This window comes from Pseudomonas mandelii (assembly GCF_006438925.1).
Taxonomy (GTDB): domain Bacteria; phylum Pseudomonadota; class Gammaproteobacteria; order Pseudomonadales; family Pseudomonadaceae; genus Aquipseudomonas; species Aquipseudomonas mandelii_C.
This window is the reverse complement of record NZ_RCZA01000007.1, coordinates 113184-227363: the sequence shown is the minus strand read 5'-3', so window position 1 is coordinate 227363 and position 114180 is coordinate 113184. Positions and strand designations below refer to the sequence as shown.

The 114180-nt window shown below is 59.2% G+C and carries 108 protein-coding genes and 3 pseudogenes (2 of these 111 running past the window's edge); 48 read left to right on the top strand and 63 right to left on the bottom strand.

What is annotated here, in order from left to right:
* The 4 genes in view from EAH74_RS17975 to EAH74_RS17960 are tightly spaced (at most 13 nt apart) and all read right to left on the bottom strand, a layout consistent with a single transcriptional unit that may run on beyond the window.
* On the bottom strand, window positions 1–586 hold the 5' portion of the coding sequence (locus EAH74_RS17975; protein WP_140680139.1) for an acetyl/propionyl/methylcrotonyl-CoA carboxylase subunit alpha. It extends 1370 nt beyond the left edge of the window; only the first 586 of its 1956 coding nucleotides appear in the window; it begins with the start codon at window positions 584–586; the stop codon falls past the left edge of the window.
* Entirely contained in the window at window positions 586–1401 is an 816-nt protein-coding gene (locus EAH74_RS17970; RefSeq protein WP_140680138.1) for a gamma-carboxygeranoyl-CoA hydratase, read from the bottom strand. Before EAH74_RS17970 ends, EAH74_RS17975 begins: the two co-directional genes overlap by 1 nt.
* 13 nt (window positions 1402–1414) lie before the next feature.
* Window positions 1415–3022: a carboxyl transferase domain-containing protein gene (locus EAH74_RS17965; protein WP_140680136.1), complete on the bottom strand. Its 1608-nt coding sequence runs from the start codon at window positions 3020–3022 to the stop codon at window positions 1415–1417.
* Window positions 3023–3034: 12 nt separating this feature from the next.
* Complete coding sequence (locus EAH74_RS17960; protein ID WP_046047545.1) at window positions 3035–4198, bottom strand: isovaleryl-CoA dehydrogenase; 1164 nt, start codon at window positions 4196–4198, stop codon at window positions 3035–3037.
* A gap of 204 nt (window positions 4199–4402) precedes the next feature.
* Between EAH74_RS17960 and EAH74_RS17955 the strand changes: the two genes are divergently transcribed.
* Window positions 4403–6097 carry an AMP-binding protein gene (locus EAH74_RS17955; RefSeq protein WP_140680135.1) on the top strand — a complete coding sequence of 565 codons (1695 nt, stop codon included), beginning with the start codon at window positions 4403–4405 and terminating at the stop codon, window positions 6095–6097.
* 667 nt (window positions 6098–6764) lie between these two features.
* On the opposite strand, the gene EAH74_RS17950 is transcribed toward EAH74_RS17955, so the two are convergent.
* The 3 genes from EAH74_RS17950 to EAH74_RS17940 all read right to left on the bottom strand — a co-directional run bounded on the left by EAH74_RS17950 (window position 6765) and on the right by EAH74_RS17940 (window position 9335).
* The gene (locus EAH74_RS17950; protein WP_140680134.1) at window positions 6765–7664 is read right to left on the bottom strand and encodes a hydroxymethylglutaryl-CoA lyase; all 900 of its coding nucleotides are present in this window, start codon (window positions 7662–7664) and stop codon (window positions 6765–6767) included.
* A gap of 143 nt (window positions 7665–7807) precedes the next feature.
* On the bottom strand, window positions 7808–8209 hold the full coding sequence (locus tag EAH74_RS17945) for a MerR family transcriptional regulator (RefSeq protein WP_076027992.1): 402 nt from the start codon (window positions 8207–8209) through the stop codon (window positions 7808–7810).
* 196 nt (window positions 8210–8405) lie between these two features.
* Window positions 8406–9335 carry a LysR family transcriptional regulator gene (locus tag EAH74_RS17940; RefSeq protein WP_140680133.1) on the bottom strand — a complete coding sequence of 310 codons (930 nt, stop codon included), beginning with the start codon at window positions 9333–9335 and terminating at the stop codon, window positions 8406–8408.
* Between the two features lie 165 nt (window positions 9336–9500).
* Between EAH74_RS17940 and EAH74_RS17935 the strand changes: the two genes are divergently transcribed.
* Window positions 9501–10730, top strand: a complete 1230-nt coding sequence (locus tag EAH74_RS17935; protein WP_140680132.1) for an acyl-CoA dehydrogenase — start codon at window positions 9501–9503, stop codon at window positions 10728–10730.
* A 57-nt stretch (window positions 10731–10787) separates the two neighbouring features.
* Here the strand turns inward: EAH74_RS17935 and EAH74_RS17930 are convergent, their stop codons facing one another.
* The gene (locus tag EAH74_RS17930) at window positions 10788–11594 is read right to left on the bottom strand and encodes a TatD family hydrolase (RefSeq protein WP_140680131.1); all 807 of its coding nucleotides are present in this window, start codon (window positions 11592–11594) and stop codon (window positions 10788–10790) included.
* Between the two features lie 235 nt (window positions 11595–11829).
* On the opposite strand from EAH74_RS17930, the gene EAH74_RS17925 reads away from it, so the two are divergent.
* The 3 genes from EAH74_RS17925 (at window position 11830) to EAH74_RS17915 (ending at window position 14345) form a co-directional block, all read left to right on the top strand.
* Window positions 11830–13251, top strand: a complete 1422-nt coding sequence (locus tag EAH74_RS17925; protein WP_140680130.1) for a transglycosylase SLT domain-containing protein — start codon at window positions 11830–11832, stop codon at window positions 13249–13251.
* Between the two features lie 103 nt (window positions 13252–13354).
* Window positions 13355–13789, top strand: coding sequence for a DoxX family protein (locus EAH74_RS17920; protein WP_123366204.1), 435 nt, complete (start codon window positions 13355–13357; stop codon window positions 13787–13789).
* A 247-nt stretch (window positions 13790–14036) separates the two neighbouring features.
* Window positions 14037–14345, top strand: a complete 309-nt coding sequence (locus tag EAH74_RS17915) for a hypothetical protein (RefSeq protein WP_046056997.1) — start codon at window positions 14037–14039, stop codon at window positions 14343–14345.
* 18 nt (window positions 14346–14363) lie between these two features.
* Here the strand turns inward: EAH74_RS17915 and greB are convergent, their stop codons facing one another.
* Genes greB through EAH74_RS17900 form a run of 3 tightly spaced genes read right to left on the bottom strand, consistent with a single transcriptional unit; the run spans window position 14364 to window position 18083 of the window.
* Window positions 14364–14861 (bottom strand): transcription elongation factor GreB, encoded by a 498-nt coding sequence (greB, locus tag EAH74_RS17910; RefSeq protein ID WP_129436988.1) that lies wholly within the window; start codon window positions 14859–14861, stop codon window positions 14364–14366.
* Window positions 14862–14895: 34 nt separating this feature from the next.
* The gene (locus EAH74_RS17905) at window positions 14896–17400 is read right to left on the bottom strand and encodes an ABC transporter permease (RefSeq protein WP_140680128.1); all 2505 of its coding nucleotides are present in this window, start codon (window positions 17398–17400) and stop codon (window positions 14896–14898) included.
* Window positions 17400–18083 (bottom strand): ABC transporter ATP-binding protein, encoded by a 684-nt coding sequence (locus tag EAH74_RS17900; protein ID WP_140680127.1) that lies wholly within the window; start codon window positions 18081–18083, stop codon window positions 17400–17402. Before EAH74_RS17900 ends, EAH74_RS17905 begins: the two co-directional genes overlap by 1 nt.
* Before the next feature lie 10 nt (window positions 18084–18093).
* On the opposite strand from EAH74_RS17900, the gene EAH74_RS17895 reads away from it, so the two are divergent.
* From EAH74_RS17895 to EAH74_RS17885, 3 genes are all read left to right on the top strand, one after another.
* Window positions 18094–18699: an arylesterase gene (locus tag EAH74_RS17895; RefSeq protein WP_140680126.1), complete on the top strand. Its 606-nt coding sequence runs from the start codon at window positions 18094–18096 to the stop codon at window positions 18697–18699.
* Window positions 18700–18755: 56 nt separating this feature from the next.
* Entirely contained in the window at window positions 18756–19049 is a 294-nt protein-coding gene (locus tag EAH74_RS17890; RefSeq protein ID WP_003226812.1) for a hypothetical protein, read from the top strand.
* A gap of 102 nt (window positions 19050–19151) precedes the next feature.
* Complete coding sequence (locus EAH74_RS17885; protein ID WP_140680125.1) at window positions 19152–20123, top strand: L,D-transpeptidase family protein; 972 nt, start codon at window positions 19152–19154, stop codon at window positions 20121–20123.
* Window positions 20124–20247: 124 nt separating this feature from the next.
* Here the strand turns inward: EAH74_RS17885 and oprI are convergent, their stop codons facing one another.
* Complete coding sequence (gene oprI, locus EAH74_RS17880) at window positions 20248–20499, bottom strand: outer membrane lipoprotei OprI (RefSeq protein WP_002553018.1); 252 nt, start codon at window positions 20497–20499, stop codon at window positions 20248–20250.
* 638 nt (window positions 20500–21137) lie between these two features.
* Between oprI and EAH74_RS17875 the strand changes: the two genes are divergently transcribed.
* The gene (locus tag EAH74_RS17875) at window positions 21138–21425 is read left to right on the top strand and encodes a GNAT family N-acetyltransferase (protein WP_008057026.1); all 288 of its coding nucleotides are present in this window, start codon (window positions 21138–21140) and stop codon (window positions 21423–21425) included.
* 71 nt (window positions 21426–21496) lie between these two features.
* On the opposite strand, the gene EAH74_RS17870 is transcribed toward EAH74_RS17875, so the two are convergent.
* Together EAH74_RS17870 and EAH74_RS17865 are read right to left on the bottom strand one after the other, a co-directional pair.
* Window positions 21497–22573, bottom strand: coding sequence for a 3-deoxy-7-phosphoheptulonate synthase (locus tag EAH74_RS17870; protein WP_007899930.1), 1077 nt, complete (start codon window positions 22571–22573; stop codon window positions 21497–21499).
* Window positions 22574–22755: 182 nt separating this feature from the next.
* Entirely contained in the window at window positions 22756–23199 is a 444-nt protein-coding gene (locus tag EAH74_RS17865; protein WP_140680124.1) for a PilZ domain-containing protein, read from the bottom strand.
* On the opposite strand from EAH74_RS17865, the gene EAH74_RS17860 reads away from it, so the two are divergent.
* From EAH74_RS17860 to cysB, 5 genes are all read left to right on the top strand, one after another.
* A complete protein-coding gene (locus tag EAH74_RS17860) occupies window positions 23198–23584 on the top strand; it encodes a thioredoxin family protein (protein ID WP_140680123.1) in 387 nt (128 codons plus the stop codon). The genes EAH74_RS17865 and EAH74_RS17860 overlap by 2 nt on opposite strands.
* Window positions 23581–24537, top strand: a complete 957-nt coding sequence (locus EAH74_RS17855) for a putative 2-dehydropantoate 2-reductase (RefSeq protein WP_140680122.1) — start codon at window positions 23581–23583, stop codon at window positions 24535–24537. The genes EAH74_RS17860 and EAH74_RS17855 overlap by 4 nt, the downstream gene beginning before the upstream one ends.
* Window positions 24538–24562: 25 nt before the next feature.
* Window positions 24563–25468 carry a 5'-nucleotidase gene (locus EAH74_RS17850; protein WP_008148545.1) on the top strand — a complete coding sequence of 302 codons (906 nt, stop codon included), beginning with the start codon at window positions 24563–24565 and terminating at the stop codon, window positions 25466–25468.
* A 94-nt stretch (window positions 25469–25562) separates the two neighbouring features.
* Entirely contained in the window at window positions 25563–26066 is a 504-nt protein-coding gene (locus tag EAH74_RS17845) for a universal stress protein (protein WP_129436980.1), read from the top strand.
* A gap of 241 nt (window positions 26067–26307) precedes the next feature.
* Window positions 26308–27282, top strand: coding sequence for an HTH-type transcriptional regulator CysB (gene cysB / locus EAH74_RS17840; protein ID WP_008148549.1), 975 nt, complete (start codon window positions 26308–26310; stop codon window positions 27280–27282).
* 9 nt (window positions 27283–27291) lie between these two features.
* Here the strand turns inward: cysB and EAH74_RS17835 are convergent, their stop codons facing one another.
* Together EAH74_RS17835 and EAH74_RS17830 are read right to left on the bottom strand one after the other, a co-directional pair.
* The gene (locus EAH74_RS17835) at window positions 27292–27774 is read right to left on the bottom strand and encodes a GreA/GreB family elongation factor (RefSeq protein ID WP_140680121.1); all 483 of its coding nucleotides are present in this window, start codon (window positions 27772–27774) and stop codon (window positions 27292–27294) included.
* 14 nt (window positions 27775–27788) lie between these two features.
* Window positions 27789–28199, bottom strand: coding sequence for a hypothetical protein (locus tag EAH74_RS17830; RefSeq protein ID WP_140680119.1), 411 nt, complete (start codon window positions 28197–28199; stop codon window positions 27789–27791).
* A gap of 124 nt (window positions 28200–28323) precedes the next feature.
* On the opposite strand from EAH74_RS17830, the gene earP reads away from it, so the two are divergent.
* The gene (gene earP / locus EAH74_RS17825) at window positions 28324–29466 is read left to right on the top strand and encodes an elongation factor P maturation arginine rhamnosyltransferase EarP (RefSeq protein ID WP_140680118.1); all 1143 of its coding nucleotides are present in this window, start codon (window positions 28324–28326) and stop codon (window positions 29464–29466) included.
* Between the two features lie 48 nt (window positions 29467–29514).
* Window positions 29515–30084: an elongation factor P gene (locus EAH74_RS17820; protein ID WP_032626910.1), complete on the top strand. Its 570-nt coding sequence runs from the start codon at window positions 29515–29517 to the stop codon at window positions 30082–30084.
* A 164-nt stretch (window positions 30085–30248) separates the two neighbouring features.
* On the opposite strand, the gene EAH74_RS17815 is transcribed toward EAH74_RS17820, so the two are convergent.
* The 4 genes from EAH74_RS17815 to EAH74_RS17800 form a co-directional block, all read right to left on the bottom strand.
* Complete coding sequence (locus EAH74_RS17815; RefSeq protein WP_140680117.1) at window positions 30249–31262, bottom strand: alpha/beta hydrolase; 1014 nt, start codon at window positions 31260–31262, stop codon at window positions 30249–30251.
* 34 nt (window positions 31263–31296) lie between these two features.
* A complete protein-coding gene (locus tag EAH74_RS17810; RefSeq protein WP_140680116.1) occupies window positions 31297–31716 on the bottom strand; it encodes an organic hydroperoxide resistance protein in 420 nt (139 codons plus the stop codon).
* 289 nt (window positions 31717–32005) lie between these two features.
* Window positions 32006–32467 (bottom strand): MarR family winged helix-turn-helix transcriptional regulator, encoded by a 462-nt coding sequence (locus tag EAH74_RS17805; protein WP_140680316.1) that lies wholly within the window; start codon window positions 32465–32467, stop codon window positions 32006–32008.
* Window positions 32468–32536: 69 nt separating this feature from the next.
* Complete coding sequence (locus EAH74_RS17800) at window positions 32537–33493, bottom strand: LysR family transcriptional regulator (protein WP_095128929.1); 957 nt, start codon at window positions 33491–33493, stop codon at window positions 32537–32539.
* Between the two features lie 112 nt (window positions 33494–33605).
* Here EAH74_RS17800 and EAH74_RS17795 point away from each other — a divergent pair, with 112 nt between their 5' ends.
* Complete coding sequence (locus tag EAH74_RS17795) at window positions 33606–34355, top strand: sulfite exporter TauE/SafE family protein (RefSeq protein ID WP_140680115.1); 750 nt, start codon at window positions 33606–33608, stop codon at window positions 34353–34355.
* Here the strand turns inward: EAH74_RS17795 and EAH74_RS17790 are convergent.
* Window positions 34345–35199 carry a LysR substrate-binding domain-containing protein gene (locus EAH74_RS17790; RefSeq protein WP_140680114.1) on the bottom strand — a complete coding sequence of 285 codons (855 nt, stop codon included), beginning with the start codon at window positions 35197–35199 and terminating at the stop codon, window positions 34345–34347. The two genes, EAH74_RS17795 and EAH74_RS17790, sit on opposite strands and share 11 nt — an antisense overlap.
* Before the next feature lie 95 nt (window positions 35200–35294).
* On the opposite strand from EAH74_RS17790, the gene EAH74_RS17785 reads away from it, so the two are divergent.
* Both EAH74_RS17785 and EAH74_RS17780 read left to right on the top strand, forming a co-directional pair.
* Window positions 35295–35510, top strand: coding sequence for a DUF1127 domain-containing protein (locus tag EAH74_RS17785; protein WP_140680113.1), 216 nt, complete (start codon window positions 35295–35297; stop codon window positions 35508–35510).
* Window positions 35511–35574: 64 nt separating this feature from the next.
* A complete protein-coding gene (locus tag EAH74_RS17780; protein ID WP_140680111.1) occupies window positions 35575–36804 on the top strand; it encodes a winged helix-turn-helix domain-containing protein in 1230 nt (409 codons plus the stop codon).
* A gap of 117 nt (window positions 36805–36921) precedes the next feature.
* Here the strand turns inward: EAH74_RS17780 and EAH74_RS17775 are convergent, their stop codons facing one another.
* Window positions 36922–38268, bottom strand: coding sequence for a class II 3-deoxy-7-phosphoheptulonate synthase (locus EAH74_RS17775; protein ID WP_140680110.1), 1347 nt, complete (start codon window positions 38266–38268; stop codon window positions 36922–36924).
* A 149-nt stretch (window positions 38269–38417) separates the two neighbouring features.
* On the opposite strand from EAH74_RS17775, the gene EAH74_RS17770 reads away from it, so the two are divergent.
* Complete coding sequence (locus EAH74_RS17770; RefSeq protein WP_140680109.1) at window positions 38418–39173, top strand: spermidine synthase; 756 nt, start codon at window positions 38418–38420, stop codon at window positions 39171–39173.
* Between the two features lie 111 nt (window positions 39174–39284).
* Here EAH74_RS17770 and EAH74_RS17765 read toward each other — a convergent pair whose 3' ends face one another.
* The gene (locus EAH74_RS17765; RefSeq protein WP_140680108.1) at window positions 39285–40076 is read right to left on the bottom strand and encodes a crotonase/enoyl-CoA hydratase family protein; all 792 of its coding nucleotides are present in this window, start codon (window positions 40074–40076) and stop codon (window positions 39285–39287) included.
* 88 nt (window positions 40077–40164) lie between these two features.
* Window positions 40165–40398: a hypothetical protein gene (locus tag EAH74_RS33395; protein WP_240050526.1), complete on the bottom strand. Its 234-nt coding sequence runs from the start codon at window positions 40396–40398 to the stop codon at window positions 40165–40167.
* A gap of 110 nt (window positions 40399–40508) precedes the next feature.
* Between EAH74_RS33395 and EAH74_RS17755 the strand changes: the two genes are divergently transcribed.
* Window positions 40509–42182 carry a DEAD/DEAH box helicase gene (locus tag EAH74_RS17755; protein ID WP_076027971.1) on the top strand — a complete coding sequence of 558 codons (1674 nt, stop codon included), beginning with the start codon at window positions 40509–40511 and terminating at the stop codon, window positions 42180–42182.
* Between the two features lie 91 nt (window positions 42183–42273).
* Here EAH74_RS17755 and EAH74_RS17750 read toward each other — a convergent pair whose 3' ends face one another.
* From EAH74_RS17750 to minC, 9 genes are all read right to left on the bottom strand, one after another.
* Window positions 42274–43611: an amidohydrolase gene (locus tag EAH74_RS17750; protein ID WP_140680107.1), complete on the bottom strand. Its 1338-nt coding sequence runs from the start codon at window positions 43609–43611 to the stop codon at window positions 42274–42276.
* A 65-nt stretch (window positions 43612–43676) separates the two neighbouring features.
* On the bottom strand, window positions 43677–45830 hold the full coding sequence (locus tag EAH74_RS17745) for a mechanosensitive ion channel family protein (RefSeq protein WP_140680105.1): 2154 nt from the start codon (window positions 45828–45830) through the stop codon (window positions 43677–43679).
* Between the two features lie 78 nt (window positions 45831–45908).
* Window positions 45909–46085: a hypothetical protein gene (locus EAH74_RS33105; protein WP_170206229.1), complete on the bottom strand. Its 177-nt coding sequence runs from the start codon at window positions 46083–46085 to the stop codon at window positions 45909–45911.
* A 158-nt stretch (window positions 46086–46243) separates the two neighbouring features.
* On the bottom strand, window positions 46244–47533 hold the full coding sequence (locus tag EAH74_RS17735) for a M18 family aminopeptidase (protein ID WP_046047516.1): 1290 nt from the start codon (window positions 47531–47533) through the stop codon (window positions 46244–46246).
* A gap of 106 nt (window positions 47534–47639) precedes the next feature.
* Window positions 47640–48482, bottom strand: a complete 843-nt coding sequence (locus EAH74_RS17730) for a hypothetical protein (RefSeq protein ID WP_140680104.1) — start codon at window positions 48480–48482, stop codon at window positions 47640–47642.
* A 148-nt stretch (window positions 48483–48630) separates the two neighbouring features.
* A complete protein-coding gene (locus EAH74_RS17725; protein WP_008146175.1) occupies window positions 48631–49266 on the bottom strand; it encodes an RluA family pseudouridine synthase in 636 nt (211 codons plus the stop codon).
* Between the two features lie 179 nt (window positions 49267–49445).
* Window positions 49446–49700, bottom strand: coding sequence for a cell division topological specificity factor MinE (gene minE, locus EAH74_RS17720; RefSeq protein ID WP_007898843.1), 255 nt, complete (start codon window positions 49698–49700; stop codon window positions 49446–49448).
* Entirely contained in the window at window positions 49700–50512 is an 813-nt protein-coding gene (gene minD, locus EAH74_RS17715; protein ID WP_129436963.1) for a septum site-determining protein MinD, read from the bottom strand. The genes minE and minD overlap by 1 nt, the downstream gene beginning before the upstream one ends.
* A gap of 201 nt (window positions 50513–50713) precedes the next feature.
* The gene (gene minC, locus EAH74_RS17710) at window positions 50714–51451 is read right to left on the bottom strand and encodes a septum site-determining protein MinC (protein WP_095129096.1); all 738 of its coding nucleotides are present in this window, start codon (window positions 51449–51451) and stop codon (window positions 50714–50716) included.
* Window positions 51452–51569: 118 nt separating this feature from the next.
* On the opposite strand from minC, the gene EAH74_RS17705 reads away from it, so the two are divergent.
* Together EAH74_RS17705 and EAH74_RS17700 are read left to right on the top strand one after the other, a co-directional pair.
* On the top strand, window positions 51570–52502 hold the full coding sequence (locus tag EAH74_RS17705; RefSeq protein WP_140680102.1) for a lipid A biosynthesis lauroyl acyltransferase: 933 nt from the start codon (window positions 51570–51572) through the stop codon (window positions 52500–52502).
* A gap of 34 nt (window positions 52503–52536) precedes the next feature.
* Window positions 52537–53709 (top strand): patatin-like phospholipase family protein, encoded by a 1173-nt coding sequence (locus EAH74_RS17700; protein WP_123366233.1) that lies wholly within the window; start codon window positions 52537–52539, stop codon window positions 53707–53709.
* Between the two features lie 106 nt (window positions 53710–53815).
* On the opposite strand, the gene EAH74_RS17695 is transcribed toward EAH74_RS17700, so the two are convergent.
* The 8 genes from EAH74_RS17695 to puuE all read right to left on the bottom strand — a co-directional run bounded on the left by EAH74_RS17695 (window position 53816) and on the right by puuE (window position 61981).
* Window positions 53816–54601 (bottom strand): outer membrane protein OmpK, encoded by a 786-nt coding sequence (locus EAH74_RS17695; RefSeq protein ID WP_140680101.1) that lies wholly within the window; start codon window positions 54599–54601, stop codon window positions 53816–53818.
* A gap of 375 nt (window positions 54602–54976) precedes the next feature.
* Entirely contained in the window at window positions 54977–55762 is a 786-nt protein-coding gene (locus EAH74_RS17690) for an outer membrane protein OmpK (protein ID WP_140680100.1), read from the bottom strand.
* Between the two features lie 160 nt (window positions 55763–55922).
* Window positions 55923–57281 carry a nucleobase:cation symporter-2 family protein gene (locus EAH74_RS17685; protein WP_140680099.1) on the bottom strand — a complete coding sequence of 453 codons (1359 nt, stop codon included), beginning with the start codon at window positions 57279–57281 and terminating at the stop codon, window positions 55923–55925.
* Window positions 57282–57459: 178 nt separating this feature from the next.
* Window positions 57460–58761, bottom strand: a complete 1302-nt coding sequence (locus EAH74_RS17680; RefSeq protein ID WP_140680097.1) for a urate hydroxylase PuuD — start codon at window positions 58759–58761, stop codon at window positions 57460–57462.
* 50 nt (window positions 58762–58811) lie between these two features.
* Complete coding sequence (locus EAH74_RS17675; RefSeq protein WP_010456681.1) at window positions 58812–59315, bottom strand: ureidoglycolate lyase; 504 nt, start codon at window positions 59313–59315, stop codon at window positions 58812–58814.
* Window positions 59316–59456: 141 nt separating this feature from the next.
* Window positions 59457–60452 (bottom strand): allantoicase, encoded by a 996-nt coding sequence (gene alc, locus EAH74_RS17670; RefSeq protein ID WP_123366237.1) that lies wholly within the window; start codon window positions 60450–60452, stop codon window positions 59457–59459.
* Between the two features lie 90 nt (window positions 60453–60542).
* Window positions 60543–61058, bottom strand: a complete 516-nt coding sequence (gene uraD, locus EAH74_RS17665; RefSeq protein WP_140680096.1) for a 2-oxo-4-hydroxy-4-carboxy-5-ureidoimidazoline decarboxylase — start codon at window positions 61056–61058, stop codon at window positions 60543–60545.
* Window positions 61055–61981, bottom strand: coding sequence for an allantoinase PuuE (puuE, locus tag EAH74_RS17660; RefSeq protein WP_059404690.1), 927 nt, complete (start codon window positions 61979–61981; stop codon window positions 61055–61057). Before puuE ends, uraD begins: the two co-directional genes overlap by 4 nt.
* Window positions 61982–62413: 432 nt before the next feature.
* Here puuE and uraH point away from each other — a divergent pair, with 432 nt between their 5' ends.
* On the top strand, window positions 62414–62767 hold the full coding sequence (uraH, locus tag EAH74_RS17655; protein ID WP_111449004.1) for a hydroxyisourate hydrolase: 354 nt from the start codon (window positions 62414–62416) through the stop codon (window positions 62765–62767).
* 183 nt (window positions 62768–62950) lie between these two features.
* On the opposite strand, the gene EAH74_RS17650 is transcribed toward uraH, so the two are convergent.
* Entirely contained in the window at window positions 62951–63577 is a 627-nt protein-coding gene (locus EAH74_RS17650; RefSeq protein WP_033057156.1) for a LysE family translocator, read from the bottom strand.
* Between the two features lie 79 nt (window positions 63578–63656).
* Window positions 63657–65006 (bottom strand): NCS2 family permease, encoded by a 1350-nt coding sequence (locus EAH74_RS17645; protein ID WP_140680094.1) that lies wholly within the window; start codon window positions 65004–65006, stop codon window positions 63657–63659.
* 231 nt (window positions 65007–65237) lie between these two features.
* On the opposite strand from EAH74_RS17645, the pseudogene EAH74_RS17640 reads away from it, so the two are divergent.
* Window positions 65238–65528, top strand: a pseudogene (locus EAH74_RS17640) (PLP-dependent aminotransferase family protein); the annotation flags it as partial.
* A gap of 169 nt (window positions 65529–65697) precedes the next feature.
* On the opposite strand, the gene EAH74_RS17635 reads toward EAH74_RS17640, so the two are convergent.
* The 8 genes and pseudogenes from EAH74_RS17635 to EAH74_RS17600 all read right to left on the bottom strand — a co-directional run bounded on the left by EAH74_RS17635 (window position 65698) and on the right by EAH74_RS17600 (window position 70567).
* A complete protein-coding gene (locus tag EAH74_RS17635) occupies window positions 65698–66069 on the bottom strand; it encodes a glutathione S-transferase N-terminal domain-containing protein (RefSeq protein ID WP_140680093.1) in 372 nt (123 codons plus the stop codon).
* A gap of 100 nt (window positions 66070–66169) precedes the next feature.
* Complete coding sequence (gene folE / locus EAH74_RS17630) at window positions 66170–66715, bottom strand: GTP cyclohydrolase I FolE (RefSeq protein WP_010456659.1); 546 nt, start codon at window positions 66713–66715, stop codon at window positions 66170–66172.
* Window positions 66716–66737: 22 nt separating this feature from the next.
* A pseudogene (locus EAH74_RS33390) lies at window positions 66738–67022 on the bottom strand (site-specific integrase); the annotation flags it as partial.
* Window positions 67023–67112: 90 nt separating this feature from the next.
* Window positions 67113–67787, bottom strand: a complete 675-nt coding sequence (locus EAH74_RS17620) for a polysaccharide lyase family 7 protein (protein WP_140680092.1) — start codon at window positions 67785–67787, stop codon at window positions 67113–67115.
* Window positions 67788–68037: 250 nt separating this feature from the next.
* A complete protein-coding gene (locus EAH74_RS17615) occupies window positions 68038–68772 on the bottom strand; it encodes an XRE family transcriptional regulator (RefSeq protein WP_140680091.1) in 735 nt (244 codons plus the stop codon).
* 119 nt (window positions 68773–68891) lie between these two features.
* Window positions 68892–69449, bottom strand: coding sequence for a Smr/MutS family protein (locus EAH74_RS17610; protein WP_008146127.1), 558 nt, complete (start codon window positions 69447–69449; stop codon window positions 68892–68894).
* 75 nt (window positions 69450–69524) lie between these two features.
* Window positions 69525–69845, bottom strand: coding sequence for a hypothetical protein (locus tag EAH74_RS17605; protein ID WP_056740391.1), 321 nt, complete (start codon window positions 69843–69845; stop codon window positions 69525–69527).
* 131 nt (window positions 69846–69976) lie between these two features.
* Window positions 69977–70567 carry a cysteine hydrolase family protein gene (locus tag EAH74_RS17600; protein WP_008146122.1) on the bottom strand — a complete coding sequence of 197 codons (591 nt, stop codon included), beginning with the start codon at window positions 70565–70567 and terminating at the stop codon, window positions 69977–69979.
* A gap of 238 nt (window positions 70568–70805) precedes the next feature.
* On the opposite strand from EAH74_RS17600, the gene prmB reads away from it, so the two are divergent.
* Window positions 70806–71714: a 50S ribosomal protein L3 N(5)-glutamine methyltransferase gene (gene prmB / locus EAH74_RS17595; RefSeq protein WP_123366254.1), complete on the top strand. Its 909-nt coding sequence runs from the start codon at window positions 70806–70808 to the stop codon at window positions 71712–71714.
* Between the two features lie 105 nt (window positions 71715–71819).
* On the opposite strand, the gene EAH74_RS17590 is transcribed toward prmB, so the two are convergent.
* Both EAH74_RS17590 and EAH74_RS17585 read right to left on the bottom strand, forming a co-directional pair.
* Complete coding sequence (locus EAH74_RS17590) at window positions 71820–72611, bottom strand: hypothetical protein (protein ID WP_140680089.1); 792 nt, start codon at window positions 72609–72611, stop codon at window positions 71820–71822.
* Window positions 72612–72742: 131 nt separating this feature from the next.
* Window positions 72743–73741, bottom strand: a complete 999-nt coding sequence (locus tag EAH74_RS17585) for an alpha/beta hydrolase (RefSeq protein WP_140680088.1) — start codon at window positions 73739–73741, stop codon at window positions 72743–72745.
* Between the two features lie 83 nt (window positions 73742–73824).
* Between EAH74_RS17585 and aroC the strand changes: the two genes are divergently transcribed.
* The 5 genes from aroC to mtnC are packed head-to-tail and all read left to right on the top strand — an operon-like array spanning window position 73825 to window position 77973.
* Window positions 73825–74916, top strand: coding sequence for a chorismate synthase (aroC, locus tag EAH74_RS17580; protein WP_140680086.1), 1092 nt, complete (start codon window positions 73825–73827; stop codon window positions 74914–74916).
* A gap of 28 nt (window positions 74917–74944) precedes the next feature.
* Window positions 74945–76096: an MFS transporter gene (locus tag EAH74_RS17575; protein ID WP_170206628.1), complete on the top strand. Its 1152-nt coding sequence runs from the start codon at window positions 74945–74947 to the stop codon at window positions 76094–76096.
* Window positions 76093–76719 carry a methylthioribulose 1-phosphate dehydratase gene (locus EAH74_RS17570; protein WP_140680083.1) on the top strand — a complete coding sequence of 209 codons (627 nt, stop codon included), beginning with the start codon at window positions 76093–76095 and terminating at the stop codon, window positions 76717–76719. Before EAH74_RS17575 ends, EAH74_RS17570 begins: the two co-directional genes overlap by 4 nt.
* A 20-nt stretch (window positions 76720–76739) precedes the next feature.
* Complete coding sequence (locus tag EAH74_RS17565) at window positions 76740–77285, top strand: 1,2-dihydroxy-3-keto-5-methylthiopentene dioxygenase (protein ID WP_140680081.1); 546 nt, start codon at window positions 76740–76742, stop codon at window positions 77283–77285.
* Between the two features lie 4 nt (window positions 77286–77289).
* Window positions 77290–77973 carry an acireductone synthase gene (gene mtnC, locus EAH74_RS17560; RefSeq protein ID WP_140680080.1) on the top strand — a complete coding sequence of 228 codons (684 nt, stop codon included), beginning with the start codon at window positions 77290–77292 and terminating at the stop codon, window positions 77971–77973.
* A 189-nt stretch (window positions 77974–78162) separates the two neighbouring features.
* Here the strand turns inward: mtnC and EAH74_RS17555 are convergent, their stop codons facing one another.
* A complete protein-coding gene (locus tag EAH74_RS17555; protein WP_123366261.1) occupies window positions 78163–78441 on the bottom strand; it encodes a DUF3509 domain-containing protein in 279 nt (92 codons plus the stop codon).
* 344 nt (window positions 78442–78785) lie between these two features.
* Here EAH74_RS17555 and EAH74_RS17550 point away from each other — a divergent pair, with 344 nt between their 5' ends.
* The gene (locus EAH74_RS17550; RefSeq protein ID WP_140680078.1) at window positions 78786–80624 is read left to right on the top strand and encodes a long-chain-acyl-CoA synthetase; all 1839 of its coding nucleotides are present in this window, start codon (window positions 78786–78788) and stop codon (window positions 80622–80624) included.
* 111 nt (window positions 80625–80735) lie between these two features.
* On the top strand, window positions 80736–81254 hold the full coding sequence (locus EAH74_RS17545; protein ID WP_056740408.1) for an ankyrin repeat domain-containing protein: 519 nt from the start codon (window positions 80736–80738) through the stop codon (window positions 81252–81254).
* A gap of 181 nt (window positions 81255–81435) precedes the next feature.
* On the opposite strand, the gene EAH74_RS17540 is transcribed toward EAH74_RS17545, so the two are convergent.
* Window positions 81436–82776, bottom strand: a complete 1341-nt coding sequence (locus EAH74_RS17540; protein WP_140680076.1) for a substrate-binding domain-containing protein — start codon at window positions 82774–82776, stop codon at window positions 81436–81438.
* Between the two features lie 190 nt (window positions 82777–82966).
* A complete protein-coding gene (xthA, locus tag EAH74_RS17535; protein WP_140680074.1) occupies window positions 82967–83779 on the bottom strand; it encodes an exodeoxyribonuclease III in 813 nt (270 codons plus the stop codon).
* 296 nt (window positions 83780–84075) lie between these two features.
* Between xthA and EAH74_RS17530 the strand changes: the two genes are divergently transcribed.
* From EAH74_RS17530 to EAH74_RS17500, 7 genes are all read left to right on the top strand, one after another.
* Window positions 84076–84726 carry a GNAT family N-acetyltransferase gene (locus tag EAH74_RS17530; protein ID WP_123366265.1) on the top strand — a complete coding sequence of 217 codons (651 nt, stop codon included), beginning with the start codon at window positions 84076–84078 and terminating at the stop codon, window positions 84724–84726.
* Window positions 84727–84791: 65 nt separating this feature from the next.
* Window positions 84792–86519 carry an autotransporter assembly complex protein TamA gene (locus EAH74_RS17525; RefSeq protein ID WP_140680072.1) on the top strand — a complete coding sequence of 576 codons (1728 nt, stop codon included), beginning with the start codon at window positions 84792–84794 and terminating at the stop codon, window positions 86517–86519.
* On the top strand, window positions 86516–90190 hold the full coding sequence (locus EAH74_RS17520) for a translocation/assembly module TamB domain-containing protein (RefSeq protein WP_140680070.1): 3675 nt from the start codon (window positions 86516–86518) through the stop codon (window positions 90188–90190). The genes EAH74_RS17525 and EAH74_RS17520 overlap by 4 nt, the downstream gene beginning before the upstream one ends.
* Window positions 90191–90436: 246 nt before the next feature.
* Window positions 90437–90910, top strand: coding sequence for a MarR family winged helix-turn-helix transcriptional regulator (locus EAH74_RS17515; protein ID WP_140680069.1), 474 nt, complete (start codon window positions 90437–90439; stop codon window positions 90908–90910).
* Window positions 90907–92376, top strand: coding sequence for an efflux transporter outer membrane subunit (locus tag EAH74_RS17510; RefSeq protein ID WP_140680067.1), 1470 nt, complete (start codon window positions 90907–90909; stop codon window positions 92374–92376). Before EAH74_RS17515 ends, EAH74_RS17510 begins: the two co-directional genes overlap by 4 nt.
* 15 nt (window positions 92377–92391) lie before the next feature.
* Window positions 92392–93594 (top strand): efflux RND transporter periplasmic adaptor subunit, encoded by a 1203-nt coding sequence (locus EAH74_RS17505; RefSeq protein WP_140680065.1) that lies wholly within the window; start codon window positions 92392–92394, stop codon window positions 93592–93594.
* 164 nt (window positions 93595–93758) lie between these two features.
* Window positions 93759–95288 carry a DHA2 family efflux MFS transporter permease subunit gene (locus EAH74_RS17500; RefSeq protein WP_140680063.1) on the top strand — a complete coding sequence of 510 codons (1530 nt, stop codon included), beginning with the start codon at window positions 93759–93761 and terminating at the stop codon, window positions 95286–95288.
* 163 nt (window positions 95289–95451) lie between these two features.
* Here EAH74_RS17500 and lpxH read toward each other — a convergent pair whose 3' ends face one another.
* Both lpxH and EAH74_RS17490 read right to left on the bottom strand, forming a co-directional pair.
* Window positions 95452–96204 (bottom strand): UDP-2,3-diacylglucosamine diphosphatase, encoded by a 753-nt coding sequence (gene lpxH, locus EAH74_RS17495; RefSeq protein ID WP_140680061.1) that lies wholly within the window; start codon window positions 96202–96204, stop codon window positions 95452–95454.
* Window positions 96201–96704, bottom strand: a complete 504-nt coding sequence (locus EAH74_RS17490; protein ID WP_008146076.1) for a peptidylprolyl isomerase — start codon at window positions 96702–96704, stop codon at window positions 96201–96203. Before EAH74_RS17490 ends, lpxH begins: the two co-directional genes overlap by 4 nt.
* 260 nt (window positions 96705–96964) lie before the next feature.
* Between EAH74_RS17490 and EAH74_RS17485 the strand changes: the two genes are divergently transcribed.
* Both EAH74_RS17485 and cysS read left to right on the top strand, forming a co-directional pair.
* The gene (locus tag EAH74_RS17485) at window positions 96965–98662 is read left to right on the top strand and encodes a glutamine--tRNA ligase/YqeY domain fusion protein (protein WP_140680059.1); all 1698 of its coding nucleotides are present in this window, start codon (window positions 96965–96967) and stop codon (window positions 98660–98662) included.
* Between the two features lie 15 nt (window positions 98663–98677).
* The gene (cysS, locus tag EAH74_RS17480; protein WP_140680058.1) at window positions 98678–100060 is read left to right on the top strand and encodes a cysteine--tRNA ligase; all 1383 of its coding nucleotides are present in this window, start codon (window positions 98678–98680) and stop codon (window positions 100058–100060) included.
* 176 nt (window positions 100061–100236) lie between these two features.
* Here the strand turns inward: cysS and EAH74_RS17475 are convergent, their stop codons facing one another.
* On the bottom strand, window positions 100237–102090 hold the full coding sequence (locus tag EAH74_RS17475) for a sigma-54-dependent Fis family transcriptional regulator (protein WP_140680056.1): 1854 nt from the start codon (window positions 102088–102090) through the stop codon (window positions 100237–100239).
* 426 nt (window positions 102091–102516) lie between these two features.
* Here EAH74_RS17475 and EAH74_RS17470 point away from each other — a divergent pair, with 426 nt between their 5' ends.
* From EAH74_RS17470 to EAH74_RS17445, 6 genes are read left to right on the top strand one after another with little or no spacing between them, the layout of a single operon-like run.
* On the top strand, window positions 102517–103611 hold the full coding sequence (locus EAH74_RS17470) for an ABC transporter ATP-binding protein (RefSeq protein WP_140680054.1): 1095 nt from the start codon (window positions 102517–102519) through the stop codon (window positions 103609–103611).
* Window positions 103611–104702 carry an ABC transporter ATP-binding protein gene (locus tag EAH74_RS17465; protein WP_140680052.1) on the top strand — a complete coding sequence of 364 codons (1092 nt, stop codon included), beginning with the start codon at window positions 103611–103613 and terminating at the stop codon, window positions 104700–104702. Before EAH74_RS17470 ends, EAH74_RS17465 begins: the two co-directional genes overlap by 1 nt.
* Before the next feature lie 2 nt (window positions 104703–104704).
* Complete coding sequence (locus EAH74_RS17460; protein ID WP_123366279.1) at window positions 104705–105571, top strand: carbohydrate ABC transporter permease; 867 nt, start codon at window positions 104705–104707, stop codon at window positions 105569–105571.
* Between the two features lie 8 nt (window positions 105572–105579).
* Complete coding sequence (locus EAH74_RS17455; protein WP_046047472.1) at window positions 105580–106380, top strand: carbohydrate ABC transporter permease; 801 nt, start codon at window positions 105580–105582, stop codon at window positions 106378–106380.
* Window positions 106381–106390: 10 nt separating this feature from the next.
* A complete protein-coding gene (locus EAH74_RS17450; protein WP_008146061.1) occupies window positions 106391–106663 on the top strand; it encodes a DUF2160 domain-containing protein in 273 nt (90 codons plus the stop codon).
* Window positions 106664–106710: 47 nt separating this feature from the next.
* A complete protein-coding gene (locus EAH74_RS17445; RefSeq protein ID WP_140680050.1) occupies window positions 106711–108453 on the top strand; it encodes an extracellular solute-binding protein in 1743 nt (580 codons plus the stop codon).
* A gap of 492 nt (window positions 108454–108945) precedes the next feature.
* Here the strand turns inward: EAH74_RS17445 and EAH74_RS33685 are convergent.
* From EAH74_RS33685 to nuoL, 4 genes and pseudogenes are all read right to left on the bottom strand, one after another.
* A pseudogene (locus tag EAH74_RS33685) lies at window positions 108946–109038 on the bottom strand (transcriptional regulator); the annotation flags it as partial.
* Between the two features lie 277 nt (window positions 109039–109315).
* Window positions 109316–110779, bottom strand: a complete 1464-nt coding sequence (gene nuoN / locus EAH74_RS17435; RefSeq protein WP_033057078.1) for an NADH-quinone oxidoreductase subunit NuoN — start codon at window positions 110777–110779, stop codon at window positions 109316–109318.
* A gap of 7 nt (window positions 110780–110786) precedes the next feature.
* Entirely contained in the window at window positions 110787–112319 is a 1533-nt protein-coding gene (nuoM, locus tag EAH74_RS17430) for an NADH-quinone oxidoreductase subunit M (protein WP_140680048.1), read from the bottom strand.
* A 39-nt stretch (window positions 112320–112358) separates the two neighbouring features.
* Window positions 112359–114180: the 3' portion of an NADH-quinone oxidoreductase subunit L gene (nuoL, locus tag EAH74_RS17425; protein ID WP_140680046.1), read on the bottom strand. 32 nt of this gene lie beyond the right edge of the window; only the last 1822 of its 1854 coding nucleotides appear in the window; its start codon lies off the right edge, out of view — the gene reads right to left on this strand; the stop codon is at window positions 112359–112361.

The following is a 114180-nucleotide window of genomic DNA, read 5'->3' as shown; positions in this document are numbered from 1 at the left end:
ACGAGGATTTCGCTTCACGTTGGGCCGAGGCCAAGGCTTCGGCCAACTGGCTGACATCCTCGACCACTTTCATGCCTTTGCCGCCGCCCCCAGCGGTGGCCTTGAGCAGCACCGGATAACCGATGCGTTCGCAGGCGTCGCGGAAGGTGTCGAGGTCCTGAGCCTCACCGTGATAGCCGGGCACCAGCGGCACGCCGGCGGTTTCCATCAAGGCCTTGGCCGCGGATTTGCTGCCCATGGCATCGATGGCTGAGGCGGGCGGGCCGAGGAAAATCAGGCCGGCTTCTTCGATCGCACGGGCGAACCCGGCGTTCTCGGAAAGAAAGCCATAACCCGGATGAATCGCCTGAGCGCCGCTGGCCTTGGCGGCGGCGATCAGTTTGTCGATTTGCAGGTAACTGTCAGCGGCTTTGCTGCCACCGAGGTCGACGCGGATATCCGCTTCGCGGCTGTGTCGGGCTTCACGGTCAGTGGCGCTGTGAACGGCCACGGTGGTCAGACCCAGGGCTTTGGCGGTGCGCATCACCCGGCAAGCGATTTCGCCGCGGTTGGCCACCAGCAGGGTGGTGAGGACAGGTGCGCTCATCAACGCGGCTCCTTGGTGGTGGTTTCGGCTTGCCAGCTCGGCGGACGTTTTTGCAGAAAGGCCCGCAGGCCTTCCTGACCTTCGGGGCTGACACGGATGCGGGCGATGGCGTTTTCGGTGTAGCGGCGTAGGGCCGGGGTCAGCGCGCCGTGGCCGACTTCGCGCAGCAATTCCTTGCTGGCGCGCAGGGCGGCCGGGCTGTTGAGCAGCAGGTTGTCGATCCACTGTTCGACTTTTTGCTCCAGCTCAGCGATCGGATAACTCTCCGACAACAAGCCGATTTCCCGCGCTCGTTGTCCGCCGAAACGCTCGGCAGTCAGCGCGTAGCGACGTGCCGCGCGTTCGCCGATGGCTTGCACCACGAACGGACTGATCACCGCCGGGGCCAGGCCGATACGCACTTCCGACAGGCAGAACTGCGCGTCATCGGCGCCGATGGCCATGTCGCAGCAACTGATCAGGCCCAGCGCACCACCGAATGCAGCGCCTTGCACCACCGCCAGCGTCGGGACTTTCAGCTTGGCGAGGTTGTACATCAACTCCGCCAGTTCCCGGGCATCGTCGAGGTTGGTGTGGTAATCGAGTTCGGCCGATTGCTGCATCCAGGCCAGATCCGCGCCGGCGCTGAAATGCTTGCCGCGTCCACGCACTAACAGGAAACGCAGACTGGCATCGCTCGACACTTTGTCCAGTGCGAGGATCAGTTCGCGGATCATTTCGGCGTTGAAGGCGTTGTTCTTTTCTTCACGGCTGAGCCACAGGGTCGCGAAACCACGCGGGTCGCTCAGCAGTTCGAGGGTATTGAAGTCGCTCATGATTTTCTCCCGATCACATCCGGAACACGCCGAAGCGGCTCTGTTCGACAGGCGCATTCAGCGACGCCGACAAGGCCAGGGCCAATATATCGCGGGTTTGCGCCGGGTCGATGACGCCGTCGTCCCACAACCGGGCACTGGAGTAGTAGGGATGACCCTGTTCTTCATACTGGTCGAGAATCGGTTGCTTGATCTCGGCTTCCTGCTCGGCGCTGAAACCGTGACCACTGCGTTCGGCCTGCTCGCGTTTCACCTGCACCAAAACACCCGCCGCCTGCTCGGCGCCCATCACGCCGATGCGTGCGTTCGGCCACATCCACAGGAAACGTGGATCGTAAGCCCGGCCGCACATGCCGTAGTTACCGGCACCAAAACTGCCGCCGATGATCACGGTGAATTTCGGCACCTTGGCGCACGCCACGGCGGTCACCAGTTTCGCGCCGTGCTTGGCGATGCCGCCGGCCTCGTATTTCTGGCCGACCATGAAACCGGTGATGTTTTGCAGGAACAGCAACGGAATGCCGCGCTGACAGGCTAGCTCGATGAAGTGCGCGCCTTTCTGCGCGGCTTCGGCGAACAGAATGCCGTTGTTGGCGAGGATCGCGATCGGGTAACCGTGCAAGTGGGCAAAGCCGCACACCAGGGTCGTCCCGAACAACGCTTTGAATTCGTCGAACACCGAACCGTCCACCAACCGCGCAATCACTTCACGCACGTCGAACGGCTGCTTGGCATCCGCCGACACCACGCCGTACAACTCGTCGCTGTTGTAGAGCGGGGCGATGGGCGTGCGCTGTTGCACTTCACCGAGCTTGCGCCAGTTGAGGTTGGCGATGCTGCGCCGCGCAATGGCCAAGGCGTGTTCGTCGCTCTCGGCATAATGGTCGGCAACCCCGGAAATCTTGCAGTGCACATCGGCCCCGCCGAGGTCTTCGGCGCTGACCACTTCACCGGTCGCGGCTTTCACCAGCGGTGGCCCGGCGAGGAAAATCGTCGCTTGCTCGCGCACCATGATCGCTTCGTCGGCCATGGCCGGTACGTACGCACCACCGGCGGTGCAGGAACCCATGACCACCGCTATCTGCGGGATGCCCATGGCGCTCATGTTGGCCTGGTTGAAGAAGATCCGTCCGAAGTGCTCACGGTCCGGGAACACTTCATCCTGACGTGGCAGGTTGGCGCCGCCCGAGTCCACCAGGTAAATGCACGGCAAGCGGTTCTGCTGGGCGATGGTTTGGGCGCGCAGGTGTTTTTTCACGGTCAGCGGGTAATACGAGCCACCTTTTACGGTGGCGTCGTTGGCGACGATCATGCATTCGACGCCTTCCACACGGCCGATCCCGGCAATCACGCCAGCGGCCGGAACGTCTTCGCCATACACCTCGTAGGCTGCCAATTGGCTGATCTCGAGAAACGGCGAACCCGGATCGAGCAGGCGATTGATCCGTTCACGAGGCAGCAGTTTGCCCCGCGAGGTGTGGCGCTCTTGCGCCTTCGGGCCGCCACCTTGCTGCACTTTGGCGAGCAGGGTGTGCAGGTCGTCGACCTGTTTGAGCATCGCCGCGCTGTTGGCCGCGAACTCCGCCGAACGGGGGTTTAGCTGGGTATGCAGGATAGCCATGGACAGCTCCGTTTAGCGGGTTTCGTTGAACAGTTCGCGACCGATCAGCATGCGACGGATCTCACTGGTGCCAGCGCCGATTTCGTACAGCTTGGCGTCACGCAGCAGACGACCGGCCGGGAATTCGTTGATGTAGCCATTGCCACCGAGAATCTGGATCGCGTCGAGGGCCATTCGGGTCGCGCATTCGGCGCTGTAGAGGATTACTCCGGCGGCGTCCTTGCGGGCGGTTTCGCCGCGTTCGCACGCTTGCGCAACCGCATAGAGGTAGGCACGGCTGGCGTTGAGTTGGGTGTACATGTCGGCGACCTTGCCCTGGATCAGCTGGAATTCGCCGATGCTTTGGCCGAACTGCTTGCGGTCGTGGATGTACGGCACGATCAAGTCCATGCAGGCTTGCATGATCCCGGTCGGGCCGCCGGACAGGACAACGCGTTCGTAATCGAGGCCGCTCATCAGCACTTTCACGCCGCCGTTGAGTACGCCGAGGATGTTTTCTTCCGGCACTTCCACGTCATCGAAGAACAGCTCGCAGGTGTTGGAACCGCGCATGCCGAGCTTGTCGAATTTGTTGCTGCGGCTGAAGCCTTTGGAATCACGCTCTACGATGAACGCGGTGATGCCGTGGGGGCCTTTTTCCAGGTCGGTCTTGGCGTAGATCACGTAGGTGTTGGCGTCCGGGCCGTTAGTGATCCAGGTCTTGCTGCCGTTGAGCACGTAGTGATCGCCGCGTTTATCGGCGCGCAGTTTCATCGACACCACGTCGGAACCGGCATTCGGTTCGCTCATGGCCAGGGCGCCGATGTGTTCGCCGCTGATCAGCTTCGGCAGGTATTTGGTTTTCTGTTCGTGATTGCCGTTGCGGTTGATCTGGTTGACGCAGAGGTTGGAGTGCGCGCCGTAGGACAGGGCGACCGAGGCCGAACCACGGCTGATTTCTTCCATGATCACTACGTGGGCCAGGTAACCCAGGCCAGCACCGCCGTACTCTTCCGGGACGGTAACGCCCAGCAGGCCCATGTCGCCGAACTTGCGCCACAGGTCGGCGGGGAACAGGTTGTCGATGTCGATTTGAGCAGCGCGTGGTGCGATCTCTTTGGCGACGAAGGACTGAACCTGATCGCGCAGCATGTCGATGGTTTCACCGAGGGCAAAGTTCAGGGATGGGTAGCTCATGGGTCACCTTTTGGCTTTTTTGTAGGGTAGGGAGGGCCGTGATTTGGTTCTCACCTTTACGTTAACGTAAGCCTGTGACGAATGGCTGTCAATCACCCTTTACGTTAACGTCAACTTGAGCGAGAGTAGAGCCAGTTCTGAATGATCGGGGCTAGCCATATGCCTCGTTCCAACAACCCACTAATAAAGACAATAGGGGTCGTCATGGATCAACCCAGTGCAAGCCCGCAGCGCAGTTACACCCGTGGTTCCCAGGACAAAGCCTTGCTGGCGATGACCATCGGCCAGGCGTTCGATAACACTGTCGCGCAGTACCCGACCGGGGAGGCGCTGGTCGTGCGTCATCAGCAGTTGCGTTACACCTGGCAGCAACTGGCCGAAACCGTGGATCTGCATGCCAAAGCGCTGTTGGCGCTGGGTTTGCAGACCGGTGATCGTCTGGGTATCTGGGCACCGAACTGCGCCCAATGGTGTATCAGCCAGTTCGCCAGCGCGAAAATCGGCGTGATTCTGGTCAACATCAATCCGGCCTACCGCAGCTCTGAACTCGAATATGTGTTGAAGCAATCCGGTTGCCAATGGCTGGTCTGCGCAGGCGCCTTCAAGACCTCCGACTATCACGGGATGCTGCAAGGCCTCGTTCCCGAGCTGACTGAGCACTCCATCGGAAAATTGCAGAGCGAACGACTGCCGGAGCTGCGCGGTGTCATCAGCCTTGATGCACAGCCGCCATCGGGTTTCCTGCCGTGGTCGCAATTGACCGATCTTGCGGGGAGCGTGTCGGTCGAGCAGTTGCGTGAACGCCGGGACAGCCTTCATTTCGATCAACCGGTGAACATTCAATACACCTCCGGCACCACCGGTTTTCCCAAGGGCGCGACCCTCAGCCACTACAACATTCTCAACAACGGCTACATGGTCGGCGAAAGCCTGGGGTTGACCGCAAGTGATCGTCTGGTCATCCCGGTGCCGCTGTATCACTGCTTCGGCATGGTCATGGGCAACCTGGGTTGCATGACCCACGGCAGCACCATGATTTACCCCAACGATGCCTTCGATCCGCTGCTGACCCTGACCACGGTCGCCGAAGAAAAGGCCACCGCGCTCTATGGCGTGCCGACCATGTTCATCGCCATGCTCGATCAGCCCAAACGCGGTGAATTCGATCTGTCGAGCCTGCGCACCGGGATCATGGCCGGGGCGACCTGTCCGATTGAAGTGATGCGTCGGGTCATCAGTGAAATGCACATGAGCGAAGTGCAGATTGCCTACGGCATGACGGAAACAAGTCCGGTGTCGTTGCAGACCGGTCCGTCAGACGAACTGGAATTGCGCGTCACCACCGTCGGTCGCACCCAGCCACAACTGGAAAGCAAGATCATCGACGAGGCGGGCAACCTGGTGCCGCGCGGCACTATCGGTGAGCTGTGCACCCGCGGCTACAGCGTGATGCTCGGTTACTGGAACAACCCGCAAGGCACCGCGGAAGCCATCGACCAGGCAGGCTGGATGCACACCGGTGATCTGGCGAGCATGAACGACGAAGGCTACGTATGCATTGCCGGACGTAACAAGGACATGATCATCCGCGGTGGTGAGAATATTTACCCGCGGGAGCTGGAAGAGTTCTTCTTTACTCATCCGGCGGTGGCGGATGTGCAAGTGATCGGGATTCCGTGTTCGCGGTATGGCGAAGAGATTGTTGCCTGGATCAAATTCCATCCGGGCCACAGTGCTACCGAGCAGGAGCTGCAAACGTGGTGCAAGGAACGCATCGCGCACTTCAAGACACCGCGTTACTTTAAATTCGTCGATGAGTTTCCGATGACCGTGACCGGGAAGATCCAGAAGTTTCGGATGCGTGAGATCAGTATCGAGGAGCTCAAAGCGATACCGTAGGAGCTGCCGGAGGCTGCGATCTTTTGGGCTTGGCGCAAAAGGTTCAGATCAAAAGATCGCAGGCTGCGCCAGCTCCTACAAGACTGCGATATTTTGGAAAAACCCAAACACCAGAAAGCACAAAGGGGAGCCGAAGCTCCCCTTTAATTTTGTCGTTGCGCGTGCTCTTTTTTTATTATTGAGGGGCGGTCTGTTGTTGTTTTTGGAAACCGTGACCCTTTACCGCTGTTTTTGTCGATCCCCATCCGGGATCAAGAGCAAACGTATTTTTTTGAGCGCTGATCTACTTTTTCGCTAAGCGATCCAACCAGTTCGGGAGCTACCTGAAGGTAGTTTTATTGTTCTCTGCCCGGTTGCGGGTTACTCCGAAAAGCACCCTGAAAAGCACATCCTCTCCAAAAAAATCTGTTAGCTGCGTCTCTGCCGTGTTGTTTTTGTTATGTCAGAGTCGTTACGTCTTATTTTTATTAGGTTTGCCGCTTTTTTTGTTCTTGTTATGCCATAGAGATAGCAGAAGCCGTGCCAACTTTTAAAAATTCTTTAAAATCAATAAGTTGTGATTTTTTCGGTTTTTTCGTTCAGTCAAACCCCGACAGTTTGTTTCCGTGTTACTCGCTTGCGCCCCACGTTTCAGACGCGGCGGTAACACCCGGTCACATCCGCGCACTCACTGTGCGCTACGAGCCTTGGCCACTCGCGAACCGGTCGCTCGCCCCAGCACCGTGCAAATCTGCTGACCGGCCAGAATCAAGGCGTCCAGGTCGATACCGGTCTGGATACCCAGGCCATTGAGCAGGTAAACCACGTCTTCGGTAGCGACGTTACCGCTGGCGCCCTTGGCGTACGGGCAGCCGCCGAGACCGGCGATGGAGCTGTCGAACACCGAGATGCCTTCCAGCAGACTGGCGTAAATGTTGGCCATGGCCTGGCCATAGGTGTCGTGGAAGTGCCCGGCCAGTTTTTCACGGGGGACGTCGGCTGACACCACCTCGAACATCTTGCGGGTCGCGCCAGCGGTGCCGGTGCCGATGGTGTCGCCGAGGGAAACTTCATAGCAGCCCATCGCGTAGAGCTCGCGAGCGACCCGAGCGACTTGTGCAGGCGCAACGTTACCTTCGTAAGGGCAGCCCAGCACACAGGACACGTAACCGCGCACGCTGACACCGTGTTGCCTGGCGGCGTCCATGATCGGCACGAAGCGCTCCAGGCTTTCGCTGATCGAGCAATTGATGTTGCGCTGGGAAAACGATTCCGACGCGGCAGCGAAGACCGCGACTTCCTTGACCCCGGCTGCAATGGCGTCTTCAAACCCGCGCAGGTTGGGGGCGAGTGCACCATAAGTCACGCCCGGCTTGCGCTGGATCTGCGCGAAGACGTCGGCGGAACCGGCCATTTGCGGTACCCATTTGGGCGACACAAAACTGCCGACTTCTATATAGCCGAGACCGGCGGCGGTCAGCGCGTCGACCAGTTGCACCTTGTCCGCAACGCTGATGGGTTGGGCTTCGTTTTGCAGACCGTCGCGTGGGCCGACTTCGACCAGGCGTACGTGAGTGGGTAGGGACATGGGATTGACCTATTGTTATGGACGAACACTGTTCAAATGTGGGAGCGGGCTTGCTCGCGAAAGCGGACTTACATTCAACATTGATGTTGGCTGACTGATCGCCTTCGCGAGCAAGCCCGCTCCCACATTAGATTTGTGTAGACCTACTGAATGACCTGCTGGTTTTTGATCGTCTGTTCCAGCGCCTGGGTGCAGCGCTCCTGCGCGGTGTCCAGCTCCAGCTTCATCTGTTCGATGTCGAGCATCTGCTGCTCGAGCTGTTCACGACGCTCAGCGATTTTGGTCAGCATGGTTTGCAGCTGTTTCTGATTGCCGCCGGTGGGGTCGTAGAGTTCGATCAGCTCGCGGCATTCGGCCAGGGAGAAACCAATGCGCTTGCCCCGCAGGATCAGCTTCAGGCTGACCTTGTCACGGGGCGAGTAGATGCGTTCCTGGCCGCGTCGCTCGGGGCTGAGCAGGCCTTGCTCTTCATAAAAGCGAATGGCCCGGGTGGTGATGTCGAGCTCGCGGGCGAGGTCGGAAATGCTATAGGTCTGGCTGCTCATGGAAGCGCTCGAAAAAGGTCATGGCGCTAAGCTAATGGCAGGTTGACGTTTACGTCAAGGGGCGTGGATTTTTGCTGTCATTGCCGGCCCCTTCGCGAGCAGGCTCGCTCCCACATTCGACTGCATTCTTTCTGGAAGAACCGGGTTAAATGTGGGAGCGAGCCTGCTCGCGAATGAGGCGCCTCGGTGCAAAGTCCTACATTTTGTCGAGCTTCTTCTCATGCGCCGTCACCTGCTGGCACAACTCGATCATCTGCTCGCGCATCCAGCGGTTGGCCGGGTCCTGGTCGGTGCTTTCGTGCCAATAGAGGTGGGTTTCTACCGGCGGCACATCGTTGACCGGCAGGTTCACCGAGTACAAATCATGGCGACGGGCGAAGCGTTCCGGCACGGTCATCACCATGTCGGTTTGCTGCAACACCTGAGATGCCATCAAGTAATGCTGGGATCGCAGGGCGATCTTGCGCTGGATGCCCATTTTGCCCAAAGCCAGGTCGACATGGCCCAGACCACTACGACGGCTGGAAATATGGATATGGGTCAGCGACAGATAATCATCTAGGGTGAATTTCTCTTTGCCTGCCAGCGGATGGCCCTTGCGCATGGCGCACACGTACCGGTCTTCCATCAACTTGACGTGGCGCACTTGCGGGTCAGTGTTGAGGGGGGCATCGACGGCGAAATCAAGACGCCCGGCCGCCAGCTCCTTGGTGGTTTCCCGGCGCTTGGACAGGAAGCTTTCGATGATCACCGTCGGCGCCAGGCGCCGCAGGCGCTGAAACAGCGGCGGCAGGATCACCGCTTCGGTGAGGTCGGTCATGCTGATGCGGTAGGTCTTTACCGCCTGCAACGGGTTGAAAATACGGCTTTCCTGCACCGACACCCGCAGCAGGGAGAGGGCGTTGCGTACTGGTCCGATAATGTTCTGCGCCATGGGCGTCGGGACCATGCCCTGAGCGGTACGCACGAACAATGGATCATTGAAGGTCTCGCGCAGACGGGCCAGAGCGTTCGAGACCGCCGGTTGAGTAATGCCGACAATCTGCCCTGCACGGGTCAGGTTGGCTTCGGTGTAGATCGCGTCGAAGACGATGAAAAGGTTGAGGTCGACCTTGCTCAGATTCATTGCGCTGCACTCTTATTGTTGGGCTCTCGATCAGCCGATCATATATCGGTGATGAATGTTAATACACGCCGAGAATAGGCTAGGTAAATTTTCGTAGCTGTTCTAGCATCGATTGCATGACCTGAACAACTCATCAAAACCCTCCGTTAAAAGGTAGAGCTGCCCATGGATTTCGCTTATTCGCCCAAGGTGCAAGAACTGCGTGAGCGCGTGACCGCGTTCATGGATACCTACGTTTATCCCGCCGAAGCGGTGTTCGAGCGCCAGGTCGCCGAGGGCGATCGCTGGCAGCCGACCGCAATCATGGAGGAGCTCAAACTCAAGGCCAAGGCTGAAGGTTTGTGGAATTTGTTTCTGCCTGAGTCCGAGCTCGGCGCTGGCCTGACCAACCTCGAATACGCGCCGTTGGCAGAAATCATGGGCCGTTCGCTGCTGGGCCCCGAGCCGTTCAACTGCTCTGCGCCAGACACGGGCAACATGGAAGTGCTGGTGCGTTACGCCAACGGAGAGCAGAAGCAACGCTGGCTCGAACCATTGCTGCGCGGCGAGATACGCTCGGCGTTCGCCATGACTGAACCCGACGTGGCCTCGTCCGACGCCACCAACATGGCCGCCCGCGCCGTGCGTGATGGCGACGAGTGGGTGATCAACGGCAAAAAATGGTGGACCTCAGGCGCCTGCGATCCACGGTGCAAGATTCTGATCTTCATGGGCCTGAGCGATCCTGACGCGCCGCGTCATGCGCAGCACTCGATGATTCTGGTGCCGGTGGATGCCCCGGGCGTGAAGATCGTTCGTCCGCTGCCAGTGTTCGGTTACGACGACGCACCCCACGGCCACGCCGAAGTGCTGTTCGAAAACGTCCGCGTGCCGTACGAAAACGTCCTGTTGGGCGAAGGCCGCGGCTTCGAAATTGCTCAGGGTCGCCTTGGCCCGGGACGGATTCACCACTGCATGCGTTCAATCGGCATGGCGGAACGTGCATTGGAACTGATGTGCAAACGGGCGGTAACCCGTACTGCGTTCGGTAAACCTTTGGCACGTCTGGGCGGCAACATCGACAAAATCGCCGACTCGCGGATGGAAATCGACATGGCACGCCTGCTGACATTAAAAGCGGCGTACATGATGGACACCGTCGGCAACAAGATTGCGAAAAGCGAAATCGCTCAGATCAAGGTTGTCGCGCCGAACGTGGCCTTGCGGGTGATTGACCGGGCGATCCAGATCCATGGCGGGGCAGGGGTGTCCAACGATTTCCCACTGGCCTACATGTATGCGATGCAACGCACCCTGCGCCTGGCCGACGGCCCGGACGAAGTGCACCGCGCGGCGATCGGCAAGTTCGAGATCGGCAAGTACGTACCTAAAGAGATGATGCGCAGCAGTCACTAAGACAGCGACGCTTGTATCGCGGGCCTGGATCAGGCTCGCGATAGCGTTGACGCTGCATCAATCAACAGAAGGCAACCCGTAGAATGCTCGCGCACACGCCGTGCTGTGAGCAGCCAGATCTTCCTCGCTCTCCCCGCGATGCAACGCCACTTCCCGCAACACTTCAGTCAGATACGCCGGTTCGTTGCGACCATTCTTCGGCTTGGGTCGCAGACTGCGCGGCAACAGATACGGCGCATCGCTCTCCAGCATTAACCGTCCCCGCTTGATCTCTTTCACCAACGGATGCAGGTGCGTGCCCCGGCGCTCATCACAAATCCAGCCGGTGATACCGATGTGCAAATCCAGATCGAGGTAACTGAACAGCGCCTTCTTTTCGCCCGTGAAGCAATGCACCACGGCGGCCGGCAACTGATCGCGGTAATCGCGAAGGATTTCCAGCAAGCGCTGGCTGGCATCGCGCTCGTGGAGGAACACCGGCAATTGCAGCTCGACCGCCAACTCCAAGTGCTTTTCCAGGACTTTTTCCTGTTGCGGCCGCGGCGAGAAATCACGATTGAAATCCAGCCCACATTCACCCACCGCCACGACGTTAGGCTCCTTGAGCAAACTGCGCAGATGCTGGGCGCTGTCGGCGTTCCAGTCGCTGGCGCAGTGGGGGTGAATGCCGGCTGTGGCGAACAGCCGTTGAGCCGTTTCGTCCAGTTGCCGGCACAGTTCCAGCGCCTGCTCGCTGCCCTCGACACTGGTGCCGGTGAGCACCAATTGGCAGACCCCGGCAGCGTAGGCGCGGTCGAGTACAGCCTGGTGTTTGTCGGCAAAACTGGGGTTGGTCAGGTTGACGCCGATATCGATGAGTTGCATGGTGCTACCTCGGACCAAAGGCCGGAAAGCATATCAGAGCTGTAGATTTATAAGAAAAGCCAAGAACTACAACGAGTTATAGCTGTCTCTTGATGCCGCGAGACAGGTCAGGGTGGCTTGGGTGCCATCACTGTGCCAGTCTTTCGCACTTTGCCAGCGCTCACGGCGCTCTGTTTCTGTCGTTCGATTTCATGAAAATTCTTGAGATCGGCCCAGTATTCTTTCTGGAGAGTGGATGATACGTCCCTCGGTTTTGCTACTGCTGTGTTGTTCGTTGCTGCTGCCGATGCCGGCGGTAGCACGTCTGGCCGGGCCGCTGCAAGCCGTGCCTTCGACCAAAGCGCGCGACTTGGCGGAAATCCGCAGCAGTCGTGTGTTGCGGGTGCTGGTCAACCAGAGCCGCAACAGCTCCGGCGAAGTTGAGGGCCAGGCCATCGGTGTTGAATACCACCGATTGCGTGCCTTCGAGCAGTACCTCAACGGTCACGCCCGTGACGGTCAGGAAATCACCCTCAAGATCATTCCCAAGGGCAAGGATCAACTGATCGGTGCTTTGCAGCGCGGCGAAGGTGACCTGGTCGCGCCGGGGGAACTGCTGGACCTGCAACCGGGCCACGCGGTCAGCACCAGTGAACCGATTGCCAGCAACATCCCGTTGATATTGGTCGGGATCAAAGGCGAGCGACGTTACACCCGTCTCGAACAACTCTCTGGCAAAACCCTGGCGTTGCCCACTGGCAGTGCCGCCGGGGACGCGGTCAGCCAGATCAATCAAAAGCTCGCGCTGCTTAAACTGCCACCGGTGACCATCGAGTGGGTCGATCCCAGTCTGGCGGTCGAGGATGTGCTGGAGATGGTCCAGGGCGGAATCTTTCACCTGACCATCGTCGAGCAACCCATTGCCGAGCGCTGGGGCAAGATTTTGCCCAAGTTGCGTTTCGATCGGCAGGTGCTCATCAGCGAACCGGGCGAAGAGTTCTGGTTCGTGCGCCGCGACGCCTCAATGTTGCGCGCGAGCATTGATCGCTTCCTGACAGGTTACAAAAAACCATCGGATCAGGATGCCGCGTTCATGCGGATCTATCGACGTCTGTATCAAGTGCACTATCCATTGGCCAAGGCTGATCGACAGCGCCTCGAGAAACTTCGGCCGGTGCTGCAGAAACACGCCGAAGCCCAAGGCATGGACTGGTTGAATCTGGCGGCCCTGGCGTTCAAGGAATCGGCCCTGCAACCCAATGCCCGCAGTGGCGGCGGCCCTACCGGCCTGATGCAGATTACCCCGTCCGCCGCTCAACAGGTGGGGGTCAACAACATTCAGAATCTCGACGCCAATGTGCAGGCCGGGGCGAAGTACCTGGCGATGATTCGTCGCAAGTTCTTTGCCAGCCCCAAACTCAACGAGCGCGAGCGCATGGCGTTCGTGCTGGCGGCCTACAACATGGGGCCGGAGCGGGTTCAGGGCATGCGTGCCGAGGCTCGTCGGCGCGGTTTGAATCCCAATCAGTGGTTCTTCCAGGTCGAACGCATCGCCATGGAGCAGGTGGGAATGGGCGCCGTCAGCTATGTTAATAGCGTGAACAAGTATTACCTGGCGTTCGATCGGGAGCGGGAGTCGTTGGAGCCCCAGGGGCAGAAAGTTGCCTCACGTAAATAATCGAATAAGCTGATTGTTATGGCGCATTAATTGCGCTTTTAACATGAGATTTACTGATTAATATAGCGGCCAACCAACACACACTGACAACGGATGACACAGCATGAGCACACTGATCAACAAGGTACTGTTTACCCGCGCTGGCTACGGCCTGACTGTCTTGCGGATCTTCGTCGGCATCATCTTCGCTGCCCACGGCTCGCAGAAACTCTTTGGGGCGTTCGGTGGTTACGGCCTGGCGGGCACCGCGCAGTACATGGAAAGCATTGGCCTGGCGCCGGGCTATCTGATGGCGACGCTGGCGGGCGGTACCGAGTTCTTCGCCGGTCTGGCATTGATCATTGGCTTGCTGGTTCGCCCGGCAGCCCTCGGCCTGACCATCCTCTCACTGGTGGCGATCTTCTCGGTGCATCTCCCTCACGGTCTGTTCATGGTCAACAACGGTTATGAATTCGCCCTGGCGCTGCTCGGTGGCACTATCGCGGTGTTGATCGAAGGCGCCGGCAAGCTCTCGGCTGACCGCGCTATCGCTGGCTGACCGCTCTGGCTCAATGAAAAGGCCCGCATTGCGCGGGCCTTTTTGTTGCTCGTCATTCTTGACACTGTCCGGTCAGCTTCTCTAGGATGTTGCCCATGCGCCGATTTAAACAGCTACTTGCGGGGCGCCATGTGACTCATTCAGTTGCCGATAGAAGCTTGAAACAGGCTTCGAAATACCGCTAAAGCGCTGGTTCGGTGTTGCCTCTCACCTGCCATGCAGACTTTTGAGGCAGAGACACGACACAATGAATGCACTAAGCCCAGTTATACGCCCCGCGCCGATCACGGCACACCTCACCCAGCGCAATCCAAAAATCCTGCTTGGCGGCAAACATCAGCCGACACTCTTGCGTTATCTCGATGGCTGGCCACGTCGTACCGGTGGGCCTGCGGCCTTCCTGATCCAGTTTGTCGAAGAGGGTGAATCGCTGGCTCGATTTGCCAGTGACAGTTTCGATCTGGCGGTGATTCAATCGCCCAGCCTCGAGGACGCCCCCGAAGTGATCAAGCAATTGACTCGCGTTGCCCGACAGGGGCTGATTACCCGCCGTTGAGGCTTAGAGCGCTGCGGCTCAAAGGTAGTCGATCGCCACGATATACACGCACTGCTCACCGGTCGGTGTCTGGACCCGAACTTCGGCGTCCAGCGCTTTGCCGATCAGGGCGCGTGCCAGTGGCGAGTCGATGCTGATCAGACCCAGCTTCAGGTCCAGCTCATCCGGCCCGACAATGCGATAGCGCGACTCTTTGCCGTCCTCGTCTTCAATCGTGACCCAGGCGCCAAAATAAACTTTGTTCGGGTCGCTCGGTTTTTCGCTGACGACTTTGAGCGCTTCCAGCCGCTTGGTGAGAAAACGTACGCGACTGTCGATCTCGCGCAGCATCTTTTTGCCGTAGGTGTATTCGGCGTTTTCCGAGCGATCGCCCTGTGCCGCGGCCTCGCTGACTGACTGTGTCACCTGCGGCCGCCGAACATGCCAGAGCTCATGAAACTCGGCCCGCATCCGCGCTTCACCTTCGGGGGTGATCAGCGCGGTGCCAGCGGTGCGGGGAGGGCGATAACGGCTCATGGCAACTTCTTGTGGTAGAGAGAGCTTGAGTCTATCAACCCTCGCGCAAGACTGTCAGGGGGCTGGCGTTCAGCGCACGGCGCGTACCAAACACACCGGCTCCCCCGATCAGCACCGCACCGATCAGTGGCAGCACCAACAACCACGGATGCGGGTGCCACGGTAGGTCGAAGGCGTAGCGGTAGAGCACCATACTCACCAGTTCCGAACCCAGCGCTGCCAACAATCCGCTGACCGCTCCAAGCAAACCGAACTCGATCCGCCGGGCCTTGACCAGCAGTTGCCGCTCGGCTCCTAGTGCTCGCAACAAGGCGCCTTGGCGAATGCGTTCATCGAGCGTCGCTTGCAAGCCTGAAAACAACACCGCCATCCCCGCCGCCAACACGAACAACAGCACGTATTCCACCGCCAGGGTGACTTGGGCGAGGATGCTGCGCAGCTGTTCGAGCAAGGCTTCGACTTGCAAGATGGTCACCGCCGGAAACGCCCGGGACAGATCCACGATCTGCTGATCATGACCGGCCGCCAGATAAAAACTGGTCAGGTAGGTCGCCGGCAGATCCTTCAGTGTGCCGGGCTGGAAGATCATGAAGAAGTTAGGCTGGAAGTTGTCCCAGTTGATCTCCCGCAGACTGGTGACTTTCGTTTCGCGATTGACGCCACCCACGGTAAACACCATGTGATCGCCGAGCTTGAGCTTCAGGCTTTCGGCGACTTTGCCTTCCACCGATACGCCGGGAATTTCGTCCGGTGTCTGTTCGGCCCACCAATTACCCGCAGTGAGTTTGTTGCCCGCCGGCAAATCCGCCGCCCAGGTCAGGCTCAGGTCGCGCTGTATCGCTCGGTCACCGGCCGAATCCTTGCTGACGATTTCCTGTACCGGCTCGCCGTTGATGCTGATCAGCCGTCCAGGTACCACCGGGTATAGGGGCGCCGATTGCGCCGACAATTTGATCAGGCGATCGATGAACGCCTGTTTGTCCGCCGGCAGGATGTTCAGCGCGAAATAGTTGGGCGCGTTTTTCGGTAGCTGGTTCTGCCAGGTGTCCAGCAACTCGCCGCGCAGCAATGCGATCAGCGCCATGGACAGCAGAATCAAACCGAACGCCAGGGATTGTCCCGCTGCCGCTAGCGGATGACGCAGCAATTGGCCCAAGCCGAGGCGCCACGGCAAAGAGGCGCGCGCCAGCATTCGGCGCAGGCTCTTCAGAAGCAATAACAGCAAGCCGCCAAGCACCAATGCTGCGATCACACCGCCACCGAGCAGGGCGAAGGTCAATACCAGGTCCAGGCTCAGACGCCACATGATCAGCCCGAGGGCGCCCAATGCTGCGCCGTAAACCATCCAGGTGCTGGAAGGAATCGGCAGCATGTCCCGACGCAATACCCGCAATGGCGGAACCCGGCCCAGTGCAGCCAGTGGCGGCAAGGCAAAACCGGCCAGCGCCACCAATCCGGTGCCAATCCCGGCAATGGCAGGAAACAGACCGCCCGGTGGAACGTCGGTCGGCAATAAATCATGCAGCAGCGCGAACAGTCCCAGCTGCGCGAACCAGCCGATGAGGGCGCCGCTGATGCTGGCGAGCAGCCCGAGCACCGTTAGCTGCAAACTGAACAGCACCATGGTTTCCCGTCGGGACAGCCCCAGGCAACGCAGCAATGCACTGGCATCGAATCGGCGGGTGGCGAAGCGCGTCGCCGACAGCGCCACCGCCACACCGGACAGCAGCACCGCCACCAGACTGGCCATGTTCAAGTAACGCTCGGCCTTGCCCAAGGCGCCACCGATCTGCCGGTTGCCATCACGGGCATCCTGCAAACGCTGGTTGGCGGCCAGGCCGGGTTTGATCAATTGACGATAGGTTTCCAGCGTCTCGGCTTTTCCGCGCCAGAGTTCGCGGTAACTGACCCGGCTGCCGGGTTGCACCACACCGGTCGCCGCGAGATCGCTGAGGTTGATCAGCACCCTCGGCGTCAGGCTGTAGAAATTCCCGGCGCGGTCCGGTTCGTAGGTCAACACTCGCGCCAGTTTGAGGGTTCGCATGCCGACGTCGATGCTGTCGCCGATCTTCAGGTCCAGCGCGGTCAGCAGTCGTGCTTCGACCCAGGCTTCACCGGGTTTCGGTCCGCCACCGGGTTCTTCCGGGGCGAAGGGCTCCGGGGCGCTTTTCAGTTCGCCGCGCAGTGGGTAGACGTCGTCGGCAGCTTTGATGCTGGATAGCTGAATGCCATTGTCAGTGGCGATGACACTGGAGAATTCCACTACCTGAGCGTGTTCGAGCCCAAGCTCCGTGCCGCTTTTAATCTGTTCGGGCCGTGCCGGTGAACTGCCTTCGAGCAGCAGGTCGGCACCGAGAAACTCGGTGGCGCGCAGCATCATGGCGCCGTTCAGACGGGCGCCGAAGTAGCCAATGGCGGTACTTGCCGCAACGGCCACCAGCAAGGCAAAAAACAACACGCGCAACTCACCGGCGCGGGCGTCGCGCAGCAGTTGGCGGATGGCAAGACTGAACAGGCGCAACAGCGGCAGGCGTGCCATCAAGGCTCCAGAGGGGCGACCAGCAGGCCGGCTTCAAGGCGGATCAGACGCCGGCAGCGATGTGCCAGACGTTCATCGTGGGTCACCAGCACCAGGGTCGTGCCACGTTCCTGATTGAGTTCGAACAGCAGATCGCTGATGCGCTCGCCGGTGTGGCTGTCGAGGTTACCGGTGGGTTCGTCGGCAAACAGCACATCGGGTTCGGCGGCAAACGCACGGGCAATCGCCACGCGTTGCTGTTCGCCACCCGAAAGCTGGCGTGGCGAATGGGTCAGCCGCTGGCCCAGGCCGACCCGTTGCAGCAGCTCGGTGGCGCGTTCACGGGCGTCCTTGCGGCCATCGAGTTCCAGCGGCAGCATGACGTTTTCCAGGGCATTGAGACTGTCCAGCAACTGGAATGATTGAAAGACAAAACCCACGTGCTCGGCGCGGATGCGCGCGCGCTGGTCTTCATCGAGATTGCTCAGGGCTTGCCCGGCGAGCGTGACTTCACCGCTGCTCGGCAGATCGAGACCGGCGAGCAGGCCCAGGAGGGTGGATTTGCCGGAACCGGAGGCGCCGACGATGGCCAGACTGTCGCCCTTGTTCAGTTCCAGGTTGAGTTCGTGCAGGATAGTCAGTTCACCTTCCGCGCTGGGAACCACTTTGCTGAGGTTCTTCGCGGTGAGAATGCTTGCGCCCATGGAGAATCCGATGCGTGTGTGGTTTTTGAGTGCTGGCCTGGCCTTGATGTGCATGGCCCAGAACGCAGCGGCGGGTACTGTCCTGATCGTTGGCGATAGTATCAGCGCCGGTTTCGGACTGGATACCCGCTTGGGGTGGGTGTCGCTGCTTGAGCAACGGCTCAAGCGCGAAGGTTTCGACGATAATGTGGTCAATGCGTCCATCAGCGGCGACACCAGCGCCGGAGGCCAGGCGCGCCTGCCAGCGCTGCTTGCAGAGCATAAGCCTGAGTTGGTAATCCTCGAGTTGGGCGGCAACGATGGCCTGCGCGGATTGCTGCCAACGCAATTGCAACAAAACCTTGCAGCAATGATCGACAGCTCCCGCGCCAGTGGAGCGAAGGTGCTGCTGCTGGGCATGCAATTGCCACCCAACTACGGCGTCCGTTATACCGAGGCCTTTGCGAAGGTCTACAGCACGCTGGCCGAGGAGAAAAAGATCCCGCTGGTGCCGTTTTTTCTCGACGGCGTGGGCGGTCATCCGGACTTGATGCAAGCTGACGGCTTGCACCCGGCTGCCGGAGCTCAGGACAAGTTGCTGGAAAATGTCTGGCCTACACTGAAACCGCTGCTTTGACGCTTTTCTAGCGGCGGTGTTTCGGCTAAGGTGGCGCCCCCGATTTGGAGCCCCCGATGCCGCGTCCTGCCTGGTCACTTTTTGCCTACCAACTGATCGAGCCTGACGAACAGCTGGATCTGTTCGCCTGCCAGGAAGTGCGGGTACATCTGGTGACCCGTCAACTGGAGTTGGGCGGGTCGGCGGACCGGACCTTGTGCGGCAGCCTGTTGCCAGCACAACCGCGCTGGTCGAGCGTCGATCGCCGTGTGTTCCAGGATCAGCGCCTGTGTTCGCTGTGCCGGGCCATTCTGGAATCGCAAAAACGCGGCACATCGCCGATCTGGCCGGAACTGCGTTTCGAGCTTTAGAAGCCGATAGATTGCTTGCTATCGGTCAACTCCCCGATTTTCCAGACGCCGGTGTACAATCCCGTTTTTATACCCTTGTCGATCATGCGAAGGATTTTCCGGATGTTGCCGCGCTTTCCTGCCGTCACCCGCTACCTGTCTCTCGCCGCCCTCTGTGTGGCGGGTCCCGTAGCAGCATTGGAGCTGCCCCTGCCACCGCCCGGTGAAGACATCATCGGTCAGGTCCAGGTGATCAAGGCCAAGTACGAAGATACCTTCGCCGACCTTGGCACCACCTACGATCTGGGCTATTTGGAAATGGTCGCGGCCAACCCTGGGGTCGATCCATGGCTGCCGGGTGCTGGCACCGAAGTGGTGCTGCCGACGCGTTTCATCCTGCCACCAGGCCCGCGTGAAGGCATCGTCATCAACCTGGCCGAGTACCGCCTCTATTACTTCCCGAAAGGCCGGAACGTGGTGTACACCTTCCCGCTGGGTATCGGCCGTGAAGGCTGGGGCTCGCCGATTGCCCATACCAGCATCACCGCCAAGACGCCGAACCCGACCTGGACCCCTCCAGCGTCGATCAAGGCCGAGCACGCCGCCGATGGCGATCCACTGCCAAACGTGGTGCCGGCCGGCCCGGACAACCCGCTGGGGCCGTTCAAGTTCACGTTGGGCACGCCGGGCTACTTGATCCACGGTTCGAACAAGAAGTTCGGCATCGGCATGCGCACCAGTCATGGTTGCTTCCGCATGTTCAATAACAACGTGCTGGAAATGGCGGGCATGGTGCCGGTAGGGACGTCGGTGCGGATTATCAGCGACCCGTACAAGTTCGGTGTCAGTGGCGGCAAGGTGTATCTGGAAGCGCACACTCCGCTGGACGACAAGGGCAACCCTTCTGTGGTCGACAAACACACCGCGGTGATCAACGCGATGCTCAAGCGTGAGGACATCACCAACAACCTGCGCATGGACTGGGATGTGGTCCGCGACGTGGTTGCCGCCGAAGATGGTCTGCCGGTGGAAATCGGAGTGCCGAACTCCTCGGCGCCGATGGTGACGAGTGCGCCGATCGACCCGTTGCAGTAATGCTTGAAAGGAACCCGCCGATGCTGTCCGCATCGGCGGGTTTTTTATTGCCTGTACGAAATAGCGGGCAATAAAAAAGCCGACCCAAAAAATGGGTCGGCTTGATAACAATCCCGAAGGATTATTACTTGCGGCTAGCTTTGTCCAGCATGCGCAGAGCACGCTCGTTAGCTTCGTCAGCAGTCTGTTGTGCTTTTTGAGCAGCAGCCAGTGCTTCATCAGCTTTACGGTAAGCTTCGTCTGCACGAGCCTGGGAGCGAGCTGCTGCGTCTTCAGTAGCGGTCAGACGTGCTTCGGTTTCTTTCGATACGCTGCTGCAACCGGTAGCCAGAACTGCGGCCAGAGCCAGAGCAGAGAATTTCAGAACGTTGTTCATCGTGTTCCCCTTCAAGGACTTTCTATTAAGTTAGCTGTCTCCTCAGAGTGAGGAAATAGCCGGCGTACATACTACCCATTACTTGTCGTAAGTAAACTGACGTAAAGCAGGAAGCCAAAAAAATTGTAGGCGTTGATTCTTTTTCGAGCAACTTTTAACTGCATTGTTTAAAAAATATACAGCTGGGAGGCCCGAGCTGAGCGAGCCGCCGAAGAAAAGTTCAGCGCGCTCACAGCTCTTTTCCGAGTCTTGGCTAAAGTCTGTCTAGATGGATTCGTCCACACTTTTGTTCGGATTTTGCGTGGCGCCTCTCATATCTTTCTCCATGTTCAGGTGACTTTAACAAAGGGCGCTCGTCTTAAGTCTCAACATCCGGCAATGTTCAGGCTGTCGACCTTCAGATATCTTGGTCGAGCCGTCTCTGCGCAACCCGGAGCAGCACCCCGCCCCCAGCGTGATGACGAGCGTACCTTGAGCATTTCTGCCAATGGTGCCTACTATTTGATACGTGCTCGGTTGCGCGAGATGGGTGCAGTTCTTCTCGGTGTCCATTCAGGCACGGGGTGGCGTAGATGTTCCTTCGCCGGAAAAACATCGGTAAGGTAGGGGTCAGAATTCCAGACCCGCGAGGAGTAGTGATGAGCGAGGCGTTGTCCATCCACCATGACCAGGCTGGTCATCAGTTCGAGACCAATGTGGACGGTCATCGTGCCTACCTGACCTATATGGATCTGGGGAAACAGACCCTGGATATCTATCGCACCTTTGTGCCCAACGCGCTGCGTGGTCGCGGCATTGCGGCAGCCTTGACCGAGAAGGCGTTGGAGTACGCTGAAGAAATGGGTTACACCGTCATTCCATCGTGTTCCTACGTGGAACGCTACATGGAGCGCCACCAGCGGCATGCAGCCAAGCTGAGCCAGTAACCTTTCAAAGAATCGAACGCATAAAAAAACGCCGGGTTAAGCCCGGCGTTTTTTTATGCGGCGAAAAGTGATCAGCTGCGATCGCGTTTCGGCAGCACGTCCTTGAGCTTGGCATGCATGCTGCGCAAGGTATTTTCGGTGGCGGTCCAGTCGATGCACGCATCGGTGATCGACACGCCGTATTGCAGGTCGGCGAGGTCTTTCGGAATCGCCTGGCAGCCCCAGTTCAGGTGACTTTCGACCATCAGGCCGATGATCGACTGGTTGCCTTCGAGGATCTGGTTGGCGACGTTCTCCATCACCAGCGGTTGCAGGGCCGGGTCCTTGTTGGAGTTGGCGTGGCTGCAATCGACCATGATGTTCGGCTTGATCTTCGCTTTGTTCAGCGCTTGCTCGCAGAGCGCGACGCTGACCGAATCGTAGTTCGGCTTGCCGTTGCCACCGCGCAGTACCACGTGACCGTAGGCATTGCCCTTGGTGGTGACGATCGACACGCCACCTTCCTGGTTGATACCCAGGAAGCGGTGAGGGCTGGAAACCGATTGCAGGGCGTTGATAGCGACCGTCAAGCCGCCGTCGGTGCCGTTCTTGAAGCCGACTGCCGAGGACAGGCCGGAGGCCATTTCACGGTGAGTCTGGGATTCGGTGGTGCGCGCACCGATGGCCGACCAGCTGATCAGGTCCTGCAAGTACTGCGGGGAGATCGGGTCGAGGGCTTCAGTTGCGGTTGGCAGGCCCATCTCGGCCAGGTCCAGCAACAATTGACGACCGATGTGCAGGCCGTCCTGAATCTTGAAGGAGTCGTCCAGGTACGGATCGTTGATCAAGCCTTTCCAGCCGACGGTGGTGCGTGGCTTCTCGAAATACACGCGCATGACCAGATACAGGGTATCGGACACTTCTGCCGCAAGCGCCTTCAGTCGCTCGGCGTATTCGTGGGCAGCCTTGATGTCGTGGATCGAGCAAGGCCCGATGACAACAAACAGGCGGTGGTCGGTGCCATCAAGAATGTTGCGAATGACTTCGCGGCCCTTGGTGACAGTGCGCAGGGCAGCGTCGCTCAGAGGGATATCACGCTTGAGCTGATCGGGAGTGATCAGCGTCTCGTTGGAGGCGACGTTTAGGTCGTTGATCGGTAAATCAGCCATCGTTTACTCGTCAGGTCACGGGTGCCGGCCGCCAGCGAACCCGCGCGGCGGAGCACAGCAAATTAAGCGCGTCGGGGAGCAGAACCTTAGCGCGTTACACCGTGGCTCGACAATGGGCAGACACCGGTTTAAGGGGCATTCTCAATTAGTTTCCACGGGGGAACCCATTGAGAATGCCCCTCCTAATCCAGCACAACCTGCGCAAATGCCCTGCGAACCGTGTCGTGAGAGAACTCGTCGGCATGTTCCTGGACCCATTCGAGGGCCAGGGCCTGAGTTTCCTGCAGACCATCATGCGCGTCATGCAGGCGGCAGTAACGTTCGATCTGGCACACCTGCTCGCCCATCCGGGCACTGAACATCATCTGTTCGTCAACAAAGGCAATGCCTACCAGATAGCCGCGCTTGCGTCGCAGGCACCAGGCGACATAGCCCAGAAAACGCATGTCGGGGTTCAAGGTCGGCATGCGAACTTCCAGCGCCGTACCGTGGCGCCACGCCCGGTGATAATTGCAAGCCATGCCCCCGAGGCTGATAGTGTGCAGCTGTTGCCGTGAAATACACTCAGGTTTGAGCAACGTTAATTCGACGGGCACATCGTCAGGGTGAGGAATAAAACGTCCCATGAACACGGACTCCATGTGTCGGCCATCTGACATTGTTCCACCCAGTATAGTGGTCGAATTGGAACTGACTGATTTCGACGCCGACCAACGGCTGCTGGCGATGAGCGGTGTGTCGCTGGTCATTTTCACCAGCGTCGGCTGCGCCAGTTGCCGTTTTGCCCGTGAGCAACTGCCACGACTCGATCTGGACGTCGATCGGCTGTGCTGGATTGATGCCGGGAACAATGGCGGGGTGGTCGAGCGTTATCAGGTTTTTTATTTGCCGGCGCTGTTTGTGGTGCGCGACGGTGAATTCTTCGGGGCACTAAAATCGCGCCTGACCCGTGCCGAGCTCAATGCAGCCGTGGGTCAGGCGTTGAGTCGAATTGCAGAGGAGTTGCCATGATGGGGGCAGTGACCAAACCGACAATCGGTATTATCGGTACCGGCGCGATCGGCGGTTTCTACGGATTGATGCTGGCGCGTGCCGGTTTCGATGTGCATTTTCTGTTGCGCAGTGAGTTTTCGGCGGTGGCCGAGCAAGGGTTGAAGCTCGACAGTGCGGTGCACGGCGCGCTGACGTTGAATCCGGTTCAGGCGTACTCGACGGCCGAAGACATGCCGCCCTGTGACTGGTTGCTGGTGGGCGCGAAAACCACCAGTAACGCGCAACTGGCGCCGGCCATCATTCAAGCGGCCGCGCCCGGTGCCAAAGTGCTGCTGTTGCAAAATGGCCTGGACGTCGAGGACAGTCTGCGCGAGTTGCTCCCTGATTCGCTGCATTTGCTTGGCGGGCTCTGTTTTATCTGCGTTCATCGCGACGGACCAGGCGTCATCACCCATCAGACGCTCGGCGCGGTGAATGTTGGGTATCACAGTGGCCCTGCAACTGATGAGCAGGCGCGCATGGCGATTGTCGAGGAGGGCGCCGGACTGTTCCGCACCGCCGGCATCGATTCCCAGGCCATGGCGAACCTGCATCAGGCGCGTTGGCAAAAACTGGTCTGGAATATCCCCTACAACGGTCTGTCGGTGCTGCTCGGGGCAAGCACCACGCCGTTGATGACCGATGCCGACAGTCGGGAACTGATCAAGGCTCTGATGGCTGAAGTGGTTCAGGGAGCAATCGCCTGCGGTCACGACGTACCGGCCGGTTATGCCGATCATCTGTTCATGGTGACCGAGAAAATGCCGGACTATTGGCCGAGCATGTACCACGATTTTCTGCACAAACGACCGCTTGAACTGGATGCGATTTACGCCCGGCCACTGGCGGTAGCCAAGGCCGCAGGGTGCGAGTTGCCGCGAATCGAAGCCTTGTATCGCAGTTTGAGTTTTATCGATCGACGTAACACCTGAGTCGATCATCCTGAGGGGGAAGGGCATGGCAAAAACTATCGACGACAAACTGGTGCTGGCGATTTCTTCGCGTGCGCTGTTTGACCTGAGCGAAAGCCACAAGGTCTATCTGTCGAGCGGTGTCGAAGCCTATCGGCAATATCAGATTGAACACGAAGACGAAATCCTTGAGCCCGGTGATGCATTTCCGTTAGTACAAAAACTCCTCAACCTCAATACCAGCCTTGGTCGCGCCCGAGTCGAGGTGATTCTGGTGTCGCGCAACAGTGCCGACACCGGCCTGCGGGTTTTCAATTCGATCCACCACTATGGCCTGGCGATTTCCCGCGCGGCGTTTGTCGGCGGGCGCAGTCCTTATCCGTACCTCAAGGCGTTTGGCTGCGACCTGTTTCTTTCGACGCATGCCGAAGACGTGCGCAGTGCGCTGGATGCCGGTTTCGCCGCGGCGACCATTCTGTCGGGTGGCGCCAGCCGTGCGGCCAGTGATGAATTGCGTATTGCCTTCGATGGTGACGCGGTGCTGTTTTCTGACGAATCGGAGCGCGTCTATCAGTCCGGCGGTCTGGAAGCGTTTCAGGCCAGCGAGCGTGAAGCCGCCCGCGAGCCTTTGCGCGGTGGACCGTTCAAAGGCTTCCTCGCCGCCCTCAATCTGTTGCAGCGCGAGTTCCCGGAAGACGCCTGTCCAATCCGCACCGCGCTGGTAACAGCGCGATCGGCACCGGCCCATGAACGAGTGATCCGTACCCTGCGCGAATGGGACATTCGACTGGACGAGTCGCTGTTTCTGGGCGGCCTGACCAAGTCGGCGTTTCTCGAAGCCTTTGCCGCCGACGTGTTTTTCGACGATCAGGCCGGTCATTGCGAGTTGGCCCGTGAGGTGGTCGCCACCGGCCACGTGCCGCATGGCATAAGCAACGAGCAAAAGGTTTAAGCCCACGGTTCAACGCGTTACGCGGGACGTCGTACTCGCCAAGGCACTGCTAAGCTGAATCAATCTCCGCCATGTTGGCACTCAAGGAGGTCATATGATTCATTCGATGCTGTACGCCACTGACCTCGGTCTGTACGCGCCTTTGGTGATGCAGCATGCCTTGGCGCTGGCGCGAACATTCAATGCCGATCTCTACGTGGTGCACGCCGTTGAACCGATGGGGCTGTTTGCCGAGTCGGTGCTTCAGAGTTATCTCGATGAGCAGGCGTTGAATGAGTTTCACAGCCAAGGCTTGAACACGGTGATTGCCAACATCGAGCAGCGGGTACTCGACAGCTTTCGTGAAGAATTGGGGGATGAAGGGTCGCAGGATCTGGAACGGATCAAAGCAGTGCGGGTGCTTCAGGGCGATCCGTCACAGGTGATTCTCGACCAGGCGCAGAAACTCTCCGTGGATTTGTTGATCGTAGGTAGTCATAGCCATGGTGCTGGCGCAGAAACGCCTTTGGGCCGGACGGCGGCGCGGGTGTTGCAACTGTCTCGGGTACCGGTCTATCTGGTGCCGCTGGTGGAACGTCGTCGCCAAGGGGATCGCTAGTGTCCTGCCTCGCAAATACTGTTCCTCCTTTGACGGCGTCTGTTTCAGCCATGCTGCGTTGCCGCTCCTCGCCTGGCATCAACAGCCACTCGTCAAAAGAGGAACGTATTCACGAGGCAGGACACCAGAACACGAATAGTGGCAGTTTGATAAAAAAGTTCTAGATTTATTCTTCAAACCATTAATATAGTTATATACCGTCGCTGATGCCCGTGGCGTCTACCTGCTTTGAGGGATTCATATGAAGCTTCAACAATTGCGCTACATCTGGGAAGTGGCGCACCACGACCTCAACGTTTCCGCTACAGCCCAAAGCCTTTACACGTCGCAACCGGGCATCAGTAAGCAGATCCGTCTGCTGGAAGACGAATTGGGGGTTGAGGTTTTCGCCCGTAGCGGCAAGCATCTGACCCGCGTCACCCCGGCCGGCGAGCGCATTATCACCACCGCCGGCGAGATCCTGCGCAAGGTTGAAAGCATCAAGCAGATCGCCCAGGAATTCTCCAACGAGAAGAAAGGCACCCTGTCGATCGCCACCACGCACACCCAGGCGCGTTATGCGTTGCCACCGGTGATCAGCAATTTCATCAAGCAATACCCGGACGTTGCCCTGCATATGCACCAGGGTTCGCCGATGCAGATCGCTGAAATGGCCGCTGACGGCACCGTCGATTTCGCCATCGCCACCGAAGCGCTGGAGCTGTTCGGTGATCTGGTGATGATGCCGTGCTATCGCTGGAACCGCTGCGTGGTCGTGCCTCAGGGCCACCCGCTGACCAAACTGTCGAAGTTGACCCTCGAAGCCCTGGCCGAATACCCGATCGTGACGTACGTATTCGGTTTCACCGGTCGCTCGAAACTCGACGAAGCGTTCAGTCATCGCGGCCTGACGCCGAAAGTGGTGTTTACCGCCGCCGACGCCGACGTGATCAAGACGTACGTTCGCCTGGGTCTGGGCGTGGGTATCGTGGCGAAAATGGCGGTCGATGCCAAACTCGATAGCGACCTGGTCATGCTTGATGCCAGCGACTTGTTCGAGTCCAGCATTACTAAAATCGGTTTCCGTCGTGGCACGTTCCTGCGTGGCTTCATGTGCGACTTCATCGAGAAGTTCGCCCCGCACCTGACCCGCGAAGTCATGGCCAAGGCCATCCAGTGCCACAACAAGCAGGAGCTGGAAGAGCTGTTCGACGGCGTCGAACTGCCGGTCCATTAATCTCCCGCTTTAAACCACTTCGGTAACAGAAAACTGTTGCCGAGCACCCGCCACCAGAATCTCCACCTCGTCCCCTTCGAACTTGCCCAGCAGGCTTTTACCCAGCGGTGAGCGGGGGGTGATGACGGTAATCCATTGCCCCACCAGGTCGACCTTCAAACCCGCCGCGTCGGGGGCCAGAAACAACCATTGCTCACGACCCTTTTTGTCTTCCAGGCCGAGCAGGGCGCCCACTTCAATGCCACGCTGATCGTCGTAAGGTCGCAGCGTCAGGTTCTGGCAAAGCGTCAGTGACTGCCTGATTTCTTCCACTCGTTTGGCCTGCCCGGCTGCCAGATAAGACGCCTCCAGACCCAGCGTGTCGTACTTGTTCTCAGCGATGTTTTCTTCGTGGGTCGCGGTTTCGTAAGCGGTTTGTGCGGCGCGTTCGGCGATGTCGAGGTCGATCCGCAGCTTGTCGAGAATCAGTTGGTGGACGGTCGGCTTGTGCATAGAGAGCTTCTTGATCAATCGCAGAATTGCTGGACGTTGGCGCGGCTTTTTTCGCTGGGTGCAGTCTGGTCCTGTTGCAACCAGAACTGGCATTTGGGGTTCGATAAATTGCGGTTGTTGCTGCGCGCCTGATCAAGCCTTTGCTGCTGCTCGTTCTTGCGCAGGTTCTCTTCGTACCGTTCAAACAACGGGCTCTGCGGTGGAGTATCCGGTGCCGGTTGCACCACCACCGGTGGCTTGGCCAGTTGCTGCACGGCTTCAGCCACGGGCGCCAGCTGCTCGCTGAACAACAGTCGAGAGGCGAGCCAGCACGTCAGCGCGATCGCAATAAACCCCAGCCACACACCCAGGGCAATGCTGCCGGTCAGTTGCACGGCGTTGAGCTGGATCGGCAACGGGCGGCGCGGGTTGGGACGGTAGGGCATGGCTGCCTCCTGGCGGGTGGTCGCGGGCGAGTGGCGATTGTCGCATGAAGATTAATCGCCGTCGGCTCTTCTGCACGGGGTAATTTATGAGGACAATCGGCGCCTTTGCCAACGGGAGCCTGGAATGCCTGAAATGAAAGCCCGCTGGGATATCTTCTGCGCGGTGGTCGACAACTTTGGCGACATCGGCGTGACTTGGCGTCTGGCCCGACAACTGGTGGCCGAACATTCGGTGGCGGTGCGTTTGTGGGTCGATGATCTGCGGGCCTTCGAGCGCTTGTGCCCGGAAATCGACATCAATGCCTCACAGCAATGGCAGCAGGGCGTCGAAGTGTGTCAGTGGACGGCCGACTGGCAGCCCACTGAAGCCGCTGATGTAGTGATCGCAGCGTTTGCCTGCCAATTGCCGAGTGCTTACATGGAGGCCATGGCCGAGCGGGAAAAACCGCCGCTGTGGATGAATCTCGACTATCTGAGTGCCGAGGACTGGATCGTCGGCTGCCACGGCTTGCCGTCGGTGAAGTACAAGAGCGTACAAAAATTCTTCTTCTTTCCGGGGTTTCAGAAGGGGACCGGTGGCTTGCTGCGTGAAAGCGGATTGCTTGAGCGTCGTCAGCAGTTTCAGCAAAACCCCGAGGCTCAGCGAGAGTTCCTGCAAGGCTTAGGGATTGATCGTGCGCAAGGTGCGCAGTTGATCTCGCTGTTTGCCTACGAAAATAACGGGCTGGCCAGCTGGCTCGAGGCAATGGCTGCCGACTCGACGCCCACTCATCTGCTGGTACCCGAAGGCCGGATTCTTGGGGATGTCGAACGTTGGCTCGGTGTGGATGGTTTGGCGGCCGGCGCGGTGTATGTGCGCGGTGAATTGACCGTGCAAGTGCTGCCGTTCGTCCGACAGGATCAATACGATCACCTGCTCTGGTGCTGCGATTTCAATGCCGTGCGCGGCGAAGACTCCTTTGTCCGCGCCCAATGGGCGGGCCGGCCACTGCTCTGGCACATCTATCAGCAGGACGAAGACATCCATCTGGACAAGCTCGACGCCTTCCTCGCGCTGTACACCAAAGGCCTGTCCGAGCCTGCCGGCGAGGCGATCAGCGGTCTTTGGCGGGCGTGGAATGCGGGTGACAATATGACCGGGCACTGGCAATCGACCCGAAATCACTGGCCAGAACTGCAAAAACACGCCGAAGCGTGGTGTCTGGAACAAGCTTTGCAGGCGGATCTTGCCGCAGCGCTGGTACAGTTTTATGTAAATTGGATATGATACGCGGCCTAGATTTTTGTAAATCCCATCCAAATTCGGATATTCGCAATGAAAACTGGTAAAGAACTGAAACCCGGTACCGTGATCCGTCTCGAAAACGATCCTTGGCTGGTTCAGAAAGCTGAATTCACCAAGTCTGGTCGTAACAGCGCGATCATGAAGACCAAGCTGAAAAACCTGCTGACCGGTTACAAGACCGAGATCGTTTACAGCGCCGACGACAAGCTGGACGACGTAATCCTCGACCGCAAAGAAGCGACCCTGTCCTTCATCAGCGGCGACACCTACACGTTCATGGACACCACCGACTACACCATGTACGAGCTGAACGCTGAAGACATCGAAGCCGTTCTGCCTTTCGTTGAAGAAGGCATGACCGATGTTTGCGAAGCGATCTTCTTCGAAGAGCGTCTGGTTTCCGTAGAACTGCCGACCACCATCGTGCGCGTAGTTGACTACACCGAAGGTTCGGCTCGCGGCGACACTTCCGGCAAGGTGATGAAGCCTGCCAAGCTGAGTAACGGTACTGAGCTGCAAGTTGCTGACTTCATCGAAATCGGTGACAGAATCGAGATCGATACCCGCGAAGGCGGTTCCTACAAAGGCCGTGCTAAATAAGCACTGCTTGAGGAATGAAAAAGCCCGACCATTGAGTCGGGCTTTTTTGTGACCGAAGATTAATATCAAAAGATCGCAGCCTCGTTTCACTCGACAGCTCCTACAGGGGAATCCAAAACCCATGTAGGAGCTGTCGAGTGAAACGAGGCTGCGATCTTTTTGCTTTATTTCAGGTGTTGCTTGAGTTCTTCAGACGCCTGCAACATCGCCGAGCGCACGGCCGGCACCTGGCTCACCACGTTGAGCAAACCATAGTCGTGGATCATGCCGTTGTAGCGCACCGCCGTGACCGGCACACCAGCCTCGTCCAGTTTGCGGGCGTAGGCTTCACCTTCATCACGCAACACGTCGGCGCCGGCAGTTTGCACCAGGGCCGGTGGCAGGCCCTTGAGTTGCGCGGTGGTTGCCCGCAGCGGCGACGCGTAGATCTCGTTACGCTGCTTGGCGTCGGTGGTGTAGTTGTCCCAGAACCACTTCATCATGTTTTTGGTGAGGAAGTGCCCCTCGGCAAACTGGTTGTAGGACGCCGTCTCGAAGCTGGCGTCAGTCACCGGCCACAGCAGCACCTGGAACCTGATCGCTGGTGTGCCTTTGTCTTTGGCCATCAGCGCAACCGCTGCCGCCATGTTGCCGCCGACGCTGTTGCCGGCTACGGCCAGACGTTTGCCGTCGACGTTGATCGCTTTACCGTGCTCGGCCACCCATTGGGTTGCGGCGTAAGCCTGGTTGATCGCCACCGGGTAATGCGCTTCCGGTGACGGGGTGTAATTGACGAACACCGCCGCCGCCCCCGAACCGGTAACCAAGTCCCGAACCAGACGTTCATGGGTCGGGAAATCCCCCAGCACCCAGCCACCACCGTGAAAGAACATGAACACTGGCAACTCACCTTTGACCCCGGCCGGCCGGACGATGGTCAGGTTGAGCGGTTGGCCGTCGACTTGAATGGTCTTCTCGCTGACATCGGCTTTTGGCAGCGTCAGTTTCACCCCGTCCTGCGCGCCGACCAGCACGGCGCGGGCTTCTTTAGGCGTGAGTTGTTCCATCGGTTTGCCGGTGCTGGCGTTCAGAACGTCGAGGAACGCCTGGGTGTTGTGTTCAACACCCCCACCTGCAAACGCGCTGTTAATGGACAAGGCGAGAAGGGTGCCGGTCAAGACTTTGCTGAAAGTGCGCATGTTCGTTTCCTGGTTCGGGCCTGGGAATCAGCGGTTAGACGGTAACGTGCAGGCGCACATCGACGTTGCCACGGGTGGCGTTGGAGTACGGGCAGACTTGGTGTGCAGCGTCGACCAGGCTTTGTGCATCGGCTTGTTCAAGACCCGGCAAGCTGATGTGCAGGTCGATGTCGAGGCCGAAACCGCCAGGGATCTGGCCGATGCCGACATGGGCGGTGATCGAGGCGTCGTTCGGGATGATGCCTTTGGTCTGGCTGGCGACGAATTTCAGCGCGCCGATGAAGCAGGCGGAGTAGCCGGCTGCGAACAGTTGCTCAGGGTTGGTCGCTGCACCGCCAGCACCACCGAGTTCTTTGGGTGTGGCGAGTTTGACATCGAGGATGTTGTCGCTGGAAACCGCACGACCGTCACGGCCGCCAGTGGAGGTTGCGATAGCGGTGTAGAGAGTTTGCATGATGTAAGCCTCATTCGGGGTTTGGTTTTTTTGCGCTAAATGTTTGCGCGCTAAGTAAGTGCGAAATAAATGTAGCTCGCGAATATTTAGCGCGCAATATAAATTTTTGAAGAGATTTTGGTTTGAGGGGTGGACGATGATTGGATGTGTTGAATTAGAGCGGTCGCGGCAGGATTTTCAGCGGAGAATTTTTTGGAATGGAGGGCGAATAAGGTTTGAAGGACACCACAAAAACAAATGTGGGAGCGAGCAGGCTCGCTCCCACAGGGGATTTGTGGTGGTTTGACGATTAGAGGTTGTCTTGCAGATTACTGCGCAGCTCTTGGAGTTCGTTTTGCAGGTTCTGCAGATGCTCCAGCGTCTGACCACTGGCGGCGAGGATGCACTGCGGAATGTCACGGGCCTTGTCCCGCAGCGCACGACCTTTTTCGGTCAACTCGACAATCACCACCCGTTCATCTTCGCGGCTGCGAGTGCGGCTGAGCAGGCCTTCGACTTCCAGGCGTTTAAGCAGCGGCGTCAGTGAGCCAGGATCGGTCAGCAGTTGTGCGCTGATTTCGCCTACGGTCAAACCATCCTTTTGCCACAGCACCATCATCGCCAGGTATTGCGGATAAGTCAGGCCCAGCGCTTGCAAGAGCGGCTTATAGACCTTGGTCATCAGCAGCGAAGTGGAATGCAGGGCGAAGCAGATCTGGTTGTCCAGCAGCAGCTCTTCGTAGTTATCCGGGGTGTTGCGCTCGGTGGTCATTTCGAAGCCTTGATCAGTGATCGTCATAAATCTAGCGGGCGAATCTTTAATGCACCAGACAATTCTAGCCTAGTGCCGGTCGAGGGTACTTTGCAGCGCCAGATCCCACGGCGGGATCGGGCTGAAGCGGGTCTTCAGGTACTCCAGCAATAAGCGGCTACGGGGATTGGGTTGTTGCTCAAGACGCAAGGCATAAATGCCGGTCGTTTCCGGTGGTGGCAGGCCGTGTTCGCAGAACAGCGGAAGCAGTTCACCGCGTAACAGGTATTCGCTGGTCAACCAGGTTGGCAAGTGTGCGATACCCAGCCCGGCCAATGCGCCGCAGACCAAAGCCTCGGCATTGTTGGCACTCATGCGGATGCGCGCAGGGCGGTGCAAATGCATCTGCCCGTCCCGCTCGAAACGCCAGGCGAACGGCGGAGCCAGGCCATCCCAGTCGAGGCCATCATGCTCAATCAGCTGCGCCGGATCGGTCGGCACACCACGCCGTTGCAAATACTCGGGGCTGGCACAGGCGATGCGCACCATGCTCGCCAGCGGCGTGGCCACCAGCCGGGTATCGGCCATTTGCCCGGCACGCAGCACCAGATCGACCTTGCCCAGATTCAAACCCTGCATGTCGACGAAACTGTCGATCAGGTGCAACTGCACATCGAGGCCGGGGTAGAGCATCAGAAAGTCGGCAATCACCGGCGCCAGATGTCGTCGCCCGAACGCGGCCGGTGCATCGATCCGAATCAAGCCTTCCGGTGCGCTGCTCAAGGATACTGCCTCAGCCCGAGCCAGCCGCAGTTCAGCAACGATCCGCCGCGCGCGCTCGGCAAACGCCAAACCCGCCGGGGTAGCGCGCACTGCGTGGGTGCTGCGAATGAACAACTGGCTGCCGACGGCATTTTCCAGGCTGTCGATGCGCCGGGCCACCGCCGAAGGGGTCAGCGGGTGGCGGCGGGACGCAGCGGAGAAACTGCCGGTTTCCAGCACGTCGAGGAACAGACCCAGTTGTTCGGTCAATTGATTGGGGTTCATAGTGTCGGCTGCGCTTGTGCGAAGTTGGCACAACCATTGTGCGTTGCTGTGCGTTTCCCCGCCAGCGCCGACTGCGTAGGATGAATAGCCTGACGTGAAGGGAAAATCGCCTGTGATTGAGTTTTTGATGTATCTGGTGTTTGGCGTTGCCTTGGGCACCCTCGGTGGGTTATTCGGCATTGGCGGTGGTTTGATCGCGATCCCGTTGCTGGGTGTGTTGTTCGGCCTCGATCAGCAGATTGCCCAAGGTACGGCGCTGGTGATGGTGGTGCCCAACGTGATGCTGGCGCTGTGGCGTTATCACCAGCGTAATCGCATTGAATTACGTCACGCGCTGCCATTGGCGTCGATGGGATTCTGTTTCGCCTGGATCGGTTCGATCTGGGCGGTGGGCATTGATGCGCAAACCATGCGCGTCGGATTTGTCGCGTTCCTGATTGCTCTGTCAGCCTACAACCTGGTGCGAATGTTCTGTGCCAACGCGCCAGTGTCTGCGCAAATGAATTACTCATGGCCATGGCTGGGCGTGCTCGGCGCCGCCTCCGGCACCATGGGCGGGTTGTTTGGCGTGGGCGGCGCGGTGGTGGCAACGCCAGTGCTGACCAGTCTGTTCGGTACCAGTCAGGTGGTAGCGCAGGGGTTGTCGCTGGCGTTGGCGCTGCCGAGCACGGGCGTCACGCTGGTGACTTACGCGGTGCACCATCAGGTGGACTGGATGATCGGCCTGCCCTTGGCGGTCGGTGGTCTGATGAGCATCAGCTGGGGCGTGAGGATCGCCCACGCACTGCCAGAGCGACTGCTGCGTGGGTTGTTCTGTGGGTTCCTGGTGTTCTGCGCGGTGATGCTCGCCCTTAAAGTTTGAAACCTTCGACGATGTGATCGGCCAGGCACTCGGTGATCGGTGAGGGGTTATGCAGGTTGCGCACCAGCATGATGCTGGCCTCGGGCAGGATCGGCAGGTCTTCGGCCTCACCGAGTATGCGCATGTCGGGCGTGATCAGGCTTTCGAGTTGTGCGGTGACGGCCAGTCCGGCGCTGACCACCGCCATGATCGCCGACAGGCTGTCGCTGTTGTACGCCACGCGGTAATCGCGACCCATGGCGTCCAGCGCATTGCAGGCCCATAAGCGGCAGAAACAATCACTGTTGAACATCGCCAGTGGCAGCGGTGTTTGCTCATGGGCGCTGAAACATTGTGCCTCGGCCCAGACAAAATGCTCCTTGCGCAGTAACTGGCCGATTTCGTTGCCCGGTTCGCGGGTGACGATGGTCAAGTCCAGGTCCTGGCGCAGCAGCAATTGTTTTGATGATTCGCAGTGCACTTCAATCTGGATCAGCGGATACGTCTGGGCAAATCGCCGCAGAATCCCCGGCAAAAAACGCATCACGTAATCGTCCGGCGTTCCGATGCGCACCATGCCGACCATGTGCGGCTCGCGTAGCGTATTGAACACCTCGCTGTGCAGCTTGAGGATGCGCCGGGCATAGCCGAGCAACACCTGACCCTCAGCCGTCAGCCGCACCTGCCGTCCGTCGCGCTGGAACAATTGACGCTGCACCACATCTTCTTCCAGCCGCTTCATCTGCATGCTCACGGCGGACTGAGTGCGGTTGACCAACTCGCCGGCACGGGTAAAACCGCCCTGGTCGGCGATGGCGACAAAGGTGCGCAGCACTTCGGTGTCGATACTCGGGTAGGCAGACATTCATCAATCTCCGAGATGTATTACATCAGAAACATTCGTTGGATTGATCTTAGCCCCGGCGCGACACTTGAGCCATCCAAACGGAGGGCAACAAGATGAAAGGTCAACATGAACATCCAGTCGTAGAAAAACACTCGATCCACCTGGTATCCGATTTGCTGCACAAATTCAGCCGCTGGTACGAACTTCACCGGGAGCGCGAGCTGCTGGCGAGTCTGAGTGACGAAGCGCTGAAGGACATTGGCATGAGTCGTGCGGATGTGGAGTTCGAGTCGGTCAAACCATTCTGGAATGACCCGATGCACAAATGAGTCATACACAACTACACAAACCGTCTCCCGGTGAGGTAGGTTGCGAGCAGACAAGGAGATGCTCATGCGCGCAACACTGTCCTTTTCCATCAAACAGGCTCGGCGTCTGGCGCTGGCCGCCCAAGGGTTCAACGGGCGCCAGCCGCCAGCGGCGATCAAACCGGTTCAGCTCAATCGTCTGATCGAGCGGCTGGGCATTCTGCAGATCGATTCGGTCAATGCGTTGGTGCGTTCGCACTACCTTCCCTTGTTTTCCCGCCTCGGCAATTACTCATCCGACTTGCTCGACCAGGCTGCCTGGAGTTCGGGCCGGCGGCGCACGCTCTTCGAGTATTGGGGGCATGAAGCCTCGTTGCTGCCCTTGTCGATGTACCCGTTGATGCGCTGGCGCATGCTGCGCGCGACCCGTGGCGAAGATATCTATCAGCAATTGGCACGTTTCGGGCGTGAGCAGCAGGACACGATTCGCCGGGTGCTGGCCTCGGTTCAGGAGCTGGGCGCGCTGGGTGCCGGAAGCCTGTCGACCCGTCAGGAACGGGCAGGGCCCTGGTGGGACTGGAGCGCGGAAAAGCATGCGCTGGAATGGTTGTTCGCTGCCGGTGAAGTGACCGTGGCCGGCCGGCGCGGGTTCGAGCGGCTTTATGATCTGCCGGAGCGGGTGATTCCTTCGGCGATTCTTGCGCAGCCGCTGCTGAGTGAGGCCGAGGCCCAGCGCGGCCTGTTGCTGCATGCCGCGACAGCGTTGGGCGTCGGAACAGAAAAAGACCTGCGGGATTACTTTCGCCTGAGTCCCGGTGATGCCCGTCCGCGCTTGGCGGAACTGGTGGAGGCGGGTGAATTGCTCGCTTGTGAAGTCCAGGGCTGGCGGCAACCGGCCTATTGTCTGCCTGCGCCGACAGTGCCGCGCAAGGTCGAAGCCAGCGCCTTGCTTTCACCCTTCGACTCACTGATCTGGGAGCGCAGTCGCACCGAGCGTCTGTTCGATTTCCGCTATCGGTTGGAGATCTATACGCCGCAGGACAAGCGGGTCTATGGCTACTACGTGTTGCCGTTTTTGCACAATGAACGAATTGCCGCTCGGGTGGATCTGCGTGCCGAGCGGGCGTTGGGCAGGCTGGCGGTACACGCGGTGCATGAAGAAAAGCCGGGGCTGGATGACGAGGGAATGCTGGCGTTGGCGATCAATCTGCGGCGGATGGCGGATTGGTTGGGGCTTGAGCGGGTTCAGTTGAATTGCCCGCGGGCGAGTGCGGCGCGGTTGGGGGTGGCATTGGCTCAGATTGATAGTGACTGAGCTGGCCCCTTCGCGAGCAGGCTCGCTCCCACATTGGTTCTGTGTTGTTCACAAATCCAGTGTGGGAGCGAGCCTGCTCGCGAAAGCAATCTATCAGGCAACCCAAGATTTACAGATTCACCGCCGGACTTGTTTCAACGTCTCGGCAATCAAAAACGCCAACTCCAGCGACTGATCGGCGTTCATCCGCGGGTCGCAATGGGTGTGGTACCGGTCCGACAACCCGTCTTCGGTAATCGGCCGCGCCCCACCAATGCACTCAGTGACATTCTGCCCGGTCATCTCGATGTGGATGCCGCCGGCATACGTGCCTTCCGCTTCGTGAACCTGGAAGAATTGCTTCACCTCACCAAGGATCTGGGCAAAGTCGCGAGTCTTGTAGCCGCTGCTGGCCTTGATGGTGTTGCCGTGCATCGGGTCGCAACTCCACAGCACTTGCTTGCCTTCGCGCTGCACGGCACGGACCAGTTGCGGCAGGTGATCGCCGACCTTGTTCGCACCCATTCGCGCAATCAGGTTCAGACGCCCCGGATCGTTGTCCGGGTTGAGCACGTCGATCAGGCGAATCAGGTCTTCGGTGTTCATGCTTGGGCCGACTTTGACCCCGATCGGATTGTTCACGCCACGCAGGAACTCGACGTGAGCGCCGTCGAGCTGACGGGTGCGGTCGCCGATCCACAGCATGTGCGCCGAGCAATCGTAGTAATCGTTGGTCAGGCTGTCGCGACGCACGAAGGCTTCTTCATAGTTCAGCAACAGCGCTTCGTGGGCGGTGAAGAAACTCGTTTCGCGCAGTTGCGGCGAACTGTCCATGCCGCAGGCGCGCATGAACGCCAGGGTTTCATCGATGCGATCGGCCAGGTGGCTGTACTTCTCGGCCAGCGCCGAGTTGGCGATGAAGTCCAGGTTCCACTTGTGCACCTGATGCAGGTCGGCAAAACCGCCCTGGGCGAAGGCACGCAAGAGGTTCAGGGTCGCAGTGGACTGGTGGTAGGACTGGAGCAAGCGCTCCGGGTCCGGCACGCGGCTTTTTTCGTCGAAGCCGATGCCGTTGACGATGTCGCCACGGTAGGCCGGCAGGGTTACGCCGTCGATGGTTTCATCGTTGGCCGAACGCGGTTTGGCGAACTGCCCGGCCATGCGCCCGACCTTGACCACCGGGCAACCGGCGGCGAAGGTCATGACAATCGCCATTTGCAGCAGGACTTTAAAGGTGTCGCGGATTTTCGCGGCGGAGAACTCGGCGAAGCTTTCGGCACAATCGCCGCCCTGCAGCAGAAACGCGCGGCCCTGGGTCACTTCGGCAAACTGACGGCGCAACTCCCGGGCTTCACCGGCAAACACCAGCGGCGGATAACTGGCTAGTGTTTGCTCGACGTGCAGCAAATGCGCTGCGTCGGGGTAATGGGGTTGTTGCTGGATCGGCAGGGCGCGCCAGCTGTCAGGGCTCCAGGGTTGGCTCATCACGGTCTCTAGTGTTTTACGCTCGGACTGTCATGTTATCAGCAATTAGTGCGTGACCTGTTCCCGTCGCTTCGCGGACAATCGCGCTTTTGCCGCGCCACTACGCGGTTTTAGTACGTTGCCGGGCACGGCGACGATCAGGAGACGAAATGACTGAGGAGCGCGTCGAGCATCTGCTCGCCGAGGTACAGGATGAGTTCGGCGTGATTCGCGTGCTGGAAGTGGCTGATTACCGTTTTCTCGAGTTTGGTGATGCCATCGAACAGAGCTGCGTGTTCACGGCTGACCCGAGCTGGCTCGAATACGATTACACCCGGGCGATGCTGATTGGCGCGTTGTGCCACGAGCAGCCGGAAAGCGCGCTGTTCCTCGGCCTTGGTGCTGGCACCCTGACCCAGGCCTGCCTCAAGTTCCTGCCGCTGGAAGACGTCGAAGCCATCGAGCTGCGCCCCGACGTACCGCGCCTGGCTATTGAATTCCTTGGGCTGGATGACGATCCGCGGCTGTATATCCGGGTGGGCGATGCGCTGGAGCTGCTCGATACCGCTGAGCCGGCGGATCTGATTTTCGTCGACCTGTATACCGATGTCGGGCCGGGTGTCGGGCATCTGGCGTGGAATTTCCTGGAAAACTGTCAGAAACGCCTGAACCCGGGTGGTTGGCTGGTGATCAATCAGTGGGCCACCGACGATGGCAAACCGTTGGGCGCCGCATTGTTTCGCGGCCTCTATCACCGGCATTACTGGGAACTGCCGGTGAAGGAGGGCAATGTGATTCTGCTCGTGCCTTCGGAGCTGGATCAGGAACTGGACATGGACGGCTTGATCGCCCGCGCCGAAGGACTGGCGCCGCGCTTGGGGTATTCGTTGCAGTCATTGATCAAGGCAATTCGCCCGGCGACGTGATGTTGTCGCCTGTGATGGCCTCTTCCGAGCAGGCTCGCTCCCGCAGGGGAATGCATTTCAAATGTGGGAGCGAGCCTGCTCGCGAAGGGGCCATCACAGCCAATACATCTCTCAAAGCCCTTTGAACACGCCTTGCCGCTTCTCGATCATCGCCCGCACGCCTTCCTGGGCATCCTCACTGGCCAGCAACTTCTTCACCATCGGCGGTAACGCCTGAGCCGCCGCGGTTTCCCCTTCATAACGCGCCTGTCTTGCAGACATCAACGTCGCCTGAACCCCAAGCGGCGCCTGCCGGGCAATCCGCTCAGCCAGCTCAATCGCCCGTGGCAGTAAATCCTCGCTGGCCATGACTTCCTGCACCAACCCCAGGTGCAACGCCTCATGGGCATCGAATTCATCGCCGGTCAGCAGCCAGCGCATGGCATTGCCCCAGCCAGCGACCTGATGCAGGCGCAACGTGGCGCCGCCGAACGGGAAGAGCCCGCGTTGCACCTCTTTCTGAGCGAAACGGGTGTTGCTGGCGCACAGGTTGATATCGGCGGCCAGCATCAATTCGATACCGATGGTCAGGCAGTAGCCTTGCGCGGCGACAATTACCGGTTTGCTCACTCTGGGGCCGGCGAACACCCCCCACGGATCGCAGCCTCCGGGCGGGGCCTGCCAGCCTTCAGCCAGGGCCGCGCTGGCGCTGACCAGGTCCAGCCCTGCGGTGAAATGCTCACCATGGCCGAATACCACCGCCACCCGCGCTTCGCTGTCGGCCTCGAACTCGCCATAGGCCAGGCTCAATTCATTGAGCAGGTCGAGATCGAAGGCGTTGCGTTTGGCCACCCGATCCAAGCCGATCATCAGGACATGACCGTGCCGTTCACGGCTCACACGACTGGAGCAGGGCTGATTCATGGTGCATTTCCTCGGGCGGGAAGGGATGGGTAGGGGTATGTGAGATGGCAGGTCGGCGTCACAAGGGTGAACCGTTTTAGCGCGATCGTCAGCAGGGCAGGGCCTTGGAAAAATAGACCGTTACCCGATTATCCGCAAAGCGTGTGACAGAACGCTGTAAACGGCAGTTTTCCGACAAATAAAGCTCCCTTTTTGAGCGAATTCCGGTATAGTGCGCGCCGGCCTTTAACCGGGCCGCGTTTAGGTAGCGCAATTCCCCGAAGTCAGCTTCGGCTGCACGTCCGCACAGCGGACTCTCCCTTGACGAATCTTTTTCATTCATTCGTTTTCGCAAATCCCCGCCGACAAAGCAGCCAGGGCGACTCTTGAGTCTTACACGGCATGCGCAGCTTTGGAGCATGGGTCTTTGCGGATGCACTTAGAGGCAGACCCATGACCCAGGAAACCGGCGGCTTCGCCGCTTTTAATCTTAATCCGAACATTCTTGCAGCCGTCATCGCGACTGGCTACGAAGAACCTTCGGCTATTCAGCAGCAATCGATCCCGATCATCATGGCCGGTCACGACATGATTGGTCAGGCGCAAACCGGTACGGGTAAAACCGCTGCGTTCGCCCTGCCGATCCTGCATCGCATCGATCCTGCTAAGCGCGAGCCGCAAGCCCTGATCCTGGCGCCAACCCGTGAGTTGGCGCTGCAAGTAGCAACCGCTTTCGAAACCTACGCCAAGCAAATGCCAGGCGTTACCGTTGTGGCCGTTTACGGCGGCGCCCCTATGGGTCCACAACTGAAAGCAATCCGTAATGGCGCACAGATCGTTGTCGCCACTCCGGGCCGTCTGTGCGACCACCTGCGTCGCGACGAAAAAGTTCTGTCGACCGTGAACCACCTGGTTCTCGACGAAGCGGACGAAATGCTCAAACTGGGTTTCATGGACGACCTCGAAGTTATCTTCAAGTCGTTGCCTCCAACCCGTCAGACCGTATTGTTCTCGGCCACCTTGCCGCAGTCGATCCGTGCCATTGCCGAACGCCATCTGCGCGATCCGCAACACGTGAAGATCCAGACCAAGACTCAGACCGTTACCGCGATCGAACAGGCTCACCTGTTGGTTCACGCTGACCAGAAGACCTCGGCTGTATTGAGCCTGCTGGAAGTTGAAGACTTCGATGCCCTGATCATGTTCGTGCGCACCAAGCAAGCGACCCTGGACCTGGCCAGTGCCCTGGAAGCCAAAGGCTACAAAGCCGCTGCGCTGAACGGTGACATTGCTCAGAACCAACGTGAGCGCGTGATCGAATCCCTCAAGGATGGCCGTCTGGACATCGTTGTGGCGACCGACGTTGCTGCTCGTGGTCTGGACGTTCCGCGCATCACTCACGTATTCAACGTTGACATGCCGTACGATCCAGAGTCCTACGTTCACCGTATCGGCCGTACTGGCCGTGCCGGTCGCGAAGGTCGTGCACTGCTGCTGGTGACTCCACGTGAGCGCCGCATGCTGCAAGTGATCGAGCGTGTAACCGGTCAGAAAGTGGCCGAAGTTCGCCTGCCGGACGCTCAGGCTGTTCTCGATGCTCGCATCAAGAAACTGACCAACAGCCTGTCGCCGCTGGTGGCTGATGCCGAATCGACCCATGGTGATCTGCTGGATCGCCTGACTGCCGATATCGGTTGCACCCCGCGTGCCCTGGCCGCTGCTCTGCTGCGCAAGGCTACCAATGCTCAAGCATTGACCTTGGCTGCCATCGAGAAAGAACGTCCACTGGTGCCGAACAACGCACCGCGTGGCGATCGTCCAGAGCGTACCGGTGATCGTCCCGACCGTGGTGATCGTGAGCGTCGTGCTCCGGTTCCATTGGCCGAAGGTCGTGCTCGTTGCCGTACCGCGCTGGGTGCGCGTGATGGTATCGCTGCCAAGAACCTGCTGGGCGCTATCCTCAATGAGGGTGGTCTGGCTCGCGAAGCAATCGGTCGCATCCAGGTGCGTGACAGCTTCAGCCTCGTTGAGCTGCCGGAAGATGGTCTGGAGCGTCTGCTGACCAAGCTGAAGGACACTCGCGTTGCCGGTAAGCAGTTGAAGCTGCGTCGCTATCGCGAAGATTGATCCGCTCTCGGGCTGATTGATCGAACATAAAAAATCCCCGACTGGTTCGGGGATTTTTTTTGTCTGCGTTTTAGGGGGCGAGGTTTCTGACTCAGGGTTTGGCGTTAGCGTAGAGATAGTCCGTGGCCAAAGACGCCAACGTCCGCACGCCCACCACCAGCGCCGCCTCATCCACGAAGAACCCCGGATTATGATTCGGCGCAGCCTTGCTCATGTCCTGATCTTTGGGCGTGACTCCCAAAAATACAAACAGCCCTGGCGCCTCTTTGGCGTAGAAGGAAAAATCTTCCGCCCCGCCCACCAACGGCCCTTGCACCACGTCGTCCTTGGCCGCCCAGCGCAAGGTCGGCAGCATTTTCTCGGTCAGCGCCGGGTTGTTGATCGTCGGGTCATACTTTTCGATGATCGTCACTTCAGCTTTGGCACCGCCGCTTTCGGCGATTTTCTCGACGGTCTGGCGCACGTCTGCGTGCAGCTTCTGGCGGATGGCGTAGTCGTAGGAGCGGATAGTGCCGCTCATGTCCACGGACTCGGGAATGATGTTGTAACGGGTGCCGCCGTTGATCGTGCCAATGCTGACCACTGATGGATAAGACGAGATGTCTGTCCGGCGGCTGACCACTGTTTGCAGGCCGACGATGGTTTGCGCGCCGACGGTGATCGGGTCGATACCGTCCCACGGGCGCCCGGCGTGGGTCTGCTTGCCGAGAATTTTAATGCGCAGGTCATCGGAGCTGGCCAGGGTCGGGCCGGGGCGATAGGCGATCCGGCCGGCGGGGATGCCGGCCCAGACGTGCAGGCCGAAGACCGCGTCCGGTTTCGGCGATTTCATCACGCCTTCTTCAATCATCATTTTTGCCCCCCAGGTGTTTTTGCCATCGGGGATAAAATCGCTTGGGCCTTCTTCTGCCGGTTGGAAATAGAACACCACCGTGCCGGGCAAGGTTTCGCGCATGCCAGTAAGAATTTTCGCCGTGCTAAGCAGGATTGCGGTATGAGCGTCGTGGCCGCAGGCGTGCATCACGTCGACTTCTTTACCGAGGTAGGTGCCTTTGGCTTTCGAGGCGAAAGGCAGGTCCGAGACTTCCTTGACTGGCAGTGCATCCATGTCGGCACGCAATGCTACGGTCGGTCCGGGCAGAGCGCCTTTGAGGATGGCGACGACGCCAGTGCGGGCTACGTCGGTTTTCACTTCCAGGCCCATGGCGCGGAGTTGTTTGGCGACCAGTTCCGACGTGCGTTTTTCGGTGTTGCCCAGTTCCGGATGGGCGTGGATATCGCGGCGGGTTTCCAGCAGCTCGGGTTCCAGGGCTTTGGCCTGTTCGGCGATGTGCGTGCGGGCGCCTTCCAGTGTGTCGGCGCTGGCGTGGCCGGCCAGTGCGCCGAACAAGGTCAGCAAACACGTTTGTGCAATGCGGGTCAGCTGCATCGATACTCTCCTTGGCTATTGTTTTTTGGCTTCAGTGCCTATGACTTTAGCGCCGCAGTTAAGTGCTATTCCTGCACTTGGCCGCCACCTGCCGCGATGACTTGCACGCTCATGCGTGGCGTCGCCAGATCGAGCCCGGCTTCGTCCAGGTGCCGCTTGAGTGACAGGTTGAACGCTCGGGACACTTCCCATTGCTTGATCGGTGCGGTCTTGAACCGGGCACGAAGAATCGCGTTGCCTGACTCGAAACTCTCGACACCCTGAATCTCCAGTGGCGACCAGATGTTGCGCCGTTGCAGTGGGTCGTTGCGCATCTTCTGGCCGACGTCGCGCATCAGTTTGATCGCGTTATCGATGTCCATATTGGAAGGTATCGCCACCCGGAAAATCGCGTAGCCGAACTCCCGGGAGTAGTTCTTGATGCTTTTGATTTCGCTGAACGGAATGGTGTGGACGATGCCGTCGATGTCCCGCAGGCGCACGGTACGAATGGTCAGCCCTTCGACGGTGCCCAGGTGGCCGCCAACGTCCACGTAGTCGTCGATGGCCAGCGAGTCTTCGATGATGATGAACAGCCCGGTGATCAGGTCCGCCACCAGCGACTGTGCACCGAAACCGATGGCCAGACCGATCACGCCGGCACCGGCCAGCAAGGGTGTGACGTTCATGCCCATGTTCGCCAGGGCGACGATCAGCGCAATGATGAAAATCGCCACGAACAACACGTTGCGGATCAACGGCATCATTGTCTGCGCGCGGGCATTTGCCAGGCCTTTGCGCGAGCGTGTGAGGGCGTGATGCACGGCGGTGTCGCTGAGAATCCAGATCAGCCAGGCAAAAATCAGCGTGCCGCCGAGGCTGAACAGTTTGACGCTGACTTCATGGCCTTCGCCTTCGGTGAATCGGATCAGCGACATGCCCCAGACCCGCAGGCCGAGCTCGATGAACGCCAGCCACACCACCAAGTGGGCGAGTGTGTAGAAGAAGCTTTTCAGGCGATCCGAATACAGTGCATGACGCTTCACGCTGCGCTGAGGTTTGAGTGAATGGCGGCGCACCAAGCCGTTGATGACCATGCACAACACCAGCAGCACGGTGCAGATCAGCGACTGACGCAGTGCGGTGCTGGTATCGCCGGCCGAGACGAACGTGGCGAACAGCGAAATACCCACCAGCACCAGCGCCGGCATGTACCAGAAGGTCCCGAGGATCTCGATCGTGTCGCTGAGGGCGCGGCGGGTCAGGCGTCGGGACAGCGGTTGGTTGCGGATCAAGTGGGCGATGGGGCGACGGAACCGCAGGATGAACAGCCCCGTGGACAATGCCGCCAGTACGTTGGCGACCGTCGCGGCGGTGTGCGCCAGATGAATACCAAGGCTTTCGACCAGTCGCGGATCGCTCAGGGCTTCACCGAAGGCGGCGAAACTGCCGATCAGCCACAGCGGTCGAAAGGCTTGATGCCGCAGGATGTACAAGGCGCGGTGGCGGTGTGGGCCGTCGAGCACCGAAAAGGCGATCACGCAGATTGCCGAAAAACAGGTGCCGACCACCAGCGCATAAGCCAACACCATCGCCAGGCTTTTGCCCAATGACGAGGGCAGGGCGTAGCTCATGTAGACCGTCATGACCAAAGCAATCAGCCACGGCCCGAGTTTGCGCAGGGCGAAGCGCAACATGTCCAGGGCCTTGGGGTGCTGCGGCAGTTCTTCGGTCAGGCCAAAGCGCATCCGCACCCGGTGGCTGACCCAGATTAGCGCGGCGGCCAACAAGCTCCAGAGCATCAGGATCATGGCAAAGGCAAAGATGATCGGCAGCCATTCATTGGCCGGCAGCACCAGCGCTGTCAGTTCATCCTCAGCCAGTTTGAACTCTTCGGACCAGCGAGTGAGAGGGCTGTCCGCGCCGGAAAACTGTTTTTCGAAACTGGCGAGGGTGCCACCGATCAGTCCCAGGACGCCTTCTTCGGCGACTGGCTGGGCCTTTTTGGTGGCATCGCGCAGCTTCTTCAAATCCGCCAGCAATTTGGTGCGTTGCTGATCGTTCTCCAGCGACTTGATCACTTCGTCCAGGGATTGCCCCAAGGGCTCTTGCGCCTCTGGCTGTTTTGCCGAGCTGTTGAGCAGGCTGGGCAGGCCGACCGCCTGAGCGGGTGCCATCGGCAGCAGCGTCATGAGGCAGGCAAGGAGCAAACACGGCAGGGCAAAAAGACGAGCGAACACTAGGCGGTCAACCTCGGGATGAGCAGATCGACCGAGTGTACGAGCCCGTCAAAATCAATGCGAGCCAGGGGCGAGGATTTATTCGTTGAGTTTGGCGAGGATCTTGAAAACCACGGTGGCGAGGATCATCAACATGCCGATCCACATCGCGAACACGCCGGCGTTCTTGTCGCGAAAATTGAAACCGATTGCCAGCATGATCATCCCGGCAAGAATCGGGATCAGCATGGCATGAAACGAAGACAACGAGATCATGAGCGACTGCCTTGTCGTAGGGGATGTTTTAAAGTTTAGGTCGATTTTGAATTGTAGGAGCTGCCGAAGGCTGCGATCTTTTGATTGTTGCTTTTAAAAACAAGATCAAAAGATCGCAGCCTTCGGCAGCTCCTACAGAGGCGCGATTGTTTTAGGGATTACGGCAGTTCGCGGCAGGCGTAAAACGCGCTCAGCACTTTGACCAGGTGCGCCAGATCATGGCTGCCGCACAGTTCACGGATCGAGTGCATGGCGAAGGTTGGCAGGCCGATGTCGACGGTGCGCACGCCCAGGTGACTGGCGGTGATCGGGCCGATGGTCGAGCCGCAACCCATGTCGCTGCGCACCACGAAGCTCTGTACCGGCACTTCTTCGGCCATGCACAGGTGACGGAAGAACCCGGCGGTTTCGCTGTTGGTGGCGTAGCGCTGGTTGCTGTTGACCTTGATCACCGGGCCGGCGTTGAGTTTCGGGCCGTGATTGGCATCGTGCTTGTCGGCGTAGTTGGGATGCACGCCGTGGGCGTTGTCAGCCGAGACCAGCAGGGATTTCTGAATGGTGCGCACGAACTCATCGCCTTCAGGCAGCAGGCGACGCAGCGTCTGTTCCAGCATCGGGCCATCGGCGCCGCAGGCCGAGCAGGAACCGACTTCTTCGTGGTCGTTGCAGACCAGCACGCAGGTTTCGTCGGTTTCGGTGGTCAGCAAGGCTTGCAGGCCGGCATAGCACGACAGCAGGTTGTCCAGGCGCGCCCCGGCAATGAAGTCGCCATGCAGGCCGATGACCGCAGCGCTTTGGGTGTCGTAGAAGCTCAGCTCATAGTCGAGCACCACGTCGGCGTTCAAGCCATGTTCGCGGGCGAGTTGATCGGTGAGCACGGCACGGAAGTCCACACGCTCGTCACCGGCAAATTGCGCAAGGATCGGCGGCAGTTCGGTCTGGGCGTTGATCGCCCAGCCCATGTTGGCTTCACGGTTCAGGTGAATGGCCAGGTTCGGGATGATGGCGATCGGCGCCTTGAAGTCGACCAGCTGGCTCTCGACTTTGCCGTCACGGCGGAAGGTCACGCGGCCGGCCAGGGACAGGTCACGGTCGAACCATGGTGCCAGCAGTGCGCCGCCATAGACTTCGACGCCCAGTTGCCAGAAGCCCTGACGTTGCAGTTCCGGCTGGGGTTTGACCCGTAGGCACGGGCTGTCGGTGTGCGCGCCAACCAGGCGAATGCCGCCGTGCAGGGGCGAATGACGGCCCATTTTGAACGCGACGATCGACGAGTCGTTACGGGTGACGTAGTAACGACCGTTGGCTTCGGTGGTCCATGGCTCGCGCTCGTCAAGGCGTTGATAGCCCGCCGCTTCCAGGCGCTGAACAAGGCTGGCGGTGGCATGGAATGGGGTAGGGGAGGCCTTGAGGAAATCGATCAGGCCTTGGTTCAACTCTTCGCGCATAAGTAGCTCCAGACAGCAATGGCGCAAGTTTAACGTATTGGCTCCTGGCATTGCAGAGTCAATGCCATTCGACGTACGCCGGCTGCCGATTGGCGAAGAGGATGAGTCAACCGGTGATCAGCTTGCCATTGAGGAACACTTCGCGACGTTGCTTGCGGCCCACATATTCATGTTTGCTCGCGAGGTATACCTCGTTGAATTTTTCCTTCGAGATACCCGGGATCTGTCGAATGTACTCGTCCACCAGTCGGTCATAGGTGGCTTCGGTGATGAGCTTGTAGATGTCCCGGCGATAGAAGAAGCCCAGTTGAAAACCGAGGGTTTCGCTTTGATGGTTTGTCTGGCCGGCAAAGCAGTTTTCAAAGTCGATGGCTTTGAGCGGGGTCCGCGGCGTTTCCGGGATCATAATGTTTCCAGCCCAGAAATCCATGTGCGTGATGCTCTTCCGGGACAGGGAGCTCAGCAATTCGAAGGCGTCGAGAATGAATGTTTCGACACTGTCCGGGTTGCGTTTAAGCCATTGCACACCGTCGATATGATCGTCGAGCAGGCGCGTGATAATGAAATATTCCTGGGTCAGCCCCAGTCGGTCCTTGGTGTAACCGAACCCTTGCAGCGGCGGCATTTGTACGCCACGGCGTTGCGCTTCGAGCGTATTGATCAGCTCTTCCAGCGGCCAGTCGAATCGACCATTGCGCTGTGGCTTGCCAAAGGTCACACGCACTTTTGCCTTCAAGGTATCCAGCGGCTGGACCTTGGCGAACAGCGGCGTGTCGCCGGAGGCCAACGGTGCACTCGCGCGGGTGAGCTTGCGGGCGCGTCGTTTGTGTATGAGGTGTTCGAGCGCCTGTTGTGCTTCGGCTGAAGGCTGCTCGCTAAGGTGTAGCGTGGTATTGAAAAGGCAGAAGGTGAATGGAAAGTCGTCTTGGAATGTCTTGTTGCTGAGCACGAGAGCTTCCTGCCTGCTTTCAAAGTGCCGGCATTTTACGTTTCATTACAAATTCATGACAATTTTCTCACGTCATTTACATGGTGATTTGTAACAAGAAATAAAAATGCCCTTCAGTGGAAGGGCGTTTTTTGGGTTCGGCGGTTACCTAAAAAGGAGCAGGACACTCGAAGCGCAAGCGTTCACCGCTTTGCGGGTGAGTGAAGCTAAGCATGCTCGCGTGCAAACAAAGTCGTGGCCAGGCGGCCAGTGCTTGCTCGTGGGCATACAGCCCGTCACCCAGTAGCGGATGACCGATGGAGAGCATGTGCACGCGCAACTGATGGGAGCGGCCGGTGATCGGCGTCAATTCGACACGACACCAGTCGCCGCAACGCTCCAATACCCGCCAGAAGGTCAGGGCATGTTTGCCGAATTCATGGTCGACCACATGGCGAGGCTTGGTCGGCGGGTCGTAGCGCAAGGGCAGATCGATGCTGCCACTGTCCAGTTCCGGTTGTCCCCAGCACAGGGCGGTGTAGGCCTTTTCGGTTTCGCGGTCGTGAAATTGCCGAGACAGTTCGCGATGCGTGTCCGGATCACGGGCCAACAGAATAATGCCGGAGGTTTCCCAGTCCAGACGATGGACGATTCGCGCTTCCGGGTAGCCGTTTTCTTGCAGGCGGGTAATCAGGCAATCCTTGTTGTCATCAGCCCGGCCAGGGACAGAGAGCAGCAGGGTCGGTTTGTTCACCACCAGTACGGCGGCGTCCTGATGGATGATGCGGATGTTGGACAGCGGCATTAAAACAGCCTCGTAACAAACGCCAACGGCGGCTCAGAACCTTCATTGTCCCGTGTAGGAGCTGCCGCAGGCTGCGATCTTTTGATTCTGCTTTAAAAACAAGATCAAAAGATCGCAGCCTGCGGCAGCTCCTACAGGGGCTCAAAGATTCTGAGCCGCCGTGGCTCCTGTCTGATCGACTAGCGGTCAGGCAGGGTGATATTGAGTTCCAGAATCGAGCAACTGCCCTGGTTTTCCAGAGCGACGTGCACGTCATCGGACCCGATATTGACGTACTTGCGGATGACCTCGACCAATTCCTTCTGCAAGGCTGGCAGGTAGTCCGGTGTACTGCGCTGGCCGCGTTCGTGCGCCACGATGATCTGCAGACGCTCTTTCGCTACCGACGCGGTGCTGACCTTTTTGCTGGCACGAAAGAAGTCAAAAAGATTCATTATCTACCTCCAAACAGGCGCTCGAAGAATCCCTTCTTCGTTACATCGAGAAAACGATGCTCCACGGTTTTGCCCAGCAGACGATCGACCGCATCGCTGTATGCCTGACCGGCATCGCTCTGGTCGTCGAGAATGACTGGCACGCCCGAGTTGGAAGCTTTGAGTACTGCTTGGGATTCCGGAATGACACCCAGCAGGGCGACCGCCAGAATCTCTTTGACGTCTTCGACGCCGAGCATCTCGCCGTCACTGACTCGTTGCGGGTTGTAGCGGGTCAGCAGCAGGTGTTCCTTGATCGGGTCTTCGCCCTTTTCCGCGCGGCGGGACTTGCTGGCCAGCAGGCCCAGCATACGGTCCGAGTCACGAACCGAGGACACTTCCGGGTTGGTCACGATAATCGCTTCGTCTGCGAAGTACATGGCCAGGTGGGCGCCTTTTTCGATGCCGGCCGGAGAGTCGCAGACCACGTATTCGAAGTCTTCTTTCAGCGCCATCAACACTTTTTCCACGCCTTCCACAGTCAGCGCGTCTTTGTCGCGGGTCTGACTGGCGGCCAGTACGTAAAGGTTTTCCAGGCGTTTGTCTTTGATCAGGGCTTGTTGCAGGTTGGCTTCGCCGTTTACCACGTTGACGAAGTCATACACCACACGGCGCTCGCAACCCATGATCAGGTCGAGGTTACGCAAACCGACGTCGAAGTCGACGATAACTGTTTTGTGACCGCGCAGTGCGAGGCCGGTACCGATAGCAGCACTGGTGGTGGTCTTACCCACACCACCCTTGCCGGATGTAACCACGAGAATCTTGGCCAAGGTGTTTCACCCCTAAGGAAAAAGGACATTTAGCCCCTGAAAAACATCTCTAGAAAAACTACTGCAGTCGGACAGCCTTGGCTGGAATTCGGTGCAGAACGGCGCTTACCTCGGGTAAACACTGCTTATGACCTTTTTCCTACTTCGTTTGAGCCGTTTTCGCTACGTTTTAGAGATGTTTGGAAAATGCGGCAGTATCCGTTAAAGCCGAATGATGTTCAACACATCGCCCGACAGGCTGACCTGTACGCCCGCGCCCCACAAAGGGTCGCGACGCAGATCCTCCGAAACCTTGTAGTGGCCTGCGATGGAGACCAGTTCAGCGCTCATTTGCTGACAGAAAATCCTGGCTTTCGTGTCGCCTTTGACGCCGGCCAACACTCGACCGCGCATCGGGCCGTATACATGGATGTTCCCATCGGCGAGAAGTTCCGCCCCCGGGCTGACCGACGAGATCACCACCAGATCGCAGCCCTGGGCATAAATCTGCTGCCCGCCGCGGACGGGCGAGGTGATGATCTTCGTTGGCTTGATCGTCGGCTCCGGCGGTTTTTCCGGCTTTTTCTTGACTTGGCCTTCGAGCGGGTCCAGCGGACGCTCACGGGCGCCGGACGGTGGCAGCACCGGCAGGTCGACCGCGATGGCCGCGGCGATGTCTTCAATGCGACTGGCACGGATTGCCAGGGTGCGCAGGCCATGCTGGCGGCAGACGCGCATCAGGCCTGGCAGATCAACTGCGCCTTCACTGGCCGGGAGTTTGTCCAGTGCCAGCACCAGTGGCGCGTTACTAAAGAAGTTAGGCGCCTGGGCGACCTTGGCGGCCAGTTGACGATCGAGGTTCTCGAGGTCGTTACGGGCCAGTTCCAGCACCGTAATGGCGAGCATGCTGCCCTTCAGCTGGAACACGGGATCTTGGTCTAGCGGTTCGGTTTGGCTCATGGTCGGCATACAACGACTTGTCACTAAAAGTGCCGAGACTTATAACGAGAACGCCCGCGAGCCGCAAGCCGGGTCGAACGATGTAGAATGCGCGGCCATTGTCTTTCCGGAACCTTTAATGGATCGCCCGCGTTTTCGAACAGCATTTCTTTCTCCGCGTTTCTGGCCGCTGTGGTGTGGCTTGGGGCTATTGTGGCTGATTGTCCAGTTGCCGTATCCGGCGTTGCTGTCGATCGGTCGTGCCCTGGGTGCATTGATGTATCGAGTAGCGGGCGACAGACGGCGCATTGCCAAGCGCAATCTCGAACTGTGTTTCCCTGAAAAAACCGCTGCCGAACGCAAGCGCCTGCTCAAGGAAAACTTCGCCTCAACGGGCATCGCGTTTTTCGAAATGGCCATGAGCTGGTGGTGGTCGCGGGAGCGTCTGGCAAAGCTGGCCCATGTCGAAGGGTTGGAGTATTTGAAAAAAGCCCAGCGTGACGGCAAGGGCGTGATCCTGATGGCCGTTCATTTCACCACGCTGGAAATCGGCGCGGCGTTGCTTGGCCAGCAGCACACCATTGATGGCATGTACCGCGAACACAAAAATCCGTTGTTCGACTACGTCCAGCGCCTGGGGCGCGAGCGGCACAACGTCGATTCGCTGGCGGTGGAGCGCGACGACGTGCGCGGCATGCTCAAATTGCTGCGCGCAGGTCGGGCAATCTGGTACGCACCGGATCAGGACTATGGCGCCAAGCAAAGTATCTTCGTGCCGCTGTTCGGGATTCAGGCCGCTACCGTTACTGCCACCAGCAAGTTTGCGCGGTTGGGCAAGGCGCTGGTGGTGCCGTTCACTCAGGAACGTCTGGCGGATGGCAGCGGTTATCGACTGGTGATTCATGCGCCGCTCGAAGGTTTTCCCGGCGAAACCGAAGAAGCCGACTGCCTGCGGATCAACCAATGGATCGAAGGTGTCTTGCGCGAATGTCCGCAGCAATACCTTTGGGCTCATCGTCGCTTCAAGAGTCGTCCGCCGGGCGAGCCGAAGCTGTACGCAAAACGCGGTTGAACCACCGCCCTTATAAGCACCAAGGAGTGTTGCGATGAGTCCTGCTGAACCGGTTACAGGGTTGATTCTTTCCGGCGGCGGGGCCCGGGCGGCCTATCAAGTGGGTGTGCTGGCGGCGATTGCCGAGCTGTTACCGGTCGGTGCGAGCAATCCGTTTCCGGTGATTGTCGGCACCTCGGCCGGCGCAATCAACGCGGTCAGCCTCGCCAGTGGGGCGATGGATTTTCGTGGTGCGATTCAACGTCTGACAGCCTTCTGGCAGGGCTTTCGCAGTCATCTGGTACTGCGCAGCGACTGGCCGGGCGTGATCCACCAGGCCAGCCGTTTTGTCAGCCACAGTTTGCTCGGGATTGGTGCTCAGGTGCCGGTGGCTTTGCTCAACAGTTCGCCGCTGCGCGGATTGCTCGACGACAAACTGCAGATGAGCGGGATTGCCGAGGCCATTGCACAGAAGCAGTTGCAGGCGGTTGCGGTGACCGCGTTCGGCTACGAGTCCGGTCAGGCGGTGACCTTTTATCAGGGCGGCGGCACCATCAATGCCTGGTTGCGCCATCGGCGAATCGGCGTCCCCACTCAATTGACCGTCGATCACTTGCTGGCCAGTTCCGCCATCCCGCTGTTGTTTGCGCCAGTCAAAATCGGTGAAGAGTATTTCGGCGACGGCGCGGTACGTCAGTCGGCACCGATCAGTCCGGCGCTGCACCTGGGCGCCAGCCGAGTGCTGGTAGTGGGCGTCAGCGGCAACCCCCGCGGCATCGACCCGGAACAACCGCTGCAACGCGCCTACACCGGCCAGCAGCCGAGCCTGGCACAGATCGGCGGACACCTGCTCAACAGCACGTTCATTGACAGCCTGGAAAGTGACATCGAGCTGTTGCAGCGTCTAAACCAGTTCAGCCACTTGATGCCTGATGGCACGCCGACGCGCGCACTGGGAGTGGCGCCGGTGGAAGTGCTGGTGATTTCGCCCAGTCAGCCGATCGACGAAATTGCGGCGCGGCATCGGCAGGAGTTGCCGGCGGCGCTGCGTCTGTTTCTGCGCGGGCCAGGGGCGACCAAGACGAGCGGGGCGGGGGTGCTGAGCTATCTGCTGTTCGAGGCGGGGTATTGCAGCGAATTGATTGATTTGGGGCGGCGGGATGCGTTGGCCAAGCGCGGGGAGTTGTGCCGGTTTCTTGGGATAGCCGAGGCAGCGGTCACTGCTTGAGATTTGCAGTGCGGCCATTCGCGAGCAGGCCCGCTCCCACAGTTGAAATGCATTCCAATGTGGGAGCGAGCCTGCTCGCGAAGACGTCCTTACAGACGCCGCCGGATCAGAAGTGAACCTTGACCAGGAAACTGGTTACGCTCTGATCGGTTTTGAAGCCCTGACTGTCTTCAATACCGTACTTGTTTTTCCAGTAGTCATACTCGACGCCGACGTACAACTGCTTTTCGCCAAGGTTCAGCGCTTTGCCCAAGTCGTATTTGACCTGTGGATTGAAGTGCAGGTTGGCGTGGTACTCGCCTTTTTTGTTGACGTCGTTGTCGACCACCCAGTCCATGAAACCGTCGATCAGGATGTTCGAATCGCCCACCGGGATGGTGTAGGACCAGACCGGAGTGACCTGCCAGATATTGTCACCTGGGCGGTCGCCTTCGGTATGACGGTTGTAGAAGTTCAGCTGGAAGTAATCGAAGCCCGGGATCGCCAGGTCAAAACCAGGTCCGATCAGGTAGGACTCGGTATCGTTTTCACCGAACTCGTAAGTCATGGCCAGCAGTACGTCTTTGATCGGGCCGAATTCGAGCTTTTGGTCGAAGATCTTGCCGAACGACAAGCGTGGGCTGATCTCGCCGTAGTAGGTGTTCGAGCCAGCGTAGCTATCGTCTTTGCCGTTGTAGAAGATCTTGTCGACGAACATGAAGTTGTCGCCGTATTTCCAGCCATCGACGTGTTCGAAGGTCACCGTCTGCTGAATGCGCGGGTTGACCTGGAAGTCCTTGCCATACAGGTAGGTCAGGCTGTTGTTCTGCCATTGCAGCAAGTCGCCGGCCATGGCCTGGCCCCCGGCCAGCAACGATCCCGCCAGCATCAGGCTAGTGCACGTACGTTTCATTCGGTTGCTCCCAAAAAGTAGGTGGTTCCACGTTATTTTTCTAAGGTCGGCGCTCTGGTGTGGCGCCTTTTTCTGTAGCTGTAAAAAATCATCCAGTCGGTCAGCTTCAGTGCTGTTAGCAAGAGCTGAGCCAAGGCTTTTGAAAAGCCAAAAAACTCCCGCTCGGCTGCTCAAGAGCAGTCGATTGAGAGAGGTTTTGGAGTGCCTTGGTACCGTCCAGCGCCGGGATAAGTTGGCTTTCTGGTCAGGAATTAAATCCGGGCTTTTTTTTAGACCAGATTCGGGCGGCCGCGGAGAATACTGACTCCTTGGCCAGGTCTCAAGTGCCCCGCAACAGCGCACCGACGACAGGTTTGGAGCACGGTTGCGGATCATCTAGAAATGCACCTTCACCAGCAGGCTGGTGGTGTTCTCATTAGTGTCGAGGTTGGCGTTGTTTTCGATGCCGTATTTATTTTTCCAGTAGCTGTATTCGACGCCGACGTACACCTGTTTCTCCCGCCAGCCCAAGGCCTTCCCCAGGTCATATTTGATCTGGGGGTTCAAGTGCAGGTTGGCGTGGTAGGTGCCCTGTGAGTTCTGGTCGTTATCCACGACCCAGTCGATGTAGCCGTCGATCAACAGGTTCGAGTTGCCCAATGGCAGGGTGTAGGACCAGGCCGGCGTGATCTGCCAGACATCGTCGCCGGGACGCGAGCCTTCGGTCTGGCGATAGTAGAAGTTCAAGGTGAAAAAATTGAAGCCCGGTACCGCGAGGTCGAAACCGGGGCCGATCAGATAGGCCTCGGTGTCGTCTTCGCCATTCTCGTAGGTCATGGCCAGCAACACGTCTTTGATCGGGCCGAATTCGAAACGGCGCTCGAGGATTTTTCCGAAAGACAGGCGCGGACTGAACTCGCCGTAATAGGCGTGAACGCCTTTGTTCCGGTCTTGCTCGCCGTTGTAGTAAGTGCTGTCGACGAACAGGAAGTTGTCGCCGTACTTCCAGCGGTCGGCGTGCTCAAAGGTTATCGTCTGCTGGATCGACGGGTTGACCGCGAAATCCTTGCCATACAGATAACTCAGGCTGTTGGTCTGCCACAGCAGTAAATCGCCGGCCATGGTCTGACTGGCGGCCAGTAGACCACCGCCTAACAGCATGTTTGTCTGTGTGCGAATCATCTGTTGCTCCCTCTTGTTTTTATTGTTTGAGGTGCAGGCTGCCGCTGACCTGTGGGAGCGAGCTTGCTCGCGATGGCGTCAGTTCAGTCAACACTGATGTTGAATGTGATACCGCCATCGCGAGCAAGCTCGCTCCCACAGGTTCTGTGGTGCTGATGTATTAGTGCGGGTGCGCGTGGCAGTCGTTGATGGCCGCGCGTTCGGCGCCGCCGAGGATGTTGAACAGCAGGTTCAGCGACAGCGCACTGAGCGTCGCCATGGCAATTCCGCTGTGGGTGATCGGACTCATCCACATCGGAAGGTGGGCGAAGAATTCCGGACGGACCACCGGGATCAGCCCCATGCCGATGCTCACCGCCACCAGCAACTGGTTGCGGCGGTCACCGATGTCGGCTTCCTGAAGAATCTTGATGCCGGTGGCGGCGACCATCCCGAACATCGCAATCGCTGCGCCGCCCAGTACGGCGGGTGGAATCGATGCCACCAGAAACGCCGCTTTCGGCAACAAACTCAACACCACCAGCAAACCGCCGGCGACGATGGTCACTGAGCGGCAACGTACGCCGGTCATCTGCACCAGGCCGATGTTCTGCGCGAAAGAGGAGTGGGTGAAGGTGTTGAAGAAACCGGCGAAGAACGAGGCGCCGGCATCACACAACAAACCGCGACGCAGCATCCGTGGGCAGACGTCCTGACCGGTGATTTTGCCCAGCGCCAGGAACATCCCGGTGGACTCGACGAAGATGATCACCACCACCAGGCACATGGAAAGGATCGGTGCGAGTTCGAACTTCGGCATGCCGAAATGCAGCGGGGTCACGAATTGCAACCAAGGCGCCTGGGCCATGCCGCTCAGGTCGACCATACCGATCAGGCCGCAGAGCACGTAACCCAGGCACATACCGATCAACACGGAAATGTTGACCCAGAAACCTCGCATGAAGCGGTGGACCAGCAGGATGGTTGCCAGCACCAGCGCGGCGATGGCCAGGTAAATTGGCGAGCCGAATTGAGCGGCGCCCGCACCGCCGCCGGCCCAGTTCACGGCCACGGGGAACAGCGACAAACCGATCGAGGTGATGACTGTGCCGGTCACCAGAGGCGGGAAGAAGCGTACGACTTTGGACATGAATGGCGCGATGATCATGCCGAAGAACCCGGCGGCGATGGTCGCGCCGAAGATCCCTTGCAGGCCGATGCCTGGCATGCCGGCCATGGCGACCATGCTGCCGACAGCCGCGAAACTGGCGCCCATCATCACCGGCATACGGATGCCCATGGGGCCGATGCCCAGCGACTGCACGATGGTTGCGATCCCGGCCACCAGCAGGTCGGCATTGATCAGGAAGGCGATTTCTTCACGACTCAGGCCTGCGGCCTGTCCGATGATCAGCGGCACCGCGATGGCTCCGCCGTACATCAGCAGAACGTGTTGCAGACCGACCAGGATCAGTTGCAAAAGGGGTAAGCGCTGAATGGCGGGTGCGTCGGGGATGCGCGCTTCGGATAGCTCGGACATGCAACACCTCGGATCTTTTTTATTCTTGTGATTTTGTGCATCAGGCAAACCTGTGGGAGCGGGCTTGCTCGCGAAGAGGCCATTACTGACTGACCTGACGCTTTCGCGGGCAAGCCCGCTCCCACACAGGCGATACAAATCCTGTGGGAGCGAGCCTGCTCGCGATGCTTTTCAACGGTTAATTGGTTGGAGCTCCCTGAACAATCCACGCTCCGATCAGATCACGTTCCTGCTGGGTCATCTGGGTGATGTTGCCCAGTGGCATGATCTGGCTGGTGACGGCTTGAGCCTGGATGCGTGCAGCGTTCTGACGGATCTGCTCGGGGGTATCGAACATCACACCGGCCGGTGCAGCACTGAACAGCGGGCTGGTCGGTTTGGCCGAATGGCAAACCGCGCAACGCTCCTGGATCACACTGTGAACCTTGTCGAAACCGGGGCCGGCGTTGGACGCCTGAGCCGGTGCAGCGACAGGCGCGGCAGGTTTCGCCGCTTCAGGTTTGGCACCACCACCGAGGGCAGTTTCCGGCAGCGGCTGGTACTCGATGGTGCCAGGCGCCTTGGCTACTTCAGGCGCGCTGGGCATCTGCGCCGGGCCAGTCACGTAAGCCAGACAGATCATGCCCACTGCCGCAACGGGCAGGGTCCAGGCAAATTTGTGGCTGTCATGACGGGTGTTGAAGTAGTGACGCACCAACACCGCCAATACCGCGATCCCGGCCAGGATCAACCAGTTGTATTGGCTGCCGTAGGTGCTCGGGAAGTGGTTGCTGATCATGATGAACAGCACCGGCAAGGTGAAGTAGTTGTTGTGACGCGAACGCAGCAAGCCTTTGGCCGGCAGCGCCGGATCCGGCGTGCGGTTCTCGGCAATCGCGGCAACCAGTGCGCGCTGGGCCGGCATGATGATGCGGAACACGTTGCCGACCATGATGGTGCCGATGATCGCGCCGACGTGCAGGTACGCACCACGACCGCTGAACACTTTGCTGAAGCCGTAAGCGGCGCCAATGATCAGCACGAACAGGATTCCGCCTAGCAGGGCAGGGCGTTTGCCCAGGGCCGAGTCGCAGAGGAAGGAGTAGACGAACCAGCCGACGAACAACGAGGCGATGCCCAGTGCGACCCCTTCAGGGCCGGTCAGGCTGCTGCCCGGTGCCAGAAGGTACAGCGTCGGGTTGGAGTAGAACACCACGCACAGCAGCGCGATCCCCGACATCCAGGTGAAATAGGCTTCCCATTTGAACCAGTGCAGGTTGTCCGGCATGGTCGGTGGGGCCAGTTTGTATTTTTCCAGGTGGTAGATACCGCCGCCGTGGATCGCCCACAGATCGCCCGCCAGACCACTTTTCGGGTTAACCCGATTGAGGTTGTTTTCCAGCCAGACGAAATAGAACGACGCACCGATCCAGGCCACGCCAGTAATCATGTGAACCCAGCGCACGCTCAGGTTCAGCCATTCCAACAGATGTGCTTCCACAGTCTTTACCTCTCGCCTGTCACTCTGTTGTCGAGTGATCAGACCTTCTCTTATTGGTGGGGGGCAAGGATCAAACGCTCATCCTCTTTGAAAAAATGCTCATCGCAGTTATTGCCTGTGCCACTGCGATCAACCACCAGGAAGTCATCCCGCTTTTCGATCGTCAGCACCGGATGGTGCCAAACGCCGCGATGGTAATTAATGCCCTGCCTGCCGTTGGTGACGAAGGCGCGGACCAAGCCTGATACAGGTTCATCGCCAAGTGGCGCGACCACGATCAGAAAGGGGTTGCCGAGCAGCGGAATGAAAGCCTGGCTGCCCAGCGGGTGACGCTCCAGCATGCTGACGGTCAGCGGCATGTCCTGCGCGTCGGCGCGGAAGATGCTGATGATCGCGTTGTCCTCTGGCGTGGCGGTTTGCACCGTCGCCAGTTTGTGAAAGCGCATGGTCGAACCGTTGTTGATCATGAAGTGATCGCTGCCGTCGGTTTCGATCACGTCACCGAAAGGGGCGAAGGCTTCTTTGGTCAGCGGTTCAATCGTTAATGTGCGCATGCTGGTCTTCTTTTCTTTGAAATTTGATTTCGGTTCACTGCGTTCCCTGTAGGAGCTGGCGAAGCCTGCGATCTTTTGACTTTGCTTTTTAAGATCAAGATCAAAAGATCGCAGCCTGCGGCAGCTCCTACAGGCTCAGCATTACTTCGCGACCTTGCCCAAAACGCGCAGGCGACTCACACCACCATCCGGGAACACGTTCAAACGGATGTGGGTGATCGGCCCCAGCGCCTTGATCTGCTCGGCGAAGGTGTGTTCGGCGTGCATTTCCAGTTTCTGCGCCGGTAGCAATTCGCGCCAGAACAGCGATTGGGTTTCGATCTGGCTGTCGGTGCCGCCCTTAACGAATGCGCCCTGGATCGAGCAGGTGTCCGGGTAGTTGCCCTTGAAGTGCAGGGTGTCGACGATGACTTTCTCGATTTCGCCGGCATGACCCAGCGCGACAATGACCCAGTCATTGCCTGGCGTGCGACGGCGCGCGGTTTCCCAGCCATCGCCCATGTTGATGCCACGGCCCGGGTTGAGGATGTTGCTCATGCGACCGAAATGTTCGTCGGAGCAGGCGAGGGCGCGGCCACCGTTCAGGGCTGCTGCCAGATCAACTTGCTCGTTGTCGCCCACAGCGGACCAGTCGCGGAACGGAATACCGTAGACACGCAGACGGGCCACGCCACCATCCGGGTAGATGTTGAAGCGCAGGTGGCTGAACGCCTGGGCGTTGTTGATTTCGTGGTAGTGGTGGCTGTTGCCTTGCAGCTCGACGGCGGACAGCACTTCAGTCCACTGGGTATTTTCGTCCGGCTCGCCCGAGGCCAGGAAGCACGCTTCCAGGGAGGCCGACGGCGGGAAGTTGCCGGTGAAGAATGAAGTGTCGATGTCCACGCCCTTGATCGAGCCCGGAACGCCCAGACGGATCACTGCGCTGTCGTAGCCTTCGAAGCGCTTGCGGCGCGACTCCCAGCCGTCCATCCACTTGCCGTTGTCATCGAACACGCCCTCCTTCCACACAGCCGGGGTCGGCTGGAACAGACGGTTGGCATCAGCGAACCAGTCATCGGTGACCGAGATGATTTTGGTGCCCAGGCGGGCGTCGGCCAGGTTGACGAACTTCTCGAAAGGTACGGCGTAAGCTTTCATTCTTCTTGTCTGCCTTTAATTAGTTGGCTTGGGATGCTCTCAGGGCCCAGGGCTCGTTCTGCGTTCGGAAACTTGCTCGGGCCAAGGTCGCTATAGGGTCAGTAATCGGAACAGGGCGATCTTGTTGATCTCCGCCAGCGCGCATTTGAACTCGGTGTCTTGCGGGTTGTGAATGCGCGTTTCGAACGCCGCGAGGATCTGATGCCGGTTGCTGCCTTTTACCGCCATGATGAAGGGAAACTTGAACTTGGCTTTGTAGGCGTCGTTCAGCTCGGTGAAGCGCTGGAACTCTTCGGCCGTGCATTGGTGAATACCGGCGCCAGCCTGTTCATTCGTGCTGGCTTCGGTCAGTTGGCCCTGGACGGCAGCTTTGCCGGCCAGGTCCGGGTGAGCGTTGATCAATGCCAATTGACTGGCGTGATCGGCGCTCAACAGGATGTCGCTCATGCGCTGGTGCAGGGTTTCGATCTCGTCGATCGAAGCGTCCTGGCCCAGGTCGAAGCCCTTTTCGGCCACCCAAGGCGAATGTTCGTAGATGTCCGCGAAGGCGGCGACAAACGCGTCGCGGCTCAGGGTCGACGGCTTCAGGGTTTGGAAGTGACTCATTTCGCGGCCCCTTGGTACGGGTGGGTTTCGTGCCAGTGGCGAGCGATGTCGACGCGACGGCTGAACCACACCTGTTCATGACTTTTAGCGTATTCGATAAAGCGTTTGAGCGAGGCCAGACGCGCCGGACGGCCAATCAGACGGCAGTGCAGGCCGATCGACAACATCTTCGGCGCTTCGGCGCCTTCAGCGTAAAGCACGTCGAACGCGTCTTTGAGGTATTCAAAGAAATCGTCGCCCTTGTTGAAGCCCTGAACCTGGGTGAAGCGCATATCGTTGGTGTCCAGCGTGTACGGAATCACCAGGTGCGGCTTGCCGGTCGGATTGTTCGGTTCCCAGTAGGGCAGGTCGTCGTCGTAGGTGTCGCAGTCGTAGAGGAAACCGCCTTCTTCCATCACCAGTCGACGGGTGTTCGGACCGGTGCGGCCGGTGTACCAACCCAGTGGACGCTCTCCGGTGATTTCGGTGAGGACGCGGATCGCTTCGAGCATGTGCTCGCGTTCCTGCGCTTCGTCCATGTACTGGTAGTCGATCCAGCGATAGCCGTGGCTGCAGATCTCGTGGCCGGCATCGACCATCGCGCGGATCACGTCCGGGTGACGCTGGGCGGCCATGGCCACGGCGAAGATGGTCAGCGGAATGTCGAATTCCTTGAACAGTTTCAGAATCCGCCAGACGCCGGCACGGCTGCCATACTCGTAAAGGGATTCCATGCTCATGTTGCGCGCGCCTTGCAACGGCTGCGCCGAGACCATTTCCGAGAGGAAGGCTTCGGATTCTTTATCGCCGTGCAGGATATTGCGCTCGCCACCTTCTTCGTAATTGAGCACGAAGGACAAGGCGATGCGGGCATTGCCCGGCCAGTGTGGGTGAGGAGGGTTACTGCCGTAACCGATCAGGTCGCGTGGGTAGTCAGCGCTCACTGCAGTCTTCCTTCTTATTCGTTCGACTTGTTCAAGGTCAGGTTTGTGAGGCGGCCAGCAGTGTGATGACAGGCTGGCGTCACAGCGATGGGCTGATTGTATACAACTTTATATCCACTTTGTAAGCCTGTTTTTTTGCATTTTTCACTGACTGTCATCTTTACATGTTATTGCAAGAAACCTGCCCGATTGGTCAGCTAATGGATGGAAGGTCCTCTGGCCCTATGGCTCGGCGTCAGATTCGGTGGGAATCCCTGAATGATGGATCTAACGGTAAATATGTTGTTTTTATTGTGTACAATTTTTTTGAAAAGTGTCTTAATCAGTCGCTCGCCGCAGCTTTTCGTGCTCCGAATCGGTGCGGTCTCCTTTTCAACTGACTTCGGGAGGCGCGAGGTCTGACTGCTCCACGCAGGCAGGCGCGCAGAATCAATGGGACGTTTGACTACACACGTTTTGGACGCTGCACACGGTTGCCCGGGCAGCTCGATCAAGGTCGAGTTGTACCGCGTTGAAGGTTCGCAGCTGGAATTGGTGGCCACAGCAGTCACTAACAGCGACGGCCGGGTCGATGCACCGCTGCTGCAAGGCGATGACTACCGTTCCGGGGTCTATCAGGTTCAGTTTCATGCGGGCGATTACTACCGCGCCCGTGGCGTTCAGCTGCCAGAACCCGCGTTCCTGGATGTGGTGGTGCTGCGTTTTGGCATCTCTGCGGAACAGGATCACTACCATGTGCCGTTGCTGATTTCGCCGTACAGCTATTCGACCTACAGAGGAAGCTAGGACTTTCCCCCCAGAATCCTGCGCATATAGCTTCTTTGGTCTTTCGCCCGCTCACACTGCGGGCTTTTTTTTGCCTTTGGGAAAGTCAAAAGATCGCAGCCTCGTTTCACTCGACAGCTCCTACAGGAAACCGCGATCCCTGTAGGAGCTGTCGAGTGAAACGAGGCTGCGATCTTTTGATCTTTAACGGCTCAACAAGGATGCTGCACCCGCACCACTGAACAACCCCGCACTCACCCGGTTAAACCAGCTCTGCCCCTTGCCACTGCGCAAATACCGCGCCGCACCGTGGGCACCCAGCCCATAAGCCAACTTGCACAGCAAATCCAGCACGGTCCAGGTCGCAATCATCACCAGCAGCTGCGGCAGGAATGGTTGCTCTGCGCTGAGGAACTGCGGGAGGAAAGCGGCGAAGAACAGAATGTCTTTCGGGTTGCTGGCGCCCAACATAAACGCGCGCCCGAACAGTGCGCGAAAGCGTGGCACTGGCGCAGCCTGGGGCACTTCAGCGCCGTGGGAGGGCAGGCGCGATTGCTGCCAGCTCTGCCAGGCCAGATAGAACAAGTACAGCGCACCGACGATCTTCAAGGCACTGAACAGTTGTTCCGATGCCAGCAGCAAGGCGCCCAAACCCAGCGCCGACGCACTAAGCAAGCAGATCGAGGCAATCACGCCACCCAGAAACGCCGGGTAAGAACGGCGCAAACCGTAATTCAGACTGTTGCTGATCATCAGCAAAGACAGTGGCCCCGGGATCAGGATGACCACCAGCGCAGCGCCGCTGAACAGCAGCCAGGTTTCCAGACTCATCACTTTCCTCCATTTGTGCAAAAGCCCCACCCGACGGGGTGAGGCTGTTTTGAAACACTGTTTTTGAATCGTAAACGGCTTACAAGAAAACGAACTTGGCGATGAAGATCGCGCAGAGCACCCAAAGACTGACGGAAATTTCCTTGTGCTTACCGGTGAAGGCCTTCAGCACCACGTAAGTGATAAAGCCCAGCGCGATGCCGTCGGCGACCGAGAAGGTCAGGGGCATCATGATCGCGGTAACGATCGCCGGAATGCTGTCGGTCGCTTCGTCCCATTCGATGTGCGCCATGCCGCCCATCATCAGCATCGCCACATAAATCAGCGCACCGGCGGTTGCGTAAGCGGGGATCATGCCCGCCAGCGGTGCGAAAAACATTGCGGCAATAAATAGCACACCTACGGTCACTGCGGTAAGACCAGTCCGACCACCAGCGGCTACACCCGCGGCACTTTCCACGTAGCTGGTGACCGGCGGAACACCGACCATCGCACCGAATACGCTGGAAGCACTGTCGGCTTTCAGGGCGCGGGAGAGGTTTTCGATCTTGCCATCCGCGTTCACCAGGCCGGCGCGCTGGGCGACGCCCATCAGGGTGCCGGCGGTGTCGAACATGTGCACGAAGAGGAAGGCCAGCACCACGCTGATCATGCTGACGTTGAATACGCCTGCGATGTTCATGGCCATCCAGGTCGGTGCCAGGCTCGGCGGGGCGGACATGAGGCCCTCGTAGTGCACCAGGCCCAGGCCCCAACCCGCCAGGGTGACGGTGATGATGCTGATGAGAATCGCGCCAAACACTTTGTGGTAGCTGAGTACGGCGATCATCAGGAAACAGATGGCGGCCAGCAGCGGACCAGGCTCGCGCAGGGAGCCGAGCTTGATCAGGGTGGCCGGGCTGTCGACCACGATGCCCGCGGTTTTCAAGCCGATCAGCCCCAAAAACAGGCCCACACCGGCGCCCATGGCAAAGCGCAAACTCACCGGGATGCTATTGAGCAGCCATTCGCGGATCCGGGAAAAAGTCAGAAACATGAACAACACACCGGAAACAAACACCGCGCCAAGGGCGGTTTCCCAGTTGTAACCCATGGTGCCGACCACGGTGTAGGTAAAGAAGGCGTTGAGGCCCATGCCCGGCGCCAGGCCGACCGGCCAGTTGGCGTAAAGCCCCATCAACAGGCAGCCGAGCGCGGCGGCGATGCAGGTGGCGACGAACGCGGCACCGTGATCGATCCCGGCGTCGGCCATGATGTTGGGGTTGACGAAGATGATGTAGGCCATGGTGATGAAGGTTGTCAGACCGGCAATCAACTCGGTCTTCACCGTGGTGCCATGCAAGCTGAGTTTGAAGATGCGCTCCAGCCAGCCATTGCGTAACGGCGGCGAGAGTTCCAGCGTCGGGGCTTCGGATTTGCGGCTTTCCACAGCGAGTACTCCTCAAGAGTTTTATTGTTATTTCCAGGGCCGGACCCATGAGGGTGGCAGCGACCCTTTGAGGCACTTGCGAATTTGTTGACCGCTTGGTCAGGAACTCGCACGAAGTGGATTATGCTTTTGTATACAAATAAAGCAAATAATGTTTTTGATTTTGTAGACGAAAAGTTTGGCAATAGAGATATATCGCCAGATCAGTTACGGCAAATGCAACTGACAGACGAGTCAGCCCTGGAAACGCATTTTGCGGATTTGGCGAACTGGAACGTGCCGCAGGGCGGGTTGTTTTTCTGGCTGACACTCAAGCAGCCGCTGGATACGCGTACGTTGCTCAAGGCTGCACTGGCTGCGGATGTGGCGTTCATGCCGGGCGAACCGTTCTTCCCTGAACCGGACAGCAATCCGGGGCATTTGCGCCTGAATTTCAGCCACATCGACCCGGCACGGCTGGACGAAGGGCTTAAGCGTTTGGCTGCGGTGCTGCGTCAGGCTCAGGCGGCGGAAGTGGCTTGAGGGGAGGGTAGAAATGAATAAACCGGCGCAAGGGCCGGTTTATTTTTGTCTGAAATTTGCAGTGATTGTGCCGGCCTCTTCGCGAGCAGGCTCGCTCCCACAGTTGACCACATTTTAATGTGGGAGCGAGCCTGCTCGCGAAGGCGTCACTCAGAACACCGCAAATCCTTCAGGCTGCGGCAAACCGCTTGTCCAGATAATCGATGATCACCTTGGACTCATACATCCAGGTCGTCTGGCCATTCTCTTCGATGCGCAGGCACGGAACCTTGATCTTGCCACCGTGTTCCAGCAGGGCCTGGCGATCCTGTTCGTTGTTTTTCGCGTCGCGCAACGCCACCGGCACGTTCAAGCGGCGCAGGGTGCGGCGGGTTTTCACGCAGAACGGGCAGGCGTGGAACTGATACAGGGTCAGGTCCCTGGCGGCCGTGTTGACCTGAGCCTGAACCTCGGCAGGGCGCTGCTTTTTGCCGGGGCGGGTAATGAAGTCGGTGAAGATGATCAGTTGGCCAAGGCCGACACGAAGCGCTTTAACGAACACGGTATAAGCCTCACAGGGGCAAACAGAAGGCGCGCAGCTTACCTGATTTTTCACAGACAAAAAAAACCGGCGATGAATGCCGGTTTTCTTCTGCTGCGAATTACTTGATCAGGCTGAGAAACTCACTGCGGGTGGCCGCGTTTTCGCGGAACTCACCCAGCATCACCGAAGTGATCATTGACGAATTCTGTTTCTCCACACCGCGCATCATCATGCACATGTGTTTGGCCTCGATCACCACTGCAACGCCCAGGGCGCCGGTGACTTGCTGGACCGCATCGGCGATCTGGCGGCTGAGATTTTCCTGGATCTGCAGGCGGCGGGCGTACATATCGACGATCCGCGCGACTTTCGACAGGCCCAATACCTTGCCGCTCGGGATGTAGGCGACGTGAGCCTTGCCGATAAACGGCAGCAGGTGGTGTTCGCACAACGAGTAGAGCTCGATGTCCTTCACCAGCACCATTTCGCTGTTGTCGGAGCTGAACAAGGCACCGTTGGTGACCTCTTCCAGTGTCTGTTCATAACCGCGGCAGAGGTACTGCATGGCTTTGGCGGCACGTTTTGGCGTGTCGAGCAGGCCCTCGCGGGAGACGTCCTCGCCCAATTGGCCGAGAATCGCGGTGTAGTTCTGTTCCAGTGTCACAGAGGCTGATTCCATAAGGGTTTCAGAGGGGTACTGTTTCTGTCTGTACCAATTGTGTACCAATCAAACTCTTTTCAAGCGTCCCGAGCTCACACCAGTCGGTGCTGGGGTTGATCCATCGGGCGTAGGTCGATAGCAACATCTGAACGCTATGACCGAGCTGAGTGGCAATAAACGCAGGGTTCATCCCCGACATGAGGCACATGGTAGCGTATGTGTGCCGGCAGTTGTATTGCCGGCGGGCGCGAAGCCCCAATTCGGTCAGTGCGGCCTGGAAGTGTTTGTCGGTCACGCTGGCCTGCTGGATTTTATCCGCATCCCGCTACACCCTGTCGCCAAGGTGCAGCAGTGATGCTTTCCTGAAGCCGGTATTGCTCATCAAACCGAGCAGTTCGTATCAGGCGTGAGTGATCGACAGATCGCTGATGATGCAGACAGAACCGTCTAGCGGGTCGGTGGTGTCGGAGTAATCGATCTGGTTGTACACGCCGCCGTGAAAGGCGAGTGTTTTCGTGTCCCAGGTGTTGTCGAGGCGCATGATCGCGGAAGTGGATTTGACGCCGTTACAACTAGCCGATACAGAGACGGCGCCGCTCGAATTGGCGTGAATGTTGATTTTGAAAAGTGCTCCGAGCGGCACGTTCTCCAAAATCGTCGAGTTGACCGGATCGTCCTGGAGGTAGCTTGACCGGAACCCCATGGTGATTTTCCCTTTGTTCCAGAACACCTTTACCGGAGGTCGTTCTGAGCCCTGCACATGAATCTGACCGATCACGACTTTCTGCAGCGAGTTGACTTTGGTCACTCGCATTTCTTGCCGGTTCCAGTGGTCCGCTGCGCTGGAGAACAGCCAGTAACCTGGCTCCTTCCACTCGCAGCGGGTTCGTAGCGTGCTCTTGCTCGAGGCGCCAAGTGTCGGCGCCGTCATCTGCAGCGAACCATCCTCAAGCATTGAGATGACGTCGGGGCATTCGATCAGTGCGCGCCAACCGATGAGCTCAAGCGCAATCGGGTTGGTGTCGGAGATTGGAAGCGGGGTAGCGATGGTGAAGTTGCTGATGTCTACAGTCATGGTTTTTACCTCAGTCCATTGATGTCGCTTTTTGCTCTGGTGAGCCTTGCGTTTGATGCAGGCCTACATCCCACTGCCCACTCGGTGAATGGGCAGAAGTGATGCTTGGCAGCTCCCGATCGATTTCCAGTTGGGTTGAATACAAATATGGGAGTTCCCATATTTTGTGTCAATAGGTATTCCCATATTTTATTCCGCGCCTATATTCCAGGTACAAAAAAAGCCCGCGCTTGGCGGGCTTCTCTTGAGTTCACCGTGAATACATCGCCCACCAAAAGACATGACCCAAGATCGCAAGCTGCTGCTCCTGGATCTCGGCGAAGGTGTAGTCCTCGTCCGGGTGCTCGTCGCGGTTGAAACTGCGTAGGCGGATCCCACTGGGCAGTCGGTAGACCTGTTTCACGCGGAGCTGGCCGTTGTGGTTGATCGCGTACATGTCGCCGTCGACGATGTCGCCCAGCGAGTTCTTTCCGACGTTCATGCCAACGGTAGCGCCGTCGCGCAGTACCGGGAGCATGCTGTTTCCGCTCACCACCACGCACCTGGCGTTGTTGAACTGCACGTTGTTGTGACGCAGGTCTTTCTTGAAGAAACGCAGCCTGGCGCTGTCGTTTTCTGCGATCACGAAACGGCCTGAACCGGCCGCCAGCTCAACTTCACGCAGGAAGGGGACATAAACCTCGTCGTCATCCAGGGGCGTGCTGTCGTCCCAGGGCTGGATGTCTGACATCGAAACGTTTGGAGGGGGGCGATTCAACGGAACAGCATCGGACACACCTTTAAGCATGTCACCGACACCTTCGGCCAGCCACATCGGTGAAACGCCACACACTGTAGCGATCTGGGCAGCAAAGGCTGTTGCCTTCGATTTCCCGCGCTCGAGGTCGGAGATTGAGGTTTGTGTCAGGCCTGCGCGTTCGGCAAGCTCGGTCTGATTGAGCTTGGCGTGTTGGCGGGCTGCTTTGAGTCTTTCTTTGAATTCCATCTGCGAAGTATTACGGGAGCTCCCATATCATTGCAAGTCGGCATACCTATACTGAGTGGTCGGCCAGTAGCCAAACCAGTGCGGTGGCGGACACGATGCTGCAAGCGTGGCGCACCGCTTTACTCGTCGCGACCTTCCATCATGGTCCGTTTGAGCATCACATAAACTGCTCCGGCGCCGCCGTGTTTCGCTTGGCACGAGGTGAAGCCAAGCACTTGTGAATGTTGGCGCAGCCAGGTGTTGACGTGGCTTTTGATCATCGGCCGCTTGCCGTCCAGACGCACAGCCTTGCCGTGGGTGACGCGCACGCAGCGGATTTCGAATTTGGTCGCTTCGGCCAGAAACGCCCAGAGGGTTTCCCGAGCCTTTTCCACGCTCATGCCATGGAGGTCGAGGCTGCCTTCGAACGGGATCTGTCCGATCTTGAGCTTGCGCATCTGGCTTTCCTGAACACCGTCACGCGCCCACATCAACTCGTCTTCCGGGCCAACATCGATGACGAACTGATCGGACAGCCCGTCAACGGTGGTGGCATCGGTGCGCACAGTGGCGGCCTGACGCAACTTGGCGATTTGCGCGCGGTCAGCTTTGGGTTTGCCGGTTTCGGCGCGATCGTGTTTGATCGGCTTGACGCCTTGGATCGCGCTTTTGAACAGGGAAAAATCGTCGTCTTGCATGTCAGCCTCCGCGAAGGGCGGCCAGTTTACCCAACTCGAGGCGAATGAGGCGCGAGAAAACGCGCAACGCTCGGCTCAGTCGTGCTTTTTCATCAAATGCGGGGAGATGTTCAACTCTTGCGACTGCCGCGAGCGGCGACGGCAGCGACGCCACAGCCACACGCCGAGGTACAGCACGAACAGGCCGATCGCCAGAATCACTGCCGAACCGACCCGGTTGGTATTCAACTCGCCCAGGGCGGGTGCGTGGCCAAGCAGGCTGGCTATGCCTGCCATCGCCAGCAACACACCGCTCATCGACAGCAAGGCAGCAAATGCCGCGCCGATTCGAAAACGCCAGTTGCGTTGGCCTTTGGGCCGCAAGCGGCGAGCGTCAAAACCATCGGATAACTTCATTCCGACCTTCCTCATTGGGTATCGGCCCTTCGACCGGGAGTTGACCGGGATGTTCCTGAGGCTAAGACAATTACAGCAAATGATTGGCTTTTGTGGATGAGCGGCGGCATGGACCGCTCATCGAGCGTCGATCAGATCAGTTCATGAGTCAGCGCGAGGGTGGCAAAGTTGTCCGCCATGATCGCCATTTCGGTCTGCTGTACGTGATCTGCGCTCAATACGCCGCCCTTGTAAGGCAGGTCGCGAGTCGCGCAGGCGTCTTCCACCAGCGTGCAACGAAAGCCCAGGTTCTTCGCGGCGCGCACCGTGGTGCTGACGCTGGAGTGGCTCATGAAACCGCATACGATCAGGTCCAGCGAACCGAGATTCTGCAGGCGTTCCAGCAGTTCGGTGCCGTGGAACGCACTCGGCAGCAATTTACCGATGATGGTTTCGTCGCCTTGTGGTTCCAACCCCGGGATGAACTCACCGCGCTCACCTTGTGGATCGAACAGCCCGCCGACGGTGCCGAGGTGGCGGACATGGACGATCGGCCGGCCGGCTGCACGGGCAGCGGCCACCAGTTGCTTGATGTTCGCGACGGCAGCATCCATGCCGCTCAAGGCCAACGGGCCGCTGAGGTATTCTTTCTGGGCATCGATGATGACAAGGGTCGCATGGCTCAGAACGGCAGCTGCATAACCGCGGCCGCTGAGTTGAAACATCGTTTTTGGAACGGACATTCTGGGGCTCCTTCGGGTGGGGCTTTTGCGACATTGTCCTCTGGCTGAGCGCTTCTGTGAATCGCTACCATCGTAGGCGCCGTCTTTGCTGGCTCGCAGCCTTGTCAATAGGCCCGTTTTGTTCAATAGCCGGCCGTAAAAATAGAATAGTCCTACATTCGCCCCGGTAGTTTTCCCGCGTCGTCGAGACGCGTTTTGGCTGTTAGAATCGCCAGTCGTTTTTTTTGGAGTTTGCCCCGTGATCACTTCCCGACTTCGTACCCTGCGTGACCATATCCGTTGGGCCGTCAGCCGCTTCCATGGGGAGGATCTGTTTTTCGGCCATGGAACCGACAACGCCTGGGACGAAGCGCGTCAGTTGGTGTTGGGTGCCTTGCACCTGCCGTGGGAAATCGCCGACAGCTACCTCGACTGCAATCTTGAAGAAGACGAGCTGGTCAAGCTGCAACGCATGCTCAAACGCCGTATCGAAGAACGCATTCCTACCGCCTACCTGTTGGGTGAAGCGTGGTTCTGCGGCATGTCGTTCATTGTCGATGAGCGCGTATTGATCCCGCGCTCGCCGATTGGCGAACTGATCGAAAAGCGTTTCGAGCCGTGGCTGGGCGCCGAACCTGCGCGGATTCTCGACCTGTGCACCGGTTCCGGCTGCATCGGTATCGCCTGTGCCTACGAGTTCCAGAACGCCGAAGTGGTGCTGGCCGACCTGTCGTTCGAAGCACTGGAAGTGGCCAACCAGAACATCGAGCGACACGGCGTCGATGAGCGGGTGTACACGGTGCAGGGCGATGGGTTTGATGGTTTGCCGGGTCAGCGTTTTGACCTGATCGTGTCGAACCCGCCTTACGTCGATGCGGAAGATTTCGCCGACATGCCGGACGAATACCAGCACGAACCGGAGCTGGGCCTGGCTTGCGGTGATGATGGTTTGAACCTGGTCCGTCGCATGCTCGCCGAAGCGGCGGATCACCTGACCGAGAAGGGTTTGCTGATTGTCGAAGTGGGCAACAGCCAGGTTCACGTCTCGGCGCTGTACCCGGAAGTCGACTTCGCCTGGCTTGATTTCGAGCGCGGTGGACATGGCGTGTTCATGCTGACGGCGGAACAGTGCCGTGATCATCAGGCGCTGTTCGCTTCCCGCGTTTAACCCTTAAAAGCAAAAGATCGCAGCCTGCGGCAGCTCCTACACAGGTGTACACATAACCCTGTAGGAGCTGCCGCAGGCTGCGATCTTTTTTGGGTTCGACACTGATTACCGATGTGTGGCAATCCAGATCAACAACCCCGCCTGAAACACCGCAAACGCCACCAGGCAGGTAATGGTAAAGCGCAGTCCGGTGTCTTCGCGCTTGTACTTGCTGACTTTTTCTTCGTGTTTCTTGAGTTTGACTTCCTGCTCGGCCAGATTTTGCTCGGCTTGCTGGAGCATCTGCGCCGCCTCAAGAATTTCCACGACCTGCAGTTTTTCGGTACTCCAGTCACCCAACAGGTCACCGACCTGCACTTCTTTGACGCTGCCCTTCAAATGCTGGGCGTCGGCGTAGATCACATCAAAACCATGCATCCGCAAAAAGTGATCGCGGCGCAGACGAGTGTCTTCGTTCAGCGCATCCTTGTTGTTCAGGTCTGTGCCGTCGACGGTGTAGCCGGGCCATCTCTTTTTCGCCCAGGTAATGCCATGAGCGGCCATGAAGCGACCGATGCCACGGTTCATCGGTTCGATCTGCAAACCGCTGTCAGGCCCGAAATGCACGCGCTTGGTGGCGTGATCGACCCACACGTCCAGATGATTCTGTTCCTTGCGCACGCGCTGGCCGGGTAGCGCAATGCTCATGCGCATCAGGCTGTGTTCCTTGTTGTTGCGCTCGGCGTAACCGAATTCAACAAAGCGTAGCGGCCGTCCACCGGTGTTGCGGTCGGTTTTCAATGGTGCCAGACGGAGCATCTTGTGGTGCTCGGCGTGGACGTCCGCCCACGGTAGCTCGACCACTGGTGGTGCGTCTTTTTCAGCAGTGGTGTCGGGTGAAGTCTGGGTATCAGTCATAACGGCGAGATCCTGTCCAAGCTCTGCTTGCCGCCAGTCATGGCGCTGGCGACAAAGGCTTATCGGCCGTTTTTTTCAGGACTGGAGGGTTAGGGGGCGTTCTCAACCAGTTTTCACGCCCCTAACACCGCTTAACTGGTGCGAAGTCCGTCAATAAACCCGAGGATTCGCGTGCCGAGTTCGGCCGCCAGTGGCAATTGCGGATCTTTGTAAGAGGCCAATTGCCGTTTTACATCGTTGGGCACGATGCGCATCACGTGGTTCATGCCTTCGATCAGCGCCAGCTCGGCGTCCGGTTTGGCGGCCTTCAACAGCTTGGCATCACCGACGCCGACCTGGATGTCGTTGCTGCCCTGGATGATAAGAGCCGGCATCTTCAACTTGGCGAACGCCGCCGCCGGGTCCTGGCGGAAAAGCGAAATCAGATACGGCTGCACGCTCGGGCGGAAAATCACCTGCAACTGCGGCGGCACGTTGTCGTCGGTGTGGCCGGCCTTGAGGCTGTCGAGCAGTTCATTGCTGCGCAGCATCAGCGGTGGCGGCAGGCGATTGCTCAATTGTTGGCGCAGCACCTGATCGATTGGCCGGGCGCTGCCGGACATGGAGATGACCGCGGCGGCGTCCAGGCTCGGCGCCGCGAGGCTGGCGATCAATGCGCCTTCGCTGTGGCCCAGCAGGATCAACTGGCCAAAGCGCGGGTCGGTTTTGAGCTTCTGGCCCCAAGCCTCGGCGTCGGCCACGTAGGCTTCCACCGACAGATTGCGTTCATCCGGGGTCGCCGCAAGGCTCGCCGCCACGCCGCGTTTGTCATAACGCACGCTGGCGATGTTGTGTTTGGCCAGTACCCAAGCGAGACGCTTGAGGCTGTCGTTGCGTCCGCCGTCGGGGTTGTTTCCGTCACGATCTGTAGGACCGGAGCCGGAAATGATCAGGACAACCGGTACCGGCGTGTCGGACTTGGGCAGCAATAACGAGCCGAAAAGCTCGCCGGTGCCAGTGTCCAACGTGATCGGGCGTTGCAGGACAGTGGCCTGTACAAAGCCGGTAAAGAGGGTAAGGCTCAAGGCTATAACTCGCAGCATCATCACGCCATCATGAACAAGATGCCGGTTGGACTCGCAGGCACCCATAAGGTTCGAGGATGAACTAGTTGGGTAGCCTGCGTATACTGGCGCGCATTACGTATTTGGTTCGAATTCACGGAGCGTCCTGCATGTCCGGCAATACCTACGGCAAGCTGTTCACTGTCACCACCGCGGGCGAAAGCCATGGTCCGGCGTTGGTCGCCATTGTCGACGGCTGCCCGCCGGGCCTGGAGATCTCTCTGGAGGATCTGCAGCGTGACCTGGATCGCCGCAAACCCGGCACCAGCCGCCACACCACCCAGCGCCAGGAGGCCGACGAAGTCGAAATCCTCTCCGGCGTGTTCGAAGGACGCACCACCGGTTGCTCCATCGGCCTGTTGATCCGCAACACCGACCAGAAGTCCAAGGATTACTCGGCGATCAAGGACCTGTTCCGCCCGGCCCACGCCGACTACACCTATCACCACAAATATGGCGAGCGCGATTACCGTGGCGGCGGTCGCAGCTCGGCCCGTGAAACGGCCATGCGCGTGGCAGCCGGTGCGATTGCGAAAAAATACCTGGCCACTCAGGGCATCGTCATTCGTGGCTACATGAGCCAGCTCGGCCCGATCGAAATCCCGTTCAAGACCTGGGATTCAGTGGAGGAAAACGCCTTCTTCAGCCCTGATCCGGACAAGGTCCCGGAACTGGAAGCCTATATGGACCAGTTGCGTCGCGACCAGGATTCGGTTGGCGCGAAGATCACCGTAGTCGCTGAAGGCGTAATGCCGGGCCTTGGCGAGCCGATCTTCGACCGTCTCGATGCCGAACTCGCTCACGCGTTGATGAGCATCAACGCGGTCAAAGGCGTGGAAATCGGCGCCGGTTTCGCCAGCGTTGCCCAGCGCGGCACCGAGCACCGCGATGAAATGACCCCGCAAGGTTTCCTCAGCAACAACGCGGGCGGCATTTTAGGTGGCATTTCGTCGGGTCAGCCGATCGTCGCGCACCTGGCGCTCAAGCCAACCTCGAGCATCACCACGCCGGGTCGTTCCATCGACATCCATGGCAACCCGGTGGAAGTCGTCACCAAGGGGCGCCATGACCCGTGCGTCGGCATCCGCGCCACACCGATCGCGGAAGCGATGATGGCCATCGTGCTGATGGATCACCTGTTGCGTCACCGTGGGCAGAACCAGGACGTGCGCGTGAGCACGCCGGTGCTGGGTCAGCTTTAATGGCTGACCTCACAGTCGCTGCGGCCTGATGGCCGTGGCGGCGCTCCCGTACTGGCGGCTCTCCAGTTTCTATCTGTTCTATTTCGCCTTGCTCGGTTCGACGGCGCCATTCCTGGCGCTGTACTTCGATCACCTGGGTTTTTCCAGCGCGCGCATCGGCGAGCTGGTGGCGATCCCGATGCTGATGCGCTGCGTGGCGCCGAACATCTGGGGCTGGCTCGGTGATTACACCGGCCGACGCTTGGCCATCGTGCGCTTCGGTGCAGTCTGCACGCTGCTGACGTTTTCGCTGATCTTTGTCAGCAAGACCTACGCCTGGCTGGCGATGGTCATGGCCTTGCACGCGTTTTTCTGGCACGCGGTGTTGCCGCAATTCGAAGTCATCACGTTGGCGCACTTGCAGGGCCAGACTAACCGTTACAGTCAGATCCGCCTGTGGGGTTCCATCGGTTTCATCATCACTGTGGTCGCCCTTGGCCGATTGTTCGAATGGTTGAGCCTGGATATCTATCCGGTGGCGCTGGTGCTGATCATGGCCGGGATCGTGGTCAGCAGTTTGTGGGTGCCGAACGCCCAACCGGCTCAGGGCAATCGAATTGCGGGAGATGGTTTTCTCAAGCAATTGCGCAATCCCGGGGTGTTGGCGTTTTACGGTTGCGTGGCGCTGATGCAGATGAGCCACGGTCCTTACTACACCTTTTTGACCTTGCACCTGGAGCGACTCGGGTACAGCCGTGGGCTGATCGGCGTGCTCTGGGCGGTCGGCGTGGTCGCCGAAGTCTTGATGTTTCTGGCCATGAGCAAAATCCTCGCGCGATTCTCCGTGCGACGGGTGTTGCTGGCGAGTTTTCTGCTGGCGGCGTTGCGTTGGTTGCTGCTCGGTTCGTTCGCTGAGCTCCTTTGGGTGCTGTTGTTTGCCCAGGTGCTGCACGCGGCGACGTTCGGCAGCTTTCACGCGGCTGCCATCCAGTTCGTGCAACGTAGCTTCGGCGCGCGCCAACAAGGGCAGGGCCAGGCGTTATACGCCGCACTGGCCGGCACCGGCGGCGCACTGGGCGCGTTGTATTCCGGCTATAGCTGGAATGCTCTCGGCCCTGCATTGACCTTTAGTATTGCCAGCCTCGCAGCCTTCGCGGCAGCCGTTATCATTGCCACACGTATGCAAGAGGACAGGCCATGAGCCTCACCCGTGAGCACCTCGCCCAGGAAATTATCGATGCCGGGCGTTTTCTGTATGGCCGCGGCTGGTCGCCGGCCACCAGCAGCAACTACTCGACGCGCCTGTCGCCGACTGAAGCGCTGCTGACGGTGTCCGGCAAGCACAAAGGCCAACTCGGCCCCGACGATGTGCTGGCCACCGATCTGTCCGGCAACAGCCTGGAACCGGGCAAAAAACCGTCCGCCGAAACCCTGTTGCACACCCAGCTCTACAGCTGGCGCCCGGAGATCGGCGCGGTACTGCACACGCATTCGGTGAACGCCACGGTGCTGTCGCGCCTGACGCCGCAAGACTTCATTGAATTCGAAGATTACGAACTGCAAAAAGCGTTTAGCGGCGTATCGACCCACAAAACCCGGGTGCGCGTGCCAATTTTCGACAACGACCAAGACATTGCGCGCCTGGCCGCCAAGGTGCAGCCTTGGCTGGACGCCCATCCCGATTGCGTCGGCTACCTGATCCGCGGCCATGGTCTCTACACCTGGGGTGCGCGCATGAGCGATGCACTCCGGCAGATCGAGGCCTTTGAATTTTTGTTCGAGTGCGAGTTGAAGACGCGCTCGCTCTCGAACCATAAAGCATGAACCGTTAAGGAGTTGCCCTGATGAGCAGCCTGTCCGTTTACCACGTCTCAAGCCCCGACTTGCCTAACAAGGTGCTGACGCATTTCGAAGACATCGCCTCGACCCTGGCCGAGCAGGGCGTGCGCTTCGACCGTTGGCAAGCCACGGCGAAAATCCAGCCCGGCGCCAGTCAGGAAGAAGTGATCGCCGCGTATCAGGAGCAAATCGACCAGTTGATGACCGAACGCGGTTACATCACCGTCGACGTCATCAGCCTGAACAGCGATCACCCGCAAAAAGCCGAATTGCGCGCCAAGTTTCTCGACGAACACCGGCATGGCGAAGACGAAGTACGATTTTTCGTCGCCGGCCGTGGCTTGTTCACCCTGCACATCGACGATTACGTCTACGCAGTGCTTTGTGAGAAAAACGACCTGATCTCGGTACCGGCCGGCACCCCGCACTGGTTCGACATGGGCGAGCATCCGCATTTCGTCGCGATCCGTCTGTTCAACAACCCTGAAGGCTGGGTGGCCAATTTCACCGGCGAAGACGTCGCCAGTCGCTTCCCGCGTCTTGAGGACTGAGGCGATGCCGATCAAGGCGATTCTCACCGACATCGAAGGCACCACCAGCGCGGTGAGTTTTGTGTTCGACGTGCTGTTTCCCTACGCCGCCAAACACTTGCCGGATTTTGTTCGCCAGAACGCCGCGCGTGCGGATGTTGCCGAGCAACTGGGCGCCGTTCGCCGGGATACCAACGAGCCGAACGCCGACGTCGAGCGGGTGATCGACATTCTTTTGAACTGGATCGCCGAAGACCGCAAAGCCACGCCGCTGAAAGCGTTGCAAGGCATGGTCTGGGAACAGGGTTATCAGGCCGGGGAGTTGAAAGGCCACGTTTACCCGGACGCCGTTGAAGCGCTCAAACGCTGGCATCAGGATGGCTTCAACCTGTTTGTTTATTCTTCGGGGTCGATTCAGGCGCAAAAACTGATCTTCGGTTGTTCGCAGGCCGGTGATTTGTCGCCGCTGTTCAGCGGCTATTTCGACACCACCTCGGGGCCCAAGCGTGAAGCGAAGTCCTACGAGCGCATTACCCAGGCCATTGGCCTGGACGCTTCGCAGATCCTGTTTCTGTCCGACATCGTCGAGGAACTGGACGCGGCGCACACGGCGGGAATGGCGACGTGCGGGCTGGCCCGAGAGGGCGGGGAGCTGGCGGGGCATGTGACCGTCGACAGCTTTGAGCGGATCGAACATTCCGCGTTTTAAGCGTCGGTACACAAACCCTGTGGGAGCGAGCTTGCTCGCGATAGCGGTGTGCCAGGCGACATTTCTGTTAACTGATCCACTGCAATCGCGAGCAGGCTCGCTCCCACATGGATCGGCGTACCGTCAGAAACAACTCAGGCCGTGAAGCGAAAGCTTTCACGGCCTGTTTGTTTACAGCGTTTGAACAATTTAAACCGAATGATACGTCGGCAGGGCAAACCGCTGCTGGCTTTGCAGCATGGAAATCTGCGGCAGTTCGCTGGCCTGTTCGGCGATGTCACGGCGAATCGCACTGATCACCCAGGACAGCTGATCACCCGCATGTAATTGCTGGTACGAAATCGAGCGTTTGAAGACTTTGCCGTCGGTGCTGCTCAAGGTCAGCAGAATGCCGCCGTCCGGACGTGGCTGGGTGGTCACTTCGAAGTTGGAGAACAGGGACGTAAATTTTTCTTGGATCAGGTTCATGTCTATCGGCTCCGTTAGCTCTTGAATGGCAAGCATGCAGAGGTAGTTGCAGTGATTGTGCCAGCACCTGATTTTTTAAAAATCCTTATATATCAGTTAGTTAGTTTTCAGGTGTTTTTGCACTTTCGTGCAATCTGCATGAATGGCCATCGTGCATCCTGCATTTTGCGTGGTCGACATCGATTCGATGGAACCAATTGCCCGGCGCAAGCTCGCGATGTCGAATGCCGCAGTCGTGGATACAAATCATTTCAAAAACCGCGTGTACAGCTCAGGAACCGCTGACGTATTTTCGGCCTCAATCAACGCCGCCCGAACAATAAAAAGATCGACCGGGAGCAACCATGAGCCGCACGCCGAACGACACGATTACCTGGGGCATGATGCTCCGCAAGCTGCCTTCCATTGCCAAAGCCATTCCTCGCGTGGTGAAAGGCATGAAAGCCGCCAACGTCAAGGACCCGACCCAATCGTGTGGCCTGGGCTGGAGCTTCGAGCAAGCGACGTTGCGCAATCCCGATGGCCCGGCATTGCTGCAGGGCGAGGTGGCGCTGACGTATGCTCAGGTCAACCAATGGGCCAATCGCATTGCCCATCATTTGATTGCCCAAGGCATCCGCAAGGGCGATGTGGTGGCGGTCTTTATCGAGAATCGCCCGGAACTGCTGGTGACGATTCTGGCGGTGGCCAAGGTCGGCGCGATCAGTGCCTTGCTCAATACTTCGCAGACCCGCGATACCCTGGCTCACAGCCTGAACCTGGTGGCACCCGCGGCGATCATTGTCGGAGAAGAGCTGGTGCCGGCGTTTTCGGCGGTTCGCCAACGGGTGTCGATCGAGGCGGCGCGCACCTGGTTCGTCGCTGATCGAGACACCTTCAGCCATCCGGGCATTGCACCCGACGGGTTCATCAACCTGATGACCGCCAGTGCCGACAGCTCCAGCGCCAACCCCGCCAGCAGTCAGCAGGTTTTTTTCGACGACCCTTGTTTCTACATCTACACCTCAGGCACTACCGGCTTGCCCAAGGCAGGGGTGTTCAAGCACGGCCGCTGGATGCGCAGCTCTGCAAGTTTCGGGCTGATCGCTTTGGATATGCGCCCGGAGGATGTCGTCTATTGCACCTTGCCGCTCTATCACGCCACCGGGCTGTGCGTGTGCTGGGGCTCGGCGATCAGTGGCGCCTCGGGCTTTGCCATTCGCCGCAAGTTCAGCGCCAGTCAATTCTGGAACGATGTGCGCAAGTACCGCGCGACCACCCTTGGTTACGTCGGTGAATTGTGCCGCTACCTCGTGGATCAACCGCCCAGCGCCGAGGACAGCAAGCACCGCGTGACGAAGATGATCGGCAATGGCCTGCGTCCCGGCGCGTGGGGCGAGTTCAAGACGCGCTTCGGGGTGAACCATATCTGTGAGCTGTACGCCGCCAGCGACGGCAACATCGGCTTCACCAACATCCTTAACTTTGATAACACCGTCGGTTTTTCCCTGATGTCATGGGAGTTGGCGGCGTACGACCACGACAGCGGCGCGCCGATTCGGGATGCCAAGGGCTTCATGCGCAAAGTCGCCAAAGGCGAGCAGGGGCTGTTGCTGGCGAAGATCGACGACAAGGCGCCGCTGGACGGCTACACCGATCCGCAGAAGACCGAAAAGGTTGTGCTGCACGACGTGTTCGAGAAGGGCGACCGTTACTTCAATACCGGTGACCTGCTGCGCAACATCGGTTTTGGTCACGCGCAGTTTGTTGACCGGTTGGGTGATACCTACCGCTGGAAGGGCGAAAACGTCTCGACCACCGAGGTCGAGAACATCCTTTTGCAACACCCGAATATTTCCGAAGCCGTGGCCTACGGCGTGGAGGTCCGCAACACCAACGGCCGTGCCGGGATGGCGGCGATTACGCCAGCGGAGTCCCTGGCGACCCTGGATTTCAGTGAACTGCTGGCCTTCGCCCGTAAGCAAATGCCCGCCTATGCGGTGCCGTTGTTCCTGCGGGTGAAGGTGAAAATGGAGACCACGGGCACCTTCAAATATCAGAAGACCCGGCTTAAGGACGAAGCCTTCGACCCCGGCAAAACCGGCGATGATCCGATCTATGCCTGGCTGCCAGGGACCCAGACTTACGTGCAGGTCACTCCGCAGTTGCTGGCGGATATTCACGACGGCGCTTTTCGTTATTGAATGCAGCGCTATTGAATGTGGCTATGGCCTTCCATGAGAAAAAAGAAGTGACAGCCTCGGGGCTGCTCGGGAAACTGTCGGCTTTGCGAATAACAGAACGTGGAGTCCCCAATGTCAGACCAAAGCCGCCAGATGTCCCCCGAAGAAGCCGCTGAATTTGCCGAACAGGTATTCAACAAAGCGCGCGAGGGCGATGCGGCCATGATGGCTGCGCTGTTGACCAAGGGCCTGCCGCCGAACCTGCGTAACCACAAGGGCGACACCTTGCTGATGCTGGCCGCTTACCACGGCCATGTGGAGACGGTAAAAGTCCTGCTCGAACACAAGGCCGACCCGGAAATCCGCAACGACAACGGCCAGAGCCCGATTGCCGGTGCGGCGTTCAAAGGTGACCTGGCGGTGGTCAAGGCTCTGGTTGAAGGCGGCGCGCAAGTGGAAGGTTCGTCGTTCGACGGTCGCACTGCGCTGATGATGGCGGCGATGTTCAATCGCGTGGAAATCGTCGACTACCTGATCAGCAAGGGTGCCGACCCGAAAGCCAAGGACGCCAATGGCGTCTCGGCGCTGGATGCCGCCAAGACCATGGGCGCGGTGGACACCACGGCGCAGTTGCAGAAACTGCTCGGCTGATTTGCACCCTGTAGCAGCTGTCGAGCTTGCGAGGCTGCGTTCGACTGCGCAGCAGTCGTGAAATCAGGCGATGTGGTCTTTCAGGTAGATCGCATGCGCAGGGATTACGACGGCTGCGTCCGAACGCGGCCCGCGCCGAACGCAGCCTCGCAAGCTCGGCAGCTGCTACACACACACACCATCAATACACCCACACCTCAACCCGCCGATTCTTGATTCGCCCCTCATCCGCGCTATTGGCCGCTACTGGCATCTCTGCGCCAAAACCACGAATCTCGCGAAACACCACACCGCTTTTCACCAGTTCCCGCCGCACCGCCATGGCGCGCAGTTTCGACAGCAGGTCGGCCCGGGCCGGATCACTTTTGGCGTCGCCAAACCCCACCAGCGTCACCTGCCGATTGGTCTTGTCACGCTGCTTGATATAGTCGAGCACCCGTGACAAGTCCTGCCGGGCCTTGTTGTCCAGCGTCGCACTGCCTTCTTCGAAACGGAAATTCACGGTCAGTCTCTGCGCGTGACGGCTGAGCGCCTGATAACCCTCCGGCATCAATGCATTCGGCGTGACCGTCATGGCCTGGACGGTCTGGGCGATAAAACCATTGGCCGCAACAATCGCCTGGCCCTTGCTGCTTTGGGCGAACGCCACCAATGCGTCGGCCCAGGGATTTTTCCCATTGGGCGGCAGGTAAAAGAACAGCCGGCGCGACAACGGATAATCTTCCGTAGCAATCAGGCTGTTGAGCGGCAACATGGCTTGGGATTGGCCATCGGCAATCGCCACGGCTTTGGCCTGACGCACGTAAGGCAGGCCGATGAAGCCGATACCTTGCGGGTCGAGGCTGACCGCGTCGGACAATTGCTCGCTGGATTCGAACCGTTTCGCAGCGCTGCTCAGCGTTTTCCCACGACGGCTGAGGACCAGTTCCTTGAACGTGTCATAGGTGCCCGATTGGTCATCTCGCGTATAGAGATGAATCGTCCCACCGGTGCCGCCGAGTTCTTCCCAGGTTTTTGCCTCGCCGCTGAAGATTCGCGCCAGTTGTTCGGTGTTCAGTTCGCCCAACGGATTGTGCGGATGAACAATGATCGCCAGGCCATCGATGGCGATGACTTGCTCGGCACCGGGGCTTTTAAAGTCGCCCAGGCGGGCGAGGTCTGCCCGTTCGCTATCCTTGATCGGGCGCGAGGAGGCGGCGAGGTCGGCGGCGGCGGTTTTCAGGGCGGTGAAACCGGTGCTGGAACCGTGGGCCGCGACGTCTACCGCGACCCGGCGGCCCTCAACGGTTTCGCCGATGACGCGCAGTTCGTTGGCTTTGTCCGGGGCCTCGCTGTGAATCTTGAGCAGGCCCTGTTCGCGCATCAACCCTTCAACCAGCGCCGGGCCCAATGCCGCGCCAATGGTGTTGGAGCCCTGGATGCGCAGCACCGGGCCAGCCTCGGGCGTCGGCAAATCGCCAGCCGACGCGGTTTGCGGCAGCCAGGCGCACAGCATCAACAGGAACAACACGCGCAGCGTCATGCCGGCACCTTATAAGCCAAAGGAAGTGCCGGGAGAATAAGTCAGTAAGGTTTCTGAAAGATGACAGTTACTCAATGTGGGAGCGAGCCTGCTCGCGAAGAGGGTGTAACATTCAACGCAGATGTTGAATGTCAAACCGCTTTCGCGAGCAGGCTCGCTCCCACAATCGATTCAGGTCGACAGGTAGGGATCAGCTCAGTTCAAGCCAGATCGGCGCGTGATCCGACGGTTTTTCCATTCCGCGCAGGTCGTAATCCACTCCGGCATCCTTCACCCGTGGCAACAACCCGTGGGACGCCATGATCAAGTCAATCCGCAGCCCACGCTTGGGCTCATCCTCAAAACCACGGCTACGGTAGTCGAACCAGCTGAAACGGTCGGCCACCTCCGGGTTCAAGTGACGGAAGCTGTCCACCAGGCCCCAGTTCTTCAAGCGGGCCATCCACTCGCGTTCTTCCGGCAGGAAGCTGCATTTGCCGGTTTTCAGCCAGCGTTTCATGTTGTCCGGGCCGATGCCGATGTCGCAGTCTTCGGGGGAAATGTTCACGTCGCCCATCACCACCACTGGCTGATCGTTGCTGAACTGGCTTTCCAGCAATTGCTGCAGATCGCTGTAAAAGCGTTCCTTGGCCGGGAACTTGGTCGGGTGATCGCGGCTTTCGCCCTGTGGGAAATAGCCGTTCATGATGGTCACCGGCACGCCATTGGCGTCGGCGAACGTGCCCCAGATGAAGCGGCGCTGAGCGTCTTCTTCATCGGTGGCGAAACCTTTGTGCAGCGCGATAGGTTCCTGACGCGAGAGCAGGGCCACGCCGTAATGACCTTTTTGACCATGGAAATACACGTGATAGCCCAGCGCCTGAACCTCGGCCAGCGGGAATTGGTCGTCGTGAACCTTGGTTTCCTGCAGTCCGATCACATCTGGCTGATGCTTTTCGATCAGCGCCGCCAGCTGATGGGGGCGAGCGCGCAGCCCGTTGATGTTGAAGGAGACGATCTTCATGGTCGGCAGTCCTGGCAAAAGGGCGATGCTAGCTGACATGTAGGATCGGGGCCAGCGTGGGGTGAGGGGATTCTCGATTGTCCATCAGCTTTGTATTGGTAGTAATGGCCTCATCGCGAGCAGGCTCGCTCCCACAGGGGACGAGTCTGGTCTATACCTTGTGGGAGCGAGCCTGCTCGCGATGACGGCTTATGCAGCAACACTGATTCGGATCAGAAAGGAACTGTGCCAGCGCTATAGGCTCGTAACCAGAAGAGCGCCGTCATTTGAACAGCGCCCCGGGGAGAAATATCGTTATGCCCGAAACCTCGACCGCCATCGCCGATATTCACATGCTCGACAGCGGCTATTCCCGCGAAGCACGTTCATTGCTGTACCAGGCTTACCGGCATGAGCCGACGTTCGGCTACCTGTTCGAAGCGGAGCGTCCCGGTTATGAACAGCGGGTCCGCGCCACCGTGCGCGAGCTGGTCAAACAACACTTTCTTCAGGACTTGCCGGCCATCGGCCTGCTGGTCAACGACCGGTTGATCGGCATCGCGTTGATCGCGCCGCCGCAACGTCGCCTGGGCATCACAGAGAGTTGGGCCTGGCGTTTGCGCATGGTGCTCAGCACCGGGTTTCGCTGCACCCGACGCTATCTCGAGTATCACGATGCGGTGATGGCTTGCGTGCCGTCCGACTCGGTTCACCTGCTCCCATTGCTGGGGGTTCATCCGCAATTCCAAGGCAAACACTTCGGCGAACAATTGCTGCAAGCGGTGCACAACTGGTGTGCGGTAGATGAGCATTCCGAGGGCGTGATCCTCGATACCGGGAATCCTCGTTATCTGGAGTTCTATAAGCGCCAGGGCTATGAGGAAATCGGTGAGGTCGCCGTAGGACCGATTCGCGAGCACGTGTTTTTCCACGCCAATCCGCAGGTGTTACAAACAGCAACGGCATAAAGGTAGAACTTTCACCGCACGCCAGGCTCTATCACGCTCCCAAGCTCGTGATAGCATCCGCGCCTATGAAGTTTCCAGGAAGAATTACCAGTGGCGTGCTGATGCTGATTACCAGCTGCGCGGCGCTGGCGCAAAGTGAATTGGATGTGCGGATCAAACCGTCCAACGATGAACTGAAAGCCAATATAGAGGGCTATATTGGCAGCCTCGGCGATCGAGACGAAGAAGCCTTGCTGCGCTTCAGTCGGGGCGCCGAAGAACAGGCGCGCAAGGCCGCCCAGGCCTTGGGTTATTACCAGCCGCAGATAGACTCGGATGTGAAGGGCGGCAAAACACCGCGCCTGGTAATGAACATCGATCCCGGCGAGCCGGTGCATTTGCGCAATGTCACGATTCGCATTGACGGCCCGGCTGGCGACCTCAAATCCTTTCGTGTACCCAAAGGCGCTGGGCTGAAAACCGGCGCAGTGCTCAACCATGGCCGCTACGAAGACGCCAAGCGCCTGATTCAGAACCAGGCCTCGCGTTATGGTTTTTTCAGTGGTTACTTCAGCAGCCAGAAACTGTTGGTCGACCCGCGAGCCGGTGTCGCCGACATCGAACTGATCTATAACAGCGGCCCGCGTTATTCACTGGGCAAGGTCAGTTTCGAAGGTGATACGCCGTTCGACGAAGACCTGCTACGGCGCATGGTGCCCTTCAAGGAAGGTGCGCCTTACGACTCCGAGCTGATCGCCGAACTCAATCAGGCCATGCAATCGAGCGGCTATTTCGAAAGCGTGCGGGTGGATGCGGCGCCGACGGCGTCGAAGAACGATGTAATCCCGGTCGACGTCAAACTCGAAACGCGCAAACCACGGACCATGGGGCTGGGGCTGGGTTTTTCCACCGACGTCGGCCCACGGGTCAAGGCCAACTGGACCCGGCACTGGGTCAACCCTCAGGGGCACAGCTATGGCTGGGAGACCGAAGTTTCGGCGCCCCGGCAGAACGTCGGTGTGTTCTACGACATTCCCCTGGACCCACCGCTGACCGACAAACTGCGGTTCGCCGGTGGCTATCAGAATGAAGAAATCGCCGACAAGGACTCCCTCAGCAAACTGCTGACCCTCGGCCCCGAGTGGCACAGCAAGTTGCCCAGCGGTTGGCAGCGCGTGGTGTCGCTCAAATGGCAGCGCGAGGAATACAGGCTCGGCGACGACTCGGGGCTCAGCACGTTGCTGATGCCTGGCGTCAGCTATTCCTACCTTAAAAGTGACAACCGCATCGACCCGCACAACGGTTATCGCCTGGAATTCGCAACCAAAGTGGCCAAAGAAGGCTTGGGCTCGGACACCAATCTGATCTACGGCACCGCGCTGGTGAAAGGCTTGACCACGGTCTTCGACAAACACCGCTTCCTCGGTCGGGTGCAGGTCGGCGGCAGCGCCACCAACGGCTACAAATCGGTACCGCCGTCGTTGCGCTTCTTCGCCGGTGGCGATCAGAGCGTGCGCGGTTACGACTATCAAAGCCTGTCCCCGGAAAACTCCGAGGGCGACCGCATCGGTGGCCGCTACATGATTGCCGGCAGCGTCGAGTATCAATACTCCATCGCCGAAAAATGGCGGGTCGCGACCTTCATCGACCAAGGCAACTCCTTCAATACCCTCGAACTGCCGGACCTCAAGACCGGCGTCGGCATCGGTGTGCGCTGGGTTTCTCCGGTAGGGCCGATACGCCTCGACCTGGCCCATGCGATGGACGACGACGGCGGCATTCGATTGCACTTTTCCATGGGGCCTGAACTGTGAGTCGTGGTTTGAAAATAACGCTGCTGGCGATTCTGGCGCTGCTGATGCTGGTCGTTTTGACCGTGGCCACAATGCTGGGCACGGCAACCGGCAGTCGCTGGGCGTTGGGGTTTGTGCCCGGTTTGACCGTCGAGAACTTCCAGGGCCGTTTGGGCGAACAGTGGAGTGCCGACCATGTGCTGTGGCAGCAGGACAGCAGTCGGGTTGAGCTGAACAAGGTGATTTTCGCCTGGTCGCCGCTGTGCCTGACGCGCCTGACTCTGTGCATCGAGCAATTGAAAGCCGATCAGGTCAGCCTGCAATTTCCGCCAGGTACGCAAGAAGAAAGCAGCGGGCCGATCAGTCTCCCGGATCTGAAGTTGCCCTTGGCCATCGAGCTGGGCGATGTCCAGGTCGGCAGCCTGCTGTTCAACGGCAGCGAAGAGCTCAAGGGCCTGCAACTGGCGGCGCATTGGACGGCCAAAGGTTTGCAGATCGACTCGGTGCAATTGCAACGTGATGAGCTCAGCCTGAACCTGTCCGGCCTATTGCAACCCACCGGCAATTGGCCGCTGAAAGCCGAAGGCAAACTGACCTTGCCCGCGCCGGGCACCGAGCCTTGGGCGCTGGCCTTGAAGGTCGACGGCGATCTTCTCAAAACCCTGAACCTGAAAGCCGACAGCAGCGGTTACCTCAACGGGCAGTTGACCGGCGAATTGCAACCGCTGGTGGAAAACCTGCCGGCCAAGGTGCGGATCACCGCCGACGGCTTCAAGCCTAGTGCCGGTCTGCCGGACACCCTGCAACTCAACCAACTGGAACTCACCGGCGACGGCGACCTGAAAAATGGTTACCAGTTGCTCGGCAAAGCCACGTTGCCCGCCGAACTTGGCCCGGTCGCGTTGTTGCTGCAAGGCAAGGTCGACGCCAACGGCGCTCAGATCGCCGGGTTGGACCTCACGGCCAACGACAAGCAAAGCCTAAAACTCACCGGCAATCTCGATTGGAGCAAAGGCCTGAACGCCGACGCAAAAATCGACTGGCTGGATTTCCCGTGGCATCGCCTCTATCCGCTGATCGATGAGCCAGAAGTGGCGCTGCGCAGCTTCAACGGTGAAGTCTCCTACACCGACGGCAAGTACATGGGGCACTTCAACGCCGCACTCGACGGCCCGGCCGGGGCGTTCAGCCTGACCAGCCCGTTCAGCGGCGACCTGACGAAAATCTACCTGCAACAAATTCAACTCCAAGCCGGACAGGGCAAGGCCGAAGGGCACCTGAACCTGCAATTCGCCGACGGCATTGCCTGGGACACCGCGCTGGACCTGTCGGCGATCAATCCGGCGTACTGGGTCGCGGAGTTGCCGGGAACCCTGGCCGGACCGTTGCGCAGCAAGGGCGAGATGAAGAATGAAAAACTCAGCCTGACCGCTGATCTCGACTTGAAAGGCAAACTGCGCGGCCAACCGGCAGTGATCCAGGCCAAAGCCGATGGCGGTGGCGAGCAATGGAATCTCAGCGCGTTGCAAATTCGCCTCGGCGACAACAGCATCAACGGCAAGGGCAGCCTGCAACAGAAACTTGCCGGCCAGATTGATATCAAGCTGCCGCGCCTGGCTCAGCTGTGGCCGCAACTGCGCGGTCAGCTCAATGGTCGCGTCGATGTCGCCGGGACACTCAAGGCCCCGCAAGGCAAGCTCGGGCTGCAAGGCACGCAACTGGCCTTCGAAGACAATCGCCTGCAAAGCCTGAATCTGGACGCCACCCTCGACAGCGCGCAGCGCGCGAAAATTGACCTCAAGGGCAGTGGCATTCAGGCCGGTGAGACGTCACTGGGGACGCTGACCGCCAGCGGCCAGGGCGATATAAAAAACCAGAAACTCATCCTCGACCTGCAAGGGCCGAAGCTGAAACTTGCGCTCGGCCTCGACGGCAATCTGGACAAAGGCAATTGGCGTGGGCGCCTGGCCAGCGGCGATATCCAGGCCGGCGGTCAAGACTGGAAGCTGCAAGATCCGGCGAAGCTGGAGCGGCTGGCGGACGGCAAAATCAACTTCGGCGCCCATTGCTGGACGTCCGGTCCGGCCAGCCTGTGCGGCGAGGATCAGCGCCTGATGCCTGAGCCGAAGCTGCGTTATCACCTCAAACAGTTCCCGATCGACAGCCTGGCGCAGTGGTTGCCCAAGGATTTCGCCTGGAAGGGACGACTCAACGCCGACCTGCAACTGGACCTGCCGGCCAGCGGCCCGAACGGCCAGATCAGCGTCGATGCCAGCGGCGGCACGTTGCGCATAAAGGAAAAGGACCAGTGGCTGGACTTCCCGTACCAGACCCTGAAACTGAACAGCAAACTCACGCCCAAGCGCATCGACACTGACCTCAATTTCGTCGGCGGCAAGCTCGGTGAGCTTATGCTCCAGGCGCAGATCAATCCTTTACCAAAGGACAAGCCACTGACTGGCTCATTCCGTTTGAATGGGCTGGACCTGTCGGTAGCGCGGCCGTTTGTGCCGATGGTCGAGAAACTGACCGGACGCTTGAATGGCAGCGGCACGCTCGCAGGTACGCTGCTGGCGCCGCAGGTCAACGGTAATCTGTCGCTCAGCGACGGCGAGATTTCCGGGCCTGAACTGCCGATGGACCTCGAAGCGCTGCAACTTCAAGCCGTGATTGCTGGCGAAACCGTGCAATTGAACGGCGGCTGGAAAAGTGGCAAGACCGGGCAGGGCACCTTGAGCGGCAACATCGCCTGGGGTCAGGTATTGGTGGTGGATCTGGCGCTCAAAGGTACGCAATTACCCGTCACCGTCGAGCCCTACGCCAAGCTGGAAGTGGCGCCGGACCTGAAGATTTCGGTGAAGGACGACAAACTGGCGATCGTCGGCAAGGTGCTGGTGCCAAAAGGCGAGATCACCGTACGTGATTTGCCGCCGTCGACGGTCAAGGTGTCCGATGACACGGTGATCGTCGGCCAGCAGACCGAAGAGGGCAAACCACCGATGGCCATGGCGATGGACATCGATGTGGTGGTCGGCCAGGACAAACTCAGCTTCGCCGGGTTTGGCCTGACCGCCAACCTGCAAGGTCATGTGCACATCGGCGACAACATGGACACCCGCGGCGAGCTCTGGCTCAACGATGGGCGATACCGTGCCTACGGTCAGCGATTGACGGTGCGCCGGGCGCGTTTGCTGTTTGCCGGCCCGATCGACCAGCCGTATCTGGACATCGAAGCGATTCGCCAGACCGACGACGTGATCGCCGGTATTCGCCTGAGCGGCAGCGCCGAGCAGCCGACGACCCAGATCTTCTCCGAGCCGGCGATGAGCCAGGAGGAGGCGTTGTCCTACCTGGTGCTGGGGCGTCCGCTGAGCAGCAATGGTGAGGACAACAACATGCTTGCCCAAGCCGCCCTCGGGTTGGGCTTGATGGGCAGTTCCGGTGTGACCAGTGGCTTGGCCAAGGACCTGGGCATTCAGGACTTCCAGCTCGACACCCAAGGCAGCGGCAACGCAACCAGCGTAGTGGCCAGCGGCAATCTCTCCGAGAAGCTCAGCCTGCGTTATGGCGTTGGCGTGTTCGAGCCGGCCAACACCATCGCCTTGCGTTACAAGCTGAGCAAAAAGGTCTACCTCGAAGCCGCTGGCGGCGTGGCCAGTTCGCTGGACATCTTCTACAAGCGGGATTTCTAAACTCCCGCCCCCCTCTAAAACCGAGTCGCTCCCTTCGCGAGCAGGCTCGCTCCCACAGAGATCACACCGAACCTGTGGGAGCGAGCCTGCTCGCGAAGGCCGCGACTCGGTCATCGATCCGAAGCAACTTTCCCGCGCCATTTATCAACTAAATAGAAAGCATCCTAACTATTACGTTGACATTCGCTGCCTAGGCAGTAACATCTCGACATACATTCTCTGCCTAGGCAGCTAATTGGTGGTCAGATGAAACATTTCACCCCAGACGCATTCCACACTTGCCATCTCGGCCTCCTGCTCGGGCGCGCGGCGCTGCTCAAGGACCGGATCATCGACACGCACATGGAACCCCACGGCATCACCGCCGCGCAGTTCAAAGTGCTGATCATCATGGCCCAGTTCGGCGTCGATACGCCGGCCGAGCTGTGCCGTCATCTGTCGCTGGACAGCGGTTCGATGACCCGCATGCTCGACCGTCTGGAACAGAAAGGCTTCCTCGCTCGCCAACGCTCCGAAGCGGATCGCCGTCAGGTTCAGCTGGTGCTGACCGCACAAGGCCAGCAGTTGACTGATCGCCTGCCGGAGATCGGCGCCGACGCCATGAATGAACTGGCTGGCGCGATCACCCCAGAGGAATTGATAACCCTGGAACAGATCTTGAAGAAAATTTTGGTGGCAGCTGGTGACTCGATCACCCTGCTGCGGGTAGGTGACAAATGAGCAGTAAAACCCTGCGTACCGGCCTGAGCCTGGTGCTGGCAGCCATGACCCTCGCGGGTTGCGCCAGCTACAGTGGCTTGAACACCGAGGGCAAAAGCCTCGATGCGAAAACCCTCAAGGCCGGGCAATCCCTCAGCGGTGTGACCCTGTCGCCCGCGGCCTGGCCGAAAAGCGACTGGTGGAAAAGCCTCGGCGACCCACAGCTCGACGGCTTGATCCGCGAAGCCCTGCACGACAGCCCCGACATGCAAATCGCCGACGCCCGCGCCCACCAGGCCAGCGCCGCCGCTTATGCAGCGGATGCCGCCCGCATGCCCACCCTCGATGCCAGTGCCGGCGTCAGCCGTTCGCGTCTGGCCCGGGATCAGGACCCGAGCGGGCAGGGTGGAACCTACTCCACCGTGCGCAACATCAACGCCAGTTTCAATTACAACTTCGACCTTTGGGGCGGTCAGCGTGACGCCTGGGAAGCTGCACTGGGTCAGGCTCGCGCTGCCGAAGTCGATCAACAAGCCGCTCAGCTGACGTTGTCCGCCGACGTGGCTCGCGCCTACAGCGATCTGGGACAGGCGCATATCGTCTACGACCTGGCCAGTGAAGACCTCAAGCGCACCAAACAAATGCTCGACCTGAGCCAGCGTCGCCTGAGTTCGGGGATCGACAGCCAGTACCAGTTCCAGCAAACCGAAAGCCTGGAAGCCACCTCCGAAGCCAGCCTGATCGACGCCGAAAAACGCCTGCAAAGCGCGAAAATCGCTTTGGCTGTGCTGCTCGGCAAAGGCCCGGATCGCGGCAATGAAATCGCCCGGCCGAAAATCCTTCAGGCCAGCGCAGTGGCTCTGCCATCGGTGTTGCCGGCCGAGTTACTGGGCCGTCGTCCTGACCTGGTGGCCGCCCGCTGGCGGGTCGAAGCGGCGAGCAAGAACATCGCCGCCGGCAAAACCCAGTTCTATCCCAATCTGAACCTTAGCGCCGCGGCCGGTGCCGAATCGTTATTGGGTGACGCAATGTTCGGTTCCGCCAGTCGCTTCTTCAACATTGCGCCGACGATCTCTGTGCCGATTTTCGACGGCGGCCGACTGCGTGCCAACCTCGATTCCCGCGACGCCGATTACGACCTCGCGGTGGCGCAGTACAACAAAAGCCTGGTGAAAGCCCTGGGGGATGTCAGCGACACCATCAACCAGTTGCGAGATATCGGTCGGCAGATCGGCGCTCAGCAGCACGCCACCGACATTGCCCGGGATTCTTACAACACCGTGGTCCAGCGTTACGGTTCCGGCATCGGCAATTACCTGGACGTGCTCAGCATCGAGCAGCAGTTGCTCCAGGCCCAGCGTCAGCTGGCCAGCCTGAATGCCGAGCAGATCGACCTGTCGATCCAATTGATGCAGGCGCTGGGCGGCGGCTTCCAGGGCGAGACCCTGACCGCAGCCAACGCAACCCCAGACACGCAGCACAACTAATTCAAGGTACTTGTCATGGCTACTGCCGAAACAACACCAACCCCTGACAACGCACAAGACACCAGCAATTCGCGTAAACGCAAAGTCATGCTGGTGGTGCTCGCGATCGTGGTGATCCTCGCCGGTATCGGCGTCTGGGGTTATCACGAATTCTACGGGCGCTGGAATGAAAGCACCGACGATGCCTATGTGAACGGCAACGTGGTGGAAATCACTCCGTTGGTCACCGGCACCGTGGTCAGCATTGGCGCCGACGATGGCGACCTGGTTCACGAAGGCCAGGTGTTGATCAACTTCGACCCAAACGACGCCGAAGTCGGTCTGCAAAGTGCCCAGGCCAATCTGGCCCGCACCGTGCGTCAGGTTCGCGGTTTGTACAGCAACGTCGACGGCATGAAAGCCCAGGTCAACGCCCAACAGGCTGAAGTGCAAAAGGCTCAGGACAACTTCAATCGCCGGAAAAACCTCGCCGCTGGCGGCGCGATTTCCCAGGAAGAACTGTCCCACGCTCGCGACGACCTGACCTCGGCGCAAAACGCCTTGGCCAACGCCAAACAGCAACTGAAAACCACCAGTGCTTTGGTGGATGACACCGTGGTGTCGTCGCACCCGGACGTGATGTCCGCTGCCGCGCAATTGCGTCAGGCTTACTTGAACAACTCCCGCAGCACCTTGATCGCGCCGGTGACCGGTTACGTCGCCAAACGCTCGGTACAACTGGGCCAACGGGTCCAGCCGGGCACCGCATTGATGGCGGTCATTCCGTTGGATCAGCTGTGGATCGACGCCAACTTCAAGGAAACCCAGCTGCGTGACATGCGCATCGGTCAGCCGGTCGACATCGAAGCCGATCTCTACGGCAGCAGCGTGAAGTACAGCGGCACCATCGACAGCCTCGGCGCCGGTACTGGCAGCGCGTTTGCCCTGCTGCCGGCGCAGAACGCCACCGGTAACTGGATCAAGATCGTCCAGCGGGTGCCAGTGCGGATTCACATCAACGCCGAAGAACTGGCCAAGCACCCGTTGCGGGTAGGCCTGTCGACTCAGGTCGATGTGAACCTGCGCGACCAGAGCGGCCCGGTGCTGGCGCAACAGCCACCGCAAAAGGCCTCGTTCAGCACCAACGTCTATGACCGTCAGTTGGCCGAGGCCGACGCGATGATCGCTCAATTGATCCACGACAACAGCGCTGCGGTCAGCAAAACCGTTCAACGCTGATTGGTCATCACACCGACCCTGTGGGAGCGAGCTTGCTCGCGATAGCGGTGGATCAATCAACAAAGATGTTGAATGTTAATCCGCCATCGCGAGCAAGCTCGCTCCCACAAGGGCAGCTGCGTCTGTAACAGGCGCCGCGCCAGCCATGTTTCAAAGGATTCGCGATGAGCAATAACGCGTCTTTCACGCCGCCCAGCCTGGTGCTCAGCACCATTGGTCTGTCGCTGGCAACCTTCATGCAGGTACTCGACACCACTATCGCCAACGTGGCGCTGCCGACGATCTCCGGCAACCTCGGCGTGAGTTCGGAGCAGGGCACTTGGGTGATTACCTCGTTCGCCGTGAGCAACGCCATCGCGCTGCCGCTGACCGGTTGGCTCAGCCGGCGTTTCGGCGAGGTGAAGCTGTTTCTCTGGGCGACAGTCCTGTTCGTGCTGGCTTCATTTCTGTGCGGTATCTCGACCTCGATGCCGGAGCTGATTGGCTTTCGGGTACTTCAAGGTCTGGTGGCAGGTCCCCTGTACCCGATGACTCAAACGCTGCTGATTGCCGTCTATCCGCCGGCCAGGCGCGGCATGGCCCTGGCGTTGCTGGCGATGGTCACGGTGGTGGCGCCGATTGCAGGTCCCATCCTCGGCGGCTGGATTACCGACAGCTATAGCTGGCCGTGGATCTTCTTTATCAACGTGCCGATCGGTGTTTTCGCGGTGATGGTGGTGCGCTCGCAGCTTAAGGCACGGCCGGTGGAAACCAGCTATCAGCCGATGGATTACGTCGGTTTGATCACCCTGATCATTGGCGTCGGCGCGTTGCAGGTGATCCTCGACAAGGGCAACGACCTGGACTGGTTCGAGTCGAACTTCATCCTCATCGGCGCGGCCATTTCAGTGATAGCGCTGGCGGTGTTCGTGATCTGGGAAATGACCGACAAGCACCCAGTGGTCAATCTGCGGCTGTTCGCTTACCGCAACTTCCGCATCGGCACCATCGTGCTGGTGTTGGGTTACGCCGGGTTCTTCGGGATCAACCTGATTCTGCCCCAATGGCTGCAAACCCAGATGGGTTACACGGCGACCTGGGCGGGGCTGGCGGTGGCGCCGATCGGGATTCTGCCCGTACTGATGTCGCCGTTTGTCGGCAAGTACGCGCACAAATTCGACCTGCGGCTGCTGGCCGGCCTGGCGTTCCTGGCGATTGGCCTGAGCTGCTTCATGCGGGCCGGGTTTACCAACGAAGTGGACTTCCAGCACATCGCCCTGGTGCAGCTGTTCATGGGGATTGGTGTGGCGCTGTTCTTCATGCCGACCTTGAGCATTCTGATGTCGGACCTGCCACCGAGCCAGATCGCCGACGGCGCGGGCCTGGCGACGTTCCTGCGGACGTTGGGCGGCAGTTTCGCGGCGTCGTTGACGACGTGGATCTGGATTCGCCGGGCGGATCAGCATCATGCGTATTTGAGTGAAAGCATTACGACCTATGAACCGGCGACCCGGGATGCGTTGAACAGTCTGGGCGGGGCGGGGAATCCGGCGTATGCGCAGCTGGATCATGTGCTGACCAGTCAGGCGTACATGCTCTCCACCGTGGATTACTTCACGTTGCTGGGGTGGGCGTTCATGGGGTTGATTGTGCTGGTGTGGCTGGCGAAACCGCCGTTTGCGGCGAAGGCGGGGCCTGCGGCCTCAGGCCACTAAGCCCAACACGCTGGATATGTGTCTGGCTTAGATCTTGAAAAAATCACAGAACCCCTGTGGGAGCGAGCCTGCTCGCGAAAGCGGTGGATCAGTCGATATTAATGTTGAATGACACACCGCTTTCGCGAGCAGGCTCGCTCCCACAAGGATTTGTGTATGGCGGTTAGGTATTGGGTGCTGCCAGTTGCGGCGGCGGGGCGAAGTCGAAAGGCGCCAACGCAAACCCTTGCTCATCCACCTGCAACGCCCACCCCTGACGATCCCAATCCCCCAGCACAATCCGTTTGGCCGCCTGCTCGCCAATCTGCAATTTGTGAATGGCCGGGCGATGGGTATGCCCGTGGATCAAGGTCTTCACGCCATAGGCCTGCATGATCCGCGGCACTTCTTCCGGCGTGACATCCACAATATCGTTGGCCTTCATCCGCGTCTGCGCACGGCTTTCACTGCGCAGCTTGCGCGCCAGTTTATGGCGAGTCCGCAAAGGCAGGTGCCGCAGGATGAACAGGGTGATCGGATTACGCAGATAGCGACGCAGCTTCATATAAGCCTCGTCGCGGGTGCAGAGGCTGTCGCCGTGCATCAATAGCACCGGCTCGCCGTAAAACTGCACGACACTCGGGTCTTTCAACAACGTGCAGCCAGCCTGTTTGCAGAAGGCCTGGCCGAGCATGAAGTCGCGATTGCCGTGCATCAGAAAAATGGCCGTGCCGCTGTCGCTGAGTTCGCGCAGGGCCTGGCAGATGGAGCGCTGGAACGGCGTCATGGCATCGTCGCCAATCCACGCCTCGAAAAAGTCGCCCAGGATGTACAACGCACTCGCCGAGCGGGCGCGTCCGGCAAGCAAATCCAGAAACGCCCGGGTAATGTCCGGGCGCTCCTCTTCCAGATGCAAGTCTGAAATCAGCAGTATCACTCAATGATCTCGGCTTTCTCGATGATCACGTCTTCTGCTGGTACGTCCTGGTGGCCGGACTTCATGGTGGTGGAAACACCTTTGATCTTGTCGACCACGTCGGTGCCTTCAACTACCTTGGCGAACACGGCGTAACCCCAGCCCTGAGTGGTCTTGGCGCTGTGGTTCAGGAAGCTGTTGTCAGCCACGTTGATGAAGAACTGGGCGGAAGCCGAATGCGGTTCCATGGTGCGGGCCATGGCAACGGTGTACTTCTCGTTCGGCAGGCCGTTGTCGGCTTCGTTCTGGATGCTTGGGCGCTTGTCTTTCTTTTCTTTCATGCCTGGCTCGAAACCGCCGCCCTGGATCATGAAGTTACCGATGACGCGGTGGAAAACGGTGTTTTCGTAGTGACCGGCTTTGACGTACTCGATGAAGTTGGCCACGGTGATCGGGGCTTTCTCAGCGTTCAGTTCCAGGACGATGTCGCCATGGTTGGTGGTCAGTTTGACTTGGGTCATGATCGGTACTCTTTCTAATAATTCGTGGGTTTCGGGGCATTGAAGCCCTCAACCGGTCCGGCCAATTTTGGCCAAGATGCGCAGTTTAGCGTGCCGGGCGCGAATTTCGAGGCTGTTTTTCATTTGCATCCGATTAAATGCAGCCGTTTTTTGCCCTGCGCTGTCAGCGACTTGACGGCATCGGCTATGATAAGCCCCTTTGTTTTAACCGCCGCTTTGATTTGGCCAACTGGCCGCGCACTTGTACGTTCAAGGATCCTATGAGCAAGCCCACTGTCGACCCTACCTCGAATTCCAAGACCGGCCCTGCCGTGCCGGTCAATTTCCTGCGCCCGATCATCCAGGCGGACCTGGACTCGGGTAAGCACACGCAGATCGTCACCCGTTTCCCGCCTGAGCCCAACGGCTACCTGCACATCGGTCACGCCAAGTCGATTTGTGTGAACTTCGGCCTGGCCCAGGAATTTGGCGGCGTCACGCACCTGCGTTTCGACGACACCAACCCGGCCAAGGAAGACCAGGAATACATCGACGCGATCGAAAGCGACGTCAAATGGCTGGGCTTCGAATGGTCCGGTGAAGTGCGCTACGCCTCGCAGTATTTCGACCAGTTGCACGATTGGGCCGTTGAGCTGATCAAGGCCGGCAAGGCCTACGTTGATGACCTGAGCCCTGAACAGGCCAAGGAATACCGCGGCAGCCTGACCGAACCGGGCAAGAACAGCCCGTTCCGCGATCGCTCCGTGGAAGAGAACCTGGACTGGTTCGCCCGCATGAAGGCCGGTGAATTCAAGGACGGCGCACGCGTGCTGCGGGCCAAGATCGACATGGCCTCGCCGAACATGAACCTGCGCGACCCGATCATGTATCGCATCCGTCACGCGCATCACCACCAGACTGGCGACAAGTGGTGCATCTACCCGAACTATGACTTCACCCACGGTCAGTCGGACGCCATCGAAGGCATCACCCACTCGATCTGCACCCTGGAGTTCGAAAGCCATCGTCCGCTGTACGAGTGGTTCCTCGAGAACCTGCCCGTGCCGGCGCAACCGCGTCAGTACGAATTCAGCCGTCTGAACCTGAACTACACGATCACCAGCAAGCGCAAGCTCAAGCAACTGGTCGATGAAAAGCACGTTCATGGCTGGGACGATCCGCGCATGTCCACGCTGTCCGGCTTCCGCCGCCGTGGCTACACGCCGAAATCGATCCGCAACTTCTGCGAAATGATCGGCACCAACCGTTCCGACGGCGTGGTCGACTTCGGCATGCTCGAATTCAGCATCCGTGACGACCTCGACCACAGCGCCCCGCGTGCCATGTGCGTGCTGCGTCCGCTGAAAGTCGTGATCACCAACTACCCGGAAGACCAGGTCGAGAACCTCGAACTGGCGTGCCACCCGAAAGAAGACATGGGCGTGCGCGTTCTGCCGTTCGCCCGTGAGATCTACATCGACCGTGAAGACTTCATGGAAGAGCCGCCAAAAGGCTACAAGCGCCTGGAACCGGCCGGCGAAGTGCGTCTGCGCGGCAGCTACGTGATCCGCGCCGACGAAGCGATCAAGGACGCCGATGGCAACATCGTCGAACTGCGTTGCTCCTACGATCCGGAAACCCTGGGCAAGAACCCTGAAGGCCGCAAGGTCAAAGGCGTGGTTCACTGGGTGCCGGCCGCGGCCAGCGTCGAGTGCGAAGTGCGCCTGTACGATCGCCTGTTCCGCTCGGCCAACCCTGAGAAGGCCGAAGACAGCGCCAGTTTCCTGGACAACATCAACCCTGACTCGCTGCAAGTCCTCACCGGTTGTCGTGCTGAGCCTTCGCTTGGCAATGCACAGCCGGAAGACCGTTTCCAGTTCGAGCGCGAAGGTTACTTCGTCGCGGATATCAAGGACTCGAAACCAGGTGCTCCGGTATTCAACCGTACCGTGACCTTGCGTGATTCGTGGGGCCAGTGATTCAAGGAACCTAAAGTGCTTACGATCTACAACACGCTCACCAAGAGCAAAGAAGTCTTCAAGCCGCTGGATGGCAACAATGTGCGCATGTACGTCTGCGGGATGACCGTGTACGACTACTGCCACATTGGCCACGGCCGCAGCATGGTCGCGTTCGACCTGGTGACCCGCTGGTTGCGGTTTAGCGGTTATAACCTGACGTATGTGCGCAACATCACCGACATTGAAGACAAGATCATCAATCGGGCCAAGGAGAACGGCGAGCCGTTCGACGTGCTGACCGAGCGCATGATCACCGCGATGCATGAGGATGAGGCGCGCCTCAATATCCTCAAGCCGGACATGGAACCACGGGCCACCGATCATATCGCTGGCATGCAGACCATGATCCAGACCCTGATCGACAAGGGTTACGCCTACGCCCCGGGCAATGGCGACGTTTATTACCGCGTCGCCAAGTTCATGGGCTACGGCAAGCTGTCGCGCAAGAAAATCGAAGACCTGCGCATCGGTGCGCGGATCGAAGTCGACGAGTCCAAGCAAGACCCGTTGGACTTCGTGTTGTGGAAGGGCGCCAAACCGGGCGAGCCGAGCTGGCCATCGCCTTGGGGCGACGGTCGTCCGGGCTGGCACATCGAGTGCTCGGTGATGTCGACCTGCTGCCTGGGCGAGACCTTCGACATTCATGGCGGCGGCAGCGACCTCGAGTTCCCGCACCACGAAAACGAAATCGCCCAGAGTGAAGCGGCCACCGGCAAGACCTACGCCAACGCGTGGATGCATTGCGGCATGATTCGCATCAATGGCGAGAAGATGTCCAAGTCCTTGAACAACTTCTTCACCATTCGCGACGTGCTGGAAAAGTACCACCCGGAAGTCGTGCGTTACCTGCTGGTGTCGAGCCACTACCGCAGCGCGATCAACTACTCGGAAGACAACCTCAAGGACGCCAAGGGCGCACTCGAGCGTTTCTACCATGCGTTGAAAGGCCTGCCGAACGTTGCGCCTGCTGGCGGCGAAGCCTTCGTCGAGCGTTTCACCCAGGTGATGAACGACGACTTCGGCACGCCGGAAGCCTGCGCGGTGCTGTTCGAGATGGTTCGCGAGATCAACCGTCTGCGTGAGAGCGATCTTGATGCGGCGGCGGGCCTGGCGGCTCGTTTGAAAGAATTGGCCAGCGTGCTCGGTGTGTTGCAGCTTGAGGCGGATGACTTCCTGCAGGCCGGTGCCGAAGGGCGGGTCGATGCGGCTGAAGTCGATGCACTGATCCAGGCTCGTTTGACGGCTCGTGCTAATAAAGACTGGGCCGAATCCGACCGCATCCGCGACCAGCTCACCGCCATGGGCGTGGTGCTGGAAGACGGGAAGGGTGGAACGACCTGGCGTTTGGCTGACTGATTGCTGCGTTCGCTACAAACAAAACCCGCCTTGTGCGGGTTTTTGTTTGTTTGGTTGAAGATCAAAAGATCGCAGCCTTCGGCAGCTCCTACAGGATTTCGTTTGCCCACAATGATGCGGTTGGACGCGGACCTGTGTAGGAGCTGCCGAAGGCTGCGATCTTTTGATCTTCGCTTTTAACCTTCCAACTGGCGCAATCGCTTATATAGGGTATTGCGGCTCACCCCGAGCCTGCGGGCGAGATGCGAAATATTCCCCCCAGCCGCCTGCAACTGCCGATTCAAATCCTCGGCATCATTCAAATCCACCGCCAACGGCTCCGGTAAATCCACCGGCTCCATCTCCAAATCAACAAAAAAGTCATCGGGCAAATGCTCCGGCCGCACCGGTTGTTCCTCGGCCATGGCCAGCGCGACCTGCATCACGCTGCTGACCTGACGCAAATTCCCCGGCCACGGATGACGGCTGAACAACTCCATCACCTCACGGCTCAGCCCGGCCCATTGCGAGGGCTCCCGGTGCTGTTCCCACAGACGTTTGAACAAGGCCTCTTTATCACTGCGTTCTCTTAACGGCGGCAGTTCCAGGGTCAAACCACCAATCCGGTAATACAAATCCTCACGAAACCGCCCCAACTGAACCTGTTCGCGCAACGAGCGGTTGGTCGCCGAAATAATGCGGATGTCCACCGGGAACAACTCGCTGCTGCCCACCGGTTGCACGCAGCGTTCCTGCAACACCCGCAACAAACGGGCCTGGGTTGGCAGCGGCATGTCGCCGATTTCATCGAGAAAGAGGGTGCCTTTATCGGCCTTGCGGATCAGCCCGATGCTGCCTTTCTGGTTGGCGCCGGTAAACGCGCCTTTCTCGTAGCCAAACAGCTCGGATTCCACCAGTTCGGCGGGGATCGCCGCGCAGTTGACGGCGATGAACGGTTGTTTGCTCCGGGAGCTGGCCTGGTGCAGGGCTTTGACGAAGACTTCCTTGCCGACCCCGGTTTCGCCGTGGATCAACAACGGAATGTCTTTTTCCAGCAACCGCTCGGCCTGACGCACGGCTTTTTCCACGCGGCTGTCGCCGAAGTGCAGGGTGTTCAGGCTGATTGCGGCTGGCGTTGTCGCAGCACTCGGCTCAGCACCCTTGGTTTCAGAAAACAGTCGCGCCCGAATCGGCGCCTGTTTCGGCCGCTTCAACAGGCACTGGAAGCGGTTGCGCCCGGAGGCTTGCAGGGCAAACGGCAAACCATCGGGTTGATTCAGCAGCTCCAGCAATGAAACCTTGAACAAACTTTCCACGCTGACCCGCGACAGGCTGATGCCCAGCAGGTTGTCGGCCCGGCGATTGGCGGACAGCACCTGCCCGGTCTCGTCAAAGATCAGCAACCCGGCCCATTGACTGTCGAGGTTGTTCAGCCCGGTATTGAAGGTCAGCTGGAAATGCTGTCCATGGAACAGGTTGAGGATCAGCCGGTTTTCCACGGTCTGACTCATCATCTTGACCATGCCGAGGGTGTGGGACGGCGGCAGGTAGCTGTCGCTGGACACATCCAGCACCGCGATGACCTTGCGTTCGGCATCGAAAATCGGTGCGGCGGAACCGGTCATGAAGCGGTTGGCCTTGAGGAAATGTTCATCGTGCTCGATGTGCACCGCCTGTTCGCAGGCCAGGGCGGTGCCGATCGCATTGGTGCCGCTGCAGCGTTCCATCCAGCTGGCACCGGCGTTGAAACCGCGGGTCAGGTTCGGCTCGATAAAACGCTGGGTGCCCCAGGACGTCAGCACCTGGCCCTGATTGTCGGCGAGCATGATCAGGCAGTTGGAGTTGCTGAGGATGTTCTCGTAATACGGCAAGACTTCCTGGTGAGTGGTTTGCACCAGTGAGTGCTGGCTCTCCAGCAATTGCGCAATGCCCTCGGCCGGCAACTGATCGAACGCCGGTGCGCTCTGATGATTGAGGCCGAACGCGCGGCAACGGGACCAGGAGTCCTGGATGATGGCGTCGTGGGAGAGCGGCAAGGCGGGTGCGGCCATGGCAGTCGATCTCTGAGCATTATTATTTTTGTTATGAGTAACGCGAACCTGTAGCAGCTGGCGAAGCCTGCGTTCGGCGACGCAGTCGTCGTAAAACCTGTAGACGCGGTAATCCTGATACACCGCGACGCCTGATTTCACGACGACTGCGTCGCCGAACGCAGCCTTCGGCAGCTGCTACAAGGGCGTGCGCAATTCAGAATTTTCCGCAGCAAAAGCATCCGTAGAGTGTTGTTCACTATTGTTCATTGTCAACCGCCGAATTGTTCAATTGTTCAGCCACGGTTGTTCATTTCTGTTCAGCAACGAACGCGGTTTTTCTTCCATTTGCAGGATTCTCAAGCCGGATCAACGGTTTGCAGTTTCTGGCACGAATGTCGCTCTGTAGCTCCGGTCGCTTGACTCCAATAATAAAAAGGCCGAGCCATGTCATTAACCCTGGAGCACGTCAGCCGTACCGTCGAGGGCCAGACCTGGATCGACGATGCGTGCCTTAATTTCGAAGCCGGATCTTTCAACGTTTTGCTCGGGCGCACGCTGTCCGGCAAAACCAGTCTCATGCGCCTGATGGCCGGTCTGGACAAGCCCGACAGCGGTCGGATCCTGATGAACGGCGTCGACGTCACCCAGCGCCCGGTGCGTTTGCGCAATGTGTCGATGGTCTATCAGCAGTTCATCAACTACCCGACCATGACGGTGTTCGAGAACATCGCCTCGCCATTGCGCCAGGGCGGCGTGTCCAATGAGCTGATCCAGAGCAAGGTGCTGGAAACCGCGAAGATGTTGCGCATCGAGAAATTCCTCCAGCGCCACCCCCTCGAACTCTCCGGCGGTCAGCAACAGCGCACGGCGATGGCCCGGGCGCTGGTCAAGGATGCCGAGCTGATTCTGTTCGACGAGCCGCTGGTGAACCTCGACTACAAACTGCGCGAAGAACTGCGTCAGGAAATGCGCGAACTGTTCAAGGCTCGCCACACCATCGCCATCTACGCCACCACCGAACCCAACGAAGCCCTGGCGCTGGGCGGCACCACCACCATTCTTCATGAAGGCCGGGTGATTCAGAGCGGCAAGTCTTCCGAGGTGTATCACCAGCCGCAATCCGTGCTGGCGGCGGAGCTGTTCTCCGAGCCGCCGATCAACCTGATGCCGGGGCGTATCGCCGGCAACGAAGTCAGCTTCGCCAATTTCGTGCACTTCCCGCTCAACGTCGATCTGCGGCCGGTGGGCGAGGGCGAATTCCGCTTTGGCGTACGGCCCAGCCATATTTCGCTGGTGCCGAGCAACGATGATGACCTGGAACTGGCAGTCACCGTCGAGGTGGCCGAGATCAGCGGGTCGGAAACCTTCCTGCACGTGCGCAACGAACATTTCCTGTTGGTGCTGCACTTGCCCGGCGTTCACGAATACGACGTCGATGCGCCGATTCGCATCTATATCCCGACCCATAAACTGTTTGTCTTCGATACGCAGGGGCGGTTGGTCCAGGCGCCCGGTCGCCGTATCGCGAGGGTTGCCTGATGGCCGAAATCCGTTTGCAGCACCTTGCCCACAGTTACACCCGCACGCCGACCGGCCCCGAGGATTATGCGATTCGCGAGATGGACCACGTCTGGGAGCAGGGCGGTGCTTACGCGCTGCTCGGGCCTTCGGGCTGCGGCAAGTCGACCTTGCTCAACATCATTTCCGGATTGCTCAGTCCGTCTCAGGGTCAGGTACTGTTCGACAGCAAAGTGGTCAACGACCTGACCCCCGAGAAGCGCAATATCGCCCAGGTTTTCCAGTTTCCGGTGGTCTACGACACCATGACGGTGTTCGACAACCTGGCCTTCCCGCTGCGTAATCAGGGCATGGCCGAGGCGAAAATTCACAGCAAGGTGCAGGAAATCGCCGAAGTCCTCGACCTCCAGGCGCTGCTGAGCAAGAAGGCGCGCAACCTCACCGCCGATGAAAAGCAGAAAGTTTCCATGGGCCGTGGGCTGGTGCGCGATGACGTGTCGGCGATCCTGTTCGATGAGCCGCTGACCGTGATCGACCCGCACCTGAAGTGGAAGCTGCGGCGCAAGCTCAAGCAGATCCACGAGCAGTTCAACATCACCATGGTCTACGTCACCCACGATCAGCTCGAAGCCTCGACCTTCGCCGACAAGATCGCCGTGATGTATGGCGGACAGATTGTGCAATTCGGCACGCCGCGAGAACTGTTCGAGCGACCGAGCCACACCTTTGTCGGCTATTTCATCGGCAGTCCGGGGATGAATCTGATCGAGGTACAGCCGCAGCCCGGCGGTGTCGGTTTCGCCTCGACTCATTTGCCGCTTTCCGATGCTCAGCAGAAACGCATCGCCGAGTCCGAGTGGAAAACCTTGAAGGTCGGCATCCGTCCGGAGTTCGTGCATGTGTGGGACGAGCCGTTTGATGAGGCGATGCAGGCACAGGTCGTACACGTCGAAGACCTCGGCACCTACAAGATCATGACCCTGAACCTCGACGGCACCCCTTTGAAAGTGCGCCTGGCCGAAGACAAGCCAGTGCCTGAGGGAACCGCCTACATCAGCTTCCCGGCTCAATGGTTGATGGTGTATGCCGACGAATATCTCTTGGAGACGTAGCCATGAACAAGGTGCAGAACAACAAGGCCTGGTGGCTGGTGTTGCCGGTGTTTTTGCTGGTGGCGTTCAGTGCGGTGGTCCCGATGATGACCGTGGTCAACTACTCGGTGCAGGACATTTTCGACCAGTCCAGCCGCTACTTTGTCGGCGCCGACTGGTACAGGCAAGTGCTGCTCGATCCGCGCCTGCATGACTCGTTGCTGCGCCAGTTCATTTACTCCGGCTGTGTGCTGCTGATCGAAATCCCGCTGGGCATCGCCATCGCCCTGACCATGCCGACCAAGGGTCGCTGGTCGTCGCTGGTGCTGATCATCCTGGCGATTCCGTTGCTGATTCCGTGGAACGTGGTGGGGACGATCTGGCAGATCTTCGGTCGGGCGGACATTGGTCTGCTCGGCGCCAGCCTCAAGGCCATGGGTCTGAACTACAACTATGCGGCCAACACCATGGACGCCTGGGTCACGGTGCTGGTGATGGACGTCTGGCACTGGACGTCGTTGGTGGCGCTGTTGTGTTTCTCGGGGCTGCGGGCGATTCCGGACGTGTATTACCAGGCGGCGCGGATTGATCGGGCATCGGCCTGGGCGGTTTTCCGACACATCCAGCTGCCCAAGCTCAAGAGCGTATTGCTGATCGCGGTGATGCTGCGGTTCATGGACAGTTTCATGATCTACACCGAGCCGTTTGTGCTGACCGGTGGCGGTCCGGGGAATGCCACGACTTTCTTGAGTCAGACCCTGACCCAGATGGCCGTAGGGCAATTCGACCTCGGCCCGGCGGCGGCTTTCTCGCTGGTGTACTTCCTGATCATTCTGTTGGTGTCCTGGTTGTTCTACACCGCCATGACTCACTCTGACGCCAACCGCTGAGGCCCGCCATGAGCAAGAGAAAGCTGATTCCACTGCTGATCTACATCCTGTTCCTGCTGGTGCCGATCTACTGGCTGCTGAACATGTCCTTCAAGAGCAACACCGAAATCCTCAGCGGCCTGACGCTGTTTCCGCAGGATTTCACTTTCGCCAACTACAAGGTGATCTTCACCGACCCGAGTTGGTACACCGGTTATCTGAACTCGCTGTACTACGTGAGCCTGAACACGGTGATTTCGCTGAGCGTGGCATTGCCGGCCGCGTATGCGTTCTCGCGCTATCGGTTCCTTGGTGACAAGCACCTGTTCTTCTGGCTCCTGACCAATCGCATGGCGCCGCCAGCGGTGTTTTTGCTGCCGTTCTTCCAGTTGTATTCCTCGATCGGTTTGTTCGACACCCACATCGCGGTGGCCCTGGCCCACTGTCTGTTTAACGTGCCGCTGGCGGTGTGGATTCTTGAGGGCTTTATGTCCGGCGTGCCGAAGGAAATCGACGAAACCGCCTACATCGACGGCTACAGTTTTCCCAAGTTCTTCGTGAAGATTTTCGTTCCGCTGATTGGCTCCGGGATCGGTGTGACGGCATTTTTCTGCTTCATGTTTTCCTGGGTCGAGCTGCTACTGGCGCGAACGCTGACGTCGGTCAACGCCAAACCGATTGCGGCGGTGATGACGCGCACGGTCTCCGCGTCCGGTATCGACTGGGGCGTGCTGGCGGCGGCGGGGGTGTTGACTATCCTGCCAGGCATGCTGGTGATCTGGTTTGTTCGCAATCACGTGGCCAAGGGCTTTGCCCTGGGCCGGGTCTGAGGAGCTGATGATGGAATGGATGAGTTGGACCGGCCCTACGGCGGCATTCTTCAGCGTCATTGCCTTGATCCTGGTGGGCATGACGACCTGGGAACTGCGTTCGCCGAGCATTCTTCGGCGTGGTTTGTTGCCGATTGCCACCACCCGTGGCGATCGGTTGTTTATCGGTCTTCTCGGCAGCGCCTACCTGCATTTGCTGGTAATCGGCGTCACCGACTGGAGCATCTGGGTGGCGTTCGCGTTGTCCCTGGTGTGGCTGTTGGCTGTGATGCGTTGGGGCTAGTCGAATCGCTCGGCAAAGTTGCTCCGAAACCCTAAAAGGAGGTCTCTATGTTCGACAAAAACAATAAGCTGCGACATAGCGTTTCATTGGCAGCCATGCTGGCACTCAGCGGGCTGAGCGCTGCAGCCTGGGCCGATGCCTATGAAGACGCTGCGAAGAAATGGATTGGCGCCGAGTTCAAACCGTCCACCCTGACGGCCGACCAGCAGCTCGCGGAATTGAAGTGGTTCATCAAGGCGGCCGAGCCGTTTCGCGGGATGGACATCAAAGTCGTCTCCGAAACCCTGACCACTCACGAATACGAGTCCAAGGTGCTGGCCAAGGCCTTTACCGAGATCACCGGGATCAAGGTGACCCACGACCTGCTGCAAGAAGGCGACGTGGTGGAAAAGCTGCAGACCGTGATGCAGTCGGACAAGAGCATCTATGACGGCTGGGTCAACGACTCGGACCTGATCGGTACGCACTTTCGCTACGGCAAGACCGAATCGATCACCGACCTGATGGCCAACGAAGGCAAGGCGTATACCTCGCCAACGCTGGACATCAAGGACTTCATCGGCATTTCCTTCACCACGGCTCCGGACGGCAAGATCTATCAGCTGCCTGACCAGCAGTTCGCCAACCTGTACTGGTTCCGCGCCGACTGGTTCGAACGCGCGGACCTGAAAGCCAAGTTCAAGGAAAAATATGGCTACGAATTGGGCGTGCCAGTGAACTGGTCGGCCTATGAAGACATCGCCAAATTCTTCAGCGAAGACGTCAAGGAAATCGACGGCAAGCGGGTCTTCGGGCACATGGACTATGGCAAGAAAGATCCGTCCCTGGGCTGGCGCTTCACCGATGCCTGGTTCTCAATGGCCGGTGGCGGCGACAAGGGCTTGCCCAACGGTTTGCCGGTGGACGAGTGGGGCATTCGTGTCGAAGACTGCCACCCGGTCGGTTCCAGCGTGACTCGCGGCGGCGATACCAACGGCCCGGCAGCGGTGTTTGCCACCACCAAATACGTCGACTGGCTGAAGAAGTACGCGCCACCGGAAGCGGCAGGCATGACCTTCTCCGAATCCGGTCCGGTACCGTCGCAGGGCAACATCGCCCAGCAGATCTTCTGGTACACCGCGTTCACCGCCGACATGACCAAGCCGGGTCTGCCAGTGGTGAATGCCGATGGCACGCCGAAATGGCGCATGGCTCCATCGCCGCGCGGGCCATATTGGGAAGAGGGCATGAAGCTTGGGTATCAGGACGTGGGTTCCTGGACGTTCATGAAGTCCACGCCTGAGAAACAAAAACTGGCGGCCTGGCTCTACGCGCAGTTCGTGACTTCGAAAACGGTATCGCTGAAGAAAACCATCGTCGGTCTGACACCGATCCGCGAGTCGGACATCAACTCGCAAGCCATGACCGACCTGGCACCGAAACTCGGTGGTCTGGTGGAGTTCTACCGCAGCCCTGCCCGCGTGCAATGGACCCCGACCGGGACCAACGTGCCGGACTATCCGCGTCTGGCACAACTGTGGTGGAGCCACATCGCCGAAGCCGCCAGTGGCGATAAAACCCCGCAACAGGCGCTTGATGGCCTGGCCAAGGATCAGGACGCAATCATGAGCCGCCTGGAACGCTCCAAGGCTCAGGCCACCTGTGCGCCGAAAATGAACCCGGAACGCGACGCGCAATACTGGTTCGACCAACCTGGCGCGCCGAAACCGAAACTGGCCAACGAGAAGCCGAAGGGCGAGACCGTGAGCTACAACGAACTGCTGAAGTCCTGGGCGGATGCGCGTAAGTAAAGGCTGAACCGCGGAAGGCGAACGGCACCGAGAGGTGCCGTTTTCTTTGGCGCCTGATCCATGGCCATCGCGAGCAGGCTCACTCCCACAATGATCGGCGGGGTTCACCGCATGGGTGACTGGCACAACGCCTGTGGGAGTGAGCCTGCTCGCGATGGCAGTGTGTCAGTCAACAAGGTATCGACTGACCTGACGCCTTCGCGGGCAAGCCACGCTCCCACAGTGATCCGGGGTGGCCACAGAATTAGCGAACGGCACACAACCTGTAGGAGTGAGCCTGCTCGCGATAGCGGAATGTCAGGCAATGACGATGTTGAACATGCCGACGCCATCGCGAGCAGGCTCGCTCCCACATTGGTCAGGGTGGGTCTGATAGATCCATGTGCGCAGATGTGGCTTCTACCTTTCGTAGGTATCTAGCTGGCTGTCTGACAGAGAGGTATCGATGTCATTTGGAAATACGAGTTTGCCCTTCATGGCGCCGATCCGTTTAACACGCGTTTTTTTCAAGTTGATTTTGCCTTGGCGTTCTTTGGCTAACGCATCGAGGCCATCCATCAACTCTGAAAAAATAGTCCGCTTCATGGTTCTTGGATCTCCACTCGATAGGTGATCTTCAAATTTAGCGGCAAATGCCTTCTGCGAAATGTCAGCCATTGCTCACCGCTTTGCAGGCAAATTCCTAGAAAGGAGAGGGCATTGAAGATCAAAAGATCGCAGCCTGCGGCAGCTCCTACAGGGTGTACGCCCTCCCAATGTAGGAGCTGCCGCAGGCTGCGATCTTTTGATCTTGAATCCCCCAAAACAAAAAACGGCACCCGAAGGCGCCGTTTCTGTTTTCTACCGAGTGTCGCTTAAGCGATCAACCCGCCAACCCCGCTTGCTGAACCAGCACCAGCAACGGCTGCGGATACAGCCCGAGGAAGAACGCCAGTGCAGCGATCGCCAGCAGCATCACGCCGCCTGCACGTTGTTCCCAGTGCAGTTGCGCATCGTGACGACGCAGGTTCGGTTCGATCAGGTACAGGGTGACCATGACGCGCAGGTAGTAGAAGACGCCGATGGCGCTGCCCAGTACCAGGGAACCGACCAGCCACCATTGGTGCGACTCGACACCGGTAGCGATGATGTAGAACTTGCCGATGAAGCCCGCGGTCAGCGGGATGCCGGCGAGGGACAGCATCATCACGGTCAGTACGGCGGTCAGGTACGGACGGCGCCAGAACAGGCCGCGGTATTCGTACAGGGCATCCGCGTCACGGCCGTTGTACGGCGAGGACATCAGCGTGATCACGCCGAACGCGCCGAGGCTGGTGATCACGTAGGTGACCAGGTACACGCCGATGGCTTCCACGGCCAGACCCTTGCTCGCCACCAGGGCGATCAGCAGGTAACCGAAGTGAGCGATGGACGAGTAACCCAGCAGACGCTTGAGGTTGCTTTGGGTCAGTGCCAGCAGGTTACCGAACAGGATCGACGCGATGGCGATGATGGTCAGCACGTCGCTCAGTACACCGCTGCTCGCCGCTGGCGAGATCTGGAACAGACGCACCATCACTGCGAACACAGCGACTTTCGAAGCGGTGGCCAGGAACGCCGCCACCGGTGCCGGAGCACCTTCGTAAACGTCCGGAGTCCAGAGGTGGAACGGTACCAGCGACAGCTTGAACGCCAGACCGATCAGCATCATGCCCAGGCCCAGTTGCGCCAGCGAACTTGGCAGGCCAGTGGCCGCCAGGGCCTGGCCGATACCGACGAAGCTCAGGCTGCCGGAGTCGGCGTAGAGCAGGGCCATGCCGAACAACAGGAACGCGGAACCGGCGGCCGACAGCACCATGTACTTGATACCGGCTTCCAGCGAACGCTTGTTGAAGAAGGCATACGCCACCAGACCGTAGACCGGTACCGAGAGCAGTTCCAGACCGATGAACAACCCGGCCAGGTGCTGCGCGCTGACCAGTACCAGGCCACCAGCGGCGGCCATCAGGATCAGCAGGTAAAGTTCTTCACGGTTGCCCGGGTAACCCGAACCGCCATCGCCGAGGTAGGCGTGGGCGAGGGTGACACAAGCGAGGGTGGCGACCAGGATCAGCGCCATGTACAAGCAAGCGAAGGTGTCGATTTGCAGCAGTGGAGTCACGGCCAGAGGCGCGACTTTCAGGGCTGGCAGGATCGACAGCAACGCCAGGTTCAGACCCGCCACGGAAATCAGGAAGGTCTGCGAGTGGTTGCGGCGCCAGGCGATCGCCAGCATCACCACGATGATCGTGGCGCTGGTGATCAACAACGGCGCAAGCGCAATAAAGTGTTGAGTCGTGAATTCCATAGCGCTCTTACCGGGCCGAAGCGAGTTGAGTGAAGGCGGTGCCGAGCCATTGCTGCACGCCATGCATCGTCGCAGCAGAGGTATCGAGGAACGGTTGCGGGTACACGCCGATGAAAATCAGCAACGCAGCCAGACCGACCACCATGATCAGTTCGCGACCATCCATGCCATGCAGCACCGCATCCGATTTGGACGGGCCGAAGTAGGCACGGTGGATCATGATCAGCGAGTAGACCGAACCGAACACCAGACCGGACGTCGCGAGGATAGTGATCAATGGAGCGCTCGGGAACGTGCCGATCAGGATCAGGAACTCACCCACAAAGTTACCGGTAGCCGGCAAACCCAGGGACGCGGCGGCGAAGAACAGGCTGACGGCCGGCAGGTAAGCGATTTTCGACCACAGGCCGCCCATCTCACGCATGTCACGGGTGTGAGTGCGCTCGTACAGCTGACCACTGAGGATAAAGAGTGCCGCCGCCGACAGACCGTGCGCCAGCATCTGCATGACCGCGCCCTGCAGCGCCAGTTGGCTGCCGGAGTAGATGCCGATCAACACGAAGCCCATGTGGGAAACGGAGGAGTAGGCGATCAGACGCTTGATGTCGGTCTGGGCGAAGGCCAGGAACGCACCGTAGAAGATCCCGATCAGACCCAGGGTCATGGCGATCGGCGCGAACTCGGCCGAGGCATTCGGGAACAGCGGCAGGGCGAAACGCAGCAGACCGTAAGCCGCCGTCTTCAACAAGATACCGGCCAGGTCGACCGAGCCCGCTGTCGGCGCCTGGGCGTGAGCATCAGGCAGCCAGGAGTGGAACGGCACCACTGGCAGCTTCACCGCGAAGGCGATGAAGAAACCGAGCATCAAAATGTACTCGGTGGTCAGCGACATCTTGGTTTTCAACAGATCGGCGTAGTTGAAGGTAATCACGCCAGTGTCGTTGAAGTTGACCAGTACCAGACCCAGGATCGCCACCAACATGATCAGGCCGGAAGCCTGAGTGAAGATGAAGAACTTGGTCGCCGCGTAGATCCGGGTTTTCTTGCCGTCCGAAGAACTGTGACCCCAGAGCGCGATGAGGAAGTACATCGGCACCAGCATCATTTCCCAGAAGAAGAAGAACATGAACAGGTCGAGGGCGAGGAACACGCCGACGACACCGCCCAGGATCCACATCAGGTTCAGGTGGAAGAAGCCAACGTGACGCTGGATCTCTTTCCACGAGCAGAGTACTGAGAGGATACCCAGCAGACCGGTCAACAGGATCATCAACAGCGACAGGCCGTCGAGGGCCAGGTGCACGCTGATGCCAAAGCGCTCGATCCAGATGTGCTTGAACTCAAGCACCCAGGTCGGATCGGCGCCAGGTGCCGGGGCAAATGAATAATTACCGTGGGCCCACAGCCAGAGGCCGAGCGCGAGTTCCAGGGTCATGGTCAACAGCGCAATCCAGCGGGGGAGGGTAGCGCCGAAGCGCTCACCCATCCAGCACAGCAGGCCGCCGATGAAGGGGATCAGGATTAGCCAAGGCAGAATCATGACGGGCTCAATTCCTTTCGCAAGTTCGCAAGGTTCATATCAGACCGCTACCAGCACGATGGCGCCGATGACCAGCACGGAGCCGGCTGCCATCGATGCCGCGTACCAACGCAGTTGACCGGTTTCGGTACGGCTCAGGGCGGTGTGACCGCCTTTGGCCATACGCGGGATCAGACCGATGGTCTGGTCGAGCGGGTCTCTGCGCAGTGCGTGGCTGATCGCAAGGTATGGCTTGACGAACAGTTTGTCGTAGATCCAGTCGAAGCCCCAGGCAGCGAACCACCAGGCCGAAAGGAAGCGGCCAATGCCGCTGTTGGCGATTGCAGTGACGAAACGACGCTTGCCGAGGAACAGCAGCGCGGCCAGCAGGATACCGGCCAGGGCGATGGCACCCGAGGCGATTTCCAGACTGTGCTTGGCTTCGCCGCCAGCATGGCCGACGCTTTCCGGCAGCACGCCGTGCAGTGGCGGAACGATCATCGCGCCAATGGCGGTAGACAATACGATCAGCACCGACAGTGGCAGCCAGTGAGCGATGCCGTGACCGGCGTGCGCTTCGGTCTTCGCTTCACCGTGGAACGTGATGAAGATCAGGCGGAAGGTGTACAGCGACGTCATGAACGCACCGACCAGACCTGCGTAAAGCAGACCGTGATTGCCGCTGGCGAACGCTTCCCAGAGGATTTCGTCCTTGGAGTAGAAGCCTGCGGTGACCAGCGGCAGGGCAGACAGCGCTGCGCCGCCGACGATGAAGCTGGCGTAGGCCAGTGGCAGTTTCTTCCACAGGCCGCCCATCTTGAAGATGTTCTGCTCGTGGTGGCAGGCAACGATCACCGCACCGGACGCAAGGAACAGCAGCGCCTTGAAGAAGGCGTGGGTCATCAGGTGGAAGATCGCACCATCCCAGGCACCAACGCCCAGGGCCAGGAACATGTAGCCGATCTGGCTCATGGTCGAGTAGGCGAGGATACGTTTGATGTCGGTCTGAACCAGTGCGGCAAAACCTGCCAGCACCAGGGTCACACCGCCGACAACGCCGACCAGGTGCAGGATATCCGGCGCCAGGCTGAACAGACCGTGAGTACGGGCGATCAGGTAGACACCGGCGGTCACCATGGTTGCGGCGTGGATCAGTGCCGAAACCGGAGTAGGACCGGCCATCGCGTCCGCCAGCCAGGTTTGCAGCGGCAGTTGCGCAGATTTACCGACAGCGCCGCCCAGCAGCATCAGGGTCGCCATGACCATCCAGAAGTCGCCGGCCTGGAATTTCTGTGGCGCCAGCACCAGCAGTTCCTGGATGTTCAGCGTGCCCAGTTGCGCGAACAGGATGAACAGGCCGATCGCCATGAACACGTCGCCGATCCGGGTGACGATGAAGGCTTTGAGTGCCGCGTTACCGTTGTTGCGGTTGCTGTAGTAGAAACCGATCAACAGGTACGAGCACAGGCCCACACCTTCCCAACCGAAGTACAGGAACAACAGGTTATCGCCCAGCACCAGGAACAACATGCTGGCAATAAACAGGTTGGTGTAGGCGAAGAAGCGCGAGTAACCGGCTTCACCGCGCATGTACCAGGACGCGAACAGGTGGATCAGGAAGCCGACGCCGACCACCACACCGAGCATGGTCAGGGACAGACCATCCAGGTACAGCGCGAAGTTAGGCGTAAAGCCTTCCACCGCCATCCACTGCCACAACACTTGCGTGTAGTGACCGCCTTCAGGCGGCGCAACGTTGAACTGCCAGATCACATAAGCCGACACGATGGCCGACAGGCCAATGGAACCGACGCCGATCAGCGCCGACAGGTTTTCCGAAAAACGGCCGCGTGAGAACGCCAGCAGCAGGAAACCTATGAGA

Coding starts and splice junctions, on each gene's coding strand:
- EAH74_RS17505 (WP_140680065.1), top strand. CDS start 92,392: ATGGCTACTGCCGAAACAACACCAACCCCTGACAACGCACAAGACACC.
- EAH74_RS17735 (WP_046047516.1), bottom strand. CDS start 47,533: ATGCGCGAAGAGTTGAACCAAGGCCTGATCGATTTCCTCAAGGCCTCC.
- EAH74_RS17445 (WP_140680050.1), top strand. CDS start 106,711: ATGTTCGACAAAAACAATAAGCTGCGACATAGCGTTTCATTGGCAGCC.
- mtnC (WP_140680080.1), top strand. CDS start 77,290: ATGCCGATCAAGGCGATTCTCACCGACATCGAAGGCACCACCAGCGCG.
- EAH74_RS17845 (WP_129436980.1), top strand. CDS start 25,563: ATGATTCATTCGATGCTGTACGCCACTGACCTCGGTCTGTACGCGCCT.
- EAH74_RS17750 (WP_140680107.1), bottom strand. CDS start 43,611: ATGCAGCTGACCCGCATTGCACAAACGTGTTTGCTGACCTTGTTCGGC.
- EAH74_RS17675 (WP_010456681.1), bottom strand. CDS start 59,315: ATGCGCACATTAACGATTGAACCGCTGACCAAAGAAGCCTTCGCCCCT.
- EAH74_RS17820 (WP_032626910.1), top strand. CDS start 29,515: ATGAAAACTGGTAAAGAACTGAAACCCGGTACCGTGATCCGTCTCGAA.
- EAH74_RS17615 (WP_140680091.1), bottom strand. CDS start 68,772: ATGGAATTCAAAGAAAGACTCAAAGCAGCCCGCCAACACGCCAAGCTC.
- uraH (WP_111449004.1), top strand. CDS start 62,414: ATGGGACGTTTGACTACACACGTTTTGGACGCTGCACACGGTTGCCCG.
- EAH74_RS17540 (WP_140680076.1), bottom strand. CDS start 82,776: ATGACGCTGCGCGTGTTGTTCCTGTTGATGCTGTGCGCCTGGCTGCCG.
- EAH74_RS17510 (WP_140680067.1), top strand. CDS start 90,907: ATGAGCAGTAAAACCCTGCGTACCGGCCTGAGCCTGGTGCTGGCAGCC.
- alc (WP_123366237.1), bottom strand. CDS start 60,452: ATGAAAGCTTACGCCGTACCTTTCGAGAAGTTCGTCAACCTGGCCGAC.
- EAH74_RS17900 (WP_140680127.1), bottom strand. CDS start 18,083: ATGGGCGCAAGCATTCTCACCGCGAAGAACCTCAGCAAAGTGGTTCCC.
- EAH74_RS17970 (WP_140680138.1), bottom strand. CDS start 1,401: ATGAGCGACTTCAATACCCTCGAACTGCTGAGCGACCCGCGTGGTTTC.
- EAH74_RS17835 (WP_140680121.1), bottom strand. CDS start 27,774: ATGCACAAGCCGACCGTCCACCAACTGATTCTCGACAAGCTGCGGATC.
- EAH74_RS17890 (WP_003226812.1), top strand. CDS start 18,756: ATGCCGCGTCCTGCCTGGTCACTTTTTGCCTACCAACTGATCGAGCCT.
- EAH74_RS17550 (WP_140680078.1), top strand. CDS start 78,786: ATGAGCCGCACGCCGAACGACACGATTACCTGGGGCATGATGCTCCGC.
- EAH74_RS17920 (WP_123366204.1), top strand. CDS start 13,355: ATGAGCACACTGATCAACAAGGTACTGTTTACCCGCGCTGGCTACGGC.
- EAH74_RS33105 (WP_170206229.1), bottom strand. CDS start 46,085: ATGATCTCGTTGTCTTCGTTTCATGCCATGCTGATCCCGATTCTTGCC.
- EAH74_RS17575 (WP_170206628.1), top strand. CDS start 74,945: ATGGCCGTGGCGGCGCTCCCGTACTGGCGGCTCTCCAGTTTCTATCTG.
- EAH74_RS17940 (WP_140680133.1), bottom strand. CDS start 9,335: ATGAATCTGAGCAAGGTCGACCTCAACCTTTTCATCGTCTTCGACGCG.
- EAH74_RS17460 (WP_123366279.1), top strand. CDS start 104,705: ATGAACAAGGTGCAGAACAACAAGGCCTGGTGGCTGGTGTTGCCGGTG.
- EAH74_RS17950 (WP_140680134.1), bottom strand. CDS start 7,664: ATGTCCCTACCCACTCACGTACGCCTGGTCGAAGTCGGCCCACGCGAC.
- EAH74_RS17855 (WP_140680122.1), top strand. CDS start 23,581: ATGATGGGGGCAGTGACCAAACCGACAATCGGTATTATCGGTACCGGC.
- EAH74_RS17780 (WP_140680111.1), top strand. CDS start 35,575: ATGCGCGCAACACTGTCCTTTTCCATCAAACAGGCTCGGCGTCTGGCG.
- EAH74_RS17785 (WP_140680113.1), top strand. CDS start 35,295: ATGAAAGGTCAACATGAACATCCAGTCGTAGAAAAACACTCGATCCAC.
- EAH74_RS17965 (WP_140680136.1), bottom strand. CDS start 3,022: ATGGCTATCCTGCATACCCAGCTAAACCCCCGTTCGGCGGAGTTCGCG.
- EAH74_RS17590 (WP_140680089.1), bottom strand. CDS start 72,611: ATGACTGATACCCAGACTTCACCCGACACCACTGCTGAAAAAGACGCA.
- EAH74_RS17925 (WP_140680130.1), top strand. CDS start 11,830: ATGATACGTCCCTCGGTTTTGCTACTGCTGTGTTGTTCGTTGCTGCTG.
- EAH74_RS17885 (WP_140680125.1), top strand. CDS start 19,152: ATGTTGCCGCGCTTTCCTGCCGTCACCCGCTACCTGTCTCTCGCCGCC.
- EAH74_RS17830 (WP_140680119.1), bottom strand. CDS start 28,199: ATGCCCTACCGTCCCAACCCGCGCCGCCCGTTGCCGATCCAGCTCAAC.
- minE (WP_007898843.1), bottom strand. CDS start 49,700: ATGAATCTTTTTGACTTCTTTCGTGCCAGCAAAAAGGTCAGCACCGCG.
- EAH74_RS17585 (WP_140680088.1), bottom strand. CDS start 73,741: ATGGGTGCCTGCGAGTCCAACCGGCATCTTGTTCATGATGGCGTGATG.
- EAH74_RS17525 (WP_140680072.1), top strand. CDS start 84,792: ATGAAGTTTCCAGGAAGAATTACCAGTGGCGTGCTGATGCTGATTACC.
- EAH74_RS17770 (WP_140680109.1), top strand. CDS start 38,418: ATGACTGAGGAGCGCGTCGAGCATCTGCTCGCCGAGGTACAGGATGAG.
- minC (WP_095129096.1), bottom strand. CDS start 51,451: ATGAGCCAAACCGAACCGCTAGACCAAGATCCCGTGTTCCAGCTGAAG.
- EAH74_RS17805 (WP_140680316.1), bottom strand. CDS start 32,467: ATGACCACCGAGCGCAACACCCCGGATAACTACGAAGAGCTGCTGCTG.
- greB (WP_129436988.1), bottom strand. CDS start 14,861: ATGAGCCGTTATCGCCCTCCCCGCACCGCTGGCACCGCGCTGATCACC.
- uraD (WP_140680096.1), bottom strand. CDS start 61,058: ATGAGTCACTTCCAAACCCTGAAGCCGTCGACCCTGAGCCGCGACGCG.
- EAH74_RS17945 (WP_076027992.1), bottom strand. CDS start 8,209: ATGAGCAGCCAGACCTATAGCATTTCCGACCTCGCCCGCGAGCTCGAC.
- EAH74_RS17485 (WP_140680059.1), top strand. CDS start 96,965: ATGAGCAAGCCCACTGTCGACCCTACCTCGAATTCCAAGACCGGCCCT.
- EAH74_RS17500 (WP_140680063.1), top strand. CDS start 93,759: ATGAGCAATAACGCGTCTTTCACGCCGCCCAGCCTGGTGCTCAGCACC.
- EAH74_RS17915 (WP_046056997.1), top strand. CDS start 14,037: ATGAATGCACTAAGCCCAGTTATACGCCCCGCGCCGATCACGGCACAC.
- EAH74_RS17600 (WP_008146122.1), bottom strand. CDS start 70,567: ATGTCCGTTCCAAAAACGATGTTTCAACTCAGCGGCCGCGGTTATGCA.
- EAH74_RS17895 (WP_140680126.1), top strand. CDS start 18,094: ATGCGTGTGTGGTTTTTGAGTGCTGGCCTGGCCTTGATGTGCATGGCC.
- EAH74_RS17875 (WP_008057026.1), top strand. CDS start 21,138: ATGAGCGAGGCGTTGTCCATCCACCATGACCAGGCTGGTCATCAGTTC.
- EAH74_RS17960 (WP_046047545.1), bottom strand. CDS start 4,198: ATGAGCTACCCATCCCTGAACTTTGCCCTCGGTGAAACCATCGACATG.
- xthA (WP_140680074.1), bottom strand. CDS start 83,779: ATGAAGATCGTCTCCTTCAACATCAACGGGCTGCGCGCTCGCCCCCAT.
- EAH74_RS17865 (WP_140680124.1), bottom strand. CDS start 23,199: ATGGGACGTTTTATTCCTCACCCTGACGATGTGCCCGTCGAATTAACG.
- EAH74_RS17685 (WP_140680099.1), bottom strand. CDS start 57,281: ATGTCCGAGCTATCCGAAGCGCGCATCCCCGACGCACCCGCCATTCAG.
- EAH74_RS17605 (WP_056740391.1), bottom strand. CDS start 69,845: ATGAAGTTATCCGATGGTTTTGACGCTCGCCGCTTGCGGCCCAAAGGC.
- EAH74_RS17450 (WP_008146061.1), top strand. CDS start 106,391: ATGGAATGGATGAGTTGGACCGGCCCTACGGCGGCATTCTTCAGCGTC.
- EAH74_RS17470 (WP_140680054.1), top strand. CDS start 102,517: ATGTCATTAACCCTGGAGCACGTCAGCCGTACCGTCGAGGGCCAGACC.
- EAH74_RS17570 (WP_140680083.1), top strand. CDS start 76,093: ATGAGCCTCACCCGTGAGCACCTCGCCCAGGAAATTATCGATGCCGGG.
- EAH74_RS17870 (WP_007899930.1), bottom strand. CDS start 22,573: ATGGCTGATTTACCGATCAACGACCTAAACGTCGCCTCCAACGAGACG.
- EAH74_RS33395 (WP_240050526.1), bottom strand. CDS start 40,398: ATGAATGAAAAAGATTCGTCAAGGGAGAGTCCGCTGTGCGGACGTGCA.
- EAH74_RS17930 (WP_140680131.1), bottom strand. CDS start 11,594: ATGCAACTCATCGATATCGGCGTCAACCTGACCAACCCCAGTTTTGCC.
- EAH74_RS17775 (WP_140680110.1), bottom strand. CDS start 38,268: ATGAGCCAACCCTGGAGCCCTGACAGCTGGCGCGCCCTGCCGATCCAG.
- EAH74_RS17765 (WP_140680108.1), bottom strand. CDS start 40,076: ATGAATCAGCCCTGCTCCAGTCGTGTGAGCCGTGAACGGCACGGTCAT.
- EAH74_RS17530 (WP_123366265.1), top strand. CDS start 84,076: ATGCCCGAAACCTCGACCGCCATCGCCGATATTCACATGCTCGACAGC.
- EAH74_RS17490 (WP_008146076.1), bottom strand. CDS start 96,704: ATGACCCAAGTCAAACTGACCACCAACCATGGCGACATCGTCCTGGAA.
- EAH74_RS17565 (WP_140680081.1), top strand. CDS start 76,740: ATGAGCAGCCTGTCCGTTTACCACGTCTCAAGCCCCGACTTGCCTAAC.
- EAH74_RS17555 (WP_123366261.1), bottom strand. CDS start 78,441: ATGAACCTGATCCAAGAAAAATTTACGTCCCTGTTCTCCAACTTCGAA.
- EAH74_RS17800 (WP_095128929.1), bottom strand. CDS start 33,493: ATGAACCCCAATCAATTGACCGAACAACTGGGTCTGTTCCTCGACGTG.
- EAH74_RS17465 (WP_140680052.1), top strand. CDS start 103,611: ATGGCCGAAATCCGTTTGCAGCACCTTGCCCACAGTTACACCCGCACG.
- EAH74_RS17705 (WP_140680102.1), top strand. CDS start 51,570: ATGGATCGCCCGCGTTTTCGAACAGCATTTCTTTCTCCGCGTTTCTGG.
- EAH74_RS17690 (WP_140680100.1), bottom strand. CDS start 55,762: ATGATTCGCACACAGACAAACATGCTGTTAGGCGGTGGTCTACTGGCC.
- EAH74_RS17790 (WP_140680114.1), bottom strand. CDS start 35,199: ATGTCTGCCTACCCGAGTATCGACACCGAAGTGCTGCGCACCTTTGTC.
- EAH74_RS17650 (WP_033057156.1), bottom strand. CDS start 63,577: ATGAGTCTGGAAACCTGGCTGCTGTTCAGCGGCGCTGCGCTGGTGGTC.
- EAH74_RS17815 (WP_140680117.1), bottom strand. CDS start 31,262: ATGCGCACTTTCAGCAAAGTCTTGACCGGCACCCTTCTCGCCTTGTCC.
- EAH74_RS17545 (WP_056740408.1), top strand. CDS start 80,736: ATGTCAGACCAAAGCCGCCAGATGTCCCCCGAAGAAGCCGCTGAATTT.
- nuoM (WP_140680048.1), bottom strand. CDS start 112,319: ATGATTCTGCCTTGGCTAATCCTGATCCCCTTCATCGGCGGCCTGCTG.
- earP (WP_140680118.1), top strand. CDS start 28,324: ATGCCTGAAATGAAAGCCCGCTGGGATATCTTCTGCGCGGTGGTCGAC.
- EAH74_RS17700 (WP_123366233.1), top strand. CDS start 52,537: ATGAGTCCTGCTGAACCGGTTACAGGGTTGATTCTTTCCGGCGGCGGG.
- EAH74_RS17620 (WP_140680092.1), bottom strand. CDS start 67,787: ATGACTGTAGACATCAGCAACTTCACCATCGCTACCCCGCTTCCAATC.
- EAH74_RS17905 (WP_140680128.1), bottom strand. CDS start 17,400: ATGGCACGCCTGCCGCTGTTGCGCCTGTTCAGTCTTGCCATCCGCCAA.
- EAH74_RS17695 (WP_140680101.1), bottom strand. CDS start 54,601: ATGAAACGTACGTGCACTAGCCTGATGCTGGCGGGATCGTTGCTGGCC.
- nuoN (WP_033057078.1), bottom strand. CDS start 110,779: ATGGAATTCACGACTCAACACTTTATTGCGCTTGCGCCGTTGTTGATC.
- EAH74_RS17515 (WP_140680069.1), top strand. CDS start 90,437: ATGAAACATTTCACCCCAGACGCATTCCACACTTGCCATCTCGGCCTC.
- aroC (WP_140680086.1), top strand. CDS start 73,825: ATGTCCGGCAATACCTACGGCAAGCTGTTCACTGTCACCACCGCGGGC.
- EAH74_RS17955 (WP_140680135.1), top strand. CDS start 4,403: ATGGATCAACCCAGTGCAAGCCCGCAGCGCAGTTACACCCGTGGTTCC.
- cysB (WP_008148549.1), top strand. CDS start 26,308: ATGAAGCTTCAACAATTGCGCTACATCTGGGAAGTGGCGCACCACGAC.
- EAH74_RS17475 (WP_140680056.1), bottom strand. CDS start 102,090: ATGGCCGCACCCGCCTTGCCGCTCTCCCACGACGCCATCATCCAGGAC.
- EAH74_RS17755 (WP_076027971.1), top strand. CDS start 40,509: ATGACCCAGGAAACCGGCGGCTTCGCCGCTTTTAATCTTAATCCGAAC.
- EAH74_RS17455 (WP_046047472.1), top strand. CDS start 105,580: ATGAGCAAGAGAAAGCTGATTCCACTGCTGATCTACATCCTGTTCCTG.
- EAH74_RS17725 (WP_008146175.1), bottom strand. CDS start 49,266: ATGCCGCTGTCCAACATCCGCATCATCCATCAGGACGCCGCCGTACTG.
- EAH74_RS17850 (WP_008148545.1), top strand. CDS start 24,563: ATGGCAAAAACTATCGACGACAAACTGGTGCTGGCGATTTCTTCGCGT.
- oprI (WP_002553018.1), bottom strand. CDS start 20,499: ATGAACAACGTTCTGAAATTCTCTGCTCTGGCTCTGGCCGCAGTTCTG.
- EAH74_RS17810 (WP_140680116.1), bottom strand. CDS start 31,716: ATGCAAACTCTCTACACCGCTATCGCAACCTCCACTGGCGGCCGTGAC.
- EAH74_RS17860 (WP_140680123.1), top strand. CDS start 23,198: ATGAACACGGACTCCATGTGTCGGCCATCTGACATTGTTCCACCCAGT.
- EAH74_RS17610 (WP_008146127.1), bottom strand. CDS start 69,449: ATGCAAGACGACGATTTTTCCCTGTTCAAAAGCGCGATCCAAGGCGTC.
- EAH74_RS17935 (WP_140680132.1), top strand. CDS start 9,501: ATGGATTTCGCTTATTCGCCCAAGGTGCAAGAACTGCGTGAGCGCGTG.